Below are 115343 nucleotides of genomic sequence, written 5' to 3'. Positions count from 1 at the left end.
ATCCATGCAGATGCAGTAGCTAGCTTTAACGAAGCTGGACATGATTGGTCGCTGGGACATTTCCGCCATACTTTAGGGGCAGAGGTGCTTATTGACGGTAAACCATTAGAAAACTAATATTCTTACGATGACAATAGGAGTGAAACATATGACTTATGGAAATTTAACGCTGCATACTGACAAATATCAAATTAATATGATGTATGCACATTGGAAACAAGGGACACATAATCAAAAGGCAGTATTCGATGTTTATTTTCGTAAATTGCCTTTCGGAAATGGTTTTGCTGTATTTGCTGGTTTGGAGAGAGTCGTTCATTACATTCAAAGCCTACAATTCGGTGAAGCAGAACTAACTTATCTTGCTGAGCAAGAGGAAAATTATGATCCAGAGTTTTTGGAAGAACTTCGAAAGTTTCGATTTACTGGACAACTAAAAGCCGTTCCGGAAGGTACAATTGTATTCGGGGGTGAGCCTCTCATACAGATCGAAGCTAGAATATTTGAGGCTCAACTCATTGAAACGGCAGTTCTTAACTTCGTAAATTACCAAACATTGATCGCAACTAAAGCAGCACGGATTAAGGCAGTTGCTCCTGCAGAAAACTTACTTGAATTTGGGACGCGGCGTGCACAAGAAGCAGATGCGGCAATATGGGGTGCAAGAGCTGCATATATTGCTGGATTCGATGCCACATCGAATCTTCGAGCAGGGATGTTGTTTGGTATCCCAACCAAAGGAACACATGCACACGCTTGGGTTCAATTTCATGAATCAGAGCAGCAAGCCTTCGACCGATATGCGGATTCGTTGCCTGACGGTGTGACTTTATTAGTAGATACTTATGACACACTAAAGAGCGGTCTACCGAATGCTATTCGTACTGGAAAAGCTTTAGAAAGCCGTGGTAAGAAAATGCAAGGTATTCGATTAGATAGTGGTGACTTAGCATATCTTTCGAAACAAGCTCGAAAGATGCTTGATGCCGCAGGACTACCCTACGTTAAGATTGTAGCTTCCAATGATTTAGACGAAAATATTATTTTTAACTTAAAGGCTCAAGGAGCACAAATCGATAGCTGGGGAGTTGGCACACAATTAATAACGGCAGCTGATAACCCTTCACTCGGTGGTGTATATAAACTTGTTGCCAAAGAAGACGGTGAAGGTGGATACAGACCTGTCATAAAAATTTCTGGAAATCCAGAGAAGATAACGACTCCTGGTGTCAAAAATGTGTTTCGTATCATTAACAAAGAGACGGGCAAAGCAGAGGCTGACTATATTGCTTTATCGGATGAGAGTGACATGCACGACGGCAAACCGCTTAAATTATTTGATCCGCTTCATCCTTATTTGTCCAAACAAGTTACGAACTATGAAGCGATTCCTCTATTACACACGGTTTTCCAAAGTGGAGAATTGGAATATAAGCTACCAAATCTACAGCAAATTCGTAATTTCCACGAAGAGCAGTTGCAACAATTTTGGCCAGAATATTTACGTAAGCTAAATCCAGAAAAATATCCAGTTGATATGAGTGCTAAAGTTTGGGATCTTAAAAAGAGCTTGATTGAGAAACATCACAATTAAGACATGCCTATATAAAAATCTCATCTAATGGCTCTAGCCCATACCATCTACGCCTAGTTGAATAGACTAATGTAACGAATCAATGGGTGGGATGATTAGCGATGTTCGATTCAGGAGATAAAGATGGTTTATCTGCGGATGATCTGGCTATCATTGCGGCGGTTGTCGTAGTTATAGGTGATATTATTGCTTTGCTGGCTGTTCTCGCTGCAAAGAATGAGAATGAGAAGGAGCCGGAAGTAAAAGTAGCTAGTCGCAAAGAAGTTCGCAAGCCGCAGAGAAAGGCCAAATAAGGTCTTATCTGCGGCTTTTATCATTTTTTTCGATTAATTGTCCATAAAGTTGTGGCATTTACTACACATATACTAATCACCTCTTATTTTGCATAGGTTTATGGAAAGAGTGGAGGAGGCGATTGTGAATGTCGGCACATTACGCATGGTTATTCATCTGGTCTATCGGCATGTTTACCATTATAGGTGTAGTAATTAGCCTGTTAACTCATTTCGTTCGGACTGATACTTGGGATTACGATGAGAAATTTATATGGCTAAAAAAGGTAAGAGAATAAATTATTGTCGCTATTGGCATCCTAATTTCTGATTGCTATCCGGTTACATTATAGGAGGAAGAAATATGGACCAGTCGAATGAACAACAAAGCAGTCAAGAAAGAGAGTATGTCGTAGCGGTGCAGAAAAACGGAGACGGAGACTTGACCGCTTTCAAAACATCATCAGGCCGCGAACTGGATTATGCGACTGCACTTGAAGAAGTGCAAGCTGGAAAGATTGCTGGAGTGAACGCATTTAAAGGCAGAGATGGAGATACTTATATTCGTGGAGATGCCGATGGCGATCCAACAAATAACTTAGATCAATTACCTCTATTCTAATGTTAAATCATCTTATTCGATGATACTTTTGCCGCCTCTTGTACCATAAACGGGACATAGAGGCGGTTTTTGATTAAGGATGTAAACTGAAATTATACGAAATAACTCTTCCGTTGCTCGACGATACGCATTGCACCAGTTTTTCCACGGTAATTATCTATTCCATCGCCATAGTGCATAAGCCATAGCTTTTCTTGAATCGACTTAGGTAATGTTAACAGCTCGTCCAATCCTGCGTGAACGACGGCAGGAGTTTCTAACTGACAATCGTGATAAATGGTTTCTACACCTTTATCAACAAGAGTTTGGAGCAGCAGATGGTCAAAGCGCATATCCGCAGAATAGAAGAACCTCTCATTAAATAGAAAAGAGAAACTATCCTTATCTATAATATGTTCCGTTTTAATGAGTTCTACATTCAAGCCAGGAGCAAGTTGGTAAGATCTGCCTATTTCTAACGGTTTAACAACAAAAAAGTCATCCAACCTATTCAGACTCTCTTGCGTAAGTCCACCACGAAGTGTATTTTCCCATAAAGGTTCGATTAATGTTTGAGCTAAATAAAGGACAGGTTTCTGTTTGTATTTGAACATCATTTGAAAGGCAAGTTCTTCTAATCCGCCTACATGATCACCATGAATATGACTAATGAGCACGGCATTTAGATCATGGAAGGAAATATCCATTTCATGTAATGCTTTGGGCAAAGTAATCCCACAATCCACTAATAGACGGTAACCATCCACCTCGATTAAAGCATTGTTATTATCAAATCGTTTGGCGAAAGCACTACCCGTACCAACCATCGTTATTTTCATTTTAGTTTCATCCCCCTAATCAAAGACGTTACATTTGCTTCACTCTAACAAATTTTCGCAAATATTACTACTTTCATAACACCTGCATCACTCCTTTCATACAATATGTGAGCAAGAGGATGAATGAAGGAGATGGTTGTTATGAGTAAAGCTAAAGGCAAAGTTATAAAGAAAAAACAGCCTGCTAGTGATCGAAAACAAGTGTCATATAAGCTAGTACTTTCTGATACTTGTGCGGTATGTAAAACACCATGCGCAAGAGGTTTGCGTTATTTAGCCCATATGCAGGAGAAGGGTTCGGTAGGAAACGGTATCCCTTGTATCCTTACAAAAACATATGTATAAGTAGGTAATCATTTCCCAGTCAAACGCATAATTCAACAACATTTGACAAATGAGTGGTTTTCTGATAGCGTTTTAAAATTCTTTTCAATCTTATCGCAACTTTTTTTTAGAGGTAGAGTATAAACTTACATCCAACATAAGCGGATGGAGGTTGTGGCAACAATGAAATTCAGGAAAATAGCGATAGGGCTGTTGCTATTGTCCCTATTTAGTGGCTCAGTAGTTTATGCGAGTGGTACAGTGCAGAAGGTGCGCTTAATCATAAACGGGATCGAGTCAGATGATGGTGGAGTAACGATTGACGGCAAAACATATTTGCCGCTCAAACAATTAGCAAGCAGTATGCAAGCGATTATTGAATGGGATAATACGAATAAACGGGCTACAGTATTTAAACCGAATGTTCATATGTTTCTATACAATGGCAATACTCCATTTGGAATTGTAGACAAAGGTTTTCAAGGTAAGATTCAAGTGTTCTCACAAGTTGATAACTTGAAGAAGGAAATATCGGCTGTCAAAGTAACGATTACCGACCCATCTGGGAAGGAAAAATTAATAGAAACGAAAACTCTTAAAGCAGATGAAGTGAAAAGTAATATGTTTTGGTTCAGAACAGGAGAGTTTGATTTTAAGTTTGACTCTGTAGGTCAATATACAGTGAGATTTAGTATAAAGCCTGCTGGTTCAGAGGAATGGTCAGTCGTTTCCGAGAAAATTGTTACATCCAAAAATCCATAAGCAAATGCCCCTCAGTTAGAGGGGCATTTTGTTTGACGGTAACAGTCCGGCATGGTAGGATAGGGACGTATGATTAATTCATTGAAATGGGGTAACAATCATGAGCGAGCATAAGCATCAACATGGAGAAGATTGCGGTTGCGGGCATGATCATGAGCACGAAGAGCATGTCTTTATGGTAGCAAACGATGAAGGCGAAGAACGTGAAATGGTTATGGTCTATACTTTCGAATCTCAAGATAGCGCGTACGCAGTATTGTTGGATCGTCTAGATCCTGAACAGGATGGCGTTATTTTCCGCTTTGAAGAAGAGAACGGCGAATCTTTCCTAGTAGGTATCGAAGATGATGCTGAGTGGGAACGTGTAGCAAAAATTTATGAAGAAATTGCACGCACTGACGGCGAACAAGAATAATAGTTCGCTTAAGGGATCGGCATAATAAAGGGGCTCACGATGGTCATTGACCTTCATGTGAGCCCCTTTTTTCGTTATTCTCATTATCGATTATTTCCGAGGGTTGTAGTAGACTGTTCTTCCATTAAACATCGTAAGTTCGGCTTGTAACGACTTCGCTATAAATTTGCATAGCTCATTTGCTTTAGCCTTGTCGCCATGTGTTGATTCATCTGGCAACACGACTTGGATGCACCGAACTTCTTGGCCACTGACGGAGGTTGTTTCTCCAGTTCCAAGGATAATATGCTTATAACTTCCATTAACACCCTTCAGATAAAACCACCGATCGTCCCCTTTTGATTCTATCGTATAAGGGAATGCGGATCCAGCGTAGTCCCAGCCTAGCTGTGTGCCTGTCTTAGAAGTTTGTTCTTGGTAATGCAGTAGACGGTTCTGAACGTCTTGAAGCGTTATCTCTTGGTCTGTCGAGCCTTGCACGAGCTTAATATAAGCACTCTGACTCATGGCCAATCACCTCTAGCCCAATCATAGCATGGGCTGGAAAGCTTTACAAGAAGTACGAAATGGACTAAGAAATAGCCGTTTCTTCTACAATTACTTTAACAAATTGAATGCTGCGATCCTCAGGACCTTTAACAGGAAGCCCAACTTCGACGTGATCCACGATGTAATCAATATTTTTCTGCGTGATGACCTCACCTGGAAGTAGTATCGGAATTCCGGGTGGATAAACATAAATAAATTCTGCAATGATTCGTCCAGCAGATTCCTTGAATGGTATAACCTCTGTCTGTGCGTAGAAAGCGTCGCGAGGTGTCAAAGATAGCTGAGGAATATCAGGGATCTTCACGACAACCTCTCTAGATTCGGCACCTTCATGGAATGCTTCAGACAATCCTTTAAGTGCTTCAATTAGTTTTGATATAGAGTCTGATGTATCTCCAGGCGTAACTAGGCAAAGAATGTTATACATATCGCTCATTTCAATTTCCAGATTATAATGCTCGCGCAACCAATTTTCCGTCTCATAACCCGTCATCCCAAGGTGGCGAACATGGATGGATAGTTTAGTTGGGTCGTAATCGTAAGTAGCCTCGTCACCAAGAATTTCTTCACCAAAGCAATACAGTCCAGCAATTTCATTAATTTGGGTGCGAGCGTCTTGTGCTAATGAAATGGCACGTTCAGCGATGCTATAACCATTCAAAGCTAGATTACGTCTGGACGTATCAAGTGAAGCAAGCAAGATATATGATGTAGACGTCGTTGTTAACATACTAATAACGGTTTGGACACGGTGCGGATTTACACGACCTTTGCGAATGTTCAGTACAGAGCTCTGCGTCATGGAACCGCCTAGCTTGTGCACGCTAGTTGCAGCCATGTCTGCACCTGCTTCCATAGCAGACATCGGTAGTTTGTCATGGAAATGAATTAATACGCCATGTGCTTCATCAACGAGTACAGGAATGTCGTAGCTATGAACGAGATCGACGATCTCCTTTAAATTCGCACAGATGCCGAAGTAAGTAGGGTTAATAACGAGTACAGCTTTTGCGTCAGGGTGTTTCTCAAGAGCACGACGAACAGAACGTGTTGTTATGCCATGGTCAATACCAAGATTGTTATCTCGTGCAGGAGAAATAAATACTGGCCTCGCACCTGCGAAGATGATAGCAGCCATTATCGATTTATGAACGTTCCGTGGGACAATAATTTTGTCACCTGGCGAACATACGGATAAAATCATTGTAATGATTGCTCCGCTAGTTCCTTGTACTGAAAAATACGTATAGTCCGACCCGAAAGCGTCTGCAGCAAGCTTTTGAGATTCTTCAATTACTCCTGTTGGCTGATGCAAATCATCGAGTGGAGCTATATTGATGAGATCGATGGACAACGCATTGTCACCGATAAATTCGCGAAACTCTGAATCACTGCCTACCCCTTTTTTGTGTCCCGGTATATGAAACTGAACGGGATCTTGCTCCGCATGTTTGCGAAGCGCAGTGAAGAGCGGGGTTTTCGTATGGTCCATCGCTTTCATCCCTGCCTTTCATCTGATGTATAAACAAACTTGAGTATAGCAAAATCAAGGGGGATTGCAAGTAGTATTGAGTAATCAACAACAGAACAATTGAATATAGGTTCATTTGTTCTTTAATTGTTCATACATAGCATCTTTCTAGATATGGTACGATAGTTTGTGGAGGGATTCAGCATGAGAGATAATCGGTTAGTTATCGTAATGTCTATACTCGTCATTACATTTATAGGATTCGGCATTATTATCCCAGTTATGCCGGAAATTATTTTGGATGTAGATCCAAATAAGGCAGAATTACATACGGGAATGATGCTTGCTATTTATTCTGCAGTTTCCTTTATCTTATCCCCAATTTGGGGAACATGGTCAGACAGAATTGGCCGCAGACCAATTATTTTAGTTGGCTTGATTGGCTTTGCAGCAAGCTTTCTGCTCTTTGGACTATCTTCAGGCAATTTGACACTTATGTATATTTCACGCATATTAGGCGGATTGTTTTCAGGTGCAGTAACTTCAGTTATTGTTGCTTATGTCGCTGATATTACTACAGCAGAAAATCGAACAAAAGGTATGGGGCTAGTTGGTATGTCCATCGGTCTTGGTTTTACGATTGGACCAGGATTTGGAGGATTTCTTAGCACAATTTCATTTGAAACCCCTTTTTATGTTGCATCGGCGCTTGCTCTAATTACGTTTTTCCTTGCTGCATGGAAACTTAAGGAATCAATTCCTCAGTCCGAGCGTAAGCATAAATCAGAAAAAAGGGTATCGAGATGGACCGCGTTTAATGGGCCTTTAAAACATCTATACGTACTTGCCTTTTTTGTAACGTTTACGCTTGCAGGAATGGAGGCTACTCTTCAGTTTTTTGGAATGAGTCGCTTTAATGTAACTCCGTTGCAAGTTGGAATATTGTTTTTTGTATGTGGATTTGTAGGGGCACTTGTGCAGGGAGGATTTGTCCGCCGAAAAATTAATAAAGGCGATGAACCGAAATACATTATTATAGGTTTGATTATTTCAGCGTTAGGGTTTTTCCTTCTCTTATTCGCACATTCGTTACTATGGGCGACCGTTTCACTTGCCGTATTCGGAATCGGCAATGCGTTAATTAGACCGTGTGTCACATCATTGATTACTCAGAAGACAAAAGTAGGACATGGCGTCGCATCAGGACTAAGCTCATCGATGGATAGCCTTGGTCGTATTGCTGGTCCATTACTCGGATCACTGCTCTTTACAGTGGAGATGGGACTGCCTTACTTATTAGGAGGCATTCTTTGTATAGCAGCTATTGTGTTTGTTGTTCGATTCCGTCAGCTTGATCGAATTGAACAAAGTGAGCAAACTGTGTCTACTGGAAAATGATAGCTAAGTGCTTAGGGTGAAAGTGATGCTTAAGAGTCAAATTCTAAATCGATGCATATTATATCGGCTAGGCTGTTACTGAGCGGCAAGAGTAAAACTACTATGCCGTATGAAAAAGAACGACTTATGTAGCTGCAAGAGTAAAAACTACTCTTGCAGTATGAAAAAGAACGAGTCATGGAGCTGTGAGTGTCAGCTTATTTAACCTGTATCAACCTTTTTTGACTACTTCGGTAAAGTAATTCGAAACAACGTATTTCTCTGACTAGAATCTAGATGAATTAGCCCCTTATGCAAGTCGATGATCGTTTTGGATATGGTGAGTCCAAGTCCTGTCCCTCCATCACTTTTGCGTGATTGATCTCCACGGTAGAATGCTTCAAACACTTTAATCCTATTATCCTCTGAAATTCCGATTCCGTCGTCCGCAATATGAATGTATACATGATCTGCACCTTCCATTAGCTTTAATTGAACTTCTGTCCCAGATTGATTATGGTTTAAAGCGTTAGATAAGAGGTTGGATAGGGAACGGAATAACAACTTGTTATTAAACGAAACCAATAGTTCAGATGCAGGGATCTCATAGTGAAAGTTAAATTGCTTGTCCTCGAATGACATATAGAAGTGCGCTGAAAGCTCACGCATAAATTCAGTAATGTCCTGCACCTCAGTAGTAAAAGGATAGTCGGGGCTTTCGAGCTTTGATAAGTCAAATACGTCTTCAATCAATGAAGTAACTAATCTTGCTTTATTATGAATGAGGTTAAGTGTGTTTTGTTTTTTTTCTTCATCTTGAATAAGTCCTCTTTGAAGTGCTTCAACATATCCTTGTATCGTCGTAATAGGCGTTTTCAAATCATGTGAAATATCAACTAACATCCTCTGCTTACTTTCCGCTAACTCTCGCTTTTCCCGCTCCGTTTTCTCGAGCTTATCCGCCATCACGTTAAAATGCTCTTGAATTTGTTTGAGTTCATAACTCCCTTTGAAATCTATCCTTTTCGAATAGTGACCACTAGCGACATGTTTAATACCTTCGACGATTTGATGAAGCGGGTTAGTAATTCTGGATGCGGTCCAGCGGCTGTATATATACACACTAACAATAAAGAGCAAGGAAAATGTAATAACAGTTTCGATAAGTACACCCCAAAAAATATGAGTAGTCTCTTTAGCCTTGCTCGTTATCGCAAAGCTGTGGCGCAAATTTTCTTTTGGAATTTTGATAAGACAATAAAGGGTTTGACCCTCATTCGTTACAAATGGGGCAAGAGATATGTGATAAGGGTTGTCATCTTGATCGTAAAATAATTGATTTAATTGCCTTTCGGTGTAAGTGACGGTGGGTGAATCTACTTTATTACCTTTAACATCAATAATCTGCAAGTCTTCATCGAGAATTTCTACCCAACCTTCGAGCAATTCAATGTTTGCAGTAGGAATATCCACAATATTTGGCCTAACAATATCGCTTGCTTGTATTTCTGACAATGAATCTGTACCCAGCATGTAGATTAATCGAAAGTTAAAAAGGAGTGAAAATGCTATGACGAGTACGCCAACGGTTATAGAAAAGAAAATATAGTTCTTAACGAGAGAACGAGATAGTTTGTTTCTATTTTTCATCGAGTTCATCCTTTTTAGCGAAGCGATAACCAAGACCCCTAATCGTTTTGATATACATTGGATTTTTGGGATGATCCTCAATTTTATCTCTCAGCCTGCTAATCTGGACCATAATCGTATTGTCATCGGCAAAATAGTGCTCAGACCATGCATGTTCGAAAATTTGTTTTTTCGTATACACACGTCCAGGAAATTTCATAAACAGATCTAACAACTTATATTCAATCGAACTTAGAGATATTGGTTGTTCCCGTTTATATAACATGCACGAATGGTGATCGAGAGTCATATTGCCAACACGAATTTGTGAAATATCTGAAAGAGACGTTGCTTCGTTAAATTCATAAGTTCTTCGTAGATGTGCTTGTACACGTGCTAGCACTTCCATCGCACTAAACGGTTTACATATAAAATCGTCTGCACCAATGCCAAGACCGACAATTTTGTCTGTTTCTTGGTTTTTGGCAGATAAAATAATAATAGGGAATTTATGTTGTGCTCGAATTAGCTTTATTAATTGGAAACCGTCCATACTCGGCATCATAATATCTACAATTGCCATATCAATGCCTCCCTTTTGAACAAAAGTGAGAGCCTCTTTACCATTACATGCAGCTGCAACTTTAAATCCTTCAGCCTCAAGAAATAGTGTTAATACATTTATAATTTCTGGTTCGTCATCAGCAATAAGTATTGTTTTAGTCATATATGACGTTCTCCTCTCATGTCCTCTTCATTAATTCAATATCATTCGACAAACTCCTCTCTGTTGGTAATGAATGTAAGATTAAAGTAAGAATAGTGAAAGTTATAAGACAGTTTTGAACGATAAACTCAGATTGTGGTTATAAAAAAATGAAAGTACGTGGGGGGACTTTTATGAAAGTGGTAAGCAATAAAGTGATCATTCCAGTGTTAATTGCAGGGGTATTCATGACAGCAACAGTACCGGCAACTGCATCATCCGTACAAGCGATGCCCCAGTTGTACCAGTCCGCAATAACTCAAAATCAGTTGCAAGGCCCAGTAAACGCTCAAGAAGTACAAACATTCGTGGACAACTTTTTTGCACGAGAGGATGTAAAAGCACTTGAGATTCCAGGGGCGACAGTCGTCATTGTGAAAGATGGGAAAGTGATGCTTCAGAAGGGCTACGGATTTGCAAATGTTGAGAAGAAAATTGCTGTAGATCCAGAAAAAACATTATTTCGAATCGCTTCGGTAGCAAAGGTATTTACAGCAGCGGCGGTCATGCAACTAGTTGAGCAGGGTAAAATTGATTTAGAAAGTGATGTGCAACAGTATTTTGGCGATATTCAAATAAAAAATGAAACGGGAACACCCCTCACAATGAAACATCTACTGACGCATACGACTGGTTACGATATCGTTGACCCGCCCCAATTAAATGCCATTACATACGATTTAACGAAAAAAGTTGAACTTAAAGATTATGTTGAGGAATGGATGCCTACGGTTGTAAATAAACCTGGGGAAGCATTCAAATACGATAATATTGCTTCCTTGCAGCAAGGGTATGTCGTTCAGCAAGTTTCGGGCACCTCATTTGATCAGTATATGAGAGATAACATTTTCAAACCGTTAGGCATGAAAAATAGCTATTTTCTTATGTCAACTGATCTGACACCACATCTAGCAGTTGGTTATGATGACCAGAACAAGGCTACTCCGAACTATAACTTTTTGCCTAACGAGATGCCACAAGGTGGTATGGTTACAACTGGCAGTGATATGGCGAAGTTTATGCTTGCTTACTTAAACGAAGGTGAGTGGAATGGACAGCGAATATTGACCAATCATTCCGTTCAAGAAATGGGTAAAGTGCACTTAGCGATCCATCCAAAAGTGCCTAATATGGCATACGGGTTTGAATTTGGTTACCAACAACTTTATAACGGGCAACATGTGATAGAGAAAGGAGGCGCGGCTCCCGGCGGTTTTTCTTCTCTCATGTGGTTATTGCCTGAACATAATACAGGTGTGTTTGTCGTCTACAATAAGTCAGGTGATTTGAGAGGAAAGCTGTTCCAAGCTTTTATGGATCACTATTATCCGAAGAAGAGGGAAAATGAACAAGAAAACACATTTACATTATCGCAGCAACAATTAAAACGGTTTGAAGGGATATATCGTGATTCAAGAGTTAGTTACGTAATAACTCGCATTCGTGCAACATCAGATGGAAAGCTGGCAGTAGAAAACTTGACGGGCAAAAAGATAGTTAAACCGTTAGATCCGTTATTGTTTGTAGATGAGGATGGTGGGAAAGTAGCTTTTAAAGAGGATGCTGGCGGGACGATTGCGTATTTGTTCTCTGGCGCCAATCCGGTAGCTTGGGTAGAAAAGCTGAATGAGGCTATACCATTTAAAGATGTTGATAAACAACATCCATATGCAGCGTATATCAATGAGTTACATCAACTTGGGATCGTTAAAGGCGATTTTGAAGGAATGTTCGATCCAGAGAAAACGGTGACTAGAGCTGAATTTGTAAATCAAGTTGCAACGTGGATTGGGATGACTCCATCCAAAAGTCCTTTAACGTTCACGGATATTAGTCACCTGCCACATGCTGGATTGATTCAGAGTGCTTTAGAATATCGTTTTATTAGTGGAATGCCAGATGGAACCTTTGAGCCGGATAGACCAATAACTAGACAAGAGGCTGCAGTTATTATGACGAATGTAATGCTTGCAATGGGGGCAACACCAATTGAAGGAAGCGTTACAGGGGATACGGCTGATTGGGCCGTAAGCGGGGTGAAATTTATTTCAGCTATGAAGTATTACGGTCCTGAAGTAACTCTTTCCGCAGACGGCACGGTTGATTACAAATCAAAGCAAGTACTAACGCGACAAGAAGCTGCTGCGCTTATTTATTATGCATCAAGATGGAGCTATTAGACTAATTAGAATGGTTGCTACCATTTTGTTACACCTAGACCTTAGTCGGTGTCGTTATGAGACTAATGCTGTATAACAAACACCGACTCCAGACGTTTTTACAATACTTTTCCAGCTATTATGATTAGGTAGACTTAAAAAAGATATCCAATTAGGAGAAGGAGCAGGGACTTAGTATGAGTAAATTAACGGAATGGTCTTTCCGGAATAAAGCAGCCGTTTGGCTGTTAGTAGTAATGGCATTAGTGATGGGATTAATGAGCTACTTCAGATTGCCGATGGAATTTTTGCCGGCAGCAGATAACCCGCAAGTAATGATCACTGCAATTGGGCAAGGCAGTAATGCAAGTTCAATGGAGCAGAAGGTTACGAATCCATTAGAGCAAGCTGTTATGTTTATAAAAGGTAAAAAGTCCATGTCTTCAACTTCGGGGGATGGTTACTCTCAAATTAGCATTAATTTCGATTCCAAAATAGATATGAAAGAAGCGAAAGCTGAGGTAGAACGTGCTGTTGCTTCGGTACAGCTACCTGCGAACGTAATGAAGCCATTCGTTTTGCAGCTCAATACGTCGATGATTCCGATCAGCTGGGTTACGCTTTCTTTTGATGAAAGCATTAGTGATCAGGAGCGGGAGAAGAAAATAGTAGAGTTTAAAAATGAGCTGCAGAAAATAGAAGGATCGGGACAAATAAGTATATCCGGAAAGTCGCATGCGGTTGTGTACATAAAGCCGGATAGTGAGAAGCTGTCGCAAGCTGGAATACCTGTTCAATCATTAATGACGGTTCTACAAGGCAGAGGTATTTCGACTTCACTAGGGGAAAGAAGTGTAGATGGTCAATCTGCTAACGTAACGATAATTGATGAAATAACAAACATAGATACACTCAAATCACTTCCGGTTGCATCTGGTAAAGTACTTAGCGACGTTGCTAGTGTAGAGTTAAGCAATGAAGCAGAAAATGTGAACCGTAAAAATGGAAAAGCTGCTGTCGTATTTACAATCTCAAAAACTTCGGATGCTAATGCTGTATCGGTAGGGGAAGAAGTAGAAAAAACGATTACAAGATTGAATAAAGAGATGATTGGCATTGAAGCAGCCATTCTCCTAAGCAGCTCAGAGTCTGTTGTACACTCCGTTAATAGTATGCTTAGAGAAGTCCTTCTCGGCGCTTTATTTGCTACGATTATTATTTTATTGTTTATGCGCAACATTAAAGCAACGATCGTCACGATCGTATCGATTCCTCTATCCCTTGGGATTACATTATATTTACTGCAACTATCGGGTGTTTCTCTTAACATCATTACGCTAGGTGGTGTGGCGGTTGCGGTAGGTCGATTAGTAGATGATAGTATTGTTGTCATCGAAAATATTTATAGAAGACTACAGAAAGAACCCTTCTCCATTGGTCTTATTACTAGTGCGACTAAAGAAGTGGCAGCGGCTATTACTTCTTCAACAATCGTAACGGTTGCTGTCTTCTTGCCTATGGGTCTATTAAAAGGTTCATTGCAAGCGTTCTTGCTTCCATTTGCGCTTACAGTTACTTACTCATTACTTGCTTCCTTGCTCGTTGCATTAACAGTTGTCCCTCTTCTAAGTGCAATATTGCTACGCGGTACAAAAGAGAAGGAACATCGTGGTTCACCGAAATTTGCTGCTTTCTTAAGATGGAATTTAAGCCGCAAGTGGCTTCCTATTACTATAGCGATCGTATTGTTGGTTGTTTCAGTAGGAGCTTACGTGAATATGCCGAAGGGGGCTATTGACTCCTCTGGTGCAGAGAACGTTAACGTAACACTGCAATACCCGAGTGATACACCGACTGACAAAGTTTTGGAAGGTGGAATACGACTAGAAGGTATGATCATCGAAGATGAATCAGTCGAGTGGGTAATGATGACATCTGGTAATAGTGCTGATGATGCGCAATTCGGTAACGTTTCGTCGCCTACTTTAGTCACTTATCTTATCGATCTTAAAGAATATGTTGATGCCGAGAAGTTTTTGGAACGTCTAGCAGCTAAGAAGTCAAACTTCCCAGAAGCTGATCTTCAAGCAAACGCTACTGATTTAATCATGGGTAGCGGTAAACCTACCGTGTACATCGATGTAACTGGTGATAACTTACAATTACTTGCTGAAACGGCTAAGAAATTAACGGAAGCTATCGCGCCTATTAAAGGTGTAGAGAAGGTGGAGAGCAATCAAGAAGCACTTAAGCCTGTCTATACGTATCATATTAAACCAGAGGCAGCAAAAGGTGAGGAGGTAGCGATGCAGTTACAAAGTATCCTACATCCGATGCCACTTGGTACGTTGTCGTTAGAAGAAGGAGATACGCCAGTTGTTTTGCAACCAATCGTTAATCCTCAATCAAAAGCAGATTTGGATAATCTCACAATTATGACAGCAGCAGGAGCAGTATCGATCTCCCAAGTTGCTGAGCTCGTTCGTTCGGAACAACCTAGCGTGTTCTATCACTTGGATGGTAAACCTTATGTTCGTGTAACGGCAAGTGCAGATCCGAAGCAGCTTTCAGTTGTTGGAGCGGATATAACGAAAGTTGCTAACGAACTGGAACTGCCTGCGGGTGTAGAAGTATCTGTAGGCGGTGCATCAGCGGACCAAATGAGTGACTTTGCCGATATTGGTGTAACGGCATTAATTTCAATCGGTATCGTTTACCTCATCATGGTATTAACATTTAAGACGCTACGTGCTCCACTTGCGATTATGATCTCGTTGCCACTGGCAGCAATTGGTGCAGTAACAGGTCTACTTATATCAGGTGTTACACCTGACTTCACGGCGATGTTTGGCGCACTCATGCTCATTGGAATCGTCGTCACTAATGCTATCGTATTAATCGATCGAGTGAAACATAACGAACAAACAATGTCGATTCGAGAAGCACTCATTGAAGCAGCAACAACAAGAATGCGACCAATTATTATGACAGCACTTGCGACGATTTGTGCGATGTTGCCACTTGTATTCGGCAATCACGAATCCGGCAGTATTGTGTCCCAAAGTTTGGCGATAGTCGTTATTGGCGGACTTGCTGCTGCTACAGTGCTTACACTAGTCATTGTACCTTGTGCATATGAGCTATTATTTTTCCGCAAATCAGCAAAGCAAAGAAGAGCAATTAAGTTTGAAGGTGCTGCCGAAGCAGCAGCTGCATCGTCGAAGTAATCTAAAGAAACATATGCAACTAACCAAGGGTGCTTCTTCATCAAATAGAGTAATCTATTTTTGGAGAGCGTCCTTTTCTCCTTTTTAATCATAGGAAACGATATATGAGTTTCTACATGTCAGTTTAGTCTCCATCGTGTAGAAGGTTTATTTAGTCTATTAGTTGAATTAATTGGTTATTGATAGACAAGGGGTGTAAAACGATGTCTAATACTAACTACATTCGTTCAATTCGCGAAAAAGTCGGGCACGACTTGTTATTTTTAAACTTTTCAGGCGCCATTATTGTGAATGAAAACAATGAACTATTATTGCAAAAAAGAGGTGATAGAAATGCTTGGGGTTTCCCAGGAGGGGCGATGGAGTTAGGAGAATCGGCAGAAGAAACAGCTGTACGTGAAGTGTTTGAGGAAACTGGCTTACATGTAAAAGTTGACCATCTCATAGGCGTATACACGAAGTATTTTGATGAATATCCGAATGGAGATAAAGCGCAGACCATTACTTTCTTTTTTCAATGCAAAGCGATCGAAGGAGAACTTAAAACGGACGGAGATGAAACGTTAGAGCTTGCGTTTTTCCCTGTCACTAACTTACCTCCTTTGTTTGTCAAACAACACCAAGACGCTGCTCAAGATTGGTTAGCTGAGCGAAGGGGATGTTTTAGGTGAGGCAAATTTTCAATTAATAAAGCCCCAAAAAATCCTGCTTCGGGCAAAAGAAGCCAAATCAATGGGACATTGGTTTGGCTTACTTTGCTTATATAATTTCATTTAATAACCAGAGTCTTCGGAAGTAAGATTATCTATCATTTTATAATCGTATTTTTGTAACGGTTTTTCAGCAGGCCCCTCAAGTACTTCTCCTGTAAATGAAAATCGAGAACCATGGCAAGGACAATCCCAAGAACGTTCTCCATTGTTCCAAGCAACTTCACAACCGATGTGAGTACAAGTTGTATCTACGATATGAAGCGTTCCTTCTATATCTCTATAAGCTCCTTTTCTATGGCTATTAATAGTTATAACGGCTCCTTCATCGTTGGATAAATCATGAATAGATTTCTGAGGCATCTCAAACTTACCTTTAATTAAGTGACCAACAACATTAGCATTTTCAACTAAGAAGTTCTTCAGACTTGGATTCATATGGAAGCGGGAAGGGGTATATAATTCTTGATATTTGTTCTTTTTATCACATACTATGTCTCGTAATAAAAGTGCAGCCGCAGTTCCGTTTGTCATACCCCATTTCCTGTATCCAGTTGCTATTAATACATTCTTTTGACCAGAGGTAATTTGACCGACGTAAGGAATTTTGTCTAATGTAATTAAATCTTGGGCGGACCATCGATATGAAATATTTTCTAGCTCAAATAATTGTTGTCCGAATACTTCTAAAGGCTCATAATGTTTTAATGTCTCTCCACCTTGTCCAGTTTTATGACTTTCTCCAGAGATAAGAATCATTTGTTCCCCATTAATTGTTGCATAACGAAGAGATCTCTTTGGTTCATCTGCACTAATGTATATGCCACCTGGATATTCTTTTTTTGTTTTTGCAGCAATAATATAGGAACGTTCTGCATGCATCCTTGTGGAGTAAAGTCCCGCGCCTTCATAAAAAGGGAAGTGAGAACAGGAAAGAACATAGTTTCCAGTTACACGGGCTCCTCCATTAGTAAGAACTACAGGTTGTTCGCCCGTCTCAATATTTACCGCTGTTGTATTTTCAAAGATGTATCCACCTTTTTCCGTAATTATTTGTGTAAGATGAGCTAAATATTTGAGTGGATGGAATTGTGCCTGATTTTTCATAACTAGAGCTTTATATATTTCTAAATCAATAGGAAGCTTATTTACTAGGTGGCCTTCAATGCGAAGCTCTTTATAGGCTGCTGCTTCTTTATCTAGTTTGAGTGCATATTCCTCTGTAGTGGCATACACATAGGCATCTTGATGAGTGAAATCACAATCAATATGATGTTTATTAATCATTTCTTGAATAAATGTTAAAGCAGCGATGTTTGCTTCATAATATAATCTTGCCGTGTTTTTTCCTGCATTTTGGATGAACTCATCATAAATTAAATCGTGCTGGGCTGTGATTTTAGCTGAGGTATGACCTGTTGTTCCATGTAGCAATTTGTCTGCTTCTATAATAGCAACCTTTAAACCTTCATTCACCAATAGATATGCAGCTGTAATACCTGTAATTCCACCTCCCACAATAACAACATCGACTTGCAAGTCTTCCTTTAAACTGGGGTATTCGGGTAAATGAATTGAGTTTGTCCAATAAGATTCGGCATTAAAGAGTAATTTTCCATTGTAATGATTGTTAGTGGTCACTATAAATCCTCCATCAATTGTTTTATAGGATCATTATTTCCAATTGAGAAGAGGATAAACTTTGTGTTGCTAAAAGGCGTAATAGAGTTAATGAAACAGATAGATGGATTGGAAGATAGCGTTCTTACCTTGAACGAAGGTGAAGAAACAAACAGCATTAGTCGTGTCGAAGGAAAGACTCTTTAATGGGGGAAAACAATAAGAAATATTTCGTTAACCGCCTTATGCTCATGGACGGTGGTGTGAGAGGACGGGGGGCTAGGCGCCCCCTCTTACAAGTTTGTACGTGAACAAGCAAGCTGATATAGCGGAAACAGTTGCTTATACGTAGACACAGTAAATTCAAGCAATGCATCACCATTTTGAAGCAGCTTATCATCTGCCGCAATTTGACGACCGATTAGAAGCTCGGCTTTTTGGACGTCACGGAAGCGTTTAAGTGAAGATTCCCAATCTTGACGGTCCATCTCGGCTACTTTTGCACATTGTTTCTTCATATGATCTTGAGATAACGAGTAATCACTAGGAACTGATGATATCACTTGATCTAGTTCATTAAGAAAAGCAGTAGCGATTGCTTTTTTATTCGGTGCTTCATAGATGAGTGCAAACCATATAAACAAATGATCATCGAATAGTCCAAGCTGGAAATGAGGATGAGCTTTATATCCACGTTTGTTGTTGCAGATTGCAAGCCAAGTATCTTTAGGAGGATTGACGGTACGTCTTGCATGTTTTGCAATGTGAAGGAACATCTCGTTTCCTGATAGGAGGGATAGTTCCATCGTAAGTTGCTCGCCGATTGCTTGGAATTTAGGACGAATATGTGTTTGGATACCAGCCATTCGTTCTTCTAATCCTTGTAGTCCGAATACATCGAAGTCAGAAGAGTGAAAGCCTGGCAGCGCCGATGTTTGAGTTTGAACCGTTGTCGTCATCGTCGTTGCTCCTTATATCAAGATAGATAATAAATATTTATTGATAATCATTATTATAGCATAAATAAGCTTTAATTAAATGAAGATTACATGTAATCAAAGAATGGCTGCAATAATAACGAATACTTCGCCGAAACTTATAATGAAGAAGTTATAAATAGATGATTTGTTTCATAGTTTCAAATAACTTTTTATAGAGTAACGTCCGGTCGGTTTTGAACATACTACCCATTTTCGATAATAAATCGAAGCAACATGTAAAATTAGTCAATAATCCAAGTTGCCATAACATAAGATGGAGTATAAGATAATGATAAGAACAAATTTTCAGAACATTTAGTCAACTAACAGAAGGAAAAGGGGAGGGATTGCCGTGAACAAAAGCTATGAAGTCGAATACTGCAATTTGGAGCTGCGTTTCGAGCGGCGGCAAATCCAAAATCTCATCCGTGATCTTATTCAGGAAGGGTACTCCTTGTATTGGAGCGAAACGGAGGGGCAGTTTCTGGTATCTATCCGGACGGGGCGCAAGCTCGTAAAGCTGCAATTTCAACGCATGAAAAACCGATACAAAATCGTAGGAGATTATGTGATCAAGGATGAAAAGTTGTCAGTTCTACTAGAAAAGTTGATTAATGACACACGTGGACATGCGGTCGTGAAGCGGATCAAAGATCGTCAAATCGTCATTGAGAGTATTATGTTCGGTGAGATTATACGACTTGTGGAGGTGTCTGGCATGGAACATCGGATTATTTATCAGAAGAAGCCTTTTGTCACAATAGAAGAAATGATAAAGGCGTTTCAATCGAAGCGAGCTGAAGAAAGAGCTCTGGTACTCAGACTCGAATTGGATTATGAGCTATCTGTTTTGTTTGAAGCTTTAGAGGACAAAAATGAGGAAGCGGTTACTTTATCGAAGGAGCGGTTAGTTGCTCTGCGATCAGAAATGCTTCAATTGGAGCTGTAATGGATGAGTAGTAATGTTGTTTATCTTTTTTAAACGATCGTATACCCCGTATATTAATTGCGGCGTATAGGGTCGTTTTTTCGTATGGACTTAAGTTAGTAAGCAGTCGATTTCCGCAGTATAAGCAATTCTTTTGCTTAATGTCAATATTTCTGATGTGCTTTATAGCTATTTTTCCATGTAAATAGTTTTCTTATTGCTGTAAAAGGAGTAGAATAACACTATTGTGACTAAATAAATAGAGAAGGATGGGAGAACCAGATGTCAAAACAACAAATTGGTGTTATAGGATTGGCTGTAATGGGCAAAAACTTGGCCCTTAATATTGAAAGCAGAGGATTTACTGTTTCCGTATTTAACCGTTCTCGTGAAAAGACTGACGAGTTGATTAAGGAATCCGAAGGTAAAAACCTAGTACCTGCTTATACAATCGAAGAGTTTGTACAATCACTTGAAGTACCTCGCAAAATTTTGATTATGGTTCAAGCCGGTGCAGGAACGGATGCTACAATTGATGCTCTTGTGCCTCATCTTGCTCAAGGTGATATTATTATTGACGGCGGAAACGCTTATTTCCCTGATACACAACGTCGCAGCAAAGATTTGGAAGCAAAAGGTTTCCGTTTCATTGGAACAGGCGTTTCTGGTGGCGAAGAAGGCGCACTAAAAGGACCGTCCATCATGCCTGGCGGCCAGAAGTCAGCATATGAGCTAGTTGAGCCGATCTTGACTGCAATCTCTGCTAAAGTTGGCGAAGACGCATGTTGTACATACATTGGACCTGACGGTGCAGGTCATTATGTAAAGATGGTTCATAACGGAATTGAGTACGGAGATATGCAATTAATTTGTGAAGCTTATGACCTTTTGAAAAATGTTCTTGATGTTAGTGCAGAAGAACTTCATGACATTTTTACAGAGTGGAATAAAGGTGAGCTTGACAGCTACCTTATCGAAATTACACGTGATATATTCTCCAAATATGACCCTGAAACGGGCAAACCGATGGTTGACGTTATTTTGGATTCCGCTGGCCAAAAGGGTACAGGAAAATGGACGAGCCAAAGCTCGCTTGATCTTGGCGTTCCTCTGTCCATCATTACTGAATCCGTATTTACACGATTCCTTTCAGCAATGAAAGAAGAACGTGTTGCTGCTAGCAAGGTACTAAATGGACCTGCAAAAGTGCCATTCCAAGGTGACAGAGCTGCATTTATCGAATCAGTTCGCAAAGCCTTGTTTGCAAGTAAAATTTGTTCGTACGCACAAGGCTTCGCACAGATGCGTGCAGCATCGGAAGAATACGGTTGGGAACTACGCTACGGCGACATCGCGATGATCTTCCGTGGCGGTTGCATTATTCGCGCCCGCTTCCTACAAAATATTAAAGATGCTTACGACCGCGATCCAGAGCTTCGCAACTTGTTGCTTGATCCTTACTTCAAGGACATCGTGGAAGCTTACCAAGGTGATTGGCGCCAAGTAATCGGAATTGCCGTAACGAACGGTGTTCCAGTTCCTGCATTCTCTAGTGCGATTGCTTACTTCGACAGCTACCGTACTGAGCGTTTGCCGGCTAACCTATTGCAAGCACAACGTGATTACTTTGGTGCCCATACATTCAAACGTGTGGACAAAGAAGGATCATTCCACTTTAACTGGCTCCAATCTTAAGTTAGCGTTTTGGAATAATCCCATAAGCGGCTTGTTTCAACCATTCGCGTAAACGCTCGGCCTCTTGGTCGCTCGCATGTCTGCGTTGAATAAGGGCCATCGCTGCTTCGGCAAAGGACAAAAAGTTTTGCATTAATCGTGGCTGCGACAGATCCAGTAAAGATGGATCATCGTCAGCCACCTTTTTTTTGATATAACCGAGCATCCAAACGACATCGTCACGACTTAGAGGGTATGCAGGATCCAATATTCGATTAATTCTTAGTTCTGTTGGATCTGAAGACTGGGGATAGGGCTTTCTTGTCATTACAGAATCACTCCCGTCCAAAAATGTGCATAAAATGTGCATCTTAATCATCCATACGGCTTAACTCACTTTTTTATACCCTTCTCGCCAAAAAAAATGATATGATGTGGTAGAAAAGTTGAGTAAAAAGAGTTAAAAGGTGGAAAAAGCGCAATGGAATCCAAAATCTCCTATAAATTGATATTAATCGGCTTTATGGGTACTGGCAAGTCAAGTGTTAGTCGATTACTTGCAGAGCAGCTAGGATGCGCTCGAATTGACGTTGATGAAGAAATTGAGCGTTCAGAAAATAAAAAGATTTCCGCTATATTTGAGATTGATGGTGAAGAAGGTTTTAGAGAAATTGAAAGTCGCGTACTACAAAGACTTCTAACGACTTCAGAAGTATCCGTTATTGCAACTGGCGGAGGTGCAGTGCTGCGCGACTCCAACCGTCAGGATATGCTCGATAACGGTTATGTCGTTGCTCTTAAGGCAAGCCCAGATCAAATTGTTTCAAGAGTGATGAATGATGAATCTCGACCACTGCTTAATGGTGATGTTCATAGCCGTGTTAGCAGCTTGCTTGAACAAAGAAAAACAGCGTATGACTTTGCGCATTGTACGATTGATACGACTGAACTGACTGTAGAAGACGTTGTATCCAAAATTGTAAGCCAGTGGAATCATTATTCCTCTTCCAAATAAATTAATGTAAAAGGAGATTCATTCTTAATGGACGTTATTGTAACGCCGACTCCCCGGCTTAAGGGTGAAATTGGAGCTCTTTCCTCCAAAAATTATACAACTCGATATTTACTCGTAGCTGCATTGGCAGAGGGGACGAGTACCATCTATTACCCAGCTCACAGCGAAGACAGCGATGCGATGCGCCGTTGTATCCGCGATCTTGGTGCAATTGTAGAAGAAGATGAAGAAAAGATCGTTATTACTGGTTTTGGCCGCAATCCTAAGCCTGTTGAACAACTTGATGTTGGAAATGCTGGTGCAGTATTACGATTTTTGATGGCTATAGCGTCATTATGTCCAGACCTTACTTTTGTAAATCGTTACCCAGATTCGCTTGGTAAACGTCCGCACCATGATTTAATTGAATCTCTAAGCAATATGGGCGTAACAATTGAGCATAATGAAGGTAAGTTGCCTATTACGATAAAAGGCGGTAAACCAAAGGGTGGGCACATCCAGGTTTCCGGTAATATTAGCTCTCAGTTTTTAAGTGCACTTCTATTTCTTACCCCGCTTCTTGAAGAAGACAGTGAGATCGAGGTTCTTCACGATTTGAAATCAAAAGTTGTTGTTGGACAAACATTAGAGGTGCTGGAGCAAGCAGGAATCAAAATCCATGCAGATGAAGATTATATGCGTTTCCGTGTACCAGGTCGTCAAAATTATGAAGCGAAAACGTATTCCGTACAAGGTGACTATCCTGGATCTGCTGCTATTCTTGCCGCAGCTGCCGTTACTGAATCAGATGTTATTGTTCATCGTTTAGTTGAGAATAGTAAACAAGGGGAACGTGCTGTAGTGGATGTACTCCGTATGATGGAAGTGCCACTTACTCATGAAAATGACATTGTACATGTAAAAGGAAATGGGCAACTCAAAGCAGTTGAGTTTGACGGTGATCATGCTACGGACGCTGTTCTTGCAATGGTAGCTGCAGCTGTTTTTGCAGAAGGAACTTCACGTTTCTATAATGTTGAAAACCTTCGCTATAAGGAATGTGACCGCATTACGGATTATTTGAATGAGCTGAGGAAAGCTGGGGCAAACGTAGAGGAGCGCCAAAGTGAAATTATCGTTCATGGTCGTCCAGAGGGTGTAGAAGGTGGCGTTGATATTAACGCTCATTATGATCACCGTGTTATTATGGCGCTTACGATTGTCGGTTTACGTTCCAAAAATCCGATCCGTATTCATGATGCACATCATGTTGCCAAATCGTATCCGATTTATTTCGATCACTTGAAAGCATTAGGTGCTAATGTTGAGTGGGTGGAAGGCAAATTGCATTAAAGTAAATTGTCCAGACGATACTTAGTTTTTAGAAATGAGGTGCAATTATGGCTTTTGAAAATCCGACACGGGAACAAATAAAGGAAATTCTGAGCAACAGTGACGTTGTTGCAGTGGTAGGGTTATCTGATAATCCAGAACGAGTATCCTATATGGTCTCAGAGGCAATGCAAGCAAAAGGATATACGATTATTCCAGTTAATCCTAATGCGGACACGATATTGGGGCAGAAAAGTTATGCTACTCTAGCAGATATTCCGGTTCCAGTCGATATTGTTAATGTGTTCAGACGTAGTGAGCATACACCTCCAATAGCTGAAGAGGCTGTTGCGATCGGCGCAAAGACACTTTGGCTTCAACTTGGTGTATTGAATGAAGAAGCGGGTAAAATAGCACAGGACGGCAGCTTGAATGTCATTATGGATCGTTGCATCAAAGTAGAGGACTCCATTCTTCTTCCAGGTGGAAAAGGAAAAAGGTAACGTTCGTAATGATGATTTCGTTTCTCCACAGTTAGATAGGCTTCAAAAATAAAGTCGCATAGTTATGATGACTAGGCGCACATGATTAATAGCCGTTAGATTAATAAAAGTTTGAAAAATCATTAATAGGGCGAGCCTAAGTGGCTCGTCTTTTTATTTTGACAAATGCGGAACAAGGGCTTAACATCGAAGTAGGCATCATGCTCGACAAAATCAAAATTACGATGTAAAGTTGCAATTGTAAAAATAGGATTATGCTTACGAAGTTACGTTTTGCTTCGCAAAACGTTTTAGGAGGTTAAAAATGACTTTCATAGGGAGCCTGCAGCAGCTGGGAAGAGCGTTCATGCTGCCGATGATAGTGCTTCCAGGAGCAGCCGTATTTCTTAGCCTAAGTCAATTGCCTTGGGATTACATAGGATTGCCGGGTATGTCAGATCATTTACGTGCTGCAAGTGAAGTTATATTTCTTTATTTGCCGTATTTGTTCGCAGTAGGTATTGCGCTTGGTTTGACTGGAAATGCGCTCGCAGCAGGAATGGCATCGCTTGTTGGAATGATTATTTATACCGGTGTAATTGGAACATCTAGTACTGAGATAGAGCCGACCGTTATGATTGGTGCTATTATCGGAATTTCAGCTGGTTACAGTCATGAACGATTTAAAGATTTAAGATTGCCAGAGTACATACAGTTTTTTGGAGGCCCACGATTTGTTCCGTTATTTGTGAGCTTAATTTCGTTTCTATTTGCCATTGGGATGGTTAATATAGCACCTTTTTTACAAGGGCTTATGATAGAACTCGGCGAGGTTGTAGCTTCAGGCGGTGGCTTTGGTGTTTTCCTATATGGATTCGTTCATCGAATTCTTGTCGTATTTGGTCTGCATCATCTCGTTAACCATGTGTTTTGGTTTCAGATCGGTGGTTACGAGACGGAAGCTGGTAATGTCGTTTATGGAGATTTACCGCGCTTTTTCGCAGGGGACCCAAGTGCAGGTGCCTTTATGGCGGGATTATATCCTACAATGATGTTTGCATTGCCAGCGATCGCATTTGCGATCATTCATGAAGCACGTGAAGATTTGAAACCGAAAATTCGTAAAACGTTTATGTACGCAGCTCTGGCGTCATTCCTCACAGGAGTGACAGAACCTGTCGAGTTTGCTTTTTTGTTTGTAGCACCTTACTTGTATGTTATTCACTCACTATTGTCAGGTCTTATTATGTGGGTAACCTTCGAATTAGGTATTCGCCATGGTTTTTCGTTCTCAGCAGGAGCAATCGATTTTGCAATTAATCAGCATCTTGCTACGCGTGGTTGGCTCATTATCCCGATTGGTATCGTCGTCGGACTGTTTTATTATTTCTTATTCCGATGGGCGATTCGAAAATTCCGCATACCAACGCCAGGACGTGAAGAAGGCTCTCAACTTGATGAATGGGCAGGCGATATTCCTTATCGTGCACCACTTATTCTTCAAGCTATTGGCGGCAAACAAAACATTGTACAGATCGAATCATGTATTACGCGTCTCCGGATAAAGGTTACGAACGAGAAGATCATAGATGTTAACGCCCTCCGTAATTTAGGGGCGGCAGGAGTAATTAGACTTGGAGGTGGTCATGTGCAGGTTGTGTTTGGCACGTACTCCGAGCTTATTCGTGAAGAAATGATTAAAGCGATGCATCGTGATCAAGAACAAGTTTTGTTCCACTCACCGATGCAAGGCAAAATGATTTCGTTAGATGATGTGCCTGATCCAATCTTTGCAGGGAAATTAGTCGGACAAGGTGTTGCATTTTTACCTGATAAAGGTGAATTGGTTTCACCAGTTAAGGGTAAAGTTATTCATATTTATCCGACTATGCATGCCATCGGCATTAAGACACCTGAAGGGTTAGATGTGCTATTGCATATCGGAATTGATACATCACACTTGGCAGGGAAATCATACTTTCAGGCAGTCGTCAAAGAAGGCGATGAGGTCACTCCTGGTATGCTGCTGATTCGGTTTAATTTACAAAAGGTTCGTAAAGAAAGTAAATCACTAGCTACACCAATGGTCATTACCAACTCCGATCGTGTCCATTCATGGCGTTATGCGCCATTTAAAGCGGTAAAAAAGGGACAGTCTTCGGTTATGTCAGTCGTACTTAAAGAGAGCAATGGTGGAGGGGAAACACAATGATTCAAGGAATAGGCGCTTCGTCAGGCATCGCGATTGGAAGAGCATTTGTATTGCCGAACTGGGAATGGGAAGTCCCAGAGCACAAAATAGACGTTTCAGATTTCGCTCGAGAGTTTGAGAGGGTATATGAAGGTATACGATCCTCTAAACATGAAATCGAGCAAATAAAGGATGAGCTTAGGGAAGTAGTAGGCTCAGAAGAAACGAATATATTTGATGCACATATCGCTATATTGGATGATCCTGTTTTTATGAACGAAATTCAAGGTATCATTCAGCGGCAATATAAAGCTGCAGAAGTTGCGGTGAAGGAAGCAATTGATCATTTTGTAACGATGTTCGATTTGCTCGATGATGACTACATGAAGGAACGTGCACTTGATATTAAGGACGTCGGTAATCGATTACTGAAGCATTTACTTGGTGTCCCTGAAATTACACTTCCTTCAGATACACAGCCGTTTATTCTCATTGCAAAAGAGTTATCCCCTTCCCAGCTTGCACATATTAATCCTGATCACGTGCTTGGGATCGTAACGCTTGTAGGAAGCACGACTTCACATTCCTCTATTATGGCGAGGGCACTTGGCATTCCATTAGTTGTTGGGGTGGAGCCTAGTCTGGCTGAACCCATTATTACGGGGCAAACAATGATTATAGATGGTGGGGATGGAACCGTTTATATTGAGCCAGTACAGTCTGTTATTGATCTATATAACGATTTACATGCTCGCCATACAGAAGCTAAGAGGAAGTTGCAACATTTTGCTGATCGCCGCTCAGAAACACCAGATGGTAAGTGGTTGAGGCTTGGAGCTAACATCAGTTCAGTTAAGGAACTAGAGATTGCATTGTCCAGTGGCGCTAATGGTGTAGGCTTGTTCCGAACAGAGTTTCTATATATGGATCGCAATCGATTCCCTAAAGAAGAAGAACAATATGAGGTATATAAAAGCGTAGCGGAGAAGCTAAGAGGTGAGCCGCTCGTTATTCGAACGTTGGATATCGGTGGGGACAAGCAGCTTGACTACTTTGAGTTGCCAGAAGAGGATAATCCCTTTTTAGGCTATCGGGCTATTCGAATTTCACTCGTTCGAAAAGATCTATTTAAGACACAATTGAGAGCAATTTTGAGGGCTAGCTTTTACGGTCAAGTAAAGTTGATGTACCCATTAATATCATCCGTAGAGGAAGTTCGTGCAGCTAACGAAATTTTGAGAGAAGCAAAGCATGAACTAGAACAAGAAGGTATACCTTTCGATACAGGCATGAAGGTAGGTATTATGATTGAAGTTCCAGCAGCCGTTATGATTGCGGATCTTCTCGCACAAGAAGTTGACTTTTTCAGCATTGGGACAAACGATCTTGTGCAGTTTACATTAGCGGTAGATCGGATGAACGAAGAAATTTCGCATTTGTATGATCCGTTTCACCCGGCGTTGCTGCGAATGCTTAAACAAACAGCAGAAGCGGCTAAGCAGAATGGTATTACAATTAGTGTGTGCGGTGAACTTGCAGGAGATCTTCGCGCATTACCAATATGGTTAAGCCTAGATGTAGATGAATTGAGTATGTCTTCTCATTCCATTCTTCAAGTAAAGGAGCGGTTGCTCAGCACCTATCAACGTGAGAGTCGAGTTGTTTTCGAGGAGATTCGCCAGTGCCGTACCAGTGCAGAAATTATTGATAAGCTTGAGCTGTTCTCACAAGGATTAGACGCACAAACAGCGAATGGTTAACCCATTCGCTGCTCAAGTGCGTCTACAAAAGCTTTTGCATAAGGTGGTAGATCTGGTGGTCGTCTCGCAGAGATGAGATTTCCATCTACAACGACAGCTTCGTCATACCAAGTTGCGCCTGCATTCTCCATATCATCTCGTATGCCAGGAGTTGAAGTGACTTTTCGTCCTTCTAATATTTTGGCAGAAATGAGTACCCAGCCCGCATGGCAGATTTGTCCAATTGGTTTGTTCGCTGCATCTAGCTCTTGTACGAGCTGAAGTACTTTTGGATAACGTCTTAGCTTGTCCGGAGCCCAACCTCCCGGTACGAGCATTCCAATAATGTCTTCACTGTTCACTTCGTCAAAGGACAGGTCTGCAATGGCAGGTACACCATACTTACCAATATGCGTTTTTCCTTTTTCGGGACCAGCATAGAGAACAGTTGCTCCAGCTTCACGGACTCGGTAGACTGGATACCATAACTCCAAATCCTCAAATTCATCGTCTAGCAAGCAGATTACGACTTTATTCTGCAAGGACATATTAATCCCCTCCAATTACATAATTGCTACATTATTTCTATTGTAACGAAGGAGTAACTATGAATCAAATAAACACACAAAAGAAAAGTAAAAACTGGACTAGATTGCTTCGTTTCATCCCTGCGATCATTTGGATGACGATTATATTTATATTGTCATCACGCACCGGTGATGAGATCAGTACGGTTTTGCCCTTATTTCAAAAGTTGTTTCCTGGTATGACCGATTTTAATTGGGGTCATTATGTTTCTTATTTTATATTAGCAGCAGCATTCGATTACGGATTTGGTAAGCACTCGGAACGACTATCAATGAAACTTGTTATTATTTTGTTATGCGGATTGTATGGAGTAACTGATGAGTTCCACCAGTCGTTTGTTGGTGGTCGGATGATGGATATAACAGACGTACGTAATGATATGATTGGCGCTGCAATATGGACAGTTTGTGGATCTATTCCGTTTGTTCGACGTATATGGAGAAGGTACTTTTAATAGGGAAAAAGTACGAGAACAATTGTAAAAATTACAAACTAGAAAAAAGCAGGAGTTTTGACAAAAAAGGTCGAATAATTCTCTCATTCTCATTGAAATAACAGTAGGGATGATAGTGACTTTAGTCACTATAAAGAGGAGCTGACCATCTTGCGGAAGAAATGCCCTTGCGGCGAGATGATGACGATGAAACTACGCACAGTCATCTATTCAGGAAAGGTTGAGATCGATAACGTACCAATCTTTTCATGTACAAGCTGTAAAAGAAGCGAAGTAATACCTGAAGTAAAACCGGATTTAACCGGACTTATCGCAAAGCTTGGCGCAGACCCAAGCAAAGGAACGCTTTTGTTTAATGAGTGTAACGAATGGGCAGATTTATTAGTAGAGGCTAAAGTAAATAAATGCCAACCTAACACTGTTGAGGTACAGGCGCTGATTGAACAACGAATCAATATGCTACTAGATATGTACTTACTGGCGCAAACGCTGAATGATGAGGCTTGGATTGTGGATCTAAATAAGAGACTCCAACAAATTAGCGGAAAATCACTATATACATATAGTCTAACGAGGTAGTCTTTGTTATAAGGAAACTTCGCTGGTGACTACAAGTATTAGATCTAGCTAAATGTCGTTAAAAGGATTCTTCATCCGAGCTTCATGCGCTAAACCAGCGTGAACATTGCGAAAAGTAATATTTTGTCGTATCATTACGTTTATCTGAAGCGTACGTATTAAATAAAATTTTGAGCAAATGGAGAGGGAATCCGTGACTGTAACTATTTATGATGTAGCAAGAGAAGCAGGTGTATCTATGGCTACGGTTTCCAGGGTTGTGAACAACAATCCAAACGTGAAACCAGCAACGAGAAAAAAGGTTTTCGAGGCGATTGAACGTCTTGGTTACCGTCCTAATGCTGTTGCACGGGGACTTGCAAGCAAAAAAACAACAACTGTAGGCGTCGTTATTCCTGACATCTCTAATGCGATCTTCGCTGAAGTCGCACGAGGAATTGAAGATATCGCCAACATGTATCATTATAATATTATTTTGTGTAATGCAGATAAGAAAAAGGATAAAGAAATTAGAGTTATCAATACGTTGCTAGAGAAACAAGTTGATGGATTGCTCTTCATGGGTGGAGCTGTAACAGAAGAGCATCTGCAAGCTTTCAGAACAGCAAATGTTCCAATCGTGTTATGTGCTACTAGCGATGACACGAATCACATTCCATCTGTTGATATTGATCATGAAGCGGCAGCATATGATGCTGTTATGCAGTTAATTGGACAAGGCCACAAACGTATTGCAATGATTAGTGGTACGCTACAGGACCCATCGAACGGATACGCGAGATTCCAAGGGTACAAACGTGCACTTGAAGTAGCTGGAATTACATACGACGATGCTTTAGTTCGTATTGGTAATTATCGCTATGAATCTGGTGCTGAAGCAATGAAATACTTTATTGACCAGTCGGTACGTCCTACAGCTGTTTTTTCGGCAACGGATGAAATGGCTATCGGAGCTATTCATTGTATCCAGGATTCTGGACTACAAGTACCGTCCGATATTTCGGTCATAAGTGTTGACAACAGTCGTATGGCTTCGATGGTTAGACCGCAACTAACGGCGGTAGCTCAACCAATGTATGATATCGGTGCAGTTTCGATGCGTCTGCTTACAAAGTTAATGAAGAAGGAAAATGTCGAACAATCTAGAGTTGTCTTGCCTCATGAGATCGTTGTTCGTCAATCAGTTGGAGGAATCTAAAGGAATGTCTATTACAAAAATCGGAATAATTGGCGCTATGGCAGAAGAAATTCAATTGCTGCACGAACATGTTGAAGTAGCGTCCCAATATACAAGAGCAGGTATTACTTATTATGAAGGTACTTTTCATGGCAAGTCGATCATCTATTGCAAATCGGGCGTTGGTAAAGTAAACGCAGCTGTATGTACACAATTGTTGCTCGATGCAGGTGCAGACGGCGTATTGTTTACAGGAGTAGCAGGAGCACTTGATCCGAAACTTAATATTGGGGATATCGTTATTTCTACAAGCTGTATTCAGCATGATATGGATTGTTCGCCGCTTGGCTTCGCAAAGGGTGAAATTCCATTCCATCCAAACTCTGAGTTTGTTGCTAATGAACGTCTGGTTGAGATTGCTGCTGCAGCTAGTGAGAAACTTTTCCCAGGACGCAGTTTGAAGGGCAAAGTGTTATCTGGTGATCAGTTTATAGCAAGCCGTGAGGCAGTAGAGCAATTGCATCATACGATGCAAGGAGCATGCGCAGAGATGGAAGGTGCCGCTGTTGCTCAAGTTTGCGAAATGAATGAAATTCCATTTGTCATTATTCGTTCTATGTCTGATAAAGCGGACGGTTCCGCTCATGTTAATTTTACTGAGTTCACCATTCAAGCGTCGAAACATTCATTCCAAATGATCGACGAAATGGTTAAACACGTATAATAGAACAAAATAAGAGCAATCGATATTGGCTTGGAGCCGAATCGATTGCTCTTTTTGCTTATAGGGGAAATAAGAATTATAAATCCTGAATGACGATGGACTGGATATTGCGGTTTTGCTCGGATATAATGTCTCGTCTTGGAATAGTAACGATATCATCATCAGCATCTAGCCAATTGTGAGGAAGTTCATTAGGACTTTTGGGCTGCCATTGTTCAAGCCAGCGAGCAGGTAAAGGGACGGGTTCACTTCCTTTTATGGATGAGGCTAATGGATGATCCATCATTTCAAGCCATACTAGCGACCAAGCTCGCGGCACTACTCGCCAAATATCATAGCCGCCCCCGCCTAAGGCAATCCATTTGCCATCTGTATATGTATGTGCTAGTTCGTGGAGGATAGCGGGAATTTCCTTATAGATGTTCATGCTGCAATGAATATGAGACAGCGGATCATAAGCATGTGCATCACAGCCATGTTGACTTATGATGACATCAGGTTTAAAGGAATCAATTACTTTGCGGATTGTAACATTAAAGCTTTCTAACCACGATTCATCTTCTGTATACGGTTCAAGCGGTACGTTAAAAGATGTGCCGAATCCTTTATCTACGCCTTTTTCATAGGCAAATCCTGTTCCTGGAAATAGGTACTTGCCTGTTTCGTGAATGGAATATGTACATACATCGGGATCATCGTAAAATATCCATTGCACGCCATCGCCATGATGGACGTCTGTATCAACATACAATACACGAGCGTTATAGTGTTTTCGGATATGTCTAATAGCAATAGCAGCGTCATTATAGACGCAAAAACCGGAAGCTTTATCAGGAAACGCATGATGATGGCCCCCAGCGAGATGGAAGGCATGTAGTGACTGTCCTGACATAACAGACTCTGCAGCAGCTACAGATCCAGTAACAATTGCGGATGCAGCTTCGTGAAGGCCTTCAAAGTGTGGGGTATCCTCCGTCATGATGCCGTACTGCTCAGCGATAACTGATTTCCGCCTTGGATCATCTTCACTATTTAATTGTTTGACTGCTTGAATGTAATCATCTCGATGAACGAGAGATAACAGCTCTTCATCGACGATATAATCTGGGGAGACGATATCATCATCCGAAAGCGCATTCGCTTCTTTTAGTAAATCAATCGTTAGCAGTTGACGAATGGGATCGAAAGGGTGATCGTCATGAAATTTATAGCCGGATGAATCGGAATGATGTATAAAAACAGCATTAGATAACATTCTGAGCTCATTTCCTTTCATGGAAAATAGGTAGGTTAGTACATGAATCGCCCTCGAAATCGTACTTGATCGAATTTTTCGATAGATTGGAGAGGAACTTCTTTACCAATACGCACCATAAGGCAATTCGCAGGATGAGAACATATTTCAGGATCGTCGGTAGCATACCAAATCATCCCTACTGATTTCATCAAGTTTTCCATCATCTTTCGGTAATCCCACACATTAAGTCCAGTGCCTTCTAAGTCCCAATGCCAATAATACTCAGTAGTGTACACAATCATGTTTTCTAGTTGTTCTTCCTCAAATGCCATTCTAATCAATCGTTTTCCTAGTCCGTATGCACGATAGTCATTTGCGACCTCGATAGCTCCGAGTTCAACCAAATCGATCATGCCGCCTTCTGACCAACGTTCATATTCGTCCGGGTAGTGAAAAGTGACATAACCTACGATGAGACTTCCTTCACGTACAAGAATGATCCGGCCTTCATCAAGCGCTGCAATTTCTACCAAAGCTTCATGCTGCTCAGCCGGCCTACGGAATGCATCTAATGAAGGGTGCATGTGAAAGTCGGTAAGCTTACTAGGTGGAACGGGTCCTTCAATGATAAGCTCGCGATCATCGTTTATTGTAATCATTTCTCTCTGCAGCCGTTTCCGGTGCTCCATATCTAGGGTCCCCTTTCATCTCAACTGTCGAGAAAACTGATTGTTTTTTCCTTCAAAATGATTATTTCCTACTATTCTTTATAACAAACAATCAAGAAAATGAAAAGCGTAGTCGAAAGGAATCATCTTGTGATATAATAATAGTGGATTTTTGAAAGCGATTACCGAAACCATATAATGAGAGATTTGATGGGAGAGTGATAGTATGATCAACTTACATCAAGAGCGTATTCCGACATCAGCAATAAATCCAAACCTAAAAAATTATGAAGAAGCTGCAGCATCATTCAAGTGGGTAAACATTGAACAGCAGTTCAGTTGGTTTGACACCGGAAAGGTGAATATGGCTTACGAGGCGATTGATCGCCACGTTGAGCTAGGCAAAGGTAACAAAACAGCTCTGTACTATAGCGACAGCGAGCGGGATGAATCGTATACTTTCGAACAACTAAGCAAGCAATCAAATCGCTTCGCTAATGTGCTTCGTCAATTAGGCGTTAGTAAGGGCGAACGCGTATTTATATTTATGCCTCGTACACCAGAACTTTATTTCAGCGTATTGGGCGCTTTGAAGATCGGCGCAGTTATTGGCCCTCTTTTTGAAGCGTTTATGGAGACTGCAGTTAAAGATAGACTACAAGATAGCGAAGCGACAGCTATCGTTACAACCCCAGCACTATTACATCGGATCAAGCGTGACGAACTTCCATTACTTAAACATATTATTGTATTTGGTGAAGACGTTGAAAGTGGAGACGGCATTATCAACTACAAAGAAGAAATGAGCAAAGCTTCTGATGAAGCTGAAATTGAATGGCTTGATCGTGAAGACGGACTTATTCTACATTATACATCAGGTTCAACAGGCAAACCGAAAGGCGTATTCCACGTTCAGAATGCTATGGTTCAACATCTCTTTACAGGTCAAGCAGTATTAGACCTAAAGGAAGATGATATTTATTGGTGTACGGCTGACCCAGGTTGGGTAACGGGTACATCTTATGGAATCTTTGCTCCATGGCTGAATGGTGCAACTAACGTTGTTCGAGGCGGGCGCTTTAGCCCAAGTGACTGGTATTCTGTTATTCAGAAATTTAAAGTTACTGTGTGGTATAGCGCACCAACAGCATTCCGTATGTTAATGGGTGCTGGAGATGACTTATCGAAGCAATTTGATCTGTCTAGCCTTCGTCATGTATTAAGTGTCGGTGAGCCGCTTAACCCAGAAGTAGTTCGTTGGGGAATGAAAGTATACAATCAGCGCATTCATGATACATGGTGGATGACGGAAACTGGTGGTCAATTAATCTGTAACTATCCGAGTATGGATATTAAACCAGGTTCAATGGGCAAGCCGCTACCGGGTGTTCAAGCAGCCATTATTGATGACAACGGGGTAGAGGTGCCACCATATCGGATGGGTAACCTAGCTATTCGTACACCTTGGCCTTCGATGATGCGTAAAATTTATAACAATCCTTCGAAATATGAAGAGTACTTCCGTTTGGAAGGTTGGTACGTTTCCGGTGACTCGGCTTACATGGACGAAGATGGTTACTTCTGGTTCCAAGGTCGAATCGACGATGTAATCAATACAGCAGGTGAGCGAGTAGGACCTTTCGAAGTCGAAAGCAAGCTAGTTGAGCATCCAGCAGTTGCTGAAGCAGGCGTTATCGGAAAACCTGATCCTATGCGTGGTGAAATTATTAAAGCGTTTATCGCTCTTCGTGAAGGATTCGAGCCTTCGGAAGAATTGAAGAAGGAGATCGCTCAATTTGTTAAAATTGGTTTGTCTGCACATGCAGCGCCAAGAGAGATCGAATTTAAAGATAAACTACCTAAAACGCGTAGTGGTAAAATTATGAGACGTGTTCTGAAGGCTTGGGAACTTAACTTGCCGACAGGCGATCTATCAACAATAGAGGATTAACCTATTTAAAGCCGTCAGAACCTGTTCTAAGGATCTTGGCGGCTATTCTGTGGGGTATTGTTGATTACTATGAAAAAGAGCTTACACATGCCATCTGGCGTGCGTAAGCTCTTTTGTGTTTGTTGCGTAGAGAAGTTGTTATTCGCTTCTCGTTATTTTTGGTGAATTAGATGACATTCCAGCACTATTTTCGGCGACTACATAATAGGTACCTGTTGCAAATGGTGTTGGATGCTCAAAGCTAGTCTCTGTAGTTGTACCAACTTTGGTAAATGAGTTTTCGTTTGTTGGGCTATAGTAAATATGATATTGGAATACTTTATCCGAAACAGGATTAGCTGACCAGCTAATAAGAACACTCAATTCTGAGCCTTCAATTTGAATTCCGGTTGGTGCGCTAGGAACTTTGAGTTCTTCGCCGCCTTCATTACCATTTCCATTTTCATTTCCTGTTTCCCCATCATTACCACCAGGTAAGCCGGGAATACCGGGGATTTCAGGTATTTCAGGCACTTCTGGGGTAGTAGGTTTTGTACCGAAGTTGACAATCGTACTTGGTGCAGATTCTTTGCCTACTACATCAACCGCAACAACATAATAGGTCGTGAATACTTTATCGGACGCTTTGAAGCTCTTTTTGTATTCATCACCAAGCAATACTGATTCACCTAGCTTCGTATAGGGAGCTTTATCCAAAGCGCTATACAGTCGATAACCGACGACATCAGCCGATTTACTATCGGAGAATGTAATGGTAATATCACCGCCAGGTGTTGATTGAAGCTTCACATCGTTTGGTGGAGCAGGTGCCGCTCCATCGTCTACACGTGGATCAGTTTTAGATGGGGCAGCGTTTTCGGCATCTGCTGGAATATAAATTTCCATCGGTCTTCTATTTTTTCCAGAGAGTCTAGACTGGGCTGCTTTGATTTCATCCATTAGTTCATCAAGTGGTTTCTTGCGCTTAACAACTATTTTTTCCTTCAACATATCAGAAGGTGTTAGCGCATTTGGAACATAATTGATTCCTTCATACGTAATTAGCTTCATATTTACCAATGCATCGTCTTGTTTCTTCGGCAAATATTTCTTATTAAACCAGTCCGTTACGACCATACCTGCTTCCCTTGTTAAGCTGCTAGGAAGAAGGCCGCTTGCACTAGAGACGGAAGCTTTTACAATTCCATCTGGTTTAGCAAACTGTTTTGTCGGGAACAACTCAGGCTTCGATTTTGTTAATTCATTCATGATTTGTGTCCAAATCGATCGCGCTCTTGTACGTCCATTATTGGAAAGGGCATTAATCTGCTCTTCATATCCTGCCCATACACCAAGTGTAACGTCTGGTGTGTAGCCCATAAACCAAACATCTCCATAACTTTGTGTAGAGCCAGTTTTACCGGCAACCGGAATTTTTCCGTATTGATTAAATTGTTTGGAAACCGCATTTCCGGAACCTGTTGGGCTGGAAATAACCGTTTTAAGCATGTCTGTCATAAGAAACGCTGTTTGTTCAGAGAATACCCGTTTTGGTTCTGGCTTATGTTCAAATATGATTTTGCCATTGGCATCCGTAATTTTTTGAATCATATACGCATCTTGGAAAACGCCTTGGTTCGGGATAGCTCCATATGCGTTCGTCATTTCTTCAACAGATACTCCTAAACGAAGACCACCGATTACACCTGTTTGCGAATATGCATCCTCAGGCTGCAAGGTCGTAATGCCAAGCTGTCTTACGAAATCCCATGCACCTGCAATCGTTACATCTTCATTGAAGATCTTTAAAGCTGGCAAGTTCATAGATCTGTTAAGTGCATCACGTGCAGTAACTAGTCCAGCAAACTTTCGATTAACGTTCATCGGGATATGATAACCCTTCTGACCGTCTTTCAAAATAAGCGGTGCGTCATCGATAATGCTCGCAGGACCGATGGTACCTTTTTCGATAGCTGGCAAATATGCAGCAAGTGTCTTCATCGTAGAACCGGGTTGACGAATCATCTGTGTTGCGAAGTTCATCTGCTCTTCATAGAAATCGCGACCCTCTAGCATGCCGATTATAGCACCGGTTTTATGATCTAAAATGATTCCAGCAATTTGCTCAATCCCTTTTTCTTGACTATAAGGAGCAAAGTTATCTTCATTGCTTCCGATCTTGCGCATAATGGAGTACACATCTTTATCAATCGTAGTGTAAACATGATAGCCACCGCGCAGAAGCTGTTCGCGAGCCTCTTCGATCAAATTAGCGTTTTCTTTTTTACGAAGTTCTTCTTTTGTCAGAGACGGATCTTCTTGCATCAAAAGTGCTTCTGCAGCCTGACGCTCTGCTTCGAGCATCAAATAAGGAAATGTTGTATATGCTTTTTTGCTAGATGGAGCAATTGTAGATCGAATATCGAAATTCAGTGCTTCATCGTATTCCTGTTTAGTAATACGTTTCGTCTCTAACATCCGAGAGAGAACGAGTTGCTGACGTTTTACTGCACGTTCAAAGCCTGGCTCGTTGAACTTGCCTGATCCCGTAAATGCGGTATAGAGAGAAGGCAGTTGTGGCAAACCAGCTAAATATGCAGATTGCGCAATGTTTAGTTTTTGCAAATCGGTTATACCGAATATGCCTTTTGCCGCAGCTTTGATACCAAATACTTGATAACCGTTCGAACCATTTCCGAAAGGCATCTTATTGAGATAAGCTGCTAATATTTCTTCTTTGATCAAATATCGCTCCATACGAAGCGACAAAAATATTTCTTTAATTTTACGACTATCTGTCTTGTCCAAACTTAGGAACACGCGACGCGCCAGTTGCTGTGTCAGCGTACTACCACCAGTTTGAGTATCCTCGTTGAATAGTTTTTGCTTCACTGCACGACCAAGACCGTAGATATCAACACCGTTATGATCCATGAAGTTGTTGTCTTCAGTTGCTAGTAGAGCATTAATAACTGAAGTTGGAATTTCCTCATATGTAACAACGATTCTATCTTCATCTGTTCTAAGTTGTCCAACAAGCGAGTCGTCATTAAAGTAGACATAGCCTGTCATCGAATATTCCCCGACCTTGCTCTGAATAACGGACTGAGGTCTAATCTCCTCGTCTTTTACTAGTGCAGCAACGTAGCCAGTCACAGCCCCTGCGCCTAAAAGACCAAAAAATATGCCAAAATAAATGATCCATTTTACAGTTATAAAAGATACCGTACCGAACAATCGCCATTTGCTGTATGGTGCCGGCGATTTTTGATGATCTTCTTGCATCTGAATAATTCCTCCTCCAAAATAGCATATCTATTATATCACAAATCGCCAATTGGTACATATGTTCCTTCAAGTGCTTCCGAAACTTTCCTGATTGACTTCATTTTCCCACTAATATTTGAATCGCGATGAGCAAGTGGTTCGTGGAAATCAGTTTGCACCATATCGCAAGTTAATCCTTCTTGTCTTTGAGACTGGATGGATTTTTTTTGTTTATTTATAGACGCACAATAGATAGGAAAAGTTTTGGGATTGAATCGAGCTTAGCTGGGGATCTGGAATAAAAATGAAAAATTATGTTGACCAGTCGATCAGTATGAGTTATTATTTTGCTAACCGATAAGTCAGCAAACCCCATTAAGGATGAAGGCCTTTTTGTTATTTTCCTCTACATCATAGAAGCGCTCAATAAATTCGAACCCTAAATAAAGGGAGAAAAGGAGCAATGAGATGACAAACAACAATTTCAATCTTATTCATTGGCAGGAGCGATTGGATAAACTTCGGGCGACGTACAACGTACCTGGAGCAGTTCTAGCAGTGTACGAAGGAGGGACTATCTACGAAATGGCAAGTGGAGTACTGAATCATGGATCAGGTTTGAATGTGACGACAGATTCAGTGTTCGAATTGGGCTCGATCGCCAAAATTTATACTGCTACGTTGGTGATGCAGCTAGTTGAAGCAGGCAAGTTTAATCTGGACACGCCGGTGTCAAGCATATTGCCTGAGTTCATTGTCGCCGATGCTGAAGCGACAAGGACGATCACGATCAGACAACTACTCAGCCATACGAGTGGACTGACTTGTGATTTCAATCATGATACAGGTCGCGGAGATGATTGTTTGGCTCGTTACGTTAAGGCAATTAAAGGCGTGGCACTAGATTGCCCACCTGGGACGATCATCTCGTATAGTGGAATTGGCTATATCGTGCTAGGCCGCCTCATCGAGGCAGTTACCGGCCTAACTTGGGATCAAGCGATGAAAGATTTGTTGCTGAGCCCGCTTGGGCTCACTAGTACGATTACGCTACCCGAGGAAGTGTTGCGTTATCGTGCAGCAATAGGACATCTGGTCGAGGGGGGTAAAGACCCGATTCCAGTTTCGTCATGGGATTATATGCCGCGCTCGGCAGGCCCAGGTGGTAGGGTTATAGCTACTGCAGCCGATTTGATCCGAGTGGCTCAGATGCATCTGGACGGCGGAAAAGCGCCTGACGGAAACCGCGTCATTGCGGCTGAGACCGTCGCTTTAATGCAACGCTATGAAATTAACGTTCCGGATAAATGGACCGTCAGCTCAGATGGGTGGGGCTTAGGCTGGACACTTTACAACTGGAACGGTATATCGGGATTCGGCCATGACGGCGCTTCAATCGGACAGTACAGCTACGTCCGCGTGGTGCCGGATAAGGGGGTGGCCATCGCTTTGGTAACAAACGGCGGGGGAGCTCGCTTACTTTACGCATCACTCTTTCGGGAGCTGTTGCATGAGCTAGCAGGAGTTTCAATGCCAGAATCATTTGCTCCACCAACACCTCCTCCTTCTGTAGACTTCACGCCGTTCGTCGGTACCTATAAGCGTGAGGGGGTCGTTATTACAGTCTTTGAGAGGGACAACAAACCATACTTGTTGTATGATTTTGTAGATGGTATGAAAGATTTGTCCCCGCCTCTGGAAATGGAACTTGTGCCTGTGTCGGATAAGGTGTTTGCTGGAAGTGGGGCCGGCCCTTCCTTCAACGAGGATTGGATGCCTGTAGTATTCTCTTCCTTACCGGATGGCACCGGCTGCTGTTACATCGGCATGCGTGCTGCTCCAAAAATTGCTTGAGGTGATGCACAGTTTTATAAATCAGTTAGGAAGGAAATGATTAAGTTGCCTTTGCAGTTGTATGAGAGAGAACAAATTTTAAATGCTTGTTTGTCTGTATTTGCGCGCCATGGATACAAAGATACATCAACCGGGATGTTGGCGGAGGCTGCGGGTATTTCTAAAGCTTTAATTTTTCATCATTTTAAAAGCAAAAAGAACTTGTATTTTAATTTATTGGAGTATTGTTATGGGAAGGTTGGCTCAGCTCTCCAGGCAGACACAGTTTCACAATATGAAGATTTTTTTCAGGCCGTTACCGTGTTTATGCGCAATAAATTCGATTACTATTGCATACATTCCAATGAATCTAAATTAGTATTCGAAGCTTTTTATTGTACGCCTGACGAATTGAAAGAGGACAAAAATAAAATTTACAGCAGTTTGCTCAATTCTAAAAATCAGGATTGGGAGCGATTGTTCGATAAAGTGGTTCTTAGAGAAGGTGTAGATCGCAATGAGGCGTTTGAGTTTATCATGAATACACTAGGATATTTCGAGAACAAGTTCTTTGTTGAGACGATAGATGTAGACGTTATTAATGAGGAGTACGTTCAAAACTTACTCGCTAAAATGATTCGATACTGTGACATGATTCATTATGGAATTATAAAGTGAATTTACGGCGAACATTATCTTCCTTCCGAAAAGAAAGCCGCTAAAATATTTTCATACACTTGACGAAGAAAATTTCTTCGTCTTTTTTTGTTGCACGAAACAATTGGCTCGATAAGAAAGAACAGTAATTACAAGTTGTGAAACGACTTATTGTGAAGATCAGAACGAAATAATTAAACGGCGTAAAACATACCTTTATTGTAACTAGGCATGTTTTATGTTTTCTAAGAAACTATTGTAAAAAGATAGCGTAATAAATATCGGAAATGTTAGCAGGTTTTGGTTAATGAGATAGGAGGAGGAAGATGGACACTTTATTTATGGCATGTTTAATCGGCGGAATTATTTATGCCATTGTGAGTGTAATATTCGGAGATTGGCTTGGCCAGATGTTCGATGGAATACTTGATTTCCTTTCGATTGATGGACCGTCTTTTTTGCAGCCAATGACGATTGTAGGAGGTATAACTGTATTTGGCGGTGCTGGACTACTTCTTGCAAAATATAGTGATTTAAGCAATCCTGTCATTATTCTTTTTGCAATCATTATCGCCGTTGTCACTGCTGTTGCTGTCTTCTTCCTCTATGTGAGACCTATGGAAAATAGTGAAAACTCTATTGCCTTTACGATGCAATCGCTAGGTGGGACATTAGGTGAGGTACTAGTTCCGATTCCGGTTAATGGTTATGGTGAAGTATTAGTGAAGGTGGGTGCAGGATTTACGAATCAAATTGCAGCCAGCTTCGAAAATGAACCCATATCGACAGGTGCAAAAATCGTAGTTGTCGAGGTGCGAAACAGTGTGCTCTATGTATCCGAAGTAAACTTATAATCTAAAATTTGAAAGGGGAATGTTGGACATGGAAGAGTATATGATTGTTCCACTAATCGTTGTTGGTGTTTTGGTTGTCCTTGGACTTGCGTTTTGGGCGCGCTATAAGACAGTTAGTCCAGATGAAGCAATGCTTGTTACTGGTTCATTCTTAGGCAGTCGTAATGCGCTTGTTGACGAATCTGGACGCAAAGTGAAAATAATAAGAGGCGGAGGGGCATTTATCCTTCCTATTTTCCAAAAGGCTGAGTACTTATCTTTACTTTCTCACAAGCTCGACGTTTCAACTCCTGAAGTCTATACGGAGCAAGGGGTTCCTGTTATGGCAGACGGAGTAGCTATTATAAAGATTGGTGGAGCGATTGAGGATGTGGCGACTGCTGCTGAACAATTTCTCGGCAAACCGACAGAAGCGCTTAAAGGTGAAGCACAGGAAGTACTAGAGGGACATCTACGGGCGATTCTTGGTTCCATGACTGTTGAGGAAGTATATCGAAATCGCGATAAGTTTGCTCAAGAAGTACAAGGTGTTGCAGCTAAAGATTTGAAGAAGATGGGACTACAGATCGTTTCTTTTACAATTAAAGATTTACGCGATAAACATGGCTATTTGGATGCATTAGGAAAACCGAGAATTGCGGCTGTTAAACGTGATGCAGAGATTGCTGAGGCGGAGGCGGTACGTGACGCTAGAATACAGAAGGCACTTGCTTCTGAAGCTGGACAAAAAGCAGAGTTACTTCGGGATACAAACATAGCAGAAGCAGAGAAGGACAAGGAAATGAAGGTTGCCTCTTTCAAACGTGATCAAGATACAGCGAAAGCTGAAGCGGATCAAGCATACGCTATTCAGGAAGCACGTGCAAAGCAAAGTGTTGTCGAAGAGCAGATGAAGGTTGAACTCGTACGTAAGGAGCGCGAAATTGATCTAGAAGCAAAAGAGATTCTCCGTCGTGAGAAGCAATACGATGCAGAAGTGAAGAAAAAAGCGGATGCTGATCGATATGCTGTCGTTCAAGCAGCAGAAGCAAACAAAGCGAAGCAACTAAATGAAGCGGATGCTATTCAATACCGCATTGAAGCCGAAGCGAAAGCACACGCAGCTCAAAAAAGGTTGGATGGTCTTGCAGTTGCAGAAGCGGAACGAGCTAAAGGTACGGCCGAGGCTGAAGTTATCCGTCTTCGTGGATTAGCGGAAGCAGAAGCAAAAGAAAAGTTAGCTGAAGCGTTTGCTAAGTTCGGTGAGGCAGCGGTTCTTGATATTATTGTGAAGATGTTACCTGAACTTGCAGGTCAAATTGCTTCGCCGATCGCTTCAATTGATAAGTTGACAGTTGTTGATACAGGTAACGGAGAAGGGGCGGCTCGGGTAAGCAATTATGTGACGTCTTTAATGGCTACAGCGCCAGAAATGTTGAAGAGCGTTTCGGGCATAGATGTGAATACCCTTATCAAAGGGTTAACTTCGAAGGTTGTCGCACCGGACTTAAAAACACTGTCTTCAGCACCTACACCTGAAGTGGTAAAGGATGTAACTCCAATGAAAGAAATCAAACTGCCCGATGTAACAGATCCCGTATAGAGGTGTTTGGCTGATTTCAGCAAAAAAAAACCTTGAACCGGAAGGTTCAAGGTTTTTTGTCCCAAATTAACGGCTGTAGAACTCGACGATTTGTTTCTCGTCAATTTCTTGGCTAAGCTCAGCACGATCAGGAAGACGAACGTACTTACCTTCCATTGCTTGCTCGCTGAATTCAAGGTAGTTAGGAAGATGATGACGACCTTCCATAGCTTCTTTAATTGTTTTCAAGCTACGGCTACGCTCACGCAAACCGATTACATCGCCAACGGAAACAGTGTAGGAAGCAATATCAACTTTTTTACCGTTTACAGTCACGTGACCGTGAGCAACTAGTTGACGTGCGCCAGCACGGGAGTTGGAGAATGCAAGACGGTAAACTAGGTTATCAAGACGGCTCTCAAGAAGGGCCATGAAGTTTTCGCCGGCTTTACCTTTAAGTTTTGCAGCTCTGTCGTACAAGTTACGGAATTGTTTTTCGTTCATTCCATACATGTGACGAAGTTTTTGTTTCTCCTGCAATTGGATACCGTAACCGCTCATTTTTCTGCGTTGGTTAGGTCCGTGTTGGCCTGGAGGGAAAGGGCGTTTCAAGTCTTTGCCTGTTCCGCTAAGGGAAATACCTAGGCGGCGGCTTAATTTAAATTTAGGTCCTGTATAACGTGACATGTGTCTTTTAACTCCTTCATCAAAGTGAATTTTGAGAATGGGGTTGTGTTGCGCGGAAAAACGTTCATGGGACGAGGGTAGCTCGTCCCTAATAAGCACCTCAGCCGCAGGCTTATTAGTGATCGTAATTCCTGAGGGTGACACAAAACCGTACGCCCATGTTTTCAACAATTAATATTATACGAAATCCATACAAAAAGTCAAGGTTGAATCTAATTGTATGTGTGATATAGGGTATGTCAAAAAAAGCGTCTAAAGTCCTATAAATTATGGAAATGATAGTGCAATATTCTTAAAAATAAAGTATGATGGTTAAGGCGAGTGCTCGTCTCCCTGTTGTACATAGGAAAGGGTTAGGTGCTGCATGTTTAATGAATGGAACGTCAAACATCCCATATGGTTTGCAAGCGAAGATATTCATGATGCGGACGAGCCTTATCTTCCGTCTTTATTTGAAGAAAGCTTTTTTCAATGGGGACAAGAAGCTTCAGAGCTAGCTTCTTTTCGTATGGGACAATTCGGCATTTATAGTAAAGATGGAGTTTGTCATGCAACGAATGGACTCCACCTAGATGAATACACAATTAACCATAAAGCGATTATACAATCAGCATTGATTGCTACATTTGAAAATAATGAAATCAACTATCACACGTTCAACGACGTTCAACTTATTGCTATTCCTATACAGCGGCGTAATGATGAGAAAACGTTTGCTGTATTCGTTTATATAACTACAATTGAAGCTACAATCAATCATGCGGAGATACAGTCAACAGCGCTCCATTACAAAAGCTGCTTTTACCGTAGCTTTGAGCAATTATTTGTAAAAGATATGCTTCAATACCAACAACGTACAGACAAAGAAGCAAGCCGCAGAGATGCTTTGTTCCTCATTGCAAAGAGGTTATATGATCAGATCGATGTTACATCTGTTTTATCAGAAATGCTACATAGTTTAGAGACGCTTTACCCAGAGTCGGAAATAAACATGCATCTTTCACAAGACTATGTGGATGGTGATCCACGAGTGAAACCGCTCGTATTTAAGAATACCGCTCATGATATTGTTGCGCAAGCATTCTTAGATGGTAAACCAGCAAAAGAATATGACCGAGATGGTACGATGCGACTTGCTGTTCCAATGTCAGGGAAACAAGCTGCTTATGGCGTTCTTTGTATCTCGATCGGTAGAGGGAAATGGGATGATTCGGACTTACCAGCCTTCTTATTATTAGCCGACACTGCTGGTTCCGCTTTCGAAAACGCGAAATTGTATGAGCAGTCTAACTTACTTATTAATGAACTGAGACTCATTAATGATATGACGAAGCGATTGAATCAATCGCTGAGAGTAAAAGAAATTTTTCAGTTCGCGACAAGTGAACTTCTAACTATATTCGAAGCAGATTATTGCTGTGTTTTACAACTAAATAAGGAAACGAACCAATTTGTCGTTAAATCGGGGAACATTCCGGCGATAGCAAGCGAGGCCTTTTCACCAGAATACGGTTTTAGCGGTATCATTTACAGAACGAAAGAACCACTAATCATTTCGGATTACTGGAATACAAGAGTTGTTACATCCAAACTTATGGATAATACAGGTTCTAGATCATTGATTGCTGCACCAATATTTGTTGATGGCGATGTAGTTGGAGCTATTTTAATTACACATAAAATTCCTAGCTTCTTCTCGTATGACAATTACAAGCTTTTACAAGTGATGAGTACACATATCGGCCTTGCAGTGACGAATGCTTCGCTACATGCTGAAGTGCGTAGAATGGTTATTACGGATAATTTAACAGGGCTTCACGCACGACATTATTTGAATGAGCAAATTCAAAGTCGTCAGCGGAAAGATCCATTTGGATCGTTAATATTGGTAGATATTGATTACTTTAAACGTGTTAATGATACATACGGACATCAAGTGGGCGACCGGATTTTGGTGCAAGTTAGTAATATCATTACTTCATCGATTAGAGAAGATGATATTGCCGCACGTTGGGGTGGAGAAGAGCTGGCCGTTTATTTACCAGGTATTCGGACGGAGAAGGCGCTACGCATAGCTGAGCGGATTCGTAAGCAAGTAGCTGAGGAAACCGATCCTACTGTTACGGTATCATGCGGTGTATCAGAATGGACTTTCGATAATGAAAAAATTAGTGTGGAGTCTCTGTTCTACCGAGCAGATATGGCGCTGTACGAAGCCAAAAACAATGGAAGAAACTGTGTTGTTGTTGGAGAAAATTAACAGAAATAAGATCTGACTAATCATATATACCATTTAATTATGAGAAGACGCTATGAGGCGTCTTTTTTTGTTGTTCTAATGTACCGTTTTTGTAGAAGAATAATGCGATCGATGAAATGGTACGCTAATGTTATGGGTGGTTGAACTGTTTTTCTAGATTAAGGTGTCGTGTTTTAAAGCTGTGATAAAGGGCGGTGGGTCGTTTGCGAAGGATTTTAAGTGTATTGGTATTTATTTTAATCATGCAATCGTTAATGGGATGTATGGGGACGTCTAGAAACCGATCACCTAAGGAATGGCTGTCTTTGTCCTATTCTGGTCTTGCAGCAATGGATCAGTATGCATTTACTGGCTCTATGAGCATGGGGATGGGGGAAGGGATGATGTTTAAGCCACAAACCTTTGAAGGCAAGATCGTCAATCATCATCAGCTGACGCTTCAATCTGAACAGCAAGATCCGTTGTATAGAAATCCTGTTGATGTGCTGAGGTCATTAAATGAATCGCATAAAGCGATTGAGATCATTAAGGATGGTACTGAAGAATCTACAGCTGCGGGTATAATTGTATTACGTATATGGGATGACCGTAATGTTGTTAAAAAAAATTGGAGCAAAAAGCTTAATGAACAATTAGATCAATTAGCGGGAAACCATCTCATTGCTGAAACTGTTGGAGGGAAAGAACAGAAGATAGTTCTGGAGCAATCAAAAATTGAGCTTAACAATATGTTGGACTCTTTAGAGGTTGATTCACAATACGAAATAATCATTGATAAAAAGAAACTGATCCCGCTTAAGTTGGAAGAACAAACGTTGTTTTCCTATATGAGAAATGGGAATCCAACTAAAGAATATAGACATACTAATGTCCGTTTTCAATCCTTTGACGGATCAGTTGCTAATGATGCAATAAGTCCAAAATCATGATAGGATGTTAAAGGAAAAAGATAATCATCTTAGAAATAGTTAACAAGAAGGAGTAGATACTTTTATGCGTGATGCTAGATTGAAAAAGTTAGCTCAAAACCTGGTACAATATTCGATTGATGTTCAGCCAGGTGAAAATGTGCTTCTTGATATGATCGGTTCGGAGAAGGAACTTACTAAATGTTTGATAGAAGAAGTAACTAAACGTGGTGGTCATCCATTTGTTGAACTAAGAGACAATTCCGTATTAAGATCACTACTAACTCATGCGACGAAAGAGCAGATTGAGTTATGGGCAGAGCTAGATTTAGATAAAATGAAAAAGATGGACGGTTATATCGCAGTTCGTTCAGGTGATAACGTAAATGAGCTTTCAGACGTGCCAGATGCGAATATGAGACTTTACGAGCAGCTTTACCGTAATCCTGTACATATGGAGCAACGTGTAAAGAAAACGAAGTGGGTCGTTCTTAGATATCCTAGCGCTTCAATGGCTCAGCTTGCGAAGATGAGCACAGAAGCTTTTGAAGATTTTTATTTCAATGTTTGCAATCTTGATTACAGCAAGATGGACAAAGCAATGGACCCGTTGCAACAATTGATGAATCGTACTGATCGTGTGCGCATTGTTGCACCAGGAACAGATCTGACGTTCTCGATTAAAGGGATTGGCTCCAAAAAATGTTCAGGTCATCGTAATATTCCTGATGGTGAAGTATTCTCTGCACCAGTACGTGATTCCGTTCAAGGAACGATTACATATAATGCTCCAAGTGTATACGCAGGTACTACATTCCAAAATATTTCCTTTACATTTGAAAATGGAAAAATTGTTAAAGCCGAAAGCAATAATACGGAGCGTCTAAATGAAATATTGGACATGGACGAAGGTTCGCGTTATATCGGAGAGTTTGCAATTGGCTTTAATCCGCATATTTTGCACCCGATGAATGATATTTTATTTGATGAAAAGATAGCAGGTAGCCTGCACTTTACGCCAGGACAAGCCTATGAAGAAACAGATAACGGAAATCGTTCCTCTGTTCATTGGGATTTGGTACTTATTCAACGCCCCGAATACGGCGGCGGGGAAATATACTTTGACGATGTTTTGATTAGAAAAGATGGTATTTTTGTCATCCCTGAACTAGAAATGTTAAATCCCGATAATTTGAAATAATAGTAAATGAAGCGTTTTTTTCGCTATCCTCTTGTAGGATGATGAGATTCGGGTTATTATTGTGACAAAGGAAAGACTTACTATTTCACTGGAGGGATCTCCCATGTCCAATAACGCAGCAATTGTCGAAATTTCTCAAACAGCAAGCCAATTCACTTCATCTATCGTATTGCAAGCAGAAAGCAAATACATCGACGTAAAAAGTATACTAGGATTATTCACAACTTTGGTTGGTGGTCATTCCTATGATCTTCACGTTCATGGTCCTGATGCTGAAGAAGCGAAAAAAGCAATGGCTGATGTATTCGCTAAACATAACTTAAATGTAAACGTAATCTCGGAATAATCATTATATTGGTAATAGAAAGGCGCTTCTTCAACTATGAAGGAGCGCTTTTCTGTTTTGTCCTTGTGTAATCCCTACTTTTCGTCTAATATAAAGAAAGAGAAGATGGCGGATACGCGCGAGTGGGGGGAGAAGAATGTCTGCACCAGAGGTTACGGAAGTTTTACACGAGAGAGCACTTCGACTTCTTCAAGAAGACGCGAGTAAAATAGAGAAGTTGATTGAAGTACAAATGGCAAACTTGACGACTCGTCAATGTCCATTATATGAAGAAGTATTAGATACACAAATGTATGGCTTCTCAAGAGAAGTAGACTTTGCCGTTAGGGCAGGACTAATAGCTGAGCTGGCAGGTAAAGAAATCATTAATAAGCTTGAACGTAACTTAGCTGTTCTGTATGAAGCTTTGGATCGCAAAGGGTAGTCTCTTACGAGAGTCTGCTCTTTTTTTGTGAATAAAATGTCGATCATTTTACAAATATTACTATTTATATGTTAGAAAACGAACAGTGACCTTGCTTCGTGTCGTCTGTTCTATTACAATAAATATATATGGCAAAATGAGGAGTGGATGACATGACCGAAGACCTTCAAACTGGTATTATCCGTATTTCTGATGATGTTGTAGCTACAATTGCGGGACTTGCGGCACTCGAAACGCCTGGAATTGCGGCTATGTCTGGTGGAATTTCTGAAGGACTTGCCAAACGTCTCAGCGGTAAAAACGTTCAAAAAGGTGTATCTGTCGAAGTTGGGCAAGTAGAAGCTGCTATTGATCTGCGTATAATTGTACATTATGGTATACCTATTCAAGAGGTTTGTCGTCAATTGCAACTTAATGTGCGTGAATCTGTTGAAAATATGACGGGGCTTCAAGTAGTAGAAGTTAATGTGAAGGTAGAGGGTGTTGCCTTCAAAGAAGATGATATTGAAGAACAACAGCCACAGCGCTTGAAGTAAAGAAAGTCCCTATATAAATAAGGCACTTCTCACATATGGAGAGGTGCCTTATTTTTGCGATACTCGGTTGTAGACTTCGTTGTTTTCTCAACACGGGTTGATTCTCGTGAAATGCTCAGAAGAATGCCCATACTCATTAAACAAACAAGAATAGAAGAGCCTCCGTAACTAATAAAGGGAAGTGTGACGCCTGTAAGCGGAATTGCTGCTGTTACACCACCGATATTAACAAAGGCTTGGAATGCAAACAATCCTACAATTCCTACACCTATGACCGTACCATAATGGTCGGGACAACGAAGGGCAACGATAAGTCCACGCCATAAGAAAAAGAGATAAAATAATAAAAATATAGTGCTACCAATGAACCCAAACTCTTCTCCGATAATAGCAAAAATGAAGTCATTATAGGCATATGGCAAATAATGAAGCTTCTGTACACTTCCACCGAAGCCAGCGCCTGTTAAGCCGCCGTGTCCCAGTGCTTGTAAGGAAGACATAATCTGCCAAGCACCTTCTTGAGCATTTCCTATCGGGTCCATGAAAGAAGTGAATCTTGCGACACGATAATGCCAAGCAGTAGGATCTATGGCCATAGAAATACTAACCATCACCGTAAGGACAATCGCTCCTACTGAACCTGCAAGAAACACTTGCTTCAAATTGGCACCGCCAGCAATGATCATAATGACAGCACAAGATGCAAGAACCATACTCGATCCTAAATCTGGTTGTAACATAATAAGGCCGCAGACAAAGCCGATAATAATGATGACGGGTAGAAGCCCTTTTTTAAAGTCACGGAACTTCTCACCTTTTTTTGCTATTAGCGCACCTAGATACAATATGATTGCGAGCTTAGCAAACTCAGTAGGCTGTATACCAAACGGTCCGATGTTAAACCAACTTCTCGCCCCGTTGACTGGTTCACTAAAAGGTACAATCATAAGTAAGATAATAACTGGAATAAAGAAGATGGGAAAAGCTTTTTTATACAAATGGTAACGAAAATTCATCAGTAAAAACATGATGATGATTCCAAGGCCAGCAAATCCAAGCTGGCGCTTGGTGAAATGTAAAGCATCGCCCCAGGTCACAGCTGCAACACCGGAGCTGGCGCTGAATACCATTACGATTCCAAAGCCTACGAGCAACAGTGTCATGATGAGAAGCAAAAAGTCCGGCCTTCCCCGACTACCCTTCTGCGTAGCTTTCATAATGTCTGCTTTAAACGAGCTGCTGTTTTAATTGTTGAAGCCTTTGAGTAGCTGTATCCATAATATGTTGTGGAACTGGCGACTCATACTCTAAACCATGCGGGAAAGTAGCACGGCCAATATAAACAGCTTCAATGTTTAGAACTGCATGCGGTGACTCTAGTTTGCCTTCAATAGCACGAGTATTAATTCGTAGGAAATATTCGGAACCGCTAGCGCGGTCAACAAGCTTCAAATCATATGTAGCGCGATAATATTCCCACTGCCAACGTACGAATCCGACTTTTTCAGCTGCGTCGTCCAGATAGTTTAATTCGCTTTGAACACCGTTTAAACCGGAGTTTTCAATAATCATTTCTGGTTCCCCCCAAATTCACAAGACATAGTTGTACATTCTTTACTCATGATAGTATGTTTCCCCAGTCAGTGCAAGCCTTACTCCAAGTCAATTCGATGATGTTCGTGACATTTCTGAGAAATGTGCAATTGCAATTCTCTCGATATAATCTTCTGAAGCTTCCTTAAAGTGACAATTATCTGCTAAACTATAAAAAAACATTATCTCTATAGTAACTAGTCGGACAAGAGGGGTGTATAGATGGTTGAACCTAATGTGGATTTGAAGCTGCAAGAGTTATATCCGGATATGGTCCGCTGGCGCAGACATCTTCATCAATTCCCTGAGTTATCATTTAAAGAAAATGAAACGTCCCAGTGGATAGCAGAACGATTGGAAGAGATAGGATGTAGCGTCGAACGGAATATCGGCGGACATGGACTCGTTGCAAAAATAATAGGTGAGAAGCCAGGTCCTATCATTGCATTACGTGCCGATATTGATGCATTGCCTATTCAAGATGAGAAGGAATGTGTGTATGCATCCAAAGTTACGGGAGTAATGCATGCTTGTGGACACGATGGTCATACGGCTGCCTTACTTGCGGTCGCTAGTTATTATAACAATCATAAACATACATTTTCAGGAGAGAGAAGGCTGCTCTTTCAGCCTGCGGAGGAAGTTACCCCAGGTGGTGCAATTGAAATGATTAAAGACGGAGTGCTCGATGATGTTGATGCTATTTATGGCGTTCATCTGTGGACTCCGCTCTCCTATGGGAGTGTCTCTTCAAGATCTGGTCCTTTCATGAGCGCAGCAGACGAATTTGTTATTGATATCGAAGGGCGCGGTGGTCACGGTGGGTTGCCTCATGTCGCAATAGATGCAATCGTTATTGGTACTACACTTGTACAAAGTATTCAGACGATCGTTAGTAGAAACGTAAACCCTTTGCATCCTGCTGTAGTGACGATTGGTTCCTTTCAAAGTGGAACAACAAACAATGTCATTGCTGAAAGATGTCAATTGAAAGGAACAGTTCGTTCATTTGATGAAGAGACGCGTTCTTTGATTCATACGCGATTGGAGCAAGTGATTAAACATATTTGCGAAATGCATGGTGCAAAATACAACTTTCAAATGCGTATTGGATACCCACCAGTCGTTAATGATGAGCGGGAAACAACTAGATTTTTTACTGTTGCAAAAAGCATAGACGGAATCGAAGAAGTTATACACGCAGATGCCATTACAGTTGCGGAAGATTTCGCCTATTATTTGCAACAGGTACCGGGCTGTTTTATGTTCGTGGGAGCGGGTAACTCGGATTGTGGAGCACATTATCCTCATCATCATCCGAGATTTAACATCGATGAGCGGGCGATGCTACATGCTACAAAAATATTGATTAGTATGGCCGAAAATTATTCTAACGAACAAAGGTAAAGCTTGTTGAACGTCTGGGGGACATTATTTGTCCTCCCAAACGGCAACAAGCTCATTGTTTTCATTATATAATTCTGCAGGATCAGATTCTTGGTTGTTCCAAACGTTATCAACTTCCCAAATAATTAACGGAATTTGATGATCTAACGTAATATCTTCGCCCGAAGATATTTGCGTTTTACCTTGTGCTGCTAAGACATGTGGCTCAAATGTGTACGTTTGGTTGCCGCGTACACTTACAAGTTTCCAACCTTCCAAATCAATAGGTGACGATGTTGTATTCGTTATCGTTACTAGTTCCGCTTTTTTATCCACTTCGATTGTGATGCCCATTTCCTTCTTCTTGTGAACGACTACGTCAGTTTGGCTTGTTTCTTTCCCGGAATTCCACAAGGCTACCTTTTTTTCTTTTGCTTTCTGTTCAAGCTGCTTATAGACATTTTCCATTTTCACGTTAGGCTCATAAATCATAACCTTCGCCAAACCTTCTTCTAGCAAAACCTCATTTAATATTCTGCCATCTTTAAGCTCAACTACTGCTAATGTTCGGTCAAATCTATCCTGTGTTTCCTTATCGAACGTTAAACGAACTTTACCTGATTCTTCGAGCAGTTGCTTCGTTAATGCGGAAGCTTCTGGACCGTACGCTTCTATTGGTGCATCAGGCTTTACCGTTTCTGGTGTATCTATATAAAGGAGTCTAATTGTAGTTTCGTTTTTTCCTACTTTAATTTTGAAAGTGTCCCCATCAACATAACTAGATACCGAATACCATGTATCTGCTTTAACTGCTTTGGAAGGGGCTATAGAAATGTCTGCACAACCTGCCAATATAAAGACGAGCAGGAGAAGGTACATAGATAATAATCGTTTCATTGCATTATGCCTCCAGCTCAAATTAATTGTTTATTCGATGTATATCTTCATTACTATACCACAAGTTACACCTAATAATCGAAATAGAGTGTGTCAATAAGGGGATAAAATCATAAAAAAGCTTTCATACTGAATAATGAGGAATGTTATTTACGGAGGTTTTTGCACAATGATACAACAAAATAAAGCAATAATAGTACAGTCTGATTTAACGATTCTGCTTGATGAAAGGCTACCGGAGTCGCAATTTGTTCACCCTATACTTAAAACGTTTGCGGAAACCATTAAGCGGACTGGAGCTATACATATGTATCGTATTACTCCGATTTCATTATGGAATGCACTGAGTATGGGCTATACATGCAAAAAAATTGTAGAGCAATTAAAGGAATATGCGAGGTATGGGGTTCCAATGCAAGTGGAAGCTAAACTTTATGCTTGGTCAAATAGATATGGGAAATTAACGCTCGTCACTGAAGGTAATAAGCTGATTCTGAAAGGTGAACGAGAAATATTTCTTCAATTAAGTAGTCACGGTTCACTTAATGAATGGATTGGGGAGCTAAGGGGGGAGGACGAGTGGGAAATAAAAGCAGAGTACAGAGGATTGCTGAAACAAGAACTTGGGCGGCTAGGTTATCCAGTTATCGATTTGGCTGGTTATCATACTGGCGAAGTCCTATCAGTTGAATTGAGAGATGTGACGAAGAAGGGTCAGCCCTTTTCGCTTAGACAATACCAGAAGCAAGCTGTTGACCATTTTGTCAAAGATGGCAGTATTCTTGGGGGGAGTGGTGTCGTTGTTCTGCCATGTGGAACAGGTAAAACAATCGTTGGAATTGCTGCACTCGCTAGACTGGGATCTGCGACATTGATCTTAACTTCAAGTGTGACGTCTGCTGAGCAATGGAGAGAAGAAATATTGGATAAAACGACTTTAACCGAATCGGATGTAGCGTTACATAACGGGAAGCAGAAAGTTGTTCGTCCAGTTACAATAGCAACCTACCAACTACTTACTCATCGCAGAACGAAGGAAATGGAATACAAACATATGGGGCTTTTTACGGAGAGAGATTGGGGTCTTATTATTTATGATGAAGTACATCTTCTGCCTGCTCCCGTTTTCCGAATGACCGCTTCCATTCAAGCAACTAGACGACTCGGATTAACAGCAACTCTCGTTCGGGAAGATGGATGCGCGGAAGATGTTTTTTCATTAATAGGTCCTAAAAATTACGATATGGAATGGAAAAAGGCAGAAGAAGGTGCGTTCATCTCATCAGTTAGGTGTACAGAAATAAGAGTTGCTCTATCGACTTCACAAGAACAAAGTTATAAAGAGGCAACTGCAAGATCCAAGCTCAGAATTGCATCAGAGAATCCAAACAAAATAAACGTAGTACGTAGGCTACTCAGTAAGCATGAAGGAAAACCTACTTTAATTATAGGTCAATATTTGCAGCAATTGTACGAAGTTGCCTGCCAATTAAATGCGCCATTACTGACAGGTGAGGTGCCTCAAGAGGAGAGGAAACGTCTTTATGCGCAGTTTAAATCCGGAGAAATAAAAGTGTTAGTTGTATCCAAAGTGGCGAACTTGGCTGTCGATTTACCCGATGCCGCAGTTGCCATACAACTGTCTGGCAGTTTCGGTTCAAGGCAAGAGGAAGCGCAACGAATTGGACGACTTCTTAGACCTAAGTCAGGGGGAAATCAGGCATGGTTTTACACTCTTGTAACAGACGAAACAAAAGAAACCGAGTTTGCGCTAAAGCGCCAACTATTTATGATAGAACAAGGGTACTCCTATGATCATTTCAAAGCGAATGATCTTCAAGAAGATCGCAGCTTAGAAGATGAGGAGGTTGTTTTAAGGTGAATATAAGTGAAGTCATACATAAATTATCTCCTGAGCAAGCCAAAATGTATGAGAAAAATCCAATTTGGAAAAATGCTACCCAGAGAGGTTTATCATGGCAAGAAGCGATAGTGGATCATAAAGCGATTCAGGAAGCTTCTCTTCTTATGACGTCACATGCACTTGAAGTGTTAAAGCGAGTTCTGCTAATTTTTGGGCCTGTTCCAGTTGAAGAAGACAGGCTATTGGCAAAGCTCCGAGTTCATTCGCTGTTGTCGGGTGCAGAAATCCGTTTAGGTGTGCGGCAATTGGAGGAAGCAGGCTTGCTTTTAGCTGTTCGGAAAACATGGGGAGAAAAAGTTATTTTTATAGTGCAACAATGTTATCAAATCTGGTTCCGAATATTGTTTCCATGTACACTACACAATGTTTCATCATCGAACCTGATGGCAATTTCGGATGAGAGTGGACAGTTTGTCGGCAACAAGGAATCATTCGGGAGAAAGTTACTTTATGCATTAGCAACACTAATGAAATGGGATAGGAACTTTACATCCAAAGGTGTACTTTCAAAGAAGACAATATCCAAATTGGTCGAGCAAATTGGTATAAACGAAGTACCATTCCGAGCTTTTGGTTTGAATTGGGCGCATAGTGAGACCTATCCATTGATAGTTGCATTAGTGCTGGAAGCGGGACAAACACAAGGATTTCTATATCGTAAAGAAAATACGCTCCTACTAGATATGGTTAACTTGAACTGTTGGTTTCAGACAACAGAGGAACTCAGAGAGTCGCAATTGCTGGATTGGTTGTGTGGCTTTTTGTTTAAGTATGCAGGTAGGGATGCTAGTGTTGCAATTGCAATAATGAGCTTGCAGCGGGGGCAGTGGTTTAAAGTAACAGATATTGAAAACTGGTGTAATCGATTAGTAGAGACTTCCGTTTCGAAGGATCAACAAATGCAGTCTTCAGTAGGTTGGACAGAGCGTTGGCTTTCTTTATTTCATGAACTCGGGTGGATAGAGTTAGCACAATGTGTTGAGAATGGAGAAAGCTATCGTGTTTTTTGTTGGAAAGTGTTTCAATCACACAATAGCGAGGAACTTATTGTACAACCAAACGGTGAGATCATTATAGGTCCTGGATCTCGTTTTGATATCCGCTTTGAGTTAGAACTAATTTGTGAACGAATGAACGGAGAAGAAGCAGTGCTCTACCAGCTAACTCCGCAAAGTGTTGCAACAGCAATTGAACATAGCAGAACTAGAGATTCAATCGCTAGTTTCTTAAAAGCTGCATCAGGAGATGAACAATTACCTAGTTCAGTATTGTCTATGCTAGAGGAATGGACAAGAAGGGCTGGTCGATTTACATTTGCGGAAGTTACGTTACTGCGGTGTGATTCTGTTGAAATGGCTGAGACTGCTACATTACTTCAGGAAGTAGCCCCCCATCTGATTCAGCGACTTGGTGAGTTTGATTACATCATCGAAGCTAGTAAAAGGGATCATATCCGTCGTTACTTACAAAAGGCAGGTTACCCGCCACGCAAAGGGATTCAAAGAGCGGATGAACGCATCGCTGCCCATGCGATAGATGTAACGGATCAACATGTAGTGATTCAGTCTGATAAGATCATAACTGCTGGAAAGAGGGAAATGGGAACATTTTTATATGACTCCTTCACACTAAGTCATTATGAATTGGACAATATTACAAGGAGGGAAGAAGTCATTCTTCTCCCAGGTATTGAACAATTGCCTGCTGCTTGGTGGCAACAATTGCGAAGTTACCATACCTCGACGCGCAAGGAGTTAATCCAGCAAGCGGTTATGCTACAGACGGCTGTGCAATTAAAACTCGCGGGGAACCTTCATACGTTTGTTCCTGAACAAATGGAGAAGAGGGGTGATGAGTGGGCAGTAACGGGCAAACTTATATCTAATGATGTTGGGGAGTTTAGTCGACTAACTCCGGATATGTGGGAAGAAATGAGATTACTTATTCCGGGTAGTCACACAATGTAAGCATCTTCTATCTATTGGCTAAATGTCTATGATGTGATAATGTAATATCAGCGAATAGAAATGAGGTGGGTCAATGGCTGTTGCCGAACAATGGACGACTGCTTCAACCTTGCAAGCACATGGCGATGGCTCTACGATCGATATGGCATCGCTGCTTTTGTCTGCATATGAAATTGGAGATTGGATTAATGATTCTGCCGAAGTGGCCGAATATTTATATTGGAAGTCGGAAGTATCTCAGAATGAAGAAGTGAAATCTCTTCAGAGACAATTTTCCAAAGCGAAGGAATTGTTTGAGGAATGTCAACGATTCGGACGTTTCCATCCGAGTTACAATGAAGCGAAAGATAAAGTGAAGCTCATTGAGAAGCAGATGGCTGAGTTAGAATGTGTCACACGATTTAAAGAATCGGAGCAGGTTGTCGATGAGATGCTTTATGAAGTATCTCGTATGATCGCAGAATCTGTGTCTGAAAACATCAAAGTGCCTAGCAATGAGAAGGGTTCTGGTGGTGGCTGCGGAAGTGGCGGCTCATGCGGATGTGGAAGCGGCGGCTGCGGATAGTTTTTATAGCGTAGTAATCACCGGAATTGTTGGAGGAGGAGCGGGCATATGTTGCCGGATCGAACAGGTTTTATAGTGTGGGTTAGCGACTTGAAAGCAGCGAGGGCATTGGAAAGGTTCGGAACCGTTCATTATATGTCCAAAAAGTTGCATTATGTTGTTTTGTATATGAATGCTGAACGTGTGGAAGATTCGCTCAAGCAGATGAACCGGCAATCGTATGTGCGTAAGGTAGAACGTTCTTATCGTACGGAGATTAAGACGGAGTATAGCAAGGATAGCGAAGATAAAACGAGATTTTATAGTGTATAACACATAAAGATTAACAAATAACGCTTCTTGGTGCACGAAATGTGCCGAGAAGCGTTATTTTTTTGTTCTCATTAACATATTTATACAGAAATGGCCTGTCTTTAATTTATTGTTGAAATATCGGATATTCATGGTAGAATGGAATTAATTAATAGGATAAAAGCCCTGGTTCTTTGGGAGGAGTAGGTTGCGAAATGAAGGATAAAATGACGAGAAGATGGAGTACATATGAGTCGTTTTATATCGATCTTGGTGATAAAAAAGTGGTTGATGTCATCATTACGAACCATGCCAAAAGTCGCTGGCTTGACCGAATCGAAAGCGAGAAGACCGGTTTTGAAGACATTGCAGAGTACATTTGGGAATGTTTGAAGAAAGATCGTATCGAACCGTACTATCGTAACGAACAGGATGTTTATTTAATTGATGAAGATCTTGTGTTTGTGGCAGAGTTCACCGAATCATTAACTGAAATGGATTTACTAGGAAATCCATTGCATAAGATGATTGTAGTAACGTTTCTAGGTCGAATGTCGGAAACGATAGAGTTAAGAGATCTAAAGTCTTATTACTCTTGGTTAAGACATTCAAGAAGAATGACGTTAGTAAAAAATAGTAGAAAACGTAAATAAAAAGATTATATTAGGAAAAGATTAATATAATACAAATATTAGATGTAGCGTATGGTCATATGATGATCATGCGTTTTTTTATTTTTTTGTAGTATAATAGTGTCAAAGAAAGGACGGATACATGATGGCACTTAACTTTCATCAATTACATATTTTTTATATGGTTGCAGAACGTGGCAGCTTTTCGGCAGCAGCCCAATCCCTTCATATGACTCAACCTGCAGTGACGATGCAAGTACAATCATTGGAAGATTATTTCGGAACGAAACTATTGCAACGCTCTACAAAACGAATAGAGCTTACTGATGCGGGGCGTGCTTTAATGCCATTTGCCAAAAGTAGCATCGATTTAATACGTGACACGGATCAAACAATGTCCACTTTCACAAAGCAACTTAAGGGAAGACTTCAACTCGGCTCTAGTCTTACGATTGGTGAATATATATTGCCTCGTTTATTAGGCCCTTTTGGACAAGAGTACCCCCATATTTCTATTAGTATGAAAGTCATGAATACAGCACAAATAATGGAAGAAATATTAAATCATCAACTAAATTTTGGATTAATTGAAGCGCCAGTCAACCACCCGGATATGCATATGGAAGCTGTTATGAGTGACGAACTAAAACTTGTAGTCCCTAGTAACCATCCATTAGCGGAACGGGCATCTGTTTCAATCAACGAAGTAATGGAACATTCCTTCGTATTGCGTGAACAGGGGTCTGGAACAAGATTAGTAATGGAAGAACAACTCGCCAAGAAAAAAATTGATCCTTCGAAGATGAAGATTGTTATGGAGCTTGGCAGTACAGGTGCAGTTAAGTCCGCAGTTGAAGCAGGGCTTGGCATTTCATTCCTATCGACTTCCTCTGTTAAGCATGAAGTTGCTCTTGGACTTATTAAAATTGTAAAAATACCAGATATAAAGTTTCAGCGCCAGTTTTATTCAATCTATCTAAAGTCGGCATTACTTCCAATTTCAGCTGTGACGTTTTTAACCTTTCTACGGGAAAGAGATTTAAAACAATGGCTTTAATTAAAGGTGATAAAGTCGACCTTCATACACATACAACAGCATCGGATGGAATTCATGCACCTACAGTAGTTGTACAAATGGCGAAAGCAGCAGGACTAGGGGCTGTAGCAATTACAGACCATGATACAGTGGCAGGTGTTTCTGAAGCTGTGGCTGAAGGCGAACGCATTGGGATTACGGTCGTTCCAGGTGTTGAGCTTAGTACAGTTGCAGATCAAAATGACATTCATTTATTGGCTTATTATACAAATAACGAGGATGTTCAGTGGCAAGATCGATTGGCGCAGTTAGGTAATACAAGAGAGCGTAGAAATGAATTGATCGTTCAGAAGCTTCAATCGATGGGCATTTCTATTACAATGGATGAACTTATAGCAGTAGCACTTAATCGGCAAAAAGAAAATGCTTCTAGCGATTCTAAGTTCAGCATCGGTCGTCCTCATATTGCAGAATTGTTAATAAGTAAAGGTATCGTTGAAAGTATGAATGAAGCATTCGAACGATTTCTAGCTTCAGGAGCAGCTGCTTACGTAGAAGTTCCAAGAGTACATCCTCTTGAGGCGATCCAGTGGATACGAGAAGCTGGAGGAGTGTGCGTCATTGCGCATCCTGGACTATACAAGAATGATGCTCTTGTGGAGGATATCATCAGAGGCGGGGCTCATGGAATTGAAGTATTCCACTCCGATCATAGTATGGAAGAAGAAGAGAAATACAGCTTGTTTGCGAAGCGATATAAACTTATTGAAACTGGTGGATCAGATTTCCATGGGATGAGATCGGGACAAAGCTATCACGGTGCAATTGGGAGTAAAAACGTGGCATATTCGGTTATTGAACAGCTGCAAATGGAGAAAGATCGTTAAAGGGGTGTTGCAGGTTGAAGAAATGGGTTTACTTAAGCTTGTTTCTTGTTCTTGGCTTCATCATTTTAAGATTTATCTACGTTGACGACAATACCGAGGCTAGAAACTTACAAAACGCAATTGATGCTAAATTTAAGGGTGAATTAAGTAGTGTCCGCGATAGTTTTGGCATGGTGATGAATGATTACACTTATCGATCTGTCTTATCGAACGTTTCTAATGTGGCTTCTATTAGTGAATTAACTTCCTACGAGGAAAAGAATGGTGACTTAGGTATTAGCCTGCATAATCTCTATATTTCTTTGAGAGAGGATAGGTCAAAAGATAAAGTCCTATCTCGTGCAGAGCAATTAATGGAAATATTTACTGTATTAGTAACTGATCCTGCGAGTAAAGAAGCGACGGATAAGCTTTTACAAATTACGGATGAAACATTTTTTAGAGAGTAACTGGTTCAATAAAACAGCGGCAGTTCAGGACTTGTTTTTACGTCCATGGCTGCCGCTGTTTCTGTTGTTAGAAAACCATCTACTATTTATTTGATTTCCGAAGGAAGTGCCTTTAAGCGTTCCTCATCAGGAGTAATAAATAACGTTTTCTGATTGTCATAAATGACATAGCCAGGTTTAGCGCCGCTCGGTTTGCGAACATGCCTGATATACGTATAATCCACTGGCACCATACTTGAAGATCTTGCTTGACTATAATGTGCTGCAAGCATAGAAGCTTCTTCTAAGGTTGCATTTCCGAAATCTCCGCCACGGATGACAACATGAGAGCCCGGAATATCTTTTGTATGGAGCCACGTATCATTTGGTGCAGCAAGGCGGTTAGTTAAGTATTCGTTCTGTGTATTGTTTTTCCCTACAAAGATTTGCACATTCTCAGAAGATGTGTAGCAAAGTAAAGCAGGCTTAAGCAATTTCTTGCGTTTCGGCCCTCGTTTGCTTCGCTCTTTCATATATCCTTGCCCAACAAGCTCCTCGCGAATTTCCTCAATATCAGTTAACGCTGCTTTATCTAACTGTTGCAGCAACGATTCGAAATATTGAATTTCTCCTTTTGCAAGCTCCATTTGCTCGGCAACAATAACAAGACTGTTTCTATGCTTTGTATATTTACGGAAATATCGCTGTGCATTATCAGATGGACTAAGCTGCGGATCTAATTGAATCTTAATGGTTGCTTGATCCTCATCATAAAAGTTGATTAATTCAATAGAAGTATCTCCACGATTTATTTGATGCATATAAGCCGTCAGTAGCTCACCAATCACTCTGTACTTTTCAGCATCCCTTGCTTCATGTAGCGTTTCTTCCAACTTTTTGTTTTTCAAAATGTTTTTAGCTTTTTCATTCTGAACGAAACGTATCAGATCAGCTGCACGTTGCTTAACAGTGTCTCTCTCTGCTTTATCACCGAAATAAGCTTCTAAGCAATCACTAATGGTAGCGAACTCACTCGTATCTCCAGTCAAATGGGTGAGCGGTGTAATGGAGAAACTTGCTTTTCCAGTTACATTATCGGTCACTATGACAGGCTGGAACTTGTCCGCTGCAGCATCCTGCATTAGCGAATGGAAGCTGCTCCATAATGACTCCATATCGACCACATTACTTTCCAAGCTTGAAGAAGGAACAGCAACTTGAGCACGATGAACGAGTTCTTTTGCAAGGAGTGGACTAAACCCGCTAAAAGCGTCAACTAGTGCTTTGTATGGCGGGATAGGCTCTTCCTCATTTGGTTTAGATAAATAGGACTTGAATTGTTCTACATCATTTACGCTCAACGGATCTACTTTCTCTTGGTCAGGTGGACCAGTATAAGTACTCCCCGGCAAAACAATCCGATAGCTGCTTATTGATGGAGTAACATGATGAATCCCGTCATAAATCATTCCTGTTGATGGATCGACGAGAATAACGTTGCTATGTCTGCCCATTATTTCAATGATTATTCTTTTGCTCGAAGAATCACCAAGCTCATCTCTATGTCTAATATCGATATGAATAACCCGTTCCCGGCCCACTTGTTTAACGGATTCAATGACTCCACCTTCACAGTGCTTGCGAAGTAGCATACAAAACATTGGTGCTTCCAGTGGATTAAGATAGGTTCCCGTTGTCCAGTGTACTCGTGGATATGTAGGGTTAGCAGACAGGAGTAACTTACTTGAAACGCCCGCTCCTCGAATGCTGAACACTAACTCGTGCTCAGTAGGTTGATGAATTTTATGAATACGTGCGCCGATGCTTCGCTGCAGGTCAGCGGTGATCGCGCGAACAACAATACCGTCTAATGCCATTATGTTCGTACCTCTCTTCCAGCAGTATGTACCTATCATGCCATACTTGAGACAAAAACTTAAGTGGTCTTGGGATATTTTATAGGCTGTCCGAATACATTTACGTTAGAAGGGCTGTCCGCTTAAACGGCAACATACGGGAGGGAGTCATACGATGGAACATGTAAAGTGGCATCAATTGGGTTTAAATGAACTTGTGGAAACGCTGGATTGCTCATTAGAAAATGGGCTAAAGCCATCTACAGTTGCAGAACGTTTGGAGAAGGATGGACACAATGAACTGACCGAAGGCGAGCGTATTTCGCCAATTGTACTCTTTTTAAACCAGTTCAAAGATTTTATGGTTTTGATTTTGATGGGAGCAACACTAATTTCAGGTCTTCTGGGAGAATACTTGGATGCGATTACGATTATTGCCATTATCGTAATTAATGCTGTGTTAGGTTTCATGCAGGAATTCCGTGCAGAGAGGTCTTTAAGAGCATTAAAGGAGCTATCTGCGCCGTCAGCGAAGGTGCTTCGCGCGGGTCAATTAACGACCGTAACCGCTAAGGAGTTAGTGGCGGGGGACGTTGTGTATTTGGAAAGCGGAGACCGTATTCCTGCTGATATTAGGTTCATCGAAGCCAATAGCTGTTATGTGGAGGAATCAGCATTAACTGGCGAATCAGTACCTGTTGGTAAGATAGCAGCAGTCATAGATGATGCAGAGTTACCGCTTGGCGATCAGCGCAATATCGGTTTTATGGGAACGATGCTGACAAGGGGAACGGCTAAGGGGATCGTCGTAAGGACTGGAATGGCTACAGAAATGGGTAAAATAGCTGGTCTTATACAAGAGACGGAGTCGATGGAGACACCGCTGCAGCATCGGTTAGAACAGCTAGGAAAAATACTCATCGTTGTAGCGCTCGGACTAACTGTAATGGTAGTTGTTGCCGGTATATTGCACGGTCAGCCACCATATGGAATGTTCCTTGCAGGAGTGAGTTTGGCGGTAGCGGCAATTCCAGAAGGGCTTCCGGCTATCGTTACGATTGCACTCGCGCTTGGTGTTCAGCGGATGATCAAGCGGAAAGCGATCGTCAGGAAGTTGCCATCGGTAGAAACGTTAGGCTGCGCATCAGTCATTTGTTCGGACAAAACAGGTACGTTAACGCAAAATAAAATGACGGTTACACATGTTTGGCTTAGTGGAAGGCAGCTCGAAGTTAGTGGTGAAGGTTATGATCCTACGGGTGCCATTTATGAAAATGGTAAAGCATTAGATTTGAAGCATGATTTGCCGTTAAAGCGATTGCTTCAAGTTAGCGCGCTGTGCAATAACGCTCAAATTGCTCAAGTAGAGGTTGATGAGCCGAAGCGGCGTAAAAGCAAGGAAGGTTTAACGGAATGGATATTGAAGGGTGATCCAACTGAAGGGGCATTAGCGGTTCTAGCCGCCAAGTTAGGTTCGTCAGCTAAATCATTAGAGACACTCTATACAAGAGTTAAAGAATATCCTTTTGATTCGGAAAGAAAACGAATGTCTGTGTTGGTCTCTCACCAAGGTGGTAGACTGATATGCACAAAGGGAGCTCCGGATCTATTGATGGAGCATTGTGCTTATGTACTTTGGGACGGGAAAGTAGTTCCTTTCACTGCAACACTTAAACGTAAATGTGCTGAAGCTGGTGAGCTTATGGCACAATCTGCACTTCGGGTGCTCGGACTTGCTTATCGTGATCTGCGGGGAACGGATAACTATGAAAACGAAGGCGACGTTGAAAATAATTTGGTTTTTGTAGGACTGACAGGTATGATCGATCCTCCTCGTCGTGAAGTCAAGGAAGCGATAGCAACTTGCCGAAGAGCTGGAATTAAAACCGTTATGATTACAGGTGATCATCAACTGACTGCAGAAGCGATCGCCGCTCAGCTTGGCATTATGCCTCGTGGAGGCATTGCAATGAGCGGGAAACAGCTCGAAGCTATGGAGGATGAACAGCTTGATCGATTGGTCGATCAAACGTACGTTTACGCACGAGTTTCACCTGAGCATAAGTTAAGGATTGTTAAAGCGCTACAGCGAAAAGGACATGTCGTCGCTATGACCGGCGATGGTGTGAACGACGCTCCCGCAATCAAAGCAGCTGATATCGGTATCGCTATGGGTATAACAGGTACGGATGTTACGAAGGAAGCGTCTGCGCTAGTGCTTAGTGATGATAACTTCTCTACGATCGTTGCAGCAATTGAAGAAGGTAGAGGCATTTATGAAAACATTCGTAAGTTTATTCGTTATTTGTTAGCTTCGAATGTAGGAGAAATTTTGGTCATGTTTTTTGCGATGATGGCCGGGCTTCCGCTACCACTCGTACCAATCCAAATTTTATGGGTTAATTTAGTAACAGATGGATTGCCAGCGATGGCGCTTGGTGTAGATCAAGCAGAAAAAGATCTTATGCAGCAGAAACCACGTTTTGCGAAAGAAAGTATTTTCTCAAGACGACTTGGTTGGAAAATTATTAGTAGAGGCGTTCTAATTGGAATTTGTACGCTCGGCGCATTCTGGATTGCGCTGCGAGAAGGAGCAGGCGATGCGAATGGGCTAATACATGCTCAGACGGTTGCGTTCGCTACACTTGTTATGGCACAACTCATACATGTATTTGACTGCCGCAGTTCGCGGTCGATCTTCCATCGTAATCCATTCCAGAACAAATATTTAGTTTTGGCTGTTTTATCTTCACTCATTCTTATGCTTGGCGTAGTTTACATTGAGGCGTTGCAGCCGATTTTCAAAACAGTTCCGATTAGCTTGCGCGACTGGTGTTTAGTGTTAGTGGCGGCGGGTATTCCAACCTTCGTAATGGGGATTGGCAGTGTATTAGGCAAGCCGGGCAAAACAAATACAAATTCCAAGTGGCCATTAGGTCCACAAACCGCTGCTAGATAACGAAAAAAGTGCAAATGAAGATACAAATTATGAATAGCGTTTCTCCTAGCTTTGCGGTATGCTAATAGGGAATTAATACTAGGTTTAGCATACTTGCAGCTATATATAAGGAGAGAGCGATAGATGAACTTTACGAAGATGAATGGACTTGGCAATGATTTTATCGTTATTGCAGGCGAATCCGCGTTGCCAGACAACGCGGCTGAGCTAGCAATTCAGTTATGCAATCGTTTTTTTGGAATCGGTGCTGATGGGCTTGTTTATATATTGCCATCTGATCAAGCGGACTTCCGTATGCGCATTATAAATTCTGATGGATCAGAGGCTGAACAATGCGGCAATGCAATCCGCTGTGTAGCGAAGTATGTTTATGACAACGGATTGACTACTAAAGAAGAAATTACGATTGAAACTTTGGGAGCGGGCGTGCAGAAAGTGCAGTTGACCGTAAGTAGCGGCAAAGTGCAAACGGTTCGTGTTGACATGGGTGCACCTATTTTGAATGGTTTGCAAGTGCCAACTACAATAGATGCTGAGCGCGTAATTGAGCATCCTATTGAAGTAAATGGCAGAGAATTCAAATTCACAGCGGTATCGATGGGCAACCCTCATTGCGTCATTTATGTAGATGATGCTGCAAACTTTGATTTGGAAGAGTGGGGACCTAAACTTGAAACTCATCCGATATTCCCTCGCAAAATAAATGTTGAATTCGTAACGGTAAACTCACGATCGCAAGCGGATATGCGGGTATGGGAGCGTGGAGCTGGACCTACGCTTGCATGTGGAACAGGGGCATGTGCAACTCTTGTTGCATCTGTATTAACTGGAGCAACTGACCGCGCTGCGACAATTTCGCTTAAGGGCGGAGATCTCTTTATTGAATGGAACGAAAACGATAACCATATCTACATGACGGGACCTGCTGCGGAAGTATTCCGCGGCAACTTGTAGGGTGATTGCTATGAGTGATAATCAATTGAAGAAGCTGAACCTTCGGGAAGCGTTAGCGGAACGCATCTTGACAGGAGACGGAGCCATGGGAACCTATCTATATGCGATGGGGTTCCCTGTCGGCGTTTCATACGAAGAATTTAACATATTGCGACCTGAGATTATTGAGAACGTTCATCGTCAATACTATGAAGCAGGCGCAAGATTGATAGAAACAAATACGTTCTCTGCTAACTATGAAAAACTATTGAAATATGGGCTTGAAAACGAAATGGAAGCTATCAATCGCGCTGGTGTTCGAATTGCGCGTTCTGCAATTGGTGATGATGCTTACGTAGTTGGTGCAGTGGGCTCCATTCGCGATGGAAAGCTAAAAAACGTTCGTACAGCTAAAGTTATTGAAGCTTATAAAGGTCAAATGAGCGCTTTAATAGACGAAGGCGTAGACGGATTGTTACTAGAAACCTACTACGATTTAGAAGAGATGAAACTAGCTTTGCGAATTGCTCGTGAACTAACTGATATACCTGTGATCTGTCAGTTTGGTGTAGAAGATGTAGGCCGCACGCAGGATGGAGTAGCTTTGGCGGATGCATTTGATCAGCTCAAGAAGCTTGGAGCAGATGTTGTTGGATTTAACTGCCGTAGTGGTCCAAATGGTATATTGCGTGCAATCGACTCCATCACAGGTCCGGTTGAGCTGCCTTTCTCTGTATACCCTAATGCCGGAATACCAGATTATGTAGATGGAAAATACGCATATAAAGCAGGCCCTGATTACTTCGCTGAATGTGCACGACGTTTCGCAGATCGTGGAGCTCGAATTATTGGAGGTTGCTGCGGAACGACGCCTGAGCATGTTGCTGCTATGGCTGCAGCGCTACAAAACTATGTTCCTAAGGTACGCCCAGAACCACTTGGCCCATTAAAAGGAACTACTGCTGCGACGCCAGATCCTTCATCAGCCAAAGCGACGGAAGTTAAGCCGCTTGCAGAGGAACTTCAACCAAACATCGTTGAACTCGTTCGGGAACGCCATACGGTAATTGTAGAATTAGACCCGCCGCGTGATTTAGATATTCGCAAGTTTATGGAAGGTGCGGCCGCGCTTAAGAAAATAAAAGCAGATGCGATTACAATGGCAGACAACTCACTTGCCGTAACTCGCATGAGCAATATTGCGTTAGCTGCACTATTGCAAGAACGTGTAGACATTCGACCACTTGTTCATATCGCTTGTCGTGATCGCAATTTGATCGGAACGCAGTCTCATATGATGGGGCTTGATGCGCTCGGCATCGATCATGTTTTAGCAGTAACAGGAGATCCTGCACGTTTCGGTGATTTGCCAGATTCCAGTTCCGTCTATGATTTAACATCTTTCGAGATGATCCGAATGATCAAACAATTGAACGAAGGTACCGCTTTCTCCGGCAAACCGCTTAAGCAGAAAGCGAAGTTTGTTGTAGGAGCAGCTTTTAATCCGAACGTTAAGCATCTAGACAAAGCAGTGCAACGTTTGGAGAGAAAAATCGCTTCTGGTGCTGACTATATTATGACTCAGCCCGTATACGAGCCGGCATTAATTGAACGTATTGCAGAATCAACAAAACATTTGAGTGTTCCTGTTTTTATCGGTATTATGCCGTTAGCTAATGGACGTAACGCGGAATATTTGCATAATGAAGTGCCGGGTATTCAATTGTCGGACGAAGTTCGCAGTCGAATGGCTGGACTAGAAGGTGAAGCGGGACGTGCCGAAGGTGTGCAAATTGCGAAAGAACTTATTGATAGCGCAATACCTCATTTCAACGGAATCTATTTAATTACACCATTTATGTTCTATGATATGGCTGTACAACTTACAGAATACGTTTGGCAAAAAACGAAGAAATAGCCCGAAAACAAATGAAAATGAACGATAATCTACCAAAAAATCGATGAAATCTAACTTTTGCTTGTTCACAGGGTGAAAATCAATTAGAATAAGTTCTAAGTTAAAGCTGTCTAATTAACGTATGCTCATTCATACTTTTGTCAACAATAGAGTAATGGTCTGTCGTTTTTTGGAATTGTTTATTTACTTATGCATGGAGTAAGACCGTAAGTGGAGGGGGACCTGGCTTGGCTATTAAGCTTATTAATATCGGATTCGGGAACATTGTTTCTGCGAATCGCATCATTTCTATTGTTAGTCCGGAATCAGCTCCGATTAAAAGAATTATCCAGGAAGCTCGTGACCGTCACATGCTGATTGATGCTACTTACGGACGTAGAACTCGCGCAGTCATTATTACTGACAGCGATCATGTAATTTTATCTGCGGTTCAACCGGAGACGGTTGCCCATCGTTTATCCACAAAGGATGACGATAACGACGAATAGTACAGGGAGTATGGAACAGATGGGATTGTTAATAGTTTTGTCCGGACCTGCCGGAGTAGGTAAAGGTACGGTGTGCTCCGCGCTTCGCGAACGTATGCCAGAAATCGTCTATTCCGTGTCGGCTACAACCAGGCAACCGCGACAGGGCGAGGTTGAAGGGGTCAATTATTTCTTTAAAACAAGAGAGCAGTTTCAAGATTTAATTGCTCGCGATGCTATGCTTGAGTATGCGGAATACGTAGGCAATTATTATGGCACGCCCCGCGATTTTGTTGATCGGACACTTGCAGGTGGCAGAGACGTTATTCTTGAAATTGAAGTTCAAGGTGCTCTAAAAGTGAAGGAGAAGTTTCCGGAAGCAATTTTTGTTTTCTTGTTGCCTCCATCTCTTGAAGAGTTAAAGCAACGCATTACAGGTAGAGGTACGGAATCTCAGGATACGATTAATAAGCGTATGAATGTAGCTGTAGAAGAGATGAATCTTCTTCAGCATTATGATTATGCTGTAATGAATGATGAGATTGATGCGGCTTGCGATCGGATTCGCAGCATTATTATCGCCGAGCATTGCCGCAGAGAACGTTTCGAACCCTATGTTTCTGGGATGCAAGCTGCAATTGAGAAAGCATGAGTGAGGAGAATGTCCAATGTTATATCCATCAATCGATGAAATGGTCAAAAAGGTAGACAGCAAATACACGCTTGTCGTAGCCGCTTCCCGGAGAGCCCGGATGCTTCGTAACGGTGAGAAGTCTGAGCTTGTGAACCCTCGCTCGCACAAATTTGTTGGCGTAGCACTAGAAGAAATTTATGGTGATATTCTTCAAGTTGAGAATCTTACGACTAAAGAAGACTAAATTTATATGTTCCTAAACATGAGGGGTGTGACCTGGCGACAGTGTTACACCCCTTTTTTGTCTAAATAGAAAAGAGAGGGGGATACCGTTATGATTAGACATTTTACAAATATGTTTATTCAAGTGGCATCAGATTGTCCAGTTGCAGAAGGTGTAACTCCAATCTCTAAACGAGCATTGAAGCCTGCACATCTTATTCAGTATGAGCTGCTAATGGAATCTCCTTATCGCTATACGTTTGAAGATCAGCTCTTCGAGGTATATAAACGTCATAAGGGCTACGAAATGGTATCCGACGCTGAAGAGTTGGAAAAATTGAGGGCAGAATTATTGTCGAAAAACCATCCTTGCTTAAGAGCGTCTCAATTAACTAAAAAATTTGGGTGGGGCGTACATTTTAACGCTGACGGTAAAATTGCCATCTATGGTATGGAGACAGAGAAATATAATGAATTAAAGGAACTTGCCACAAATGGGACAGAGATCGAATTGCAGGTAGCTATAAGATCAAGTAGACGTTGAGATGGGGGATTCCAATTGCGAGAAAAGGATGATGAATTAACAGTAGTGAAAAAAGAGCTCGCTCAATTACAATCGCAAGTGAATGAATTAACGACATCAAGAAAAAGAGAAAGACCCTTTTGGCTGACAGCATTCATAACTTTTGCTATTGTTCTGACTGGTCTGATTGTATCTATTGGTGTATTGCAATATATTTTAGGAGCTAATTAATTCGAAGCTGAAAAAGGTAGTGGAAGTCTATTTTCACCCTGTTATGTGATATGATATGAAAAGATTGCTTCCGTAGTAAGTTTTGCTTCACAAAACTTTGGCTTATGCTTCCGTAGTAAGTTTTGCTTCACAAAACTTTGAGCTTATGCTTCCGTAGTAAGTTTTGCTTCACAAAACTTTGAGGAGGGATTATATGGAGAAGTTACGTTATCCGATAGGAAGATATTCTTATGAAGGTATGACTGTGGTTCAGAAGGACAAGTGGATCGTTGAAATCGAAAATCTACCTGCTCAAATGAGGCAAGCGATTGATGGATTAACCGAGGAGCAGCTCAACACTCCTTATCGTCCTGAAGGTTGGACCGTTAGGCAAGTTGTTCATCATTTGGCAGATGCAACGATTAATTGTTTTTCTCGGTTTAAACTTGCACTTACAGAAGCTAATCCGACAGTCAAGCCGTTCGATGAAGAAGGTTGGGCTAATACGGTGGATAGTCTAGATGCATCCCCTGAACTTAGTCTAATCATATTGGAAGGAATATACGCCCGTTGGGTGCTCCTACTAAAATCTTTGCAACGTGCTGATTTTGATAAACAATTTTATCATCCAGCAATCGGGAAACAAGTGCAGCTTTCTTATTTCTTAGGTTTTGTCGCATGGCACGGGAATCATCATCTTGCTCATATTACGAATTTAAAAGATAGATTGGAATGGTAAGCTCCGTTAGCGAAGATGGGACGGAAGCTTGATGGAATAGGAGAGTACACCATGATTCAGGGGAAAAGAATCGTCTTAGGCATTACTGGAGGCATAGCGGCATATAAAGGAGCTACACTTTGCAGCAGGCTTGTTCAGGCAGGAGCTACTGTTCATGTCATCATGACGGAATCGGCCACTAAATTTATTACTCCGTTAACTTTACAAACGTTGTCTCGCAATCAAGTATTTATAGATACTTTCGACGAACGTGATCCATCGGTCGTTTCTCACATTAATCTTGCAGATCATGCGGATTTAATTGTGATTGCTCCTGCAACAGCGAATGTTATGGCTAAGCTTGCGAATGGGCATGGTGATGATATGCTCAGTACGACATTACTTGCAGCAACGTGTCCTATTATTATTGCGCCAGCGATGAACGTTCATATGTATGAACATCCTGCAGTCGTACGCAATATGGAGTTGCTTGCAGAGCGTGGAGCGATGTTCGTAGAACCAGGAACTGGTCAGCTTGCTTGCGGATATGTAGCTAAGGGTAGACTTGCTGAACCCGAAGATATTGTTGTAGCTATAGAAGATTGGTTTTCGAAGTCGAATAAGCTTCAAGGCAAACGTGTACTAGTTACAGCTGGCGGAACGATGGAGCGTCTAGACCCTGTTCGATATTTGACAAATGATTCTTCTGGGAAAATGGGTTTTGCTATTGCTGAAGCGGCAAAGCAGATGGGTGCTGAAGTGACATTGATTGCCGGAAGGACGACTGAAAAACCTCCTTCTGGCGTCAAGTTGATTAGAACACAATCGGCAGCAGATATGTTAGAAGCGGTTACAGCGTTGTACTCAAACGTTGATATCGTTGTAAAGGCTGCAGCTGTTGCGGACTATCGGCCTGCTACTATTCATGAACAGAAGATAAAGAAAACGGGTGAACAGCTCGTTCTTGAGTTGGAGCGAACGACGGATATTTTGCAAACACTTGGGGAACAGAAAACACATCAGTTACTTGTAGGTTTTGCCGCTGAAACAGAGCAAGTTGAGCATTATGCGCTGGATAAGCTGAGACGGAAAAATTGTGATCTTATAGTAGCTAATGACGTTAGTGCTCCAGGAGTAGGCTTTAATGGTGACACAAACGCAGTTGAAGTTTATGGACCCGAAGGGTTAGTAAAAGCAATTCCGCTTATGTCAAAGCGCGAAACGGCAAATCAACTGATGAACTTAATTTCTGAGCAATACGCTAAGCGCGGAGGGATTAAGTAATGATTGCTAAAGTAATTGTCGACGTGCCGAGCCGCCAGACGGATCGGCCTTTTGACTATGAAGTGCCATTCGAGATGGAGGAATGGATAGAGGTAGGGAGTAGAGTCGGAGTTCCTTTTGGCGGACGAGTGCTACAAGGGTTTGTTATCGCGTTCGCAGATAACGCCTCAGTTGATCGAACTCGGCTCAAATCGATCTCTGAGCTGCTTGATCCGGTTCCGCCATTATTGCCTGATATGATTGAATTATCGAAGTGGATGAGCGACAAGTATTGCTGTTCTTGGACACAAGCGCTGCAAGTCATGATTCCTGCAGCTTTGAAAGGCAAAGAGGAGCGTAAAATTGCTTTAGGGGAGGATTTTGAAGACGATCTTCCTCCAGAACTAACGGAATGGATAACGAGCAATGGTGGATTAGTGAAGCTAGATAAGCTGTTGCTTCATTTTCCAGATCAGTTACATACAGTGAAATGGGCATTAAAAAGTGGAGCGCTTATCGGGCAAACGTCTATTCGAAACAGGTTGTCAGTACGCAAAACGTTAATTGTTTTCCTGCTTGGCGAACGTGACGTATTAGAGCAGGCGTTGATTGATATCCCCGCCCGTGCTGCAAAACAACGAGAGGCTCTTGCCTATTTACTTCAGCATGATGGACCAATCCCGCTTCAAAAATTGGCTATGGACTCAGGTGTTTCACCTGCAAGTATTCGAGCTTTAGCCGATAAAGGTTTAGTGGAGCTGCGTGAGGTGGAGAGTGAAAGGGACCCCTATGCGCATAGGGAGTTTCAGCAAACTCAGCCGTTGCCGCTTACTGATGGGCAGCAGTCTGTGTATGATCGAATTGTAGATGCACTTGATGCGGTAGAGTCAAAAACGATGCTCTTACATGGTGTTACAGGGAGCGGCAAGACGGAAGTTTATTTACAGTCAATTCAGACTTGTCTGGAACAAGAGAAGCAAGCAATTGTACTTGTACCCGAAATATCATTAACCCCTCAGATGGTCGAACGATTTAAAGGACGATTCGGAGATGCGGTAGCTGTTTTACATAGCAGATTGTCAAATGGTGAACGATTTGATGAATGGCGTAAAATTCGGAGTAAACGGGCGCAAGTTGCAATAGGAGCTCGTTCGGCGATATTTGCGCCTTTTGAACGAATCGGGCTTATCATAATAGATGAAGAGCATGAGTCCTCCTACAAGCAAGAGGAAAGTCCAAAGTATCATGCTAGAGATGTTGCAGTGAGACGAGCGAAGCAACATGGTGCTGTCGTTATTTTAGGGTCAGCTACACCGTCATTAGAATCGTTCGCAGCAGCGAGTCGTCCATCAGCTTCTTCTCAATCAACTGTAATTCCTGGATTGCTCCCTATGCCCACTCGGGTCGGAAATCGGCCAATGCCTGAAGTAACAGTTGTAGATATGCGAGAGGAACTAAAGGAAGGCAATCGTTCGATGTTTAGCCGCAGCCTTCATGCTGCGCTGCAGGAGCGATTGGAGCGAGGCGAACAATCTGTCCTTTTGCTTAATCGTAGAGGATATTCAACCTTCGTAATGTGCAGGTCATGCGGTCATACAGCGTCATGCCCGCATTGTGATATATCACTTACTTACCACCAGAAGACACGCGTTCTTCGTTGTCACTATTGTGGACATGCTGAGCAAGCGCCAACACAATGTCCCTCATGTGAAAGCGAGCATATCCGATTTTTTGGTACGGGTACGCAACGTGTTGAAGAGGAACTCGCTAAGCTTTTCCCTGGTATTCGGGTCATTCGAATGGATGTTGATACGACGACAGAAAAACATTCACATGAAAAATTGCTTAAGCAGTTTGGTGATCGTCATGCAGATGTGCTGCTTGGCACCCAAATGGTTGCCAAGGGACTCGATTTTCCATATGTTACTTTAGTGGGCGTTATAGCTGCAGATACTTCCTTGCATTTGCCTGATTTCAGAGCAGCCGAAAGAACGTTTCAGTTGCTGACTCAGGTAGCGGGGCGTGCAGGCAGACATCAGCTTGAAGGCGAAGTTGTTATTCAAACGTACACGCCTGAGCATTACGCGATTTCTACAGCACAGCACCATGACTATGCCGCATTTATCCAAGAAGAGCTTAAACATCGCTCCGTCATGGGTTATCCGCCTTATTGCAGGCTCGTTCTTGTTACGATGTCACATGAGCAACTGGCACTATTAGCTTCAGTGAGCGAACAGTTCGCTGCCGAGCTTCGGGAGTTGGCTCAACATGAGGGTGTTCTCATACCGCTCGGAAGCGGAATGCCAAGAGCATTAGAGGTGTTAGGGCCTGTCGCTTCCCCGATTGCGAGAATGAAAGATCGCTACCGCTTTCAATGTGTGATAAAATATCGTGGGAGCATCGACGCATCTGCTTTGGTTAAACGTGCGCTTGAGCCGTTTACGAGTGGTCCGCCCGGTAAAGGGATTCAATTTAGCGTAGATGTTGATCCGCAAGTTATTTTATAATATAACCAATTTATTATAGGTAAAGGAAGGGAATAAAATGAGTATTCGTTTGATTGTAAAGGACCCAGATCCGGTATTGCGTGAGGTTGCTATTGAAGTAACAAAATTTAATTCCAACTTGCAGAAACTGCTTAAAGATATGGCGGAAACGATGTACGACGCAGAGGGTGTTGGACTTGCAGCACCACAGATCGGCATTTCTAAACGTGTTATCGTTGTAGATGTTGGAGATGAAAATGGATTGGTTGAAATGGTCAATCCTGTTATTATCGAGCAAGATGGTGAGCAACTGGGACCGGAGGGGTGTTTAAGCATTCCTAATCTGAACGGTGATGTTCGCCGTGCAGACCGCATTGTCGTAGAAGGAAAAGATAGCAGCGGACAGTCATTTACTGTTGAAGCTAGCGGCTTTTTTGCTCGTGCATTCCAGCATGAGATTGATCATCTGAACGGGATTTTATTTACGGACTTGGCTGAAAGTGTTTATGACATTTCTGACAGACCGAATAAAGGCGGCGAATAAATTTTATGCGTATCGTATTTATGGGGACGCCGGACTTCGCCGTCCCTTCCCTTAAACTGTTAATCGAAACCGGCTATGAGATCGTTGCGGTTGTAACACAGCCGGATCGACCGAAAGGCCGCAAAAAAACGTTGACGCCGCCGCCTGTGAAGGAAGCGGCGTTGTCATTGGGACTACCTGTATTGCAGCCGGAGAAAATGCGCAGTCCTGAGGCAGTTGCTGAGCTAGCAACGTATGAGCCGGATCTTATCGTAACGGCTGCATATGGTCAAATTTTGCCGAAAGCTTTGCTACAAATACCACGACTTGGATGTATTAATGTTCATGGCTCATTGCTACCTAAATATCGTGGAGGTGCGCCGATCCAACGCTCCATTATTAATGGTGAGTCGTCAACAGGCGTTACGATCATGTATATGGCAGAAGGGCTCGATACTGGCGATATGATCAGCAGAGTTGAGCTTCCTATTTTGGACGAAGATACATCAGGAACGATGTTTGAGAAGCTAAGCCTTGCTGGCGCTAAGTTGCTCGGTGAAACATTGCCGGAAATCATTGAAGGAAGAGCAGTAGCTGTTCCGCAAAATAATGATGAAGCAACGTATGCACCTAATTTGTCTCGTGAAGATGAGCGTTTGGTTTGGAACAAATCTGCTCGTGAGCTTTTTAACCAAGTTAGAGGTCTGTCTCCGATGGCAGGTGCTTTCACCCAGCTTGGGGATGAAGTGTTTAAAGTATGGGCCTGTCAGGTTTTGGCTCAGAAAACGGGGAATAATAGTAAGGACGAGCCTGGTACTATTGTTGATTCTGGTGCACAAGGAATCGTCGTACAAACAGGTCAAGGAACATTGTTGTTAACAAGTATTCAGCCAGCTGGAAAACGTGTGATGGACGCTGCCGAATGGGTTAAAGGGGCTCGTATTGAAGCGGGAACCAGATTTACAGCAGGAGGTTTACAATGAGCGGCGGAAATAATGGCACAAGAAGATATTCAGGCAATAGAAATGGCGGTAAATCACAAAATCAATCACAACCAGCAGTAAATCAAAAGAAACCAATGTCACCGAGAGAGCTTGCGCTCAATATTCTCGTTAAGGTTGCTCAGACTGGAGCGTACAGCAATATTCAGCTAAATCGTGCGCTGCAAGATTCGAATTTAAGTCGCGCGGATGCAGCACTTGCTACTGAGCTAGTATACGGAACGATCGGACGGCAATTAACACTTGATCATTGGCTTTCGAAATTCGTAGCCAAAGGACTGGGCAAGCTTGATACTTGGGTTCATCAATTGCTGAGAGTTAGTGCATACCAGTTGCTATTTTTGGATCGGATTCCAGCACATGCGGCAGTTAACGAAGCTGTATTAATTGCAAAACGAAGAGGACATACAGGTATTTCTGGTATGGTGAACGGTGTGCTTCGAAGTATTGATCGTAATCGGAGCGAACTTGTTATTGCTGAAATTCAAACGAATGATCCTATTTCGACGATAGCGCTAAGACATTCATATCCAGAATGGCTAGTGAAACGTTGGGTAGATGGCTACGGCCTTGAAGTTGCGGAAGCGATATGTGCGTCCGGCAATGAACAGCCACATGCTAGCATTCGCGTCAATACGCTCATGGGTGGCGTTGATGAGTTAATTGCAGAGCTTAAGGAAAGTGGGATTGAAGCAGAAAAGTCTGCACTTGCTCCTGCTGGTCTTATCGTCCATGGTGGTGGTAATTTAGCTGATACAGATGGATTCCGCCTTGGTCGCTGGTCACTCCAAGATGAAAGCTCGATGCTTGTGGCCGAAGTTGTTTCTCCGGAAGCTGGAATGAAAGTGCTTGATTGTTGTGCGGCACCTGGTGGAAAGAGTTCTCATCTAGCAGAACTTATGGGCGGTAAAGGCAAGGTTTGGGCTAACGATCTGCATGCACATAAGAGAGAACTCATTGTAACGCAGACTGAGAGACTTAAACTTCGTAATGTTGAAGCAATCGTTGGAGATGCTACAACGTTAAAGGATCGTTTTGCACCTGGATCGATGGATGCAGTGTTGCTTGATGCTCCTTGTTCAGGATTCGGTGTTATTCGTAGAAAGCCAGAGATCAAATGGACGAAAACAAAAGGTGACATTACGGAAATTACCGGTCTTCAACAATGTTTGTTAAATGACGTCAGTGGTTTAGTTCGTCCTGGTGGAACTCTTGTATATAGCACCTGCACGATGGAAAAGGAAGAAAACGAGGAGCAAGTAGCTAAGTTTCTACTTCAGCATCCTGAATTTGAATTAGATGCTAATTGGCCTGAAGAAGTGATGAACAAATTACGCCAAGCGGGTGTCATCGGACCAGAATTTGATGGACAGCTACAGTTGCTTCCGCAACATTTTGGCAGTGATGGCTTCTATATTGCGCGTATGACAAGACGTCCTTAATGCCTCTTATGGCTGAACATAGGCGTTTGTGGTAAAATAAATCAGTAACGGCTGCGAAATCTTAATCATAGATAGGGCCGTCCAACAATAAAATACAGGTGTGATGAGATGAAACCATTTATTTATGACTATACGTTAGAACATCTCCAGGATTGGATGAGAGAGAATGGTGAGCCAGTCTTTCGTGCGGAGCAATTGTTCGATTGGATTTACGTTAAAAGAGTAATGAGCTTCGACGATATGACCAATCTATCCAAAAGCTTGCGCGAAAAGTTGAATGACCAGTTTGGATTCGTAACACTACAAGAAATTACGAAATTTGAATCCAAAGACGGCACAGTGAAGTTTTTATTCGGCCTACATGATGCTCACGCTATTGAGACCGTTATTATGCGTCACAACTACGGGAATAGCGTTTGCGTAACGACGCAAGTAGGTTGCCGAATCGGCTGTACATTCTGTGCTTCGACGCTTGGTGGTTTGAAACGGAATTTGACAGCTGGTGAGATTGTTGCCCAAGTGGTAACGGCTCAACAAATGCTGGATGCTACAGGTGAGCGCGTTTCGAGTATCGTTATTATGGGATCAGGCGAGCCATTTGAAAATTACGATGCAACAATGGTATTCCTGCGTAATATGATTCACGAAAAGGGACTAAATATTGGTCAACGCCATATTACAGTTTCTACGAGCGGTATCGTTCCAAGCATGTACAAATTTGCAGATGAGAACACGCAAATCAACTTGGCACTTTCTATTCATGCACCTAACGATAAACTTCGTTCCAAACTAATGCCTGTAAACAGAAGATTCCCGTTTGACGATGTAATTGAGGCTTGCCATTATTACATTGCAAAGACAGGTAGAAGAATTACGTTTGAGTACGCACTAATTGGTGGAGTAAATGATCAAGCGGAGCATGCTCAAGAACTAGCAGATGTTTTGAAAACCATGTTATGTCATGTCAACCTGATTCCGGTTAACCATGTACCTGAGCGCAACTATGTCCGGACACCTCGTGAGGATATTTTTGAATTCCAACGTATACTTGAACGCAACAAGATTAACGTAACGATCCGAAGAGAGCAAGGACATGATATCGCAGCCGCATGCGGCCAATTAAGGGCGAAACATATGGAGTCCACGACGAGGTGATGACGTTTTGTTAACGGCAAGCCGTAGTAACATTGGACGAGTCCGACAAGTTAATGAGGACCAGTCATGGGTTGGGCAATTGAATAATGGTGTGACACTTGCAATTGTTGCAGACGGAATGGGTGGTCATCAAGCTGGCGATGTTGCAAGTTTGATGGCAGTTAACGCATTCCGTACTGCGTTTGAGCAACACACTGAAAGAACAGAATTGTCAGAGCAGGAAGGCAAGATGCTCATTCGCCAAGCGATAAGCGAGGCGAATGAGACAATCTATGCAATGGCTTCCCAAAATGAGCGTTATCATAATATGGGGACAACTATTGTTGCCTTACTTGTTAATGATGATTCTGCGATCATCGGACATGTAGGTGATAGTCGCGCTTATAAAGTGACAAGCGAGGGCATCTCACAACTTACAACGGATCATTCATTAGTTAATGAGCTATTGAAATCGGGCCAACTCACAGAAGAGGAAGCGTTACACCATCCAAGGCGTAACGTTCTAACTCGTGCGATCGGTACAGATCGGAATGTAGATATTGATGTACAGTCGCTGGACTTGTTGCCGGATGACATTTTAATGTTATGTAGCGATGGTCTTACGAACATGGTAAGCGAACAACAATTGCTGGAAACAGTATTAAATGATGAGCTGGAGCTAGAAGCTAAAGCGGATCATCTCATTCAATTGGCGCTAGATGCAGGTGGAGACGACAATATAACCGTTGTCTTAATGCAAGAGGCTGCCAAAGTGAAGCGAGAGGAGCGGTCACTATGATTGGACATGATTTAGGCGGACGCTACGAAATATTGTCACGTATTGGCGGGGGCGGAATGGCGCTTGTATATAAAGCGCATGATGTTCTATTGAACCGAAAAGTGGCAGTAAAAGTGCTTCGTCAGCAGTTTGTGAATGATGATGAATTTATTAGACGTTTCCGAAGGGAAGCGCAATCTGCAGCAGCACTTTCTCATCCAAATGTTGTCAGCATCTATGATGTAGGGCAAGAGGATGAAACACATTATATCGTTATGGAGTATATTGAAGGCAATAATCTTAATGAATTGATTCAAGAGCGGGCTCCCTTGCAGGCCGAAGAGGCTGTACGCTTTGCCGTTCAAATTTGTGATGCGTTAGGACATGCTCATCAAAATCATATTATTCATCGTGATATTAAACCACATAACATACTTATCGGAAATAACGGTCGAGTAAAAGTAACTGACTTCGGGATTGCACGAGCTGTTACTTCTTCGACGATTACACATACGGGATCAGTTCTTGGATCTGTTCATTATTTCTCACCTGAACACGCAAAAGGTATAAATACTGGGGAAAAATCTGATTTATATTCTTTAGGAATTGTGCTCTATCAGATGTTAACTGGCAAATTGCCGTTTCTTGGTGAAAGCCCAATTAGTGTAGCGCTTAAGCATTTACAGGAAAACATTGAAGCTCCACGTTCGATCAACCCACATATCCCTCAAAGCGTGGAAAATATTATTTTGAAGGCGACTCGTAAAAATCCAAGTGAGCGTTATAGTTCTGCACAAGAAATGCTTCTGGATTTAGATACTTGTCTCCGTTCTGATCGTTTGAATGAGTCCAAGACCATTTTCCCAATGTTTAATGATTTGGAGGAAACGAGAGTTATGCCAGCTATACGTGGGGATATAGTTGCAAGTGCATCTGCTGAACGGTTCGAACCTAAAGTAGTCGTATCTGATACCAGCACTAAATGGGCGGATGGGGAGAATAATAAGAATCCTAAAAAGTGGAAAAAACCACTAACTGTGGTTGGAGTAACTTTAGTGCTTCTTGCTCTTATTATTTTTGGCTTCCTCTGGCTTCTTGATAAGCTTGATACTGAAGAAGTAGAAGTGCCGTATGTGGTAGGAATGACACTAGCCGATGCTCGTAAAGAGCTCGAAAGTAAAGGTTTGGAAGCGCAGGATCCACCAATTCGGGAGTTCCAGAAAGACATTCCGAAGGATCAAGTATTTGATCAAAACAAACAAAATATGCGGGTTAAAGCGGGCTCGGCAATTGTACTCTACGTTAGTGACGGACCAGAGATGGTCGGACTAAAAAACTATGTTGGTCAAATGATCAAAGCTGTTCAGGAAGAGCTGCATTCAATTGGTATAACGAATGATCGTATCGAGATTAAAGAAGAACATAATGAACAACCATTGGGGACGATCTTGGAACAAACGCCGGCATCAGGTGAGCTCTTTGATCCTTTAACGGTAAAGCTTTCTTTCCTAGTGAGCAAAGGGCCTGAGACAGTCGAGATGCCTGACCTAGTCGGTGAGAAGTTATCAACAGCTCGCAAGCTGCTCAAGTCGCTTGGATTGGTGCTTAAAGAAGAGAATATCCTTTATGAACCAAGTTATTTGCATGAGAAGGACACCATTATTATGCAAGAAACCCATATGCCACTAGATCAAGTTCCGAAAGGATCAGATATAACAATTCGTGTAAGCTCAGGGCCACCTGCTGATGCTAAGTCATACGTGCTTAATGTTCGTATTTCTCCTGCAGTAGAAGGACAGTCAAGCGAAGTTAAAATTGTGTACTCCGATGCTAGAGGCGAAAATATGGAAGGTATCACACGAACGATCACAAGTACTGTGGATATACCTGTCACCGTTATTTTGGCACCTGATACGGTAGCAACAGTTACTGTAAGTAGGGATAATCAATTTATGGACACAAAAACCATTTCGTATGATGAGCTAGTATCCGGAACAGGATCATCTGGACTTACGATCCCAGGAGAAGAGTTAGTACCACCAACACAGAACACCGAAGAACAGCCGGTACAAGGAGAGGTAAACGGAAGCGATGGCGAAAGTACAACCGAAGGCGAAAGTGAAGGAAGCGAACAAGGACAATAACTATGCCAAAGGATTAATCGTCAAGGCGCTGAGCGGTTACTACTATGTGAGAGCAGAAGGTGAAGCGCGGGATTCTATCACTGTGCAATGCCGTGCAAGGGGCGTATTCAAAAATCGGGGGCTCACTCCGTTAGTTGGAGACCGGGTGGAGTATAGCTTGACGGAGAATGGCGAGGGAACGGTTGAAAAGCTGCTTCCTCGCTCCTCGGAGCTCATCCGTCCTCCTGTAGTAAACGTTGATGTAGCTATCTTGGTTTTTTCGGTTACGGAGCCTGTACTGAACTTACAGCTTCTGGACAAGTTCCTCGTACATATTGAGCACGCTGGTATTCCAGCAGTATTATGTCTTAGTAAGCAGGATCTTGAGAATGAAGGTGGTGACACCAAGGAAGCAGCTAAGGCAGTTTCCTCGGTTAATCGCATTTATCGTAACCTTGGTTACGAGGTGTTTGGTACAAGTTCACGTAAAAGTGAAGGTATTCAGGAGCTAAAAGAAAGACTAAATGGACATGTAGCCGTATTTGCTGGTCAATCTGGCGTTGGAAAGTCTTCATTGCTTAATGCAATTGTACCTGGCCTGACGCTCGAGACGAATGAAATTAGTAATCGATTAGGTCGAGGTAAACATACAACAAGACATGTTGAGTTGATCGATATAGGCGGAGCATATGTTGCGGATACCCCTGGCTTCAGCCAACTGGATTTCGGTGAACTGGGCATTGAAGATTTAGGTTATTGTTTCGTTGAGATGCGGAGATTGTCTCCAGATTGTAAGTTCCGTGGATGTACTCATGTCCATGAGCCAAGTTGCGCTGTTCGCGCAGCAGTTGAAAGTGGCGACATCGATCAGAGTCGTTACGATCATTATTTGTTATTCCTTACTGAAATGAAAGACATTAAACGGAGGTACTGATTAAGATGACTATTATTGCACCATCAATACTATCAGCTGACTTTGCAAAGCTGGGCGATGAAATTAAAGTAATAGAGCAAGCTGGAGGAGACTGGATTCATATTGATGTTATGGATGGTCATTTTGTACCCAACTTGACATTCGGTCCACCTGTTATTTCAGCCGTTCGTTCTGCTACGGCATTACCTTTTGACGTACATCTAATGATTGAACGCCCTGAACTATCTATTGAAGATTATATTGCAGCGGGGGCAGATCGGATAACTGTACATGCAGAAGCTTGCACACATTTGCATCGTACCGTACATTCCATTAAGGAAAAAGGGCTACCTGCAGGAGTTGCGATTAATCCTGGAACATCTGTTGCAGTACTCGAGCCAATTATACATGATCTTGATTTGATCTTGATTATGACGGTTAATCCCGGCTTTGGAGGACAATCCTTTATTCCTTATTCTCTCGTTAAGCTTCGTCAAGTACGTTCGATGCTAGATGAGCGAGGGTTACAGCATGTTCATCTGCAAGTGGACGGAGGTATTAATCTGGAAACAGCCGCAGCTGTTATTGAAGCTGGTGCGGATGTACTCGTTGCAGGAAACGCAGTATTCGGGGCTAAGGATCGAGCTGCTGCTATTTCAGGATTACGTCTAGGAGGAACAAAATGAGCGACTCCGTAAAAACGACCCTGTGGATACTGCTTTACGCTATGCTAGCTGGTATTTCATTAGCATTGTTCGCAGAAATTGCACAAATTCATAAATACTTGTTTTCTTTACTTGCTATTTATATCGGGATTCGTTTCTTTCGGCGTTTTGAAACAGTTGGCTTACGTGCGACATTTATCGTGCTAGCCATTGTAGTGTACTTTTTGACAGCAGTTTGTTTTGCCGTTTTTCACTATGCCCAAAATAATTCGGACCTAGTGACAAGCTTAATATAATCCTTGCCTTAGAAACACTAACAATGGAATAGGACACTAATTTTTCGCATAGGATGATTACATGAGCGAGGGATTTGTCACGGAACTATTTCATGAGTGTGTCTGAGGAGGGATGAGGCATGAAATTTTATACAATCAAACTGCCTAAATTTCTAGGCGGGTTTGTTAAAGCGATTTTGAACACCTTCCAAAAAAGTTAATGCATATGCTCCCATCGCTAAGTGACCATGATTTTGGGGGAACAAAAAATAAAAGCACCTGAATTTCAGGTGCTTTTGTCTATGGCGTTAGCCATCACTATACGCGAGTAACTTGACCGGACTTAAGCGCGCGTGCGCTGACATAAACACGCTTCGGTTTGCCGTCTACAAGAATGCGAACTTTTTGCACGTTAACGCCCCATGAACGACGAGTTTTGTTGTTAGCGTGGGAAACGTTATTGCCTTGACGTGGCGATTTGCCAGTTAGGTAACATTTGCGGGACATGACTACACCTCCTAAAAAGTTTTGTGAAGTATAACTTCACTTCAAAAGCTTACGCTTTTGATCTGCGAGCGCAAAATCGACTTCGACAGCTCATACACAATAAAGTGCATGGAGCGTGTGAGAGCTCGTTTCTTACATTAGCTGTTAGTAGAGCATAATTAAACACACTTGAATATCGTATCACAAACTCCCTCCCTGTTCAACCCAAATCTATGCGCTTTTGGGTGAGTTTCATGAACGGACTTCAATATCGCCGTCTTTTATAGTACAATGGTACTTAGTCCATAATATATATAGTAGGGGAGTGTATTTCCATGTCACTGCAGCTTAATACCGAACTTGGCTCTATCCATGTTACCGACCATTGCATCGCCGTTTTAGCGGGCTCGGCAGCTATGGATTGTTATGGACTCGTCGGAATGGCTTCGCGTAAAGGATTAAAGGATGGAATCGCGGAACTGCTTGGCAGAGAAAATATGTCCCGAGGTGTAGAAGTAAGAAGGGAACATGAAAAACTGCATATTGACCTCTACATTATTGTTAGCTACGGCACCAAAATTTCTGAAGTAGCGCACAACATTCAATCTAAAGTATCCTATGTGCTTAATAATGTGATTGGTTTACAAGTGGATGAAGTCCATATATTTGTACAAGACGTTAGGGTATCAAGGTAGCAGGAAGGGGAATTTTCATTGAGTAAGCGCTCAATTAACGGATCGGATTTTGCCGCAATGGCTTTGCTAGGTGCAGAGTTGTTACAGCATAACGCGGAACGCGTTAACGAATTAAACGTGTTTCCAGTACCGGACGGCGATACAGGCACAAACATGAATTTAACGATGAGCTCTGGTATTAGGGAACTTCGCAGCAAGCCCTCTGAGCATATTGGAAAAGCATCGGAGGCACTTTCAAAAGGACTATTAATGGGTGCGAGAGGAAACTCTGGCGTCATTTTGTCACAGCTATTCCGTGGCTTCTCAAGATCGCTCGCAAATCTCAATGAAGCAACTGCAGTAGAAGTAGCAGCTGCATTTCAACAAGGTGTCGATATGGCTTATAAAGCTGTCGTCAAACCAGTTGAAGGTACAATTCTTACGGTAGCAAGAGAAGCTGCTAAAGCTGCAGTTCAGTATGCGCGCCGTACGACTGATGTTGTGGATTTGATGCAGGAAGTGCATCGCAAAGCTTATGAATCGCTTCAACGTACACCAGATTTATTACCGGTCCTTAAACAGGTTGGGGTAGTTGATTCTGGAGGACAAGGACTTGTTTATATTTATGAAGGTTTCGTACGTTATTTAACGGAAAGTGAATCTGGTAGTTATCAGGATCTGTTTTTCCTACCATCAGAGGCTGCTTCACCAGAAGAAGTTACGGTTCCAGCTCCAGTAAGAGAGCACATAAAAAGTGGTCCAAATTCAGCGCAATCCCGATTATCAACGGATGACATTGAATTCCTGTATGACATGGAATTTTTTATAAATCGTAAACGAACTGCACAATCTGTAGTCTATTTTGATGAATCCGCTTACAAGAGAGCGCTCGAAAAAGATGGCGATTCCATCCTAGTGATTACAGATGATGATATCATTAAGGTTCATGTTCATTCCCGCAAGCCTGGAGACGTGTTTAATTTATCCCTTCCTTACGGGGAACTAACAGATATACACATCTTGAATATGCGTGAACAACATAGAGACTTACTTGAGCAAGACTCAGCATCTATCAGCACAACCGATCTATCTTCGGCAGAGTTGCTTGCAGGACAGGCGCTTAGTGGAGTTGCTCCGGGGCAAGTGTTCGAACGTGCTCCATTTGGCATTATCGCAGTCGCATTAGGAGAAGGACTTTCTGAAATGTTCTTGGCAAGCGACGTAGACACCGTTTTGTCAGGCGGTCAAACGATGAATCCAAGTACAGAGGACTTCCTAAAGGCGATTGATGCACTTTCGGCTGATCATATTTTCTTGCTTCCGAATAACGGAAACATTATTTTGGCAGCAGAACAAGCCGCAGAACTTAGCGAACGTTCTGTAACCGTAATTCCTACGCGGACGATTCCGCAAGGATTAGCTGCTGTTCTTGCATTTAAAGAAGATGAGTCACCTGAACGTAACGGCGATTGGATGCGTAATGCAGCAGAAGGTGTTGTTTCTGGACAGGTAACGAATGCAGTACGCGATACTTCTATAGATGGTGTTGTCATCCAAGAAGGCGATTATATCGGTATTAAGGAAAAAGCAATCGTTGTATCCCATGCGGAGCTACTCACAACATGTCAAACTTTACTTGCTAGCATGTTGGAAGACGGTGGAGATTTGTTAACGGTCTTTACAGGCGAGGATGCAGAAGCTGGATTTACAACTTCGTTATGTGAATGGGCTGAGGAGCAATATCCTGATCTCGAGCTTGAGGTACAACATGGCGGACAGCCTTTATATCCTTATTTGTTCGCGGTGGAATAAGAGCTTACTAACGTATTAATGGAGGGGATCTAATGGGGAACGTGCGCATTGTAACGGACAGTACAGCCGATATACCGGTGGAGGTTCGGGAACGGTTAGGCATTTCCATGGTGCCGCTTAAGGTGCTTTTTGGTGAAGAAACCTTTCAAGACGCTATAACAATTCATTCAGACCAATTTTATAAAAAGCTAAAAGCTTCTGATGTTCTTCCGACAACATCGCAGCCATCACCTCTAGAGTTTTCAGAGACGTATGAGCGATTGCTTGCTGAAGATCAAGTAGCACCTATTCTTTCCATTCATCTGTCAGCTGCTATGAGTGGCACGCACCAATCTGCTACAATCGCTCAGTCAATGATTGAACAGGAATCGGACATTACAATTGTCGACTCCAAATCTGCTTCCTACGGTATTGGCATTCAAGTTGTAAAAGCTGCAAAGATGGCTCAAGCGGGTGAATCCAAGGAACGTATATTGGAAGAGGTCGCGCGTTTACAAAACGATGTGCAATTATATTTCCTTGTAGATAGTCTTGAATATTTGCAAAAGGGCGGACGTATCGGACGAGCTTCGGCTATGATAGGCTCCATTCTTAACATTAAACCGATCCTTTCACTCGATAAGGACGGCGGAGTTTACTCCGTTGATAAGGTTAGAGGTAGCAAAAAAGCGATGACGCGTATTGCGGAATTGTTAAAGGATGCTTATGGTGATGATCCTGTCGGGATGGTTCTTGCTTATACAGATAATAAAGAACCGGCAGATGAGCTAGCTGAGCGTTTGAAGAGCGCATTGAATGTAAAAGAGGTTGACTACACGACAGTAGGGGCAGTAATCGGTGTACATACTGGTCCAGGTACAGCAGCCGTATTTATGTACAGGGTGTGAATACAGGTATGATCAAGCTGGATCAAATTTCTGTGAGACAAATTAAAGGCGTGAGTGCTCTGAAAGAGGGAGAGCTTCACGCCTTTGGTGTGCATACAATTGCCGATTTATTAGCATATTTTCCTTATCGTTATGAAGATTATCGAGTACGTGAACTTGCTGATGTGAAAAATGGTGAGAAAGCAACCGTGTTGGGACTAGTCCGTGGTGCTCCGGTTCTTCAGCGATATGGTAAAGGAAAGTCTCGCCTAACTTGTAAGGTAGAGGTAGGGGGATTGCTCGTTTCTGCCGTATGGTTCAACCGCCATTATTTGCAAGAGCAATTGCAGCCTTCTCGTGAAATATTACTGACTGGCAAGTGGGAGCAGCATCGTTTGCAAATTACTGTATCAGGTTCTGAGTTTCCAGATAGCGCAAAGTCTTCGAAATCAGGATCTCTACAGCCGGTTTATTCTGTTGGAGGTAATATTACACAATCATGGATTAGGAAGATGATAGAAGTAGCTCTGACCCAATATGGTTCCATGCTAGAAGAAGTGTTGCCATATGAGCTAGTAGAAGAACATCGTCTGATGCCGAGGCTTGAAGCAGTTAGACTCATACATATGCCAGGTGATATGAAACAAGGGCAAGAGGCACGTAGACGGATGGTTTATGAGGAGCTCTTTTTGTTCCAGTTGAAACTTCAGGCGTATCGATCTTTAAATCGTAGCAAAGCTGACGGTATCGCATTCCGAATTGAAAGTGAGACGATCCGCTCTTTCGCAGCTACTCTTCCTTTTGAGCTAACAGATGCACAGAAGAAGGTTGTAAATGAAATATTGACCGATATGCGTAGAGGCTACAGTATGAACCGGTTATTACAGGGGGATGTAGGTTCTGGCAAAACGGTTGTTGCTGCAATTGCCCTATACGGTGCTGTCAAAGCAGGCCATCAAGGGGCGTTAATGGTGCCGACTGAAATTCTTGCAGAGCAACATACCAAATCGCTGCAGAAGTTATTTGCCGAGTTAGGCCTGCAAGTAGGCGTTCTTACTGGCAGTCTTACTGAGCGGAAACGTAGAGATGTTCTTGCTGGTCTTCAGATGGGTCTTATTGACGTAGTAGTAGGTACTCATGCACTTATTCAAGACGATGTGTTTTTTAAAAGTTTAGGTCTAGTCGTAACTGATGAGCAACATCGTTTTGGTGTGAATCAGCGAAGCGTGCTAAGACGCAAAGGGATGAATCCTGATGTGCTTACGATGACAGCTACGCCAATTCCGCGTACACTTGCCATTACTGCGTTTGGTGATATGGACGTTTCCACACTGAAAGAGATGCCTAAGGGGCGTAAGCCGATCAAAACGTATTGGGTGAAACATGATGCAATGGATCGTGTTCTTGGCTTCATTCGTAAAGAAGTTGCAAATGGGAGACAAGCATATGTCATCTGTCCGCTTATTGAGGAATCCGAAAAGATTGATGTACAAAATGCTATTGATCAATACGTTCAACTTCAGCAAGCTTTCCCTGATTTGAAAGTAGGGTTGTTGCATGGCAGATTAACTGCTACGGAGAAGGATGCAGTTATGTCGGATTTCAGTGTGAATGGGACGCAAGTTCTTGTCGCAACAACGGTTGTTGAAGTTGGCGTCGATGTACCTAACGCTACTTTAATTATCATTATGGATGCAGAGCGGTTCGGTCTATCTCAGCTTCATCAGCTACGTGGACGTGTTGGACGGGGTGAGCATCAATCTCATTGTATTCTGATGGCTGATCCTAAGTCAGAGACGGGCAGGGCACGGATGAAGGTTATGACGGAAACGAATGATGGCTTTGAAGTTGCACGTAGAGACTTGGAGCTACGTGGCCCTGGAGATTTCTTCGGCACGAAGCAGAGTGGGCTACCCGAGTTCAAAATTGCAGATATGGTAACCGATTATGAGACGTTGGAGTTAGCGCGAGAAGATGCTGCACGGCTCACGGAACGAGAAGATTTCTGGTCAAATGAATCCTTTGCAAGGTTATGGCACATTTTGCGTCAGGATCAATTTTTCCAAGGAGAGCAACTGGACTAGGCAATTTTTACGCTCTTTCGGCATATAGTTAATTCATTAGACTGGATTGCCGAACGGAGGTGCTGAAACGATGAGCTATCAAAATTACGGTATTAAGCCGCAATTGGTTGAACGTGTGAAGCTCAAGCTGAAAAATTCCGCAGTAAAAGATCGAATTAGGCTGCTGCTTGGTTCAGTGACTAAATACGATCTTCAGGATCGTGTCAAAGTGCGTAAGCTGGTAAAGTCAGCCGCAGTCATATTACAAGAGAAACTAACAGAGGCACAAGAGGATGGTATTGTCGCTTTCATATTAGCGCAGAAGATTGATCCGAATAACACATTCCATTTACTTAAACTTTGGGGAATGTTCCGCTGACCGATATTCGGTCAGCTTTTTTTTATTTCTATAGAAAAAATGACGAGAACTCGAATGCGGAAGAAAATTTATGAACAAAATGATCAATATGTGACAAATATTTCATTTTATTGTTAGGTATGGTAACTTGTTCGCAGTATCTGTTAAGGAGGTGTTCAGTCGTTAGTATCAGCATTATTGTATGGTATTCATAACCTATTTTAAGGAGATGAAATGACGTATGCGATCACGATTGACAAAAACAGTTATAGGGACTCTTTTTATTATTTTATCGGCTTCTGCTGTCGCTTATGCGGAACCATCAAGACAAGCACAGACGTACAGCGGTAATACACCACATTGGTCCTATGAAGGTGATACCGGGCCTGAACATTGGGGGCACATTAGCGAAGAGTATGCTGTTTGCAAGGTGGGAGAGGAACAATCCCCAATTAATATTGATACTGACGAAACAAATGAAAGCGGTAACAAAGGGAAAGTAACAGTCAATTATAAATCGACTGCATTTACTTTCGGAAACAATGGTCATACGATTCAAGCTAATACATCATCTACTGCTAATCAATTAACTCTTTCTGGCACTGTATATAATCTTGCACAATTTCATTTTCATACGCCAAGTGAACACAAGATTGACGGCAAAGCATCTCCACTAGAGCTCCACTTTGTTCATAAGAGCAAGACGGGTAGCCTCGCCGTGTTAGGTGTACTTATTAAAGAAGGTAAAGCAAACACCGCTGTCACCGAAATGTGGTCCAAACTTCCGAATAAAAAGACAGATACAGATCTTACTTTGAAAGCTGCGATTGATATTAAAAAACTACTGCCGAAAGACTTAGACGCATACCGTTATCAAGGATCTTTAACGACACCACCATGCTCCGAAGGCGTTAATTGGACCGTCTTTGAGCAATCAATCGAAATGTCTAAGGCGCAAATTAAAGCGTTCCAAGCCATTTTCCCTAACAATCACCGTCCTGTTCAACCTGACCATAACCGTGATATTAGTGAAACGGAAGTGAAAAAATAACTCATACAGGGTTGCGGTTGGGACAAGCTATCAACTTAATGGAGATATAGATAACACTCTTATAGAAACAAGCTGGTTCTGGTAATTTGCCGGAGCCAGCTTATTTGTTTGTAATTGATTTCGATTGATGTATTTGGAAATTCTAGTATAATCGAGTTTAAACAGTTTGTTTTTCTATCATTTTGTTACAAATTAGGAGTGTGCCATTATGACAACTGAACAAATCGAAACGCTGGAGCGTAATGAGACGAAACTGGTCGGCTATACTGTAACGGTATCGTTAAATGAAGATCTAGAAGCTGGTATAGTCGGGAAATTACGTGAGGATTTAATAAGTAAACGTCATGAAATTGCTAATCGTCTTGAGGAAGATGGCATTTATTTAGTTCAAGTCTATTCAGAAGACGAATGGTCGCCAGATGTTCCGTTTGTAAGCATTGTTGCAGTAGAAGTTAGCGAATTTTCCATTATCCCTGAGGGATTAGTTCAACATACGATACCTGCTGGTAAATATGTAAAGGTGACTCATAAGGGACCTGAATCTCAAATAGGAGACACCTATGATTCCATTCGGGAAAAAGATATAAGCAGTTGTCGGCCGTTTGATTTCGAGTATTGGGCGACTATAGATTCACTTGATCAAGAGGAGAACGTGATACATATTTATTTGCCATTTGAAGCATAGGTCGCTTCGAACAACAAAGGCTGCATCACAAAAATATGTTTTGAATTTAGCCCGCGTAAATCGTGGGCTTTTTTTCTTATGCGATAAAAATTAACGTTTTATTAAAAACTGCTGCAACAGATTTTCGCTTCCTTGCTCAAGGCGCATCGGGTAAAGTTCAACTTGGTGTGGAGCACGATGCTTAAGCTCAGAGTAAACGGCTTCGGATGCATAGATTTTGGTAGAATGAATAAGTGCTGCTTCTAATCGTTCTTTGTCATCTAAGCCGAATGCATCTGAACGAAGATCAGTACGGCCAGCATCGCTCACACGACGGGCCATCCATTCGCCACCCGCTTCACCTAAACAAACAAATGATATAGTTGTGTTCGATTGGAGTTTTGCTATGGCTAGATAGATGCTGGGATCGACAGTAGCGCCAATGATATGTACCTTTTGATCGATAGTGGACAAGAGACTCTTAACATCATCTGCATGGTTCAATGTGGTAACTATAATACTGCCTTGTGTTAATGTGCCAAATGCGGCTATTCCATTCATTTTTACAGTTTCCAAAAGTATTGTTTTAACTTCACGGCCTGTAACTCGCCTGATTTCTTCCCTGTAGAAGGGATGATCATGCTCGCTGCATTCGATGAATAAGATAGGCTGAGCAATGAGTTGCTGATTGCTGTCCAGCAGCGTATAAGCAAGTCCTGCTATAAAAAGCTGTTGCAAGTTTAGCCCTTCTTCTTGTGCCGCTTGTATCGTTGCGCTTAAAAGCCGCTTCATTGGTAAACGCTCTTTCCTCAGCAGCTCCGTTCCCTTCCCGCTTGCAACTCTCGTACCTTTGCCTCTTTGCATCGTAACGATGCCTTCATCTTGCAGTTGATTATAGACCCAATTCACTGTATTTCGATTTAGTCCGAGCGTATCAGCGAGCAAGCTAGCTGTTGGAAGCATATCACCGGGTTCGATTTGCCCGGTACCGATCAACCATTTCAATTGTTCCTTGATTTGTGTATTAACGCTGAACGTCAACTGGTTTTCGACTTTAAGATATTGTTTAAGCTGCTCCAACGCATACACCTCATTTCCTATTCAACTGTTTATATTATACAGCGTTCATAATGTATTGACAGCGTTAATACAATTATATATAACTAAATAACTAGTTAAATATGAATATTGGAGGGAAGGTAATGAATGAACAAGAGGCCTCCAGCTATTGGATGAAGATGCGAGGGGCGAAAAGAAGTCCTCTAAAAGTACTTCCGAGAAATATAGCGATCGGTGTAATTGGTGGTTTTATTGCCATTTTATCATTATCACTATTAACTGATCTTACATCTGAAGTGTGGATTATGGCTCCTTTTGGTGCGAGCTGCGTTCTTGCATTTGGTCTATGGGATGCACCTTTGTCACAACCAAGGAACATTATTGGTGGTCATCTCATTGCTACTTTTGTAGGTTTGACGATGTATCATTCCTTTGGCGATGGCATGATCGTTATCGCTGCTGGGGTAGGTTTAGCTATCGGTTTCATGATGTTGACCAAAACGACACATCCTCCAGCAGGTGCCAATCCTATCATCGTCATTATGGCGGGAAGTAGTTGGTCATTTTTGATTACCCCTGTACTAGTCGGAACGTTAATCATTGTATTGCTTGCTCTGCTTATTAATAATCTTGATAAGAAACGGGAGTATCCAACTTTTTGGCTGTGAGCCTATACACACTACTATTATTGACTCTCGTGTTAATTCCCTCACCATAATTCTAGCTGCTCGTCCACTTCTTGGCGGACGACTAGCGATGGATCATCATTGCTAACGTTCCCAACTGCACTTCCAACTGGATAGGCTTCGATCGCTTCTGACGGGTATGGCTGCAGCATCGATGACAGAACGGCGATATCTTGTTGCTTCCGATCTAGCCATAAAGATTCTTGCTCTGGTTTCAAAATGACGGGCATTCGATCATGTATCGGTGCAACGATTTCATTGGGCTTTGTTGTAAGAATGGTGCAACTGCTCAGCTTTTCTCCGGTAGGTGAAATCCATATTTCATACAGTCCAGCCATGCTGAATAGTGAGCGATTTTTCATCATTATGCGCATGGGCTGTTTGCCTTGTGCTGTAGATTTCCATTCGTAGAAACTGTCTGCAGGCACAATACAGCGCTTCCGAAGAAATGGCTCCCTAAATGCAGGTTTTGTCGCGGCTGTCTCTGAACGCGCATTGATCATACTAAATCCTATTTTGGGATCTTCAGCCCACGGCGGAACAAGCCCCCACTTAAGTTCACCTAGTCTATTTCTTGTGCCGTCGCTAATGATGGCTAATACTTGCTGGCTCGGAGCGACGTTATATTTAGGCCGATGAAACGGCACCATCGTTTCATCTATCATATATCTAACCATCAGCTCGTCGAGCGTGATCGTTATCGTGTAGCGCCCGCACATCACAGATCCTCCTTCAATAAGCGTAGTATCTCTATTATACATTTGCACATTAGTGCTTGCGAGAAGCAATAGGGCACCCTGTTGCATAGGGTACAATATCTTGTTTCGGCACGAATATATTGATTTCTCTCTGTATGCGATTGCTTGGAAACGTGGATAATGGTAACAACAAGCTCTATTTGGGAAGGAGTTCGCGATGGGGGATAACAACATGCAGCCTAATGACCGAGGAGGACCGCTCGGGTGGCTTGGGCACTTACTTTCTCTTCCTGGTGAAGCGCTTGCCTATGCGATTGGCAAATGGAATGCTAGTCATATTTCAAAAGAAATGCTTCAGTCCGCAGAGCCATTGCAACTTGCTCCTGCCGCTGTTGCTAGATTGACGGAGAGCTTGCTAAAGCTTGAGTCTGAGATAAAGGCAGTAAAGGTGGTCGTTGCCTCCGACACAGCACTACAGGCTTGGTCGCCGGAGGAGTTGATGTTGATCGAGCGTATCCAAATGGAGACCACGGAGGCGAATCGCAACAATGTAACGCGTACCGAAGCATATCGTAATGTGTATTTCCGCACACCAGAGCTGCACTGGGCGCTGCTCGCCCATTTAGTTTCCCGCAACGGCGGATGGAATATGACAGATTTACAAGGAGAATGGCTTCCACGGTTACTAACTGAAGCGCAGCGCCTGGATGTATTTCTGTTTCTGGAGCGGGCAAATGCACTCATCTTTCAAGATGCTTACCCACAGCTGCTTCTATATCAGTGGAGCCGTAGTCAAAACCGCAGTTTGTTTCATTTATTGCCTGCCTTTGGTGTATCGGCCTTTATGATACCGGTATGGCGCCAGTTTTGGCGGGAGGGAGATTCCGCTATTCTCACCACGGCGCTAATCGTGAACGAACAATATTTTATTGAAGGACGTGTCGTTCGTAACGATTACTTCGAGAAGCATGTGTTGCAGACTATGTTTTTTGGGTTGCAGTCCCTATTACAGCTTAATGGTGTATTATTTCCTTACGGCAGCGGGAGGGAGGATACGGGCGAACAATTACAACTCGCGGGTCTCATCCTTGAAAATTTTCAAAATGTACATGAGCGTATTGAATTTGGAAAACGACTGTATGCCATGTTGTTCGGTATTCCACGTGTCTTTGCTGGGGCGAAATGTTTCGCTGCGGCTGTTAAGCATACAGGCTCGCGAAGCGATTATTCACCAGCATTGTTCCACTCTGTTCGTAAAAATCCACCTCGTCGTATTTATGAGGAGAAGCTGCTTGGCGGACGGCTTAAGTCTGGGGCTTCACCCATTTACAGCCCTTCATTGCAGTCTGCGTGGAAGGATCATCCTATAGAGTCCCACGATACGACCGATTGGTTTCTGAGCAGTGAGACGGTGTTAGGTTATTTCCACACGCTTCCGTTTCCACAAACCTTCGAAATAACGAATGAATATGGACTAATGTTAAGTAAGTTGGAGCTCGCGGTACTCGCTGCACAACGCGGGAAGAGTAGCGGCAACTAACAGAGAGTAGCAGCCGCTACTCTTGGAGTCGCTTAAGTAACGAAACAGGTTAGAGAGAGTTGTTTTACAAATATTCTTCTAAAGCGGCACCTTCGATATCGCGAATAGGGAACCATTCCCCGTCTACCATGAAGCGACCTTTCAGTTCATCTACACGATCTACGATGCCAATGATGGTGAGTAGCTCGATGGGGTGAAACATACGTACTTTAATTTGTTGTCGCCGTAGTAATGATTCGGATACTGCGCGGGAAACATGCTCCCACTCTTGCTCATCCAGTTCAATTCGGCTACGTCGTTTTAATGATTCTACTTGGCTATTGATTGCGGCCTTGTGCTCTGGCAACATCATACGGCTGGACTCCCAAAGTCCATTTCCTTCAAGCTTTTTCCTCATTTGTAATGTCCTCCAATCTTCTTCGCCCGGTCCGTTGCCTGACCTATTGGGGTCGCTGAGACCGCTCGTAATATACTTGAGTCGCCATACTTTTGTTTGATGGCATCTGTTGCACGTTCTAACGCCATCCACTTCTCCTGATCAGGATTGAACATAGATAGCTGGTATTCGTCATCCGGGTTAAACTCGGAGAGACTTACGCCTACTTTACGGACGGGCAGTCCATCCCAATGTTGTCGCAACAATTGCATCACAAATCGGAATACCTGATTCGTCACATTAGTAGGATCCTCCATCTTCATCTGACGACTGAAGCCGCTGGGACGATCATAGTCTGCTCCCATGCAGGCGACAGAGACGACATGCCCCATGTATCCTTTGCTGCGGCAACGCTGACAAACAAGCTCCGTCAGTTCCAGCAGCACGATCTTGATCTCCTCGAGCATGGCATAATCCCGTGGTAGGGTCATCATATGACCAATCGTCTGAGGAGCAGTTCCGTGCGTGCCAGGTGTGACGGGGCTGTTATCGATCCCATTGGCGATACGCCAGTACAACTCGGCGTTAATATCAGAGTTGCGCCCGAGCTTGCGGTGCATCATCGTTTTTAGTTTCTCTAGTGGCGTAGCGGCTAGCTGACCAATCGTTTCTAGTCCCATGGCGTTAAAGTGCCTAGTCATACGGCTACCAACCATAAACATTTTTGCGATAGGCAGCGTCCACAGCGTAGTGCTAAGATTTTGTTTGGATAGAACATAAACGCCGGAATCGTTTTTTTTCGCATAGTTGTCGCAGGCTGTTTTGGCAAGCACTTTACTTGGCCCGATGCCGAAACGTGTATGAATGCCTGTCTCCGCCTTAACCCGCTTCTGGATAAGGGAAGCGAGTTCTTCAGGAGTGCCGTATAGATGGAGGGAGCCGGTTACGTCGAGAAATTGCTCATCTATTGAATAGGGCTCAACCAAATCGGTGAAAGATTGGTAAATGCCCGTAATCATTAAAGAAATATCAATATATAGCTGCATACGAGGCTGCATAATAACAAGATCAGGACACTTCGAGAGCGAATCCCCGAGTCGCTCTGCTGTTGTTATACCAAACGACTTAGCGATAGGGCAGGCTGCTAATATAATGCCAGAACGTCGCTTCGGGTCCCCTGCGACGACAAGTGGTCGATCGCGGAACTCGGGATGCTCCGATTTCTCAACGGAGGCATAGAAGGATTGGCAATCAGCCAGCATGATCACTTTTTCATCGGTCATGTTAGCATATCCCCTTTTTCTTAAAAGCGAATGTATGTTCCCTTTATTATATGCTCCATTATATACAGAACATACGCTCTCGTTCCACCTTTTTTGAGTGGGTATTATTGACAAACAAAAAAGAGGCGGAAATTCCGCCTCTGAGTTAGTGCTCCACGCCACACTTCGCATTTTATACGAGGTCAAGCCCCTTAAAAAATTTCTCGTTATACAGAACGCTTGGATGACTTGGATTGTAGTGCCTCGCAATTTTGTGATGCTGTATCGCTTTTTCCCTATCTCCAATACGATCATAACAAACGGTTAGCTGCAGATGGGGGAGCCAAGTCCAAGTTGCATTATCGGTTGCACTCATCAAGTCTTTTGGTTTCTCAAGCAACGTAGCAATAGTAAACCAGTAGATCGCTTGCGGGAATCTTTTTTGCTCGATAAATACGGACCCTAGCTGGCAACAAAATTCGGCTCTTGGTGTATCGTAACTGAGCGTGCGGAGCAAAGAGGTAATCTGCTTATTTTTTTCTTCCAAGCGACCGTAGCAATCAGCCTGTTTCATACATGCGGCTATCTCGTCTTCGACCCAACCATGTCCAGAAATTAGAAATTTTTCGTACCAGTCGATGGCTTCCTGATATCTGGCATGATCCCGCAGCTCATTAGCGAAATAATATTGATCGCGAGGGGAAAATACTTCTCCGCTTTCATGACGCTTCAAATAAATTTGTAAATTGCGATCAGTATAGAGCCGTTCTTTACGATGTGCTATAGCAACATCGCTATGATGAATGTTGCCATATACAGCCAAGTATTCATGCACAGGACCAATCCAGCGGAAGTTGCAAGCACGGCGGACAAGACGGTTTCTACGCAAACTGTAAAGCGGTTTTCCCTCCTGATCGAAGGAGAGATTGTAGTTCATCGAGACGCTGTCATAGGGGAAGTCCTCTTGCGCTTTAAGTTCCTTTAGCTTCAAGAGATCATCTTCTTCAACGACATCATCTGCATCTAGCCAAAGGATATAAGATTGTGTTGCTCGTTCGAAGGCGTAGTTGCGGGCTGCGCCAAAGTCATCAATCCATTTAAAGTCATAGATAATAGCATCGAAAGACGCCGCAATCTCTTTCGTACGATCTGTAGAGCCTGTATCTACGATGATGATTTCATCGACAGCTTCTCTTACAGAGGCTAAACAGCGTCCTAAACTTTCTTCCTCATTACGAACAATCATACATAAGCTGATACTAATCAATCGGCCTCATCCCTTCATTTCTGATCGTCAATATCATTCTATTAGCGGAGATACAGGATGGTGCTATACATATTTAGAACCATAATGCGCCAAAATAGAGGCAACATGGAAATAGAGGGTGCGCTATGAGTCAAACAAAGAAGCCGACATTAACGCCGCTTAGCCCATCGCTGAAGGCGAATACGGATACGATACATAAAAGGTTCGGCGGAAGCTGTGATCTTGTTATTCGATTATTTCAGAGTGATGCTGCCCCGAGGCGTGAGCTGGGGTTACTTTATATTGATGGACTAGTCAATGCGGATTTTATTAACAACAGTGTGCTCGAACCGTTAATGTCACTTAAACTGTCCCCCCATAGAGGTGAAAAGGGCGACCAATTGATCGAGTCATTTCGTGCGTGCGTCGTTTCGGTAGGGGGAGTAAGAAGTGTAGCTACACTAGAAGAGGCTCTTCAGTTTATGACAGATGGGTTTTGCCTCATTTTAGCGGAGGGCAGTACAGTTGCACTTATGGCCGATGTTAACGGAGGCAATCAAAGGGCAGTAAATATTCCGCAAACACAAACGGTTATTCGTGGACCGCAGCAAGGTCTCGTAGAGGACGTTCATACAAATATTAGTCTTGTTAGACGCATTATTCGCTCGCCAGATTTACATGTGCAAATGCATAAGATCGGCACGCAAACACATTCGAATGTAGCGGTAATGTACTTAAATGGCGTTGCTGATGAAGGAATTGTAAGAGAGGTATACCGCAGACTTGCTGCTATCGATATTGACGGAGTGCTAGAGAGCGGCTATATCGAAGAGTTTATTCAAGACGAAACGTTTACGCTTTTTCCTACACTATTAAACACCGAGCGACCAGATACGATTTCGGCGTCATTGTTAGAGGGAAGGGTAGCTATTTTGGTGGATGGTACACCGATGGCGCTAATTGCTCCAACGACATTTTTCAGTTTCTTTCAATCCGCAGAAGATTATTATCAACGATTCGATATTGCCACTTTTGTCCGCATCATTCGATATGTGGCCTATGTTGTATCGATGTTGCTTCCTGCACTCTATATTGCAGTTACTACTTATCACCAAGAGATGTTGCCTACAACTCTTCTTATCAGTCTTGCCGCACAACGCGAGGGTGTCCCATTCCCGGGACTAATTGAAGCGCTACTAATGGAGATGACCTTCGAAGTACTGCGAGAAGCTGGACTGCGAATGCCGCGGGCAATCGGACCTGCAATATCAATCGTTGGAGCGCTCGTATTGGGGCAATCTGCCGTACAAGCGGGAATTGTATCGGCAGGCATGGTTATCGTCGTTTCGTTTACAGCAATATCCAACTTTGTTATGCCAGAGTTCAATATGGCTGCTACATCTCGCATTATTCGCTTTGGATTTATGTTAATGGCGGGAATGTTCGGTTTTTTCGGTATTTTTGTTTCGGTTATGTTTATGCTTGTTCATCTCGTATCGCTTCGTTCATTTGGGGTTCCCTATATGTCGCCTATGGCACCGGGTACGAAAGGCAACGGATTATGGCATGATGTGTTCGTTCGAATTCCTTGGTGGGCAATTATGTTTAGGCCACTAGAGCTTAATCCCCGCAATTCACGGCGGCAGCGCAATGCTAAGAGGCCGCCTTCTCAAAGGCATTCTGATAAATAAGGATAGGAGACAGGAGCTATGAGAATGAAGTTTATATTATTGTTCGCATCGTTCCTGCTGCTGACAGGATGCTGGAACAGAGTGGAGCTAAACGAAATTGCGATTATATCGGCGACAGGTGTTGATTGGCAGGACGGCAAGTGGGTGATGTCCTATCAGATCGTCATTCCAAAAGCGATATCAAGCGGAACGTCGGGAAGCGGGACAGCTGCGGTTAATGTGTTTTCGACGGAGGGCGAAAACTTTCGGATGGCTATTAGCAAGGCAAGTGAAGAAAGCGCACGCCGGTTATATTTTTCACATAATCAAGTCGTCATTATTAGTCAGGAAGCAGCGCGAAAGGGAATAGCGCCTTTACTTGAAGCTTATTTGCGAAATCATGATTCTAGGGAAACGGTTAGTGTCTTTTTGTCCAAGGGAAACGCCAGAAAAATGTTGGAGCAGCTCATTCCGCCGGAGCAAATTCCTGGCGCTGCAGTACAGCGAATGATTACAAATGAAGAGACAGGTAGTGCGGCGTTTAGGCAAATGACGATTCATAGTGTACTTAAGGAATTACTTAGCAATACAAAGGCTACTGGTATACCGGGATTAGTATTAGCTGGATCTGGGAAAAGCACAGATAGTGTAGATGAGATGGGGAAAACATCAACGCCATCTAAGGTAAGATTAAACGAACTTGGACTCATTCATGGCGACAAGCTTGTGGGATGGCTGAATGATGATCAGAGTAGAGGAGTAATGTGGCTCAGCGACAATGTGGACAAAACAACGGTCTCCTACTCCTGTGCCGAAAACAAGGTAGGACCAGATGGCTCATCCGTTCGCATAATGAAAGCATCTACAAAGATACAATCCGTACCAATGAACAATAAGTGGAAAATGAAAGTTAAAATCGAGGCGAAAGGTGTATTGATGGAGTATAGTTGCCATCATGATTTGACGAAACCAAAAGAAGTGGAGAGAGTTGAAAGAAAAATAGAAGAGGAAATCAAAGCCATTGCGCTCGGTGGCTGGAAGTCCGTTCGGAAATACAAAACAGACATAATGGGATTTGGAAACATCATTCATGAGCAGCATCCAAAGTTATGGAAGGAGAGCAGTGGGAATTGGGATGAGTTGTTTCCACTGACGGAGCTTGAAATATCGGTAAAGATGAAGGTTGAATCGACGGGAATGAGTGGAAGGAATTTTAAAGCAGCACAAGAAAAAGCAGGTTCGTAGCTACTTAGATGGTAGAGGGAAACTTTTTATAGATAGAGGGGGGAGAAATATGCAGCAGTTCGGCAAAAATCAGCTAGCCATTCTCATTATCGTATTTTTAATAGGAAGTACACCACTATTTGAGCTTGGTATAGAGGCTAAGCAAGATGCATGGCTTGCGATGGCAATGGCGGCCGTAGTCGGACTGCTGTTGACTATCATTTATGTAACCATCCAGATGAGATCACCAAAATCTGATATTGCTGAGTTATATAAGATTCATTTCGGCAAATATATTGGGGCGGCTATCGCATTAATTCATGCCGTATGGTTCTCCTACGAATCAATGAGAAATGTACGTGATGTGGGCGAATTAACGTCGATGGCGCTTCTTAGCACCACGCCCAAATGGGTTATTATGCTGTTAATTTTGTTTGTAGCGGCCTACACCGTTAATAAAGGGATAGAAGTTTTTGTGCGTGTCGTACAACTGCTGTTTCCAATTGTTTTTATCAGTTATACAGTTATTATCTTATTGCTTTTTTTTGGTGGTCTTGTCAATGTAAAAGAGCTGATGCCCATTATGGAGAATGGCCCAATACCTATAGTAAAGGCGGCATTCCCTGACCTACTATCATTTCCGTTTGGTCAGATGGTTGTATTGCTTGTTTTCTGGAATCATGTGAAAGAGAAGAAGTTAATAGGAAAAGTGACGTATTTATCACTTACTGGTGTTTCAATTTTTCTCGTATTTATGAATGCCATTATTTTGTGTGTACTCGGAAAAGAACTAGCTGGGCTCACAGCGCTCCCGCTGCTGCATGTCGTTCAATTGATTAGGCTTGCGAACTTTCTAGAGCGGCTGGATATTATCGTTACGCTGCTACTGTTTATCGGACTTTTCGTTAAAATTGTGACATTGTATATGGCTTCAGTATTCACCTTAAGTGCCGTAACACGTATCAGTCAGCGTTACTTCGTGCTCCCAGTCGGGGTTATCATCTATGCCGCCTCTTTCCTTGAGCCTAACAACACGTATCATATATGGATCGGGCTTGATATTACGCTGAAAATTGTACCCTTTTTTCAGATCGTACTGCCGCTACTTATGTTTGCCATCGGGGTGAGAAAGCGATATCGAGTATCAGGGAATGGGGCCAAAGGGCAAGAAGCATAAGAATGGAGTTGTGAAAATATGTCTAGCTTTCTGATCGGAATTTGCTATAATGAGTTAGTAATTGACGAAACTAAATATGCTCTGGGGAGCTGGGATTTGCCGGCTGAGAGGGAATAGATGAATATTCCGACCCATATAACCTGATCCGGATAATGCCGGCGTAGGAATTGAAGCTAAGCTTCTCTTAAGTAAACGAAATCGACTCTAGTCTAGTAGCTACAGTGGTTTTGTGTCTGAAGTAGGAAGCAATGACATAGCCGACAACATGACGTCCTCCGTATAGGGAGGGCGTCTTTTTATTTTTCTACATGTGCACAGGGAGCACGAAGGGGTCGTCAATACATACAAAGAATGCTCGGAGAGGGGAACACATCATGTTAAGCAACAAAATACGCAATAAAACAACCAAAAACGTTACAGCGCTTTCGATCACTTTATTAGCGCTTATGCTAGCTTTGGCTGGCTGCGGGGGAAATAGCAACGGAAAACCTTCAGATAAAGCTGAAGAGGGGACGTCAACAGGGGGGAAGCCGCTACAAAAAGTGCAGGTTGTACTTGATTGGTCGCCAAATACAAACCATACAGGTTTGTATGTCGCTCGCGATAAAGGTTTTTTCAAGGAGCAAGGTCTTGATGTTGAAATTATTCCACCTGGTCAAGACGGTGCGGACAAAATGGTCGGTTCCGGAAATGTACAATTTGGCGTTAGCTACCAAGAATCAGTGACATTAGCTCGTATTGCGGGTGTGCCGCTCGTTTCTATTGCTGCAGTCATTCAACATAATACATCTGGTTTCGCATCACCGAAGGAGAAAGGAATAGATTCTCCGAAAAAGTTCGAAGGAATGCGCTACGGCGGCTGGGGAGCACCTGTAGAAGAAGCAATAATCGATTCCGTTATGCGCGAGGATGGCGCAGATGTGGGCAAAGTAGACATAATGAGCATTGGAGACAGCGACTTCTTCACGGCAGTGAAGCGGGATATTGATTTTGCATGGATCTATTATGCTTGGACGGGCGTTGAAGCTGAGCTTCGCGGCGAAGAAATTAACATGGTTTATTTGACGGATTATAGTGACAAGCTGGATTATTATACACCCGTTCTCGTTACGAACGAAAAGTTGATTCAAGATTCGCCAGATCTGGTGAAAGCTTTCACAACTGCGACAGCGAAAGGTTATCAGCTAGCGATTGACAATCCAGAGGAAGCTGCTGACATATTGATTAAAGCTGAACCTGATCTGAACGCTGATTTAGTGAAGGCTAGTCAGAAGTGGTTAGCTACACGTTATCAGGACGATGCTCCTCGTTGGGGAGAGCAGAAGTTAAGCGTATGGAAAAATTACGCGGGCTGGATGTTCGAGCGTGGACTTTTGGAGTCGGAGCTAGACGCTGAGAAAGCTTTTACAAACGAATTTTTGCCTGAATAATGCGGTAAGCTGATAACAACATGGGAGAAAGAAGGGGAATAGAAATGGCTAACGCACTTGTCAGTATTCAAATATTGCCAACTACACCAGGAGGAGAAAGTGTTCTGCCTTATGTAGATCGGGCTATCTCCATTATAAAGGAATCGCGAGTTCCATACCGGGTCGCTCCACTAGAGACGACGATGGAGGGAGAGCTTAGCGAATTACTTGGCGTTGTACAGCGAATGAACGAGGCGATGACGGAGATGGGCTGTGCTTCCGTTATTTCACAAATAAAAATTTATTATAACCCAGAGAATGGCGCTTCAATGGGAAGACTGCTTGAGAAATATCCAGATGGGCAATAACAAAGGTCCGTGGTCGAGCATATGGCCACCAGTTGTTGTACTAGTGGTGCTGATTGCTTGCTGGCAAGCGATTGTATCCTTCGGAGTCGTACACAGCTGGATGATACCTTCGCCTTTGGCAGTTGTAGAAGAAGCGCTTAAGGCTAACGTATGGCCGAGGCTTATGGAACATACAGGTGCAACGCTTAAGCTCACCTTGATTGGATTTTTAGGAGGATCGGCGGCGGGCTTTGTGCTCGCCGCTTTGCTGCATCTATTGCCAGGTGTACGAAGAGGTATCTACCCCCTTCTAATCTTATCGCAAAATGTGCCTATCGTCGTATTGGCGCCAATTATGACGATGCTTTTTGGCTATGGATTGCTTCCAAAAGCACTTCTAGTCATATTGGTATGTTTTTTCCCCGTATCCATTGCAATGCTGAGCGGATTGTCCAGTACGGATAACGGATTACGTAATTATTTGCGAATGATAGGAAGCAGGAAGTGGCAGTTGTTTTGGCGATTGGAGCTGCCTCATTCTATTATTCATTTATTTTCAGGACTCAAAATTGCTGCAACCTACAGCGTAATGAGTGCTGTGTTCGCAGAAATGTTGTCGCCAAAGATCGGGCTTGGTGGCTTCATGGTATTGTCATCCAGAGGGTATATGCCGGAACGGGCTTTTGCAGCAGTTGTCCTTATTATTGCACTTAGCTTAACACTGTTTGGAATCGTCGTAATGGCGGAACGTCTAATCGTACGCTGGCAACCTAAGAAGGGAGGAGAAGTGAAGTGATGCTGGAAGTAAAGGGAGTAAGCAAAATCTTCAAAGATAAAAGGGGCATAAAGGAAGTGCTTCAAGATCTGTCTCTCCAAGTAGGGGACGGCGAGTTCGTATCTATTATTGGTCCTTCAGGCAGCGGTAAAACGACATTATTCGGAGTGATCGGTGGACTGGAACGTCCAACAGCCGGTGAGATATGGATTGACGGGAAGGAAACGACGCTTGAAAGCGGTCATGTCGCTTATATGCCACAGCAGGCTTCGTTACTACCTTGGCGGACAGTAGCAAGTAATATTGAGTTGTCACTTACTATTGCAGGTATAGATAAAAAAAAGGCGAAGGATGATGCTCACGCATGGCTGAACGAAATTGGGCTTGGCGAATATGCGGGTGCATATCCACATGTTCTCTCTGGCGGTATGCAGCAACGTGTCTCTTTCCTGCGAGCTCTGTTATCTCCGCAGAAGCTAATGCTTTTGGATGAGCCATTCGGAGCGCTGGACGCACTAACGAGGCAACATATGCAAAAGTGGCTTCTATCGATTTGGGAGAAAAACCGCAGATCAGTGCTGTTAGTCACGCATAGTATCGAAGAAGCGATCTATTTATCGGATCGGATTATTGTATTGTCCGCCTCACCTGCAATTGTTCAAGATGAGATCATTGTCCCGTTCGAGAGACCGCGCAGGGAGGAGTTATGGATGGATACCCGCTTCAACGAGCTGAAGCAACGTATCTATACTCATCTTCAAGATAGCGGTAGGGAGGCAGCTCTTCGTGCATAATTCGAATGAAGAATTTATTCGCGGTGTAGATAATTTTGCTTGTATTGATGCTCATCTTCATGTGGATTTGTATACAGAAGAGGAACGAACTACCCTGCTGGAAGAAGCGTTCAGGGACGGTGTGGAAGCTGTTATAGCTGTATCGATGAACCTGGCCTCCTCCAAGACGAATGATGGATTGGCGAAAAAGTATGCGGGGCGAGTTCATCCTGCATTCGGCTATCATCCAGAGCAGGAGCTACCCTCTGCAGCTGAGCGGGAGCAGCTATTCCGTTGGATAAGAGAAAGAGATGCTGCTGGGGAAGCATTCGCTATTGGTGAAGTTGGTCTTCCCTATTATAAACGGACGGAGCTCGAAGCTACAGGAGAGCCATTTAATGAGACGCCCTATTTGTCATTGTTGGAAAGCTTCGTTGCACTTGCAGCAGAGTTGGATCGCCCAATCGTTCTTCATGCCGTTTATGAAGATGCGGATAAAGTATGCGACTTGCTTCAGAGATATGGGATTCGCAGAGCACATTTCCATTGGTTTAAAGGAAGCAGAGATACAGTGGAGCGGATGATTAAGGCAGGTTACTTCATATCTATTACACCGGATGTTGCATATGAGCGGGAAATTATTGAGCTTGTGGAGCAATATCCGATTCATCTTCTTATGGCAGAGACTGATGGACCGTGGTTGTTTGAAGGACCTTACAGTGGCCAATCAACCAATCCGTCGATGGTGCGACACGTTATTGCGGATATCGCAGCTGTTAAAGGAATGAATGCTGCTAAAGTGGCATCTGTATTACTTGAAAATACGAAACGTTTTTACGATATATAATTCGTCTGTAGAAACGGCATTTTGTCTCAATAGGACGAAGTGCCGTTTCCTTATGCCAAGCTGTCGCATACAAAAGAGTAAGAGTCCTTTGTGCATATAAGGAGGGCTAGTAGTTAGGGGAGTGAGGATATGGCGAAGCTGACGAGAGATCAGTTTTTTGCGGCTATTGCACCAGCAGCCATCTTAGTTGGTCAGGAAGGTTCTCATTTGTTTCCGTCTGTACGACTTGCACAAAGTTTACTGGAATCAGGTGGGGTCATTCATGCGTGGAACAATTTGGGTGGGATCAAAGTTGGCAGTGGGCGGACGAATGCCTATTGGCAAGGTGCAGCGGTCATAAAGGGTACATGGGAATATGTAGATGGTAGAAATGTAACGATAAAAGCAGCATTCCGAGCATATAAAAGCATTTATCATTTCTATAAAGATTTGGACCTGCTTATGAATATATCAAGGTATGAACGAGTACGGCAGGCCACCACGCCAGAACAACAAGCACAAATGCTTTATGCTTGCGGATATGCAACAGATCCTGCTTATGCATCGAAGTTAATCTCGATTATAAATCAGTATGGACTGAAGAAATATGATAATTTGGTAACGCCCCCTAGGAAAACAAGAGGGTTTGAGGCCGCTTCAATTATACCTATAACGTATCAAGGGCAAGTAATTGGGACGGGATATTTATTAAATGGAACACCTTGGATACCTGCCAGAAAAATCGGTGAGTTCCTTGGAATGAAGATTGGCTGGACGGGAAGTAAGGTTACTGTAAACGGTATAGAGTTAGAGTCCATGCTGTCGGAATCGACGGGATATGTAAAAGTAAGGGATTTGGTCAATGTGCGCAGTGGTACTTTTCAGTGGGATGAGCGCGCGCAGGTTGTAATGATCGATTAGTTTTTATGTTGATAAAGGGGCTACTTCTCCAGAAATAATGTTCTGGGGAGTGGCCGCTTTTTGCAAATAAACGAGGTGTGTTCGTAATTGAATGAAGCCCGGAACAGCCCAATGAACGATAGGGCATTCTGGGCTTAGAAGATACCAAATGACATGATGTTATGGGCGTATTGTAACCCGTGTCTCGATCGGGACGAGTGCTGCTAATTCAAGGACATCGTGGTTGTACATTCTAATACACCCATGAGAAACTTCATGACCGATTGAAGATGGATCGTTTGTTCCATGTATGCCATACGACGGTTTAGATAGACCCATCCAGAACGCGCCGAATGGTCCTCCTGGATTAGGCTGTTTGTTAATGATGAAAAACTCGCCGGTCGGGGTAAGTGTAACCATTCTCCCAATACCAACAGGGTAACCACGTACGACAATATCCCCATCAAGAAGATATAATCTCCGATCAGAGAGATCGACAATAATTCGATAATTGGGCATGTGCATCCTCCTTTCACCCATAGTATGGGAACGATGGAGGGAAGGATTGGGTTGCACAACTATTTCTATTGTTTTGAGTTGAATCTTCAAAAAGGAGGGAGACAATAAAGTGCCTCCCTGCCTATCTTGCCAAGACTATCGGTGTTCGATCAAATCGATTGCACCAAGAATGACATGAGCAAGTCCAAAGCCGAGCACACCAACACCAACAAGTTTATACTTGCTTTTCAGTAGTGTAGCAGCACCAGAAGCAGTAACTACAGTCCCAAGAACAGTAGGAATCAATCCTTCACGCATTAGAAACACTCCTTTTGGTTTTGTTTGGCAAGACAACTTAGTTTGCTTCAATGTGAGGTACATATGCGTACATTTTTATTTTTATCATCGCCATGATCGTCGTCCTCTTCGATCTCGCGCTTCTCGTTATTAAATTCAACAGAAGATTGAGCCATGATGTAATCAAATGGTGTATAGTTAAGATGCAATTATATTGAAATAATTGAAGGAATAGAAATGATAGAAATGATAGATTATGAGTATAGGAGAGTCACTCTTATTTTGATATCCGTACAAGAAAAAAACCCGCAGTTTGCGGGTTCAATCATTACACGCGAAGATCGATGCTTTGACCACGGGTAGGGTCGAGATTTTGATTAATCATTTGGACAAGCTGTTGTCCTTGTTGCTCTGCTTGGTCTTTTGCTATATTAAGTACTTTAAGACCGACCGCTTGAGATAAGGACGATTGGCTTTTTAAGATTGATAGTGCTGCAATATCCAATACTTACACCTCCTTGATAGTTGTATCGGCTGTAGGAGGGGAAAAGCTTAGTAACTGATTTTATAATGCGGCTTGAAGGGAGGTGCGACATATGAGAAGAAAAATAATGATCATACCGTTAATCATTTGTTTACTGTTTTCAGTTCCTTTGATATTGAAGGAAATGGGCGGAGTTGGGAGTGGCTTGTCTTATATTTATGACAAAAGTACATTTCATGACTATTCCATTGATGAAGCGGGTTACATCGTTTTTACCTCTGACATAACGGTGAAAAATATAACAAATAATGATGTGCGATTTACAATGAAAACAGATTTATCAAAGGAAATGGGTGTAGCTAAAAAGAAGTTTGCTTACGCTATAGTAGATAATTCTCTAAGTATAAATGTATTCGAAATTGCACCTAACTCCACACAAACGTATGAAGTTAAGTTTAAAGTGCTCAGTGAAGGGGACAATACTAAAGCAGATAAACTGCCACCTAAAAAAGTTATATTTACAAAGCAGTAATGTAATCGTTCTATTTGGGAATAAAAAACCGCTCTATCACGAATCGGCGTGACAGAGCGGTTTTTTTGTTATTTTTTGAAAATGCCGAAAGGCTTGCCAATTGGTAGAAATACACGACCAAAATGTGTATTAAGAACTGCTGCACCACAAGCATAGAAAGAAAGAAGTGCAATAGCGAGCTCAGAGAATGCAGCAAGCTTATGGAAAAATGCAGGAACGATTCCAAAAGCATCAAAAGTTAGTCCGATGAACAAGAAATCGATAAGTACAAAAATGAAGAACAAAACTTTGTTTGTTTCCATTGCGCCAATCGTCATAAACAAGGTGAATATAAGATAGCCAAGAAAAGCGAAGCCCAATTGCTTCACGTCAACGTCAGCCGCAAGTTCTGGTCCAAATGCTCCTAACTTTATTAACCAACTTCCAGCAACAGCTAGCCAGAAGAAACCATATGCGCCAAATGCAGTCATACCAAATGTGTTGTTATGTTTGCCATCTAATATGGAAGCAAAAAGTTGGGCGAATGCGCCAAGGAAAATAGCCCATGGAATAACGAAACTAAGACCTTCAGTTATGCCTAGTTTTTGGGATGATGCTACGAGAGTAACGATAGCTAGTCCGAACAGACCGATTGCGCTTGGATCTGCGGATACAATTTTGACATTCGAATGTGATTCATGTTGCATGATACGTTGATTTCCTCCAAAAAATGTTATGTTGTTATTTTCATAAGTGAATACATCTCTGCCGATCTCAGAAGTATGCTGTGATATTATAAACAAAAATGACGTTCATAACCAAGGTAAATATTTGGAAATCGGATGTTTAACCAGTAAAACTCCTTACGTTTCAGAACGAAAGGTTTTGCCAAGCGGGCTTCCGAGCCCGAAATAATGACGGAAATTATAGATAAGTGGGCTCCATTTGTTCGGATCAATATGGTTTTCGTTTAAAATAATTTTTGTATGTGCATGTACATGTACAGCTTCCGTTTCAACGATAGCGATATGTGGAAGGTCTTCGGGAATACGAATATGTTTTACTCTAGCTTCAATTTGAATGGGGCATTCCACAATTCGGGAAGGTTTCACCGAAAGGGATGGCGACGGCGTTAATCCAGAGCAGGCAAATTTATCTTTTTCAAAAGTGTACCTATTGTTACGTTTATAGTCTGGAACGGGATATTTCCCTGTGAACGGGGCTAGCTTCTCCACATTTGACCATAGTGCTGGGCTTGGGATGTTAATTACGCACTCAGGATCGCGTTTTACGTTTTCGATTGCTTTTCCGCCAAGCCCAATTCCAAGTACGATATAATTTCCTAATGCCCATGAAGATGACAAAGGACTAATATTTACAGAATCATCCTCATTGCATGTAGTTAGTAGAATAACTGGTGTTCCATAATACAAAATGGAAGGTGTTATAGTTTCTGTTCTTGGAATGTAATCGTGTGTGCTCATCGTAAATTCTCCTCATACTTAGTTATCATTGCTAACTTATTGTAAAATGTAAGTAAGTAGATGATCATCGAAATATGGATTACATAAGGAGAAAATGTAAGATGAGTGTTAGTCCAAATGTGGCAGTTGTAGCTGCTTTGGTAAGTGAGGCTTCTCGTGCAGCGATATTAACAGTAATGATGGATGGCAGGTACCATCCAGTGAATGAATTGGCATATAGAGCAGGGATAACACCTCAAACAGCTAGTTTTCATTTAGCAAAAATGGTTGATGCAAATATCGTTTCCATCGAAAAGCAAGGAAGACACCGCTATTATGGCATTCAAAGTCAAGAAGTTGCTGGCATTATGGAAATGTTATTATCTATCTCTCCTCCGATGGAAATTAGATCATTTAAGCAAGCATTAGAGGATGGCGCAATGCGCAAGGCAAGAACTTGTTATGATCATTTAGCTGGAAAACTAGGTGTGCAATTAACAGCTTCATTATTGGAAAATGGGTTTATATCCGAAGAGAAGGACAGCTTCTCCATTACGGATAAAGGGAACGATTTTTTTGCTTCATTTCATATTGATGTGGAACAAGTGAAGAAAAAGAGGAGGTCATTTTCGCACAAATGTTTAGATTGGAGTGAGAGGCGGCATCACTTGGCAGGCGCTTTGGGTACTGCTCTATTAGAAAGATTTCTTGCATTAAACTGGATTGAACGAATACCGGGTACACGTGCAATAAAGGTGACTTGCGAAGGGGAGAAGGGATTTAAGGAAGTATTTTTATTTGAACTTGTATGAGCAAATAGTGTGGGAAATCTGGAATCGAATGATGAAAATTTTCACTGTCATGTATATTCATACCGATTCGGGAGAAGCTAAAAACATCGGCGTCGGAAGATGTCGTAGACAACCGCGGAGAAGGCTTACGTTTCCCCATAAGTTCTTCGTCCGGTTTCTCCTCTCCCATGAAAGAGGCCCTAGTGATAGGGCCTCGATTGTTTTTTATAAGCCCTTATGTATCACATTTAGCTCGTATAATCGTTCTTATGCTATATTGCAACACATCCTCAATATCACTTATCCGCAGTACAAGCCGCTCGACACTAGATAAGTCCAATTCCGAAGGAAGCACATTCGCAGCTCTAAACGCCGCTTTCTTAACAAGTGGCAGCATAATACCAATATGGTGTTCTTTTGACTCGTAGCGCGTGTATGCAAAGTCTGGCACCGTGATTGACGGATGCTCACCTTCAAATTCATCATAAGTGATTCGCTGGAATGGTGCTGTTATATCGATGGTTAACGTTTTGTTCCAGTCGAGTGAGTGGCAGTCTACAATCATCCAAACGGGATTAAGTAGCCCGTCTTCACCAGATTCTTCATAAATGACTTTAATCTTCAACACGATATACACTCCTGCTCTCGGCAATTTGGCGGTTTAATTGGTTTAATAGATTATTTGTGGCATGGGAGTAAGTATAGATCACAGGTTTCATAGTAGTTCTTGCACGTAGAGTTCGCTCTTCGCGCTCACTATGTATTTTTCGTAATATTTGTTCTATACGTTGTTTCACAAAGGTATAGGGAAGCCTGAATGCTTCAGAAATGATCGTCAAGTAATGATGCAAATATTTAGTCGGTTCATACTTCTCTAACATGAAGTAAGGCATTGCAGCGACCATTTGAAACTGTGTAGCTTGTGCTTCTTGAAGGTCTTGAAAGGTAGAAGGCATGGAATCTTGGATGCCAACATGTCTAAGAGGATGACACAGCTCATGAAAAAATTCTTTCCGGAGCTCCTCGTAACCTAAATCTTCTTTAAGAAAAATAAATGAGTAGCTGTTTTCCTCCCACTGAGCGAAACATGGACCACTATAATATCTCACTTCAACATTAAATGCTTGCGAAACGGCTTTAATGGTCAAGTCTGAAGGGGTTAATATTCCATGTTCTATATATCTTGTACTAATCCAAATTTCCAAATCGGATGGTTTGTATAAACTGAAATCCAACATTTGTTATCATCCTCCAAAAAAGAAACGTATGTTCGTATGTATGAGTAAAAAATATAGCCTGACTAAGGCTATAATAAAGTTATTGTTCATCTCTTTTTCGTTGAGCCTTACGGTATGCATCCACTGCAGCCTTGGCAGCTGCTCTCGCCAGATCTAGCTCCTCCTCGGAGTACTTATCAGATCCACCTAAAAACGCTCGTCCAATATTCGCTTCGCTATCTGCACGTTGTTCATGACCTTCATCATGTTTTGTTTTGCTAGATGAATGGTTAAGCTGGTCAGTGAGATCAGGTTGAACGTTATCAGATCTACCGTACAAGTAATCGATAGAAGTATTAAAGTAGTCAGCAAGTGCATTTATCGTTTTTTGATCAGGCTCCGTTTTTCCGCTTTCGTAGTTTCCATATCCTTGCCTAGTAATACCTAGGAAATCGGCCATGTCCTTTTGTGTCTTCTTCTTATCTAATCGTAGATTTCGAAGGCGATCAGGTAGCATAATAATAGCCCCCATTAACAGATTAGCTCTATTATAGGCAATTATTCGTTGCCTGCCAACCGAGGCAATGAAACTTTGCATAAATAGATTGACAGCAACGTTTAGTTGCATTAATATCGTGAATAAGGCAATGAAACGTTGCCAAGGAGGTGACAGGATGGCTGGAATGACTCGAATATGGCTTCAAAAGATCAGAAAACATAAAAAGCTCACACATTTACAGATTGCGACAATGGTTGGAATTAAACGTCAATATTACGGAATGATTGAAAGTGGGAGGGGGAATCCAAGTGTTGAAGTAGCAAAAAAGATAGCAGGCGCTCTAGAATTTGAGTGGACGCTTTTTTTGAACATGGAGGCAATGAAACGTTGCATGAGATGATATCTGTATGAACTATACATTTGTAACTAACAAAAACATTGAGATGGGAATGATTCCAATAATGAA

119 protein-coding genes and 1 riboswitch (2 of these 120 cut by a window edge) are annotated in these 115343 nt (G+C 42.2%); of the genes, 87 read left to right on the top strand and 32 right to left on the bottom strand.

Going from position 1 to position 115343, the window contains the following annotated elements; translation table 11 throughout:
* The 5 genes from I6N90_RS03245 to I6N90_RS03225 form a co-directional block, all read left to right on the top strand.
* Positions 1–117, top strand: the 3' portion of a protein-coding gene (locus tag I6N90_RS03245) for a cysteine hydrolase family protein (protein ID WP_197934060.1). The gene continues 441 nt to the left of window position 1, outside the view; the window shows 117 of its 558 coding nt (coding positions 442–558); its start codon lies beyond the left edge, outside the window; its stop codon occupies positions 115–117.
* 31 nt (positions 118–148) lie between these two features.
* Positions 149–1594 (top strand): nicotinate phosphoribosyltransferase, encoded by a 1446-nt coding sequence (locus tag I6N90_RS03240; protein WP_197934059.1) that lies wholly within the window; start codon positions 149–151, stop codon positions 1592–1594.
* 101 nt (positions 1595–1695) lie between these two features.
* The gene (locus tag I6N90_RS03235; RefSeq protein WP_197934058.1) at positions 1696–1887 is read left to right on the top strand and encodes a hypothetical protein; all 192 of its coding nucleotides are present in this window, start codon (positions 1696–1698) and stop codon (positions 1885–1887) included.
* A gap of 128 nt (positions 1888–2015) precedes the next feature.
* Positions 2016–2165, top strand: a complete 150-nt coding sequence (locus I6N90_RS03230) for a hypothetical protein (RefSeq protein ID WP_197934057.1) — start codon at positions 2016–2018, stop codon at positions 2163–2165.
* A 65-nt stretch (positions 2166–2230) separates the two neighbouring features.
* Positions 2231–2488 carry a DUF3892 domain-containing protein gene (locus I6N90_RS03225; RefSeq protein WP_197934056.1) on the top strand — a complete coding sequence of 86 codons (258 nt, stop codon included), beginning with the start codon at positions 2231–2233 and terminating at the stop codon, positions 2486–2488.
* 92 nt (positions 2489–2580) lie between these two features.
* On the opposite strand, the gene I6N90_RS03220 is transcribed toward I6N90_RS03225, so the two are convergent.
* Positions 2581–3306, bottom strand: coding sequence for an MBL fold metallo-hydrolase (locus I6N90_RS03220; protein WP_197934055.1), 726 nt, complete (start codon positions 3304–3306; stop codon positions 2581–2583).
* Positions 3307–3447: 141 nt separating this feature from the next.
* Here I6N90_RS03220 and I6N90_RS03215 point away from each other — a divergent pair, with 141 nt between their 5' ends.
* The 3 genes from I6N90_RS03215 (at position 3448) to I6N90_RS03205 (ending at position 4807) form a co-directional block, all read left to right on the top strand.
* Positions 3448–3651, top strand: coding sequence for a hypothetical protein (locus I6N90_RS03215; RefSeq protein WP_197934054.1), 204 nt, complete (start codon positions 3448–3450; stop codon positions 3649–3651).
* Between the two features lie 162 nt (positions 3652–3813).
* Positions 3814–4392, top strand: a complete 579-nt coding sequence (locus I6N90_RS03210) for a stalk domain-containing protein (protein ID WP_197934053.1) — start codon at positions 3814–3816, stop codon at positions 4390–4392.
* A gap of 100 nt (positions 4393–4492) precedes the next feature.
* Positions 4493–4807: a DUF1292 domain-containing protein gene (locus tag I6N90_RS03205; protein WP_197934052.1), complete on the top strand. Its 315-nt coding sequence runs from the start codon at positions 4493–4495 to the stop codon at positions 4805–4807.
* 90 nt (positions 4808–4897) lie between these two features.
* Here the strand turns inward: I6N90_RS03205 and I6N90_RS03200 are convergent, their stop codons facing one another.
* Entirely contained in the window at positions 4898–5314 is a 417-nt protein-coding gene (locus I6N90_RS03200; RefSeq protein WP_197934051.1) for a DUF1885 family protein, read from the bottom strand.
* A 64-nt stretch (positions 5315–5378) separates the two neighbouring features.
* A complete protein-coding gene (locus tag I6N90_RS03195; protein WP_197934050.1) occupies positions 5379–6848 on the bottom strand; it encodes an aminotransferase class I/II-fold pyridoxal phosphate-dependent enzyme in 1470 nt (489 codons plus the stop codon).
* Between the two features lie 183 nt (positions 6849–7031).
* On the opposite strand from I6N90_RS03195, the gene I6N90_RS03190 reads away from it, so the two are divergent.
* A complete protein-coding gene (locus I6N90_RS03190; protein ID WP_197934049.1) occupies positions 7032–8225 on the top strand; it encodes an MFS transporter in 1194 nt (397 codons plus the stop codon).
* Between the two features lie 225 nt (positions 8226–8450).
* On the opposite strand, the gene I6N90_RS03185 is transcribed toward I6N90_RS03190, so the two are convergent.
* On the bottom strand, positions 8451–9854 hold the full coding sequence (locus tag I6N90_RS03185) for a sensor histidine kinase (protein ID WP_197934048.1): 1404 nt from the start codon (positions 9852–9854) through the stop codon (positions 8451–8453).
* Positions 9844–10560, bottom strand: coding sequence for a response regulator transcription factor (locus I6N90_RS03180; protein WP_197934047.1), 717 nt, complete (start codon positions 10558–10560; stop codon positions 9844–9846). Before I6N90_RS03180 ends, I6N90_RS03185 begins: the two co-directional genes overlap by 11 nt.
* 173 nt (positions 10561–10733) lie before the next feature.
* Here I6N90_RS03180 and I6N90_RS03175 point away from each other — a divergent pair, with 173 nt between their 5' ends.
* From I6N90_RS03175 to I6N90_RS03165, 3 genes are all read left to right on the top strand, one after another.
* The gene (locus tag I6N90_RS03175; RefSeq protein ID WP_197934046.1) at positions 10734–12779 is read left to right on the top strand and encodes a serine hydrolase; all 2046 of its coding nucleotides are present in this window, start codon (positions 10734–10736) and stop codon (positions 12777–12779) included.
* A 176-nt stretch (positions 12780–12955) separates the two neighbouring features.
* Positions 12956–15985 carry an efflux RND transporter permease subunit gene (locus I6N90_RS03170; RefSeq protein ID WP_197934045.1) on the top strand — a complete coding sequence of 1010 codons (3030 nt, stop codon included), beginning with the start codon at positions 12956–12958 and terminating at the stop codon, positions 15983–15985.
* Positions 15986–16188: 203 nt separating this feature from the next.
* Positions 16189–16656 (top strand): NUDIX hydrolase, encoded by a 468-nt coding sequence (locus tag I6N90_RS03165; protein ID WP_197934044.1) that lies wholly within the window; start codon positions 16189–16191, stop codon positions 16654–16656.
* A gap of 102 nt (positions 16657–16758) precedes the next feature.
* On the opposite strand, the gene I6N90_RS03160 is transcribed toward I6N90_RS03165, so the two are convergent.
* Positions 16759–18336, bottom strand: coding sequence for an FAD-dependent oxidoreductase (locus I6N90_RS03160; protein WP_197934043.1), 1578 nt, complete (start codon positions 18334–18336; stop codon positions 16759–16761).
* A 63-nt stretch (positions 18337–18399) separates the two neighbouring features.
* On the opposite strand from I6N90_RS03160, the gene I6N90_RS25020 reads away from it, so the two are divergent.
* A complete protein-coding gene (locus I6N90_RS25020) occupies positions 18400–18522 on the top strand; it encodes a hypothetical protein (RefSeq protein ID WP_269669419.1) in 123 nt (40 codons plus the stop codon).
* Between the two features lie 86 nt (positions 18523–18608).
* Here I6N90_RS25020 and I6N90_RS03155 read toward each other — a convergent pair whose 3' ends face one another.
* On the bottom strand, positions 18609–19274 hold the full coding sequence (locus I6N90_RS03155) for a DUF1054 domain-containing protein (RefSeq protein WP_197934042.1): 666 nt from the start codon (positions 19272–19274) through the stop codon (positions 18609–18611).
* A gap of 373 nt (positions 19275–19647) precedes the next feature.
* Here I6N90_RS03155 and I6N90_RS03150 point away from each other — a divergent pair, with 373 nt between their 5' ends.
* Positions 19648–20244, top strand: coding sequence for a hypothetical protein (locus tag I6N90_RS03150; protein ID WP_197934041.1), 597 nt, complete (start codon positions 19648–19650; stop codon positions 20242–20244).
* A gap of 261 nt (positions 20245–20505) precedes the next feature.
* Complete coding sequence (gene gndA, locus I6N90_RS03145; protein WP_197934040.1) at positions 20506–21918, top strand: NADP-dependent phosphogluconate dehydrogenase; 1413 nt, start codon at positions 20506–20508, stop codon at positions 21916–21918.
* A gap of 1 nt (position 21919) precedes the next feature.
* Here gndA and I6N90_RS03140 read toward each other — a convergent pair whose 3' ends face one another.
* Positions 21920–22225: a hypothetical protein gene (locus I6N90_RS03140; protein WP_197934039.1), complete on the bottom strand. Its 306-nt coding sequence runs from the start codon at positions 22223–22225 to the stop codon at positions 21920–21922.
* A gap of 153 nt (positions 22226–22378) precedes the next feature.
* Here I6N90_RS03140 and I6N90_RS03135 point away from each other — a divergent pair, with 153 nt between their 5' ends.
* From I6N90_RS03135 to ptsP, 5 genes are all read left to right on the top strand, one after another.
* On the top strand, positions 22379–22912 hold the full coding sequence (locus tag I6N90_RS03135) for a shikimate kinase (protein ID WP_197934038.1): 534 nt from the start codon (positions 22379–22381) through the stop codon (positions 22910–22912).
* A 27-nt stretch (positions 22913–22939) separates the two neighbouring features.
* Positions 22940–24244: a 3-phosphoshikimate 1-carboxyvinyltransferase gene (gene aroA, locus I6N90_RS03130; protein WP_197934037.1), complete on the top strand. Its 1305-nt coding sequence runs from the start codon at positions 22940–22942 to the stop codon at positions 24242–24244.
* 47 nt (positions 24245–24291) lie between these two features.
* Positions 24292–24726 carry a CoA-binding protein gene (locus I6N90_RS03125; protein ID WP_197934036.1) on the top strand — a complete coding sequence of 145 codons (435 nt, stop codon included), beginning with the start codon at positions 24292–24294 and terminating at the stop codon, positions 24724–24726.
* 304 nt (positions 24727–25030) lie between these two features.
* Positions 25031–26917 (top strand): glucose PTS transporter subunit IIA, encoded by a 1887-nt coding sequence (locus tag I6N90_RS03120; protein WP_197934035.1) that lies wholly within the window; start codon positions 25031–25033, stop codon positions 26915–26917.
* Entirely contained in the window at positions 26914–28656 is a 1743-nt protein-coding gene (ptsP, locus tag I6N90_RS03115; RefSeq protein WP_197934034.1) for a phosphoenolpyruvate--protein phosphotransferase, read from the top strand. Before I6N90_RS03120 ends, ptsP begins: the two co-directional genes overlap by 4 nt.
* Here ptsP and I6N90_RS03110 read toward each other — a convergent pair.
* Complete coding sequence (locus I6N90_RS03110) at positions 28653–29183, bottom strand: type 1 glutamine amidotransferase domain-containing protein (RefSeq protein WP_197934033.1); 531 nt, start codon at positions 29181–29183, stop codon at positions 28653–28655. The two genes, ptsP and I6N90_RS03110, sit on opposite strands and share 4 nt — an antisense overlap.
* 59 nt (positions 29184–29242) lie before the next feature.
* Between I6N90_RS03110 and I6N90_RS03105 the strand changes: the two genes are divergently transcribed.
* The 4 genes from I6N90_RS03105 to I6N90_RS03090 all read left to right on the top strand — a co-directional run bounded on the left by I6N90_RS03105 (position 29243) and on the right by I6N90_RS03090 (position 32157).
* Positions 29243–29677: a VanZ family protein gene (locus I6N90_RS03105; RefSeq protein ID WP_197934032.1), complete on the top strand. Its 435-nt coding sequence runs from the start codon at positions 29243–29245 to the stop codon at positions 29675–29677.
* A 150-nt stretch (positions 29678–29827) separates the two neighbouring features.
* Complete coding sequence (locus tag I6N90_RS03100; protein WP_197934031.1) at positions 29828–30256, top strand: hypothetical protein; 429 nt, start codon at positions 29828–29830, stop codon at positions 30254–30256.
* A gap of 193 nt (positions 30257–30449) precedes the next feature.
* Entirely contained in the window at positions 30450–31454 is a 1005-nt protein-coding gene (gene ccpA, locus I6N90_RS03095) for a catabolite control protein A (RefSeq protein WP_197934030.1), read from the top strand.
* A gap of 4 nt (positions 31455–31458) precedes the next feature.
* Entirely contained in the window at positions 31459–32157 is a 699-nt protein-coding gene (locus tag I6N90_RS03090; protein WP_197934029.1) for a 5'-methylthioadenosine/adenosylhomocysteine nucleosidase, read from the top strand.
* Between the two features lie 76 nt (positions 32158–32233).
* Here the strand turns inward: I6N90_RS03090 and I6N90_RS03085 are convergent, their stop codons facing one another.
* Entirely contained in the window at positions 32234–33433 is a 1200-nt protein-coding gene (locus I6N90_RS03085; RefSeq protein WP_442950928.1) for an acetoin utilization protein AcuC, read from the bottom strand.
* A 14-nt stretch (positions 33434–33447) separates the two neighbouring features.
* Positions 33448–34083, bottom strand: coding sequence for a GNAT family N-acetyltransferase (locus I6N90_RS03080; protein ID WP_197934028.1), 636 nt, complete (start codon positions 34081–34083; stop codon positions 33448–33450).
* A 205-nt stretch (positions 34084–34288) separates the two neighbouring features.
* On the opposite strand from I6N90_RS03080, the gene acsA reads away from it, so the two are divergent.
* The gene (gene acsA, locus I6N90_RS03075; protein ID WP_197934027.1) at positions 34289–36013 is read left to right on the top strand and encodes an acetate--CoA ligase; all 1725 of its coding nucleotides are present in this window, start codon (positions 34289–34291) and stop codon (positions 36011–36013) included.
* A 138-nt stretch (positions 36014–36151) separates the two neighbouring features.
* Here acsA and I6N90_RS03070 read toward each other — a convergent pair whose 3' ends face one another.
* Together I6N90_RS03070 and I6N90_RS25015 are read right to left on the bottom strand one after the other, a co-directional pair.
* Positions 36152–39277, bottom strand: coding sequence for a transglycosylase domain-containing protein (locus tag I6N90_RS03070; RefSeq protein WP_197934026.1), 3126 nt, complete (start codon positions 39275–39277; stop codon positions 36152–36154).
* Between the two features lie 38 nt (positions 39278–39315).
* On the bottom strand, positions 39316–39441 hold the full coding sequence (locus I6N90_RS25015) for a hypothetical protein (RefSeq protein ID WP_269669418.1): 126 nt from the start codon (positions 39439–39441) through the stop codon (positions 39316–39318).
* A gap of 286 nt (positions 39442–39727) precedes the next feature.
* Between I6N90_RS25015 and I6N90_RS03065 the strand changes: the two genes are divergently transcribed.
* The 4 genes from I6N90_RS03065 (at position 39728) to I6N90_RS03050 (ending at position 44185) form a co-directional block, all read left to right on the top strand.
* Positions 39728–41113, top strand: a complete 1386-nt coding sequence (locus I6N90_RS03065) for a serine hydrolase domain-containing protein (protein WP_197934025.1) — start codon at positions 39728–39730, stop codon at positions 41111–41113.
* Positions 41114–41149: 36 nt separating this feature from the next.
* Positions 41150–41770: a TetR/AcrR family transcriptional regulator gene (locus I6N90_RS03060; RefSeq protein ID WP_232242510.1), complete on the top strand. Its 621-nt coding sequence runs from the start codon at positions 41150–41152 to the stop codon at positions 41768–41770.
* A 305-nt stretch (positions 41771–42075) separates the two neighbouring features.
* Positions 42076–42603, top strand: coding sequence for an NfeD family protein (locus I6N90_RS03055; protein ID WP_197934023.1), 528 nt, complete (start codon positions 42076–42078; stop codon positions 42601–42603).
* Between the two features lie 28 nt (positions 42604–42631).
* Positions 42632–44185, top strand: a complete 1554-nt coding sequence (locus tag I6N90_RS03050) for a flotillin family protein (RefSeq protein WP_269669417.1) — start codon at positions 42632–42634, stop codon at positions 44183–44185.
* A gap of 66 nt (positions 44186–44251) precedes the next feature.
* Here I6N90_RS03050 and rpsD read toward each other — a convergent pair whose 3' ends face one another.
* Positions 44252–44851: a 30S ribosomal protein S4 gene (gene rpsD / locus I6N90_RS03045; RefSeq protein WP_197934022.1), complete on the bottom strand. Its 600-nt coding sequence runs from the start codon at positions 44849–44851 to the stop codon at positions 44252–44254.
* Positions 44852–45215: 364 nt separating this feature from the next.
* Between rpsD and I6N90_RS03040 the strand changes: the two genes are divergently transcribed.
* From I6N90_RS03040 to I6N90_RS03015, 6 genes are all read left to right on the top strand, one after another.
* On the top strand, positions 45216–47111 hold the full coding sequence (locus I6N90_RS03040) for a sensor domain-containing diguanylate cyclase (RefSeq protein ID WP_197934021.1): 1896 nt from the start codon (positions 45216–45218) through the stop codon (positions 47109–47111).
* A gap of 203 nt (positions 47112–47314) precedes the next feature.
* Positions 47315–48040, top strand: coding sequence for a hypothetical protein (locus I6N90_RS03035; protein ID WP_197934020.1), 726 nt, complete (start codon positions 47315–47317; stop codon positions 48038–48040).
* A 64-nt stretch (positions 48041–48104) separates the two neighbouring features.
* The gene (locus I6N90_RS03030) at positions 48105–49220 is read left to right on the top strand and encodes an aminopeptidase (RefSeq protein ID WP_197934019.1); all 1116 of its coding nucleotides are present in this window, start codon (positions 48105–48107) and stop codon (positions 49218–49220) included.
* A gap of 103 nt (positions 49221–49323) precedes the next feature.
* Positions 49324–49566, top strand: a complete 243-nt coding sequence (locus I6N90_RS03025) for an HPr family phosphocarrier protein (protein ID WP_197934018.1) — start codon at positions 49324–49326, stop codon at positions 49564–49566.
* 136 nt (positions 49567–49702) lie between these two features.
* On the top strand, positions 49703–49990 hold the full coding sequence (locus I6N90_RS03020) for a YlaN family protein (protein ID WP_197934017.1): 288 nt from the start codon (positions 49703–49705) through the stop codon (positions 49988–49990).
* A gap of 152 nt (positions 49991–50142) precedes the next feature.
* Positions 50143–50526: an Asp23/Gls24 family envelope stress response protein gene (locus I6N90_RS03015; RefSeq protein ID WP_197934016.1), complete on the top strand. Its 384-nt coding sequence runs from the start codon at positions 50143–50145 to the stop codon at positions 50524–50526.
* 29 nt (positions 50527–50555) lie between these two features.
* Here the strand turns inward: I6N90_RS03015 and ftsW are convergent, their stop codons facing one another.
* Together ftsW and I6N90_RS03005 are read right to left on the bottom strand one after the other, a co-directional pair.
* Positions 50556–51743, bottom strand: a complete 1188-nt coding sequence (gene ftsW / locus I6N90_RS03010) for a putative lipid II flippase FtsW (protein ID WP_197934015.1) — start codon at positions 51741–51743, stop codon at positions 50556–50558.
* Positions 51744–51753: 10 nt separating this feature from the next.
* Positions 51754–52098 (bottom strand): YugN family protein, encoded by a 345-nt coding sequence (locus I6N90_RS03005; RefSeq protein ID WP_197934014.1) that lies wholly within the window; start codon positions 52096–52098, stop codon positions 51754–51756.
* Between the two features lie 243 nt (positions 52099–52341).
* On the opposite strand from I6N90_RS03005, the gene I6N90_RS03000 reads away from it, so the two are divergent.
* Positions 52342–53526: an amidohydrolase gene (locus I6N90_RS03000; RefSeq protein ID WP_197934013.1), complete on the top strand. Its 1185-nt coding sequence runs from the start codon at positions 52342–52344 to the stop codon at positions 53524–53526.
* A 24-nt stretch (positions 53527–53550) separates the two neighbouring features.
* Here the strand turns inward: I6N90_RS03000 and I6N90_RS02995 are convergent, their stop codons facing one another.
* Positions 53551–54402, bottom strand: coding sequence for a thermonuclease family protein (locus I6N90_RS02995; protein WP_197934012.1), 852 nt, complete (start codon positions 54400–54402; stop codon positions 53551–53553).
* A 169-nt stretch (positions 54403–54571) separates the two neighbouring features.
* On the opposite strand from I6N90_RS02995, the gene I6N90_RS02990 reads away from it, so the two are divergent.
* The 8 genes from I6N90_RS02990 to I6N90_RS02955 all read left to right on the top strand — a co-directional run bounded on the left by I6N90_RS02990 (position 54572) and on the right by I6N90_RS02955 (position 62153).
* On the top strand, positions 54572–56284 hold the full coding sequence (locus tag I6N90_RS02990; protein ID WP_197934011.1) for a DNA repair helicase XPB: 1713 nt from the start codon (positions 54572–54574) through the stop codon (positions 56282–56284).
* The gene (locus I6N90_RS25215) at positions 56281–58293 is read left to right on the top strand and encodes a helicase-associated domain-containing protein (RefSeq protein WP_197934010.1); all 2013 of its coding nucleotides are present in this window, start codon (positions 56281–56283) and stop codon (positions 58291–58293) included. Before I6N90_RS02990 ends, I6N90_RS25215 begins: the two co-directional genes overlap by 4 nt.
* 73 nt (positions 58294–58366) lie before the next feature.
* Positions 58367–58858, top strand: a complete 492-nt coding sequence (locus tag I6N90_RS02980; RefSeq protein ID WP_197934009.1) for a YlbF family regulator — start codon at positions 58367–58369, stop codon at positions 58856–58858.
* A 48-nt stretch (positions 58859–58906) separates the two neighbouring features.
* Entirely contained in the window at positions 58907–59170 is a 264-nt protein-coding gene (locus I6N90_RS02975; protein WP_197934008.1) for a YlbG family protein, read from the top strand.
* Positions 59171–59364: 194 nt separating this feature from the next.
* On the top strand, positions 59365–59802 hold the full coding sequence (locus I6N90_RS02970) for a hypothetical protein (RefSeq protein ID WP_197934007.1): 438 nt from the start codon (positions 59365–59367) through the stop codon (positions 59800–59802).
* A 124-nt stretch (positions 59803–59926) separates the two neighbouring features.
* Positions 59927–60838, top strand: a complete 912-nt coding sequence (locus I6N90_RS02965) for a selenium metabolism-associated LysR family transcriptional regulator (RefSeq protein WP_197934006.1) — start codon at positions 59927–59929, stop codon at positions 60836–60838.
* Complete coding sequence (locus I6N90_RS02960) at positions 60829–61704, top strand: PHP domain-containing protein (protein WP_197934005.1); 876 nt, start codon at positions 60829–60831, stop codon at positions 61702–61704. The genes I6N90_RS02965 and I6N90_RS02960 overlap by 10 nt, the downstream gene beginning before the upstream one ends.
* Before the next feature lie 14 nt (positions 61705–61718).
* Entirely contained in the window at positions 61719–62153 is a 435-nt protein-coding gene (locus I6N90_RS02955; RefSeq protein ID WP_197934004.1) for a hypothetical protein, read from the top strand.
* A gap of 86 nt (positions 62154–62239) precedes the next feature.
* Here the strand turns inward: I6N90_RS02955 and I6N90_RS02950 are convergent, their stop codons facing one another.
* Entirely contained in the window at positions 62240–64009 is a 1770-nt protein-coding gene (locus I6N90_RS02950) for an Rqc2 family fibronectin-binding protein (RefSeq protein WP_197934003.1), read from the bottom strand.
* 154 nt (positions 64010–64163) lie between these two features.
* Between I6N90_RS02950 and I6N90_RS02945 the strand changes: the two genes are divergently transcribed.
* From I6N90_RS02945 to spoVM, 21 genes are all read left to right on the top strand, one after another.
* Positions 64164–66947: a calcium-translocating P-type ATPase, SERCA-type gene (locus I6N90_RS02945; RefSeq protein WP_197934002.1), complete on the top strand. Its 2784-nt coding sequence runs from the start codon at positions 64164–64166 to the stop codon at positions 66945–66947.
* 123 nt (positions 66948–67070) lie between these two features.
* Positions 67071–67901 (top strand): diaminopimelate epimerase, encoded by an 831-nt coding sequence (gene dapF / locus I6N90_RS02940; protein ID WP_197934001.1) that lies wholly within the window; start codon positions 67071–67073, stop codon positions 67899–67901.
* A 10-nt stretch (positions 67902–67911) separates the two neighbouring features.
* The gene (locus I6N90_RS02935; RefSeq protein ID WP_197934000.1) at positions 67912–69798 is read left to right on the top strand and encodes a bifunctional homocysteine S-methyltransferase/methylenetetrahydrofolate reductase; all 1887 of its coding nucleotides are present in this window, start codon (positions 67912–67914) and stop codon (positions 69796–69798) included.
* 227 nt (positions 69799–70025) lie between these two features.
* Positions 70026–70286 (top strand): extracellular matrix/biofilm regulator RemA, encoded by a 261-nt coding sequence (remA, locus tag I6N90_RS02930; protein WP_005548256.1) that lies wholly within the window; start codon positions 70026–70028, stop codon positions 70284–70286.
* Positions 70287–70305: 19 nt separating this feature from the next.
* Entirely contained in the window at positions 70306–70917 is a 612-nt protein-coding gene (gene gmk, locus I6N90_RS02925) for a guanylate kinase (RefSeq protein WP_442950927.1), read from the top strand.
* 16 nt (positions 70918–70933) lie between these two features.
* On the top strand, positions 70934–71143 hold the full coding sequence (gene rpoZ, locus I6N90_RS02920) for a DNA-directed RNA polymerase subunit omega (protein WP_197933999.1): 210 nt from the start codon (positions 70934–70936) through the stop codon (positions 71141–71143).
* Between the two features lie 90 nt (positions 71144–71233).
* Positions 71234–71665, top strand: coding sequence for a DUF6157 family protein (locus tag I6N90_RS02915; protein WP_197933998.1), 432 nt, complete (start codon positions 71234–71236; stop codon positions 71663–71665).
* A gap of 15 nt (positions 71666–71680) precedes the next feature.
* Positions 71681–71875 carry a hypothetical protein gene (locus tag I6N90_RS02910; RefSeq protein WP_197933997.1) on the top strand — a complete coding sequence of 65 codons (195 nt, stop codon included), beginning with the start codon at positions 71681–71683 and terminating at the stop codon, positions 71873–71875.
* Between the two features lie 193 nt (positions 71876–72068).
* Positions 72069–72593 (top strand): YfiT family bacillithiol transferase, encoded by a 525-nt coding sequence (locus I6N90_RS02905; RefSeq protein ID WP_197933996.1) that lies wholly within the window; start codon positions 72069–72071, stop codon positions 72591–72593.
* A 51-nt stretch (positions 72594–72644) separates the two neighbouring features.
* Complete coding sequence (gene coaBC / locus I6N90_RS02900; RefSeq protein ID WP_197933995.1) at positions 72645–73856, top strand: bifunctional phosphopantothenoylcysteine decarboxylase/phosphopantothenate--cysteine ligase CoaBC; 1212 nt, start codon at positions 72645–72647, stop codon at positions 73854–73856.
* Entirely contained in the window at positions 73856–76342 is a 2487-nt protein-coding gene (gene priA / locus I6N90_RS02895; protein ID WP_197933994.1) for a primosomal protein N', read from the top strand. The genes coaBC and priA overlap by 1 nt, the downstream gene beginning before the upstream one ends.
* Positions 76343–76379: 37 nt before the next feature.
* A complete protein-coding gene (gene def / locus I6N90_RS02890; RefSeq protein WP_197933993.1) occupies positions 76380–76865 on the top strand; it encodes a peptide deformylase in 486 nt (161 codons plus the stop codon).
* Positions 76866–76870: 5 nt separating this feature from the next.
* Positions 76871–77827: a methionyl-tRNA formyltransferase gene (gene fmt, locus I6N90_RS02885; RefSeq protein WP_197933992.1), complete on the top strand. Its 957-nt coding sequence runs from the start codon at positions 76871–76873 to the stop codon at positions 77825–77827.
* Positions 77824–79287, top strand: coding sequence for a 16S rRNA (cytosine(967)-C(5))-methyltransferase RsmB (gene rsmB / locus I6N90_RS02880; protein WP_197933991.1), 1464 nt, complete (start codon positions 77824–77826; stop codon positions 79285–79287). Before fmt ends, rsmB begins: the two co-directional genes overlap by 4 nt.
* A gap of 108 nt (positions 79288–79395) precedes the next feature.
* Positions 79396–80442 (top strand): 23S rRNA (adenine(2503)-C(2))-methyltransferase RlmN, encoded by a 1047-nt coding sequence (gene rlmN, locus I6N90_RS02875; RefSeq protein ID WP_197933990.1) that lies wholly within the window; start codon positions 79396–79398, stop codon positions 80440–80442.
* 7 nt (positions 80443–80449) lie between these two features.
* Positions 80450–81220 carry a Stp1/IreP family PP2C-type Ser/Thr phosphatase gene (locus I6N90_RS02870; RefSeq protein ID WP_197933989.1) on the top strand — a complete coding sequence of 257 codons (771 nt, stop codon included), beginning with the start codon at positions 80450–80452 and terminating at the stop codon, positions 81218–81220.
* Positions 81217–83343 (top strand): Stk1 family PASTA domain-containing Ser/Thr kinase, encoded by a 2127-nt coding sequence (gene pknB / locus I6N90_RS02865; protein WP_197933988.1) that lies wholly within the window; start codon positions 81217–81219, stop codon positions 83341–83343. Before I6N90_RS02870 ends, pknB begins: the two co-directional genes overlap by 4 nt.
* The gene (gene rsgA, locus I6N90_RS02860) at positions 83291–84256 is read left to right on the top strand and encodes a ribosome small subunit-dependent GTPase A (RefSeq protein WP_197933987.1); all 966 of its coding nucleotides are present in this window, start codon (positions 83291–83293) and stop codon (positions 84254–84256) included. Before pknB ends, rsgA begins: the two co-directional genes overlap by 53 nt.
* Positions 84257–84261: 5 nt before the next feature.
* Positions 84262–84921, top strand: coding sequence for a ribulose-phosphate 3-epimerase (rpe, locus tag I6N90_RS02855; protein ID WP_197933986.1), 660 nt, complete (start codon positions 84262–84264; stop codon positions 84919–84921).
* Entirely contained in the window at positions 84918–85196 is a 279-nt protein-coding gene (locus I6N90_RS02850) for a hypothetical protein (protein WP_197933985.1), read from the top strand. The genes rpe and I6N90_RS02850 overlap by 4 nt, the downstream gene beginning before the upstream one ends.
* Positions 85197–85315: 119 nt before the next feature.
* Complete coding sequence (spoVM, locus tag I6N90_RS02845) at positions 85316–85396, top strand: stage V sporulation protein SpoVM (RefSeq protein WP_040711006.1); 81 nt, start codon at positions 85316–85318, stop codon at positions 85394–85396.
* Between the two features lie 97 nt (positions 85397–85493).
* On the opposite strand, the gene rpmB is transcribed toward spoVM, so the two are convergent.
* Entirely contained in the window at positions 85494–85682 is a 189-nt protein-coding gene (gene rpmB, locus I6N90_RS02840) for a 50S ribosomal protein L28 (RefSeq protein WP_197933984.1), read from the bottom strand.
* Positions 85683–85996: 314 nt separating this feature from the next.
* Between rpmB and I6N90_RS02835 the strand changes: the two genes are divergently transcribed.
* From I6N90_RS02835 to I6N90_RS02805, 7 genes are all read left to right on the top strand, one after another.
* Entirely contained in the window at positions 85997–86356 is a 360-nt protein-coding gene (locus I6N90_RS02835) for an Asp23/Gls24 family envelope stress response protein (RefSeq protein ID WP_197933983.1), read from the top strand.
* Positions 86357–86413: 57 nt separating this feature from the next.
* Positions 86414–88147 (top strand): DAK2 domain-containing protein, encoded by a 1734-nt coding sequence (locus I6N90_RS02830; protein ID WP_197934780.1) that lies wholly within the window; start codon positions 86414–86416, stop codon positions 88145–88147.
* 32 nt (positions 88148–88179) lie between these two features.
* On the top strand, positions 88180–89034 hold the full coding sequence (locus I6N90_RS02825; RefSeq protein WP_197933982.1) for a DegV family protein: 855 nt from the start codon (positions 88180–88182) through the stop codon (positions 89032–89034).
* A gap of 8 nt (positions 89035–89042) precedes the next feature.
* Positions 89043–91097 (top strand): ATP-dependent DNA helicase RecG, encoded by a 2055-nt coding sequence (recG, locus tag I6N90_RS02820; protein WP_232242509.1) that lies wholly within the window; start codon positions 89043–89045, stop codon positions 91095–91097.
* A gap of 70 nt (positions 91098–91167) precedes the next feature.
* Positions 91168–91455, top strand: coding sequence for a stage VI sporulation protein F (locus I6N90_RS02815; protein ID WP_197933981.1), 288 nt, complete (start codon positions 91168–91170; stop codon positions 91453–91455).
* A gap of 220 nt (positions 91456–91675) precedes the next feature.
* A complete protein-coding gene (locus tag I6N90_RS02810) occupies positions 91676–92485 on the top strand; it encodes a carbonic anhydrase (protein ID WP_197933980.1) in 810 nt (269 codons plus the stop codon).
* A gap of 208 nt (positions 92486–92693) precedes the next feature.
* Entirely contained in the window at positions 92694–93170 is a 477-nt protein-coding gene (locus tag I6N90_RS02805; protein WP_197933979.1) for a GyrI-like domain-containing protein, read from the top strand.
* Between the two features lie 90 nt (positions 93171–93260).
* On the opposite strand, the gene I6N90_RS02800 is transcribed toward I6N90_RS02805, so the two are convergent.
* Positions 93261–94229, bottom strand: a complete 969-nt coding sequence (locus I6N90_RS02800) for a GntR family transcriptional regulator (protein WP_197933978.1) — start codon at positions 94227–94229, stop codon at positions 93261–93263.
* A 101-nt stretch (positions 94230–94330) separates the two neighbouring features.
* Between I6N90_RS02800 and I6N90_RS02795 the strand changes: the two genes are divergently transcribed.
* The gene (locus tag I6N90_RS02795) at positions 94331–94876 is read left to right on the top strand and encodes an HPP family protein (protein ID WP_197933977.1); all 546 of its coding nucleotides are present in this window, start codon (positions 94331–94333) and stop codon (positions 94874–94876) included.
* A 41-nt stretch (positions 94877–94917) separates the two neighbouring features.
* Here I6N90_RS02795 and I6N90_RS02790 read toward each other — a convergent pair whose 3' ends face one another.
* Positions 94918–95613, bottom strand: a complete 696-nt coding sequence (locus I6N90_RS02790; RefSeq protein WP_197933976.1) for an SOS response-associated peptidase — start codon at positions 95611–95613, stop codon at positions 94918–94920.
* 196 nt (positions 95614–95809) lie between these two features.
* On the opposite strand from I6N90_RS02790, the gene I6N90_RS02785 reads away from it, so the two are divergent.
* A complete protein-coding gene (locus tag I6N90_RS02785) occupies positions 95810–97132 on the top strand; it encodes a DUF2515 domain-containing protein (protein ID WP_197933975.1) in 1323 nt (440 codons plus the stop codon).
* Positions 97133–97196: 64 nt separating this feature from the next.
* Here the strand turns inward: I6N90_RS02785 and I6N90_RS02780 are convergent, their stop codons facing one another.
* From I6N90_RS02780 to I6N90_RS02770, 3 genes are all read right to left on the bottom strand, one after another.
* Positions 97197–97529 (bottom strand): YolD-like family protein, encoded by a 333-nt coding sequence (locus I6N90_RS02780; RefSeq protein WP_197933974.1) that lies wholly within the window; start codon positions 97527–97529, stop codon positions 97197–97199.
* Positions 97526–98770, bottom strand: coding sequence for a DNA polymerase IV (locus I6N90_RS02775; RefSeq protein WP_232242507.1), 1245 nt, complete (start codon positions 98768–98770; stop codon positions 97526–97528). The genes I6N90_RS02780 and I6N90_RS02775 overlap by 4 nt, the downstream gene beginning before the upstream one ends.
* 193 nt (positions 98771–98963) lie before the next feature.
* Positions 98964–100037: a glycosyltransferase family 2 protein gene (locus tag I6N90_RS02770; RefSeq protein WP_197933973.1), complete on the bottom strand. Its 1074-nt coding sequence runs from the start codon at positions 100035–100037 to the stop codon at positions 98964–98966.
* Between the two features lie 125 nt (positions 100038–100162).
* Between I6N90_RS02770 and I6N90_RS02765 the strand changes: the two genes are divergently transcribed.
* The 9 genes from I6N90_RS02765 (at position 100163) to I6N90_RS02725 (ending at position 109138) form a co-directional block, all read left to right on the top strand.
* Entirely contained in the window at positions 100163–101707 is a 1545-nt protein-coding gene (locus tag I6N90_RS02765; protein ID WP_197933972.1) for a spore germination protein, read from the top strand.
* Between the two features lie 24 nt (positions 101708–101731).
* On the top strand, positions 101732–102931 hold the full coding sequence (locus I6N90_RS02760) for a Ger(x)C family spore germination protein (protein ID WP_197933971.1): 1200 nt from the start codon (positions 101732–101734) through the stop codon (positions 102929–102931).
* Between the two features lie 49 nt (positions 102932–102980).
* Positions 102981–104087, top strand: a complete 1107-nt coding sequence (locus I6N90_RS02755) for a GerAB/ArcD/ProY family transporter (protein WP_197933970.1) — start codon at positions 102981–102983, stop codon at positions 104085–104087.
* Between the two features lie 72 nt (positions 104088–104159).
* Positions 104160–104271, top strand: a riboswitch (TPP riboswitch).
* Positions 104272–104461: 190 nt separating this feature from the next.
* Positions 104462–105517, top strand: a complete 1056-nt coding sequence (locus I6N90_RS02750) for an ABC transporter substrate-binding protein (protein WP_232242506.1) — start codon at positions 104462–104464, stop codon at positions 105515–105517.
* 44 nt (positions 105518–105561) lie between these two features.
* Positions 105562–105864: a thiamine-binding protein gene (locus I6N90_RS02745; RefSeq protein WP_197933969.1), complete on the top strand. Its 303-nt coding sequence runs from the start codon at positions 105562–105564 to the stop codon at positions 105862–105864.
* Positions 105815–106639, top strand: coding sequence for an ABC transporter permease (locus tag I6N90_RS02740; RefSeq protein WP_232242504.1), 825 nt, complete (start codon positions 105815–105817; stop codon positions 106637–106639). Before I6N90_RS02745 ends, I6N90_RS02740 begins: the two co-directional genes overlap by 50 nt.
* Positions 106639–107412 carry an ABC transporter ATP-binding protein gene (locus tag I6N90_RS02735; protein ID WP_197934776.1) on the top strand — a complete coding sequence of 258 codons (774 nt, stop codon included), beginning with the start codon at positions 106639–106641 and terminating at the stop codon, positions 107410–107412. The genes I6N90_RS02740 and I6N90_RS02735 overlap by 1 nt, the downstream gene beginning before the upstream one ends.
* A complete protein-coding gene (locus I6N90_RS02730) occupies positions 107405–108238 on the top strand; it encodes a TatD family hydrolase (protein WP_332262384.1) in 834 nt (277 codons plus the stop codon). The genes I6N90_RS02735 and I6N90_RS02730 overlap by 8 nt, the downstream gene beginning before the upstream one ends.
* A 129-nt stretch (positions 108239–108367) precedes the next feature.
* Positions 108368–109138 carry a glucosaminidase domain-containing protein gene (locus I6N90_RS02725; protein WP_197933967.1) on the top strand — a complete coding sequence of 257 codons (771 nt, stop codon included), beginning with the start codon at positions 108368–108370 and terminating at the stop codon, positions 109136–109138.
* 159 nt (positions 109139–109297) lie between these two features.
* Here the strand turns inward: I6N90_RS02725 and I6N90_RS02720 are convergent, their stop codons facing one another.
* From I6N90_RS02720 to I6N90_RS02710, 3 genes are all read right to left on the bottom strand, one after another.
* Positions 109298–109636 (bottom strand): L,D-transpeptidase, encoded by a 339-nt coding sequence (locus I6N90_RS02720; RefSeq protein ID WP_197933966.1) that lies wholly within the window; start codon positions 109634–109636, stop codon positions 109298–109300.
* A 135-nt stretch (positions 109637–109771) separates the two neighbouring features.
* On the bottom strand, positions 109772–109933 hold the full coding sequence (locus tag I6N90_RS02715) for an asparagine synthase (protein WP_197933965.1): 162 nt from the start codon (positions 109931–109933) through the stop codon (positions 109772–109774).
* A gap of 307 nt (positions 109934–110240) precedes the next feature.
* Positions 110241–110417 carry a YjfB family protein gene (locus tag I6N90_RS02710; RefSeq protein ID WP_197933964.1) on the bottom strand — a complete coding sequence of 59 codons (177 nt, stop codon included), beginning with the start codon at positions 110415–110417 and terminating at the stop codon, positions 110241–110243.
* Positions 110418–110508: 91 nt separating this feature from the next.
* On the opposite strand from I6N90_RS02710, the gene I6N90_RS02705 reads away from it, so the two are divergent.
* Positions 110509–110928: a hypothetical protein gene (locus tag I6N90_RS02705; RefSeq protein WP_197933963.1), complete on the top strand. Its 420-nt coding sequence runs from the start codon at positions 110509–110511 to the stop codon at positions 110926–110928.
* A 68-nt stretch (positions 110929–110996) separates the two neighbouring features.
* Here I6N90_RS02705 and I6N90_RS02700 read toward each other — a convergent pair whose 3' ends face one another.
* Positions 110997–111614: an acetate uptake transporter gene (locus I6N90_RS02700; RefSeq protein WP_197933962.1), complete on the bottom strand. Its 618-nt coding sequence runs from the start codon at positions 111612–111614 to the stop codon at positions 110997–110999.
* Between the two features lie 156 nt (positions 111615–111770).
* Complete coding sequence (locus tag I6N90_RS02695) at positions 111771–112391, bottom strand: flavin reductase family protein (protein ID WP_197933961.1); 621 nt, start codon at positions 112389–112391, stop codon at positions 111771–111773.
* Between the two features lie 101 nt (positions 112392–112492).
* Between I6N90_RS02695 and I6N90_RS02690 the strand changes: the two genes are divergently transcribed.
* Positions 112493–113182, top strand: coding sequence for an ArsR/SmtB family transcription factor (locus I6N90_RS02690; RefSeq protein ID WP_197933960.1), 690 nt, complete (start codon positions 112493–112495; stop codon positions 113180–113182).
* A gap of 214 nt (positions 113183–113396) precedes the next feature.
* Here I6N90_RS02690 and I6N90_RS02685 read toward each other — a convergent pair whose 3' ends face one another.
* The 3 genes from I6N90_RS02685 to I6N90_RS02675 form a co-directional block, all read right to left on the bottom strand.
* Entirely contained in the window at positions 113397–113789 is a 393-nt protein-coding gene (locus I6N90_RS02685; protein ID WP_197933959.1) for a hypothetical protein, read from the bottom strand.
* On the bottom strand, positions 113776–114399 hold the full coding sequence (locus I6N90_RS02680; RefSeq protein ID WP_197933958.1) for an ImmA/IrrE family metallo-endopeptidase: 624 nt from the start codon (positions 114397–114399) through the stop codon (positions 113776–113778). The genes I6N90_RS02685 and I6N90_RS02680 overlap by 14 nt, the downstream gene beginning before the upstream one ends.
* A gap of 79 nt (positions 114400–114478) precedes the next feature.
* The gene (locus I6N90_RS02675) at positions 114479–115006 is read right to left on the bottom strand and encodes a helix-turn-helix domain-containing protein (protein WP_232242502.1); all 528 of its coding nucleotides are present in this window, start codon (positions 115004–115006) and stop codon (positions 114479–114481) included.
* 46 nt (positions 115007–115052) lie between these two features.
* Here I6N90_RS02675 and I6N90_RS02670 point away from each other — a divergent pair, with 46 nt between their 5' ends.
* Positions 115053–115277, top strand: a complete 225-nt coding sequence (locus tag I6N90_RS02670; protein WP_332262382.1) for a helix-turn-helix transcriptional regulator — start codon at positions 115053–115055, stop codon at positions 115275–115277.
* Positions 115278–115284: 7 nt separating this feature from the next.
* Positions 115285–115343 carry the 5' end (the start) of a hypothetical protein gene (locus tag I6N90_RS02665; RefSeq protein WP_197933957.1) on the top strand. Its footprint extends 223 nt past the window's final position, so the window shows 59 of its 282 coding nt (coding positions 1–59); its start codon is at positions 115285–115287; its stop codon lies beyond the right edge, outside the window.

The sequence above is a fragment of the Paenibacillus sp. GSMTC-2017 genome, assembly GCF_016019935.1.
Taxonomy (GTDB): Bacteria; Bacillota; Bacilli; order Paenibacillales; family Paenibacillaceae; genus Pristimantibacillus.
This window is presented reverse-complemented; position numbering and strand designations above follow the sequence as displayed.

What these genes read in the sequence shown, in the direction of transcription:
- I6N90_RS02780 (WP_197933974.1), bottom strand. Translation starts at nt 97,529, where the DNA reads ATGAGGAAAAAGCTTGAAGGAAATGGACTTTGGGAGTCCAGCCGTATG.
- I6N90_RS02960 (WP_197934005.1), top strand. Translation starts at nt 60,829, where the DNA reads ATGGCTTTAATTAAAGGTGATAAAGTCGACCTTCATACACATACAACA.
- I6N90_RS02835 (WP_197933983.1), top strand. Translation starts at nt 85,997, where the DNA reads ATGTCACTGCAGCTTAATACCGAACTTGGCTCTATCCATGTTACCGAC.
- rpoZ (WP_197933999.1), top strand. Translation starts at nt 70,934, where the DNA reads ATGTTATATCCATCAATCGATGAAATGGTCAAAAAGGTAGACAGCAAA.
- I6N90_RS02715 (WP_197933965.1), bottom strand. Translation starts at nt 109,933, where the DNA reads ATGCGTGAAGGATTGATTCCTACTGTTCTTGGGACTGTAGTTACTGCT.
- I6N90_RS02990 (WP_197934011.1), top strand. Translation starts at nt 54,572, where the DNA reads ATGATACAACAAAATAAAGCAATAATAGTACAGTCTGATTTAACGATT.
- I6N90_RS03190 (WP_197934049.1), top strand. Translation starts at nt 7,032, where the DNA reads ATGAGAGATAATCGGTTAGTTATCGTAATGTCTATACTCGTCATTACA.
- I6N90_RS03155 (WP_197934042.1), bottom strand. Translation starts at nt 19,274, where the DNA reads ATGACGACAACGGTTCAAACTCAAACATCGGCGCTGCCAGGCTTTCAC.
- I6N90_RS03105 (WP_197934032.1), top strand. Translation starts at nt 29,243, where the DNA reads ATGAATCAAATAAACACACAAAAGAAAAGTAAAAACTGGACTAGATTG.
- I6N90_RS02720 (WP_197933966.1), bottom strand. Translation starts at nt 109,636, where the DNA reads ATGCCCAATTATCGAATTATTGTCGATCTCTCTGATCGGAGATTATAT.
- I6N90_RS02975 (WP_197934008.1), top strand. Translation starts at nt 58,907, where the DNA reads ATGTTGCCGGATCGAACAGGTTTTATAGTGTGGGTTAGCGACTTGAAA.
- I6N90_RS02830 (WP_197934780.1), top strand. Translation starts at nt 86,414, where the DNA reads ATGGCTTTGCTAGGTGCAGAGTTGTTACAGCATAACGCGGAACGCGTT.
- I6N90_RS03000 (WP_197934013.1), top strand. Translation starts at nt 52,342, where the DNA reads ATGGTTGAACCTAATGTGGATTTGAAGCTGCAAGAGTTATATCCGGAT.
- rsgA (WP_197933987.1), top strand. Translation starts at nt 83,291, where the DNA reads ATGGCGAAAGTACAACCGAAGGCGAAAGTGAAGGAAGCGAACAAGGAC.
- I6N90_RS03220 (WP_197934055.1), bottom strand. Translation starts at nt 3,306, where the DNA reads ATGAAAATAACGATGGTTGGTACGGGTAGTGCTTTCGCCAAACGATTT.
- I6N90_RS02755 (WP_197933970.1), top strand. Translation starts at nt 102,981, where the DNA reads ATGCAGCAGTTCGGCAAAAATCAGCTAGCCATTCTCATTATCGTATTT.
- I6N90_RS03060 (WP_232242510.1), top strand. Translation starts at nt 41,150, where the DNA reads ATGATTAAGTTGCCTTTGCAGTTGTATGAGAGAGAACAAATTTTAAAT.
- I6N90_RS03125 (WP_197934036.1), top strand. Translation starts at nt 24,292, where the DNA reads ATGGCTTTTGAAAATCCGACACGGGAACAAATAAAGGAAATTCTGAGC.
- I6N90_RS03015 (WP_197934016.1), top strand. Translation starts at nt 50,143, where the DNA reads ATGACCGAAGACCTTCAAACTGGTATTATCCGTATTTCTGATGATGTT.
- I6N90_RS03120 (WP_197934035.1), top strand. Translation starts at nt 25,031, where the DNA reads ATGACTTTCATAGGGAGCCTGCAGCAGCTGGGAAGAGCGTTCATGCTG.
- I6N90_RS02680 (WP_197933958.1), bottom strand. Translation starts at nt 114,399, where the DNA reads ATGTTGGATTTCAGTTTATACAAACCATCCGATTTGGAAATTTGGATT.
- I6N90_RS02935 (WP_197934000.1), top strand. Translation starts at nt 67,912, where the DNA reads ATGAGTGATAATCAATTGAAGAAGCTGAACCTTCGGGAAGCGTTAGCG.
- I6N90_RS03030 (WP_197934019.1), top strand. Translation starts at nt 48,105, where the DNA reads ATGCGTGATGCTAGATTGAAAAAGTTAGCTCAAAACCTGGTACAATAT.
- I6N90_RS02750 (WP_232242506.1), top strand. Translation starts at nt 104,462, where the DNA reads ATGTTAAGCAACAAAATACGCAATAAAACAACCAAAAACGTTACAGCG.
- I6N90_RS02905 (WP_197933996.1), top strand. Translation starts at nt 72,069, where the DNA reads ATGGAGAAGTTACGTTATCCGATAGGAAGATATTCTTATGAAGGTATG.
- coaBC (WP_197933995.1), top strand. Translation starts at nt 72,645, where the DNA reads ATGATTCAGGGGAAAAGAATCGTCTTAGGCATTACTGGAGGCATAGCG.
- I6N90_RS25015 (WP_269669418.1), bottom strand. Translation starts at nt 39,441, where the DNA reads ATGGTGCAAACTGATTTCCACGAACCACTTGCTCATCGCGATTCAAAT.
- I6N90_RS03025 (WP_197934018.1), top strand. Translation starts at nt 49,324, where the DNA reads ATGTCCAATAACGCAGCAATTGTCGAAATTTCTCAAACAGCAAGCCAA.
- I6N90_RS02695 (WP_197933961.1), bottom strand. Translation starts at nt 112,391, where the DNA reads ATGAGCACACACGATTACATTCCAAGAACAGAAACTATAACACCTTCC.
- I6N90_RS02765 (WP_197933972.1), top strand. Translation starts at nt 100,163, where the DNA reads ATGAGTCAAACAAAGAAGCCGACATTAACGCCGCTTAGCCCATCGCTG.
- pknB (WP_197933988.1), top strand. Translation starts at nt 81,217, where the DNA reads ATGATTGGACATGATTTAGGCGGACGCTACGAAATATTGTCACGTATT.
- I6N90_RS03170 (WP_197934045.1), top strand. Translation starts at nt 12,956, where the DNA reads ATGAGTAAATTAACGGAATGGTCTTTCCGGAATAAAGCAGCCGTTTGG.
- I6N90_RS02700 (WP_197933962.1), bottom strand. Translation starts at nt 111,614, where the DNA reads ATGCAACATGAATCACATTCGAATGTCAAAATTGTATCCGCAGATCCA.
- fmt (WP_197933992.1), top strand. Translation starts at nt 76,871, where the DNA reads ATGCGTATCGTATTTATGGGGACGCCGGACTTCGCCGTCCCTTCCCTT.
- I6N90_RS03210 (WP_197934053.1), top strand. Translation starts at nt 3,814, where the DNA reads ATGAAATTCAGGAAAATAGCGATAGGGCTGTTGCTATTGTCCCTATTT.
- I6N90_RS03215 (WP_197934054.1), top strand. Translation starts at nt 3,448, where the DNA reads ATGAGTAAAGCTAAAGGCAAAGTTATAAAGAAAAAACAGCCTGCTAGT.
- I6N90_RS03055 (WP_197934023.1), top strand. Translation starts at nt 42,076, where the DNA reads ATGGACACTTTATTTATGGCATGTTTAATCGGCGGAATTATTTATGCC.
- I6N90_RS02980 (WP_197934009.1), top strand. Translation starts at nt 58,367, where the DNA reads ATGGCTGTTGCCGAACAATGGACGACTGCTTCAACCTTGCAAGCACAT.
- I6N90_RS02745 (WP_197933969.1), top strand. Translation starts at nt 105,562, where the DNA reads ATGGCTAACGCACTTGTCAGTATTCAAATATTGCCAACTACACCAGGA.
- I6N90_RS02965 (WP_197934006.1), top strand. Translation starts at nt 59,927, where the DNA reads ATGGCACTTAACTTTCATCAATTACATATTTTTTATATGGTTGCAGAA.
- priA (WP_197933994.1), top strand. Translation starts at nt 73,856, where the DNA reads ATGATTGCTAAAGTAATTGTCGACGTGCCGAGCCGCCAGACGGATCGG.
- I6N90_RS03225 (WP_197934056.1), top strand. Translation starts at nt 2,231, where the DNA reads ATGGACCAGTCGAATGAACAACAAAGCAGTCAAGAAAGAGAGTATGTC.
- acsA (WP_197934027.1), top strand. Translation starts at nt 34,289, where the DNA reads ATGATCAACTTACATCAAGAGCGTATTCCGACATCAGCAATAAATCCA.
- I6N90_RS03200 (WP_197934051.1), bottom strand. Translation starts at nt 5,314, where the DNA reads ATGAGTCAGAGTGCTTATATTAAGCTCGTGCAAGGCTCGACAGACCAA.
- rpsD (WP_197934022.1), bottom strand. Translation starts at nt 44,851, where the DNA reads ATGTCACGTTATACAGGACCTAAATTTAAATTAAGCCGCCGCCTAGGT.
- dapF (WP_197934001.1), top strand. Translation starts at nt 67,071, where the DNA reads ATGAACTTTACGAAGATGAATGGACTTGGCAATGATTTTATCGTTATT.
- ftsW (WP_197934015.1), bottom strand. Translation starts at nt 51,743, where the DNA reads ATGAAAGCTACGCAGAAGGGTAGTCGGGGAAGGCCGGACTTTTTGCTT.
- I6N90_RS03080 (WP_197934028.1), bottom strand. Translation starts at nt 34,083, where the DNA reads ATGGAGCACCGGAAACGGCTGCAGAGAGAAATGATTACAATAAACGAT.
- I6N90_RS03005 (WP_197934014.1), bottom strand. Translation starts at nt 52,098, where the DNA reads ATGATTATTGAAAACTCCGGTTTAAACGGTGTTCAAAGCGAATTAAAC.
- I6N90_RS02805 (WP_197933979.1), top strand. Translation starts at nt 92,694, where the DNA reads ATGACAACTGAACAAATCGAAACGCTGGAGCGTAATGAGACGAAACTG.
- I6N90_RS03195 (WP_197934050.1), bottom strand. Translation starts at nt 6,848, where the DNA reads ATGGACCATACGAAAACCCCGCTCTTCACTGCGCTTCGCAAACATGCG.
- I6N90_RS02795 (WP_197933977.1), top strand. Translation starts at nt 94,331, where the DNA reads ATGAATATTGGAGGGAAGGTAATGAATGAACAAGAGGCCTCCAGCTAT.
- I6N90_RS02945 (WP_197934002.1), top strand. Translation starts at nt 64,164, where the DNA reads ATGGAACATGTAAAGTGGCATCAATTGGGTTTAAATGAACTTGTGGAA.
- def (WP_197933993.1), top strand. Translation starts at nt 76,380, where the DNA reads ATGAGTATTCGTTTGATTGTAAAGGACCCAGATCCGGTATTGCGTGAG.
- I6N90_RS02670 (WP_332262382.1), top strand. Translation starts at nt 115,053, where the DNA reads ATGGCTGGAATGACTCGAATATGGCTTCAAAAGATCAGAAAACATAAA.
- I6N90_RS03230 (WP_197934057.1), top strand. Translation starts at nt 2,016, where the DNA reads ATGTCGGCACATTACGCATGGTTATTCATCTGGTCTATCGGCATGTTT.
- I6N90_RS02775 (WP_232242507.1), bottom strand. Translation starts at nt 98,770, where the DNA reads ATGCTGGCTGATTGCCAATCCTTCTATGCCTCCGTTGAGAAATCGGAG.
- I6N90_RS03135 (WP_197934038.1), top strand. Translation starts at nt 22,379, where the DNA reads ATGGAATCCAAAATCTCCTATAAATTGATATTAATCGGCTTTATGGGT.
- I6N90_RS02740 (WP_232242504.1), top strand. Translation starts at nt 105,815, where the DNA reads ATGGCGCTTCAATGGGAAGACTGCTTGAGAAATATCCAGATGGGCAAT.
- I6N90_RS03050 (WP_269669417.1), top strand. Translation starts at nt 42,632, where the DNA reads ATGGAAGAGTATATGATTGTTCCACTAATCGTTGTTGGTGTTTTGGTT.
- I6N90_RS02810 (WP_197933980.1), top strand. Translation starts at nt 91,676, where the DNA reads ATGCGATCACGATTGACAAAAACAGTTATAGGGACTCTTTTTATTATT.
- rsmB (WP_197933991.1), top strand. Translation starts at nt 77,824, where the DNA reads ATGAGCGGCGGAAATAATGGCACAAGAAGATATTCAGGCAATAGAAAT.
- I6N90_RS03240 (WP_197934059.1), top strand. Translation starts at nt 149, where the DNA reads ATGACTTATGGAAATTTAACGCTGCATACTGACAAATATCAAATTAAT.
- I6N90_RS02915 (WP_197933998.1), top strand. Translation starts at nt 71,234, where the DNA reads ATGATTAGACATTTTACAAATATGTTTATTCAAGTGGCATCAGATTGT.
- I6N90_RS02675 (WP_232242502.1), bottom strand. Translation starts at nt 115,006, where the DNA reads ATGCAACTAAACGTTGCTGTCAATCTATTTATGCAAAGTTTCATTGCC.
- gmk (WP_442950927.1), top strand. Translation starts at nt 70,306, where the DNA reads ATGGGATTGTTAATAGTTTTGTCCGGACCTGCCGGAGTAGGTAAAGGT.
- I6N90_RS03180 (WP_197934047.1), bottom strand. Translation starts at nt 10,560, where the DNA reads ATGACTAAAACAATACTTATTGCTGATGACGAACCAGAAATTATAAAT.
- I6N90_RS03235 (WP_197934058.1), top strand. Translation starts at nt 1,696, where the DNA reads ATGTTCGATTCAGGAGATAAAGATGGTTTATCTGCGGATGATCTGGCT.
- aroA (WP_197934037.1), top strand. Translation starts at nt 22,940, where the DNA reads ATGGACGTTATTGTAACGCCGACTCCCCGGCTTAAGGGTGAAATTGGA.
- I6N90_RS03020 (WP_197934017.1), top strand. Translation starts at nt 49,703, where the DNA reads ATGTCTGCACCAGAGGTTACGGAAGTTTTACACGAGAGAGCACTTCGA.
- I6N90_RS02950 (WP_197934003.1), bottom strand. Translation starts at nt 64,009, where the DNA reads ATGGCATTAGACGGTATTGTTGTTCGCGCGATCACCGCTGACCTGCAG.
- I6N90_RS03065 (WP_197934025.1), top strand. Translation starts at nt 39,728, where the DNA reads ATGACAAACAACAATTTCAATCTTATTCATTGGCAGGAGCGATTGGAT.
- I6N90_RS03140 (WP_197934039.1), bottom strand. Translation starts at nt 22,225, where the DNA reads ATGACAAGAAAGCCCTATCCCCAGTCTTCAGATCCAACAGAACTAAGA.
- I6N90_RS03165 (WP_197934044.1), top strand. Translation starts at nt 16,189, where the DNA reads ATGTCTAATACTAACTACATTCGTTCAATTCGCGAAAAAGTCGGGCAC.
- I6N90_RS02785 (WP_197933975.1), top strand. Translation starts at nt 95,810, where the DNA reads ATGGGGGATAACAACATGCAGCCTAATGACCGAGGAGGACCGCTCGGG.
- gndA (WP_197934040.1), top strand. Translation starts at nt 20,506, where the DNA reads ATGTCAAAACAACAAATTGGTGTTATAGGATTGGCTGTAATGGGCAAA.
- I6N90_RS02825 (WP_197933982.1), top strand. Translation starts at nt 88,180, where the DNA reads ATGGGGAACGTGCGCATTGTAACGGACAGTACAGCCGATATACCGGTG.
- I6N90_RS02690 (WP_197933960.1), top strand. Translation starts at nt 112,493, where the DNA reads ATGAGTGTTAGTCCAAATGTGGCAGTTGTAGCTGCTTTGGTAAGTGAG.
- I6N90_RS03185 (WP_197934048.1), bottom strand. Translation starts at nt 9,854, where the DNA reads ATGAAAAATAGAAACAAACTATCTCGTTCTCTCGTTAAGAACTATATT.
- spoVM (WP_040711006.1), top strand. Translation starts at nt 85,316, where the DNA reads ATGAAATTTTATACAATCAAACTGCCTAAATTTCTAGGCGGGTTTGTT.
- I6N90_RS02790 (WP_197933976.1), bottom strand. Translation starts at nt 95,613, where the DNA reads ATGTGCGGGCGCTACACGATAACGATCACGCTCGACGAGCTGATGGTT.
- rlmN (WP_197933990.1), top strand. Translation starts at nt 79,396, where the DNA reads ATGAAACCATTTATTTATGACTATACGTTAGAACATCTCCAGGATTGG.
- I6N90_RS02760 (WP_197933971.1), top strand. Translation starts at nt 101,732, where the DNA reads ATGAAGTTTATATTATTGTTCGCATCGTTCCTGCTGCTGACAGGATGC.
- I6N90_RS03205 (WP_197934052.1), top strand. Translation starts at nt 4,493, where the DNA reads ATGAGCGAGCATAAGCATCAACATGGAGAAGATTGCGGTTGCGGGCAT.
- recG (WP_232242509.1), top strand. Translation starts at nt 89,043, where the DNA reads ATGATCAAGCTGGATCAAATTTCTGTGAGACAAATTAAAGGCGTGAGT.
- rpmB (WP_197933984.1), bottom strand. Translation starts at nt 85,682, where the DNA reads ATGTCCCGCAAATGTTACCTAACTGGCAAATCGCCACGTCAAGGCAAT.
- I6N90_RS02850 (WP_197933985.1), top strand. Translation starts at nt 84,918, where the DNA reads ATGAGCGACTCCGTAAAAACGACCCTGTGGATACTGCTTTACGCTATG.
- I6N90_RS03070 (WP_197934026.1), bottom strand. Translation starts at nt 39,277, where the DNA reads ATGCAAGAAGATCATCAAAAATCGCCGGCACCATACAGCAAATGGCGA.
- I6N90_RS03040 (WP_197934021.1), top strand. Translation starts at nt 45,216, where the DNA reads ATGTTTAATGAATGGAACGTCAAACATCCCATATGGTTTGCAAGCGAA.
- I6N90_RS03110 (WP_197934033.1), bottom strand. Translation starts at nt 29,183, where the DNA reads ATGTCCTTGCAGAATAAAGTCGTAATCTGCTTGCTAGACGATGAATTT.
- ptsP (WP_197934034.1), top strand. Translation starts at nt 26,914, where the DNA reads ATGATTCAAGGAATAGGCGCTTCGTCAGGCATCGCGATTGGAAGAGCA.
- I6N90_RS02995 (WP_197934012.1), bottom strand. Translation starts at nt 54,402, where the DNA reads ATGAAACGATTATTATCTATGTACCTTCTCCTGCTCGTCTTTATATTG.
- rpe (WP_197933986.1), top strand. Translation starts at nt 84,262, where the DNA reads ATGACTATTATTGCACCATCAATACTATCAGCTGACTTTGCAAAGCTG.
- I6N90_RS03090 (WP_197934029.1), top strand. Translation starts at nt 31,459, where the DNA reads ATGTCTATTACAAAAATCGGAATAATTGGCGCTATGGCAGAAGAAATT.
- I6N90_RS02970 (WP_197934007.1), top strand. Translation starts at nt 59,365, where the DNA reads ATGAAGGATAAAATGACGAGAAGATGGAGTACATATGAGTCGTTTTAT.
- I6N90_RS02725 (WP_197933967.1), top strand. Translation starts at nt 108,368, where the DNA reads ATGGCGAAGCTGACGAGAGATCAGTTTTTTGCGGCTATTGCACCAGCA.
- I6N90_RS02705 (WP_197933963.1), top strand. Translation starts at nt 110,509, where the DNA reads ATGAGAAGAAAAATAATGATCATACCGTTAATCATTTGTTTACTGTTT.
- I6N90_RS02815 (WP_197933981.1), top strand. Translation starts at nt 91,168, where the DNA reads ATGAGCTATCAAAATTACGGTATTAAGCCGCAATTGGTTGAACGTGTG.
- I6N90_RS03175 (WP_197934046.1), top strand. Translation starts at nt 10,734, where the DNA reads ATGAAAGTGGTAAGCAATAAAGTGATCATTCCAGTGTTAATTGCAGGG.
- I6N90_RS02735 (WP_197934776.1), top strand. Translation starts at nt 106,639, where the DNA reads ATGCTGGAAGTAAAGGGAGTAAGCAAAATCTTCAAAGATAAAAGGGGC.
- I6N90_RS03085 (WP_442950928.1), bottom strand. Translation starts at nt 33,433, where the DNA reads ATGAAAGGAAATGAGCTCAGAATGTTATCTAATGCTGTTTTTATACAT.